Here is a 115,343-nt window from a genome sequence, read left to right as displayed (position 1 = left end):
TTCTTTGACAGATAATTCGTCATAAATCAAATACTCTTTGACTTTTTCTATCTTTTGTTTGATGATGTACTGTTCGAGCGTAATTCCTGAAACAGATGAAAATAACGTACTTAAACAATGATAGTCCTGATTCAATTGCTCAGACAAATAATCTGACCAATTAACTTGAAGTTGGAAGTGCTCCTTATGGTGAATGAGGTCTATAACCGACGTCTTGATGTTTTCGAGCAACTGGGATTTCTTATCGTCTATCCGCTCAAAACCACCATGCAATAACAATTGATCTAATTCAGAAAGTTGGTCCTTCGACAGCTCTTCAACAAGTGATGCTCCACCCAAATAAACTGACTCCACCTCTACTTCAAGCTTATCAAAAATTTGTTGTACAGCAGCGATACAACGCGGACAAACCATGTTTTTGATATGGACGGCTGAGCTCATCTGGATTGATTACTACTTCTGAAATTGACTAGGCTGAGCTAACAATCGTTGCATTCTTCCCTCATCCACCACCATCATTTCCATTTCCGGATTGGTCAGCAGATAGAAACGTTCACCTTCGATTTTAGGGTAGATCGTCAGCTTTCGATCATTGTCCTTGTTGATGTCCTTTAGATTCAGTTGAGCTATTGGCTTCACTTTTAAAAGACTATCATATCTCGGAAATGCTCCAGTATTGAGATAATCATTCAATTGAAAAAACTCCAATGGTAGGAGGTAATTGATCAATGCCGCAGTATCTAGTGAGTTGACTCCTTCTATTGCCAAGAATTGATTTTCAAAATAAATATTTAGATCAGTCAACTCAGGACTCGAATAATCAATGGTCAGATCCTGAATCGTACGCCAACTGGATGCAAACAACACTCGATCTCTCCACTGATTGAGGCTGAGTTCAAATATACCGGACAAGTAGCTTTTATAACCCGGAATGGCCACGGTGTATATTTTAGATAAATCTTCACTTCCAAAATAGGCCGTAGTCTTGGCAGCATTACCTCCTGCATAGAACTTCTTTTCTTCACCAGTTGACAATTGAACAGACACCAGTTTTCCTTCTTTTTCTAATTCACTCTTAATTGCATTTATATTCGACTGACTGACTGGTCGTTGCGTTTGGACTGCATTTAGAATTCGCTGAGATAGATAAACCAATTGGGGATCTGCCTTGAATTGATCATTGATCTGCCAATCATTTTCCTTTCGCTGAATAGAAATTTCTTGCTGTTCTGATTGGATGACAATACCTGTCATCAGTGTGGTATCTGAGATGGCAAAAAGACTTTTGTCAACCGACACGATTCGATCCTTTTTTCCTGCCCACATAAGCAGTAAGGAAACCACCAACAATCCCACAAAAACAAAACTAAGCTTCTTGATTTTTGTCATTTCCTATTTACTTAAAGCTGGCGTATTTTTTCTCTCTCCAATATGCTCTGAGCACACCATAAATGATCAACAATACGATCGGTAGCGCCAAATTAATCAACTGCCATTTCAACTTTTCATTGGCCACTTTCACTTTGTCTAATGGACGAATAGCAAAAGACTTATTCTTAGATACAATCAGTCCTTGATCATTGAGCATATAATCCACGGCGTTCATCACAAAGTCCTTATTGGCAAATTTCATTTGACTATAAGGACTCAGGCCGAGTTCCATTGGCGCGCCATCCTTCAGACTAAACTCGTTTCTAATCATATCACCATCCGAACAGATCAAGATCGATGTCTCCTTTCCAGACTCTTTGAACTTACTGGTTTTGATTCCTTTCGGTAAAATTCTATTTCTAAAAACAGAGGTGAATTCTCCTTTCAATAAATAGGCAACATTTTTCGACCCGTGGTTGAATCGTTCAGGATCCAGATTTTTTCTCAATTCATTAAAGGCCACTTTCACTGGTGCTTGATTGACCATCGAATACTGCGAAGTTTTAAGCAGTGGAATCTTCTCTATACCATCTGCCTTTACGGTGTCAATCGTTGAGACAAATTTCATGGAAACTGCATCCAGATTTTTTACAATCGGGTGATTGCCAAAATTATTGACCATAGGAAAAAATGGCCAAGGCAACATCCTGATTTGCGCCTGATCACCCATGTTACCCGCTACGATCGGATATTCTCCACAAACGATATCCTGTACAAAATCTCTGTTGATTCGGACGCCATATTTGAAAAACATATCATCCAGCCCGGTTTCGTAAGGGAAAGCAAATGTACCCTCTCCGCTAGCGCTGTCCATATTGACTCGAAGTGCATCGACAAAGAAGAGCGTTTTACCACCATTCATAATGTATTGATCGATTTGGTATTTTTCTTTCTGAGAAAATGTAGTGGTTGGTTTTGGAAAAATCACAGCATCATATTTCTCCAGATCCTTGTCTTCCGTACTCAAATCGACATTAAACACATCATACTTTTCGAGCAAAGCATTAGTTAATCCAGCTAAATTCAAGCTGTCTGGCTCGCCATGTCCTTGAATCAACGCAACGGTTTTTCTGCGATCATTTGCCAAGATTCGAATGGCATTCGCTAATTCATATTCAAGCCCCTCTATCGACTGATTCAGTCTTTCTTCAGCCGTAGCTGACTGACTCCCACTCAATAATGTGACTGGTACTTCTTGTCCGTAATAGCTAACAATAGCTCCAGGGAAAATTAGTTTCTCGGTTTTGTTGCCATCTCGTTTATAGGACAAATTCGTCGGCTGCAAACCTCTTTCAATCAACGATCGAAAATATTCGTTTCGGGCTTTTTCATTCAAGGCGGACGATGGATCTATGAAGTCCACCTTCACCAACCCATCCGCATAGTAATCGAATTGACTCAATGTCTCTTCTATTGCTTTTCGCAATCTTTTGAATCCTGCAGGCATTTCTCCTTCGAGAAAAACTTCAACATAAACTACCTCTTGCAAGTCATTCAATAAAGCCCTGGTAGCAGGCGTCACAGAATATCTCTTCTCTTCAGTCAGATCCAGTCTGGCTGGGAATAGTGCTGCCAATTGATTCAAAATCACAATCAAAAGGATGCCAATGCCCAATCTCAACAGACTCTCTATTCGCTTATGACTTACCATTTCTTCGCGTCTAATTTGAGTTGAGTAAAAAACACCATAAGCGCAATGACACTGATGAAGTATACCATATCTGCCACATCTATAAGTCCCCTGCTCAGTGATTCATAATGAAAGACAAGGCTCATCTCCTGGAGCAATAAAGAAGCACTTCCCCACACATCAATCGTCGCTAATGAGGAAAGTCCAGAATAAAGCACGAAACATAAAAACACGGCCAGCACAAACGCTACCACTTGATTGTCGGTAAGTGCCGAAGAGAATATTCCGATTGCCACGAATACACCTCCCAGCAAAACCAGTCCTACATAAGACCCCACGGTTCCCGATATATCTAAATTCCCAACAGGATTTCCTAAAGTGTAAACTGAGTAGAAATAGATCAGGGTTGGTAAAACCGAAAGTACAACCAACGCAAAGCCGGCCAAGTACTTGCCTAATATTATTTGAAGGGTGGTTAGCGGTTTAGTCATGAGCAACTCCTCCGTGCCCGTTCTTTTCTCTTCGGAGAAAAATCTCATCGTAATGGCCGGAATCAGGAACATGAAAACATAAGGACCAAGATTGAACAAGGTACTCATGTCCGCATAGCCGTATTCGAGAATACTACTTTCGGGAAACACCCACATGAGCAAACCAATAGATGTCAAAAACACGCCAATCACGATGTACGCGATCAGGCTATTCAAAAAACTATTAATCTCTTTTACAAATACTGCTAGCATCTATTTCTCTTTAGTCAGTAAATGGAAAATTTCATCGAAAGAACTCTCCTCCTCCTGAAGTCCAACCAGGGGTAAGTTTTTCTCTCCTGCCAATCTAAACACCGCACTTCTAGCCTCCTCACTGTTGGTCACTTGCAATTGATAAATGCCTGCACTCACAGACTTCACTGTTATAATTTCCTCAATAGACTCCAGCAAAGCAGTATCCACGTCAGACTTGAATTCTACTCGAAGCAAGGTTTCATCAGAAAGTCCTTTGGAAAATTCTTCAATGGGTTTATCAGCCACCAACTCTCCTTTATTGATTACCACCACCCGATCGCACAGCGCCTCAACCTCCTGCATGATATGCGAAGAGAAAATCACGGTTTTGTCTTTGCTCACTTCTTTGATCAGTTTCCTGATTTCTAATATTTGATTCGGGTCTAGTCCTGTGGTTGGCTCATCCAGAATTAGGACCTCTGGGTCATGCAAAAGTGCTTGTGCCAATCCGACTCTTTGGCGATAACCTTTCGACAGTTGTCCAATTTTCTTGTTTTGTTCAAGTGTTAATCCGCACATCTCGACTACCCGCTTGACTGCCGATTTAATTTCACCCGACTTCATCTTATTTACTTTAGCCGAAAAGGCTAAAAACTCATGGATATACATATCCAAATACAATGGATTGTGTTCTGGCAAGTAACCCGTAATCTGCTTAGCTCCTAACGGATCTACGCTGACATCGATACCTCCAATGAGCACCTGGCCATCGCTCGCACCTAAGTAGCCAGTCGCAATTTTCATGGTCGTTGATTTGCCCGCTCCATTGGGACCCAAAAAACCCAGAATTTCTCCCTTTCGGGCTTCAAATGAAATCCCGTTTACAGCTTTCTGCTGGCCGTATATTTTCGTGAGATTTTGTACTTGTATCGACAAGGGAAATGCAGTTTTGAATTGTACTTATTTCGTTGGCTTCGGACGCAAAGGTCTAACTTCAAAATCTACCGGCAGGTAGTTTGGATGGGTCTCCAAACAATGCACCACACTACCAGCCACATCCTGAGGCCTCATCATGTTTTCATTGGCAGTCACTGCATCGATATCATCGAAAAAGTTGGTATTAACACTTCCAGGATAGATGCAAGTGACTTTGATTCCAAAATCTCTAAGCTCCATAAACATCGAATGGGAAATCCCTGTCACTGCATGCTTGGTACCCGCATAGCCGACCATTCCTTTTACAGGATTCTTTCCTGCTATAGATCCTATATTAATAATATGACCTCGATCGAGCTCCTTCATCTTAGGGATGACGGCATTGGATACAAAGTATATACCATGAACATTGACATCAAACATTTGCTTCCACCGCTCGAAGGGCATCTCATCCATATTGCCAAAATGTCCTATTCCAGCATTATTCACTAAAATATCGACTTCCTCTCCCAACATTTCAGTCGTTTGATTGTACGCATGAGCGACACTTTCTGGATCGCTTACATCTACAGATATAAATAGATAATTCGGATCCGTAATATCATTATCTGTCCGGCTCCACCCGGCTACTTTCACACCCTTGCTCAATAGTAACTTAACAATCTCTAGCCCGATACCTTTACTTGCGCCAGTAACGATGGCTACTCTTCCTTCCAAACTCATATTATTGTATACTACTTTCAATTTCTTCTATATTTTATCTTCAGCGATCACTTTCTCAATTAGCTGAGTCAAATGCGGCTCAGCCTTCATCGCTGCAGCAATTACCTCTTCTACGGATATTTTTTGTATATGGCCGGGATAGCACAAATCAGTTAATACAGATACCGCAAAAACAGGAATATCCATTTGTCTAGCTACGATATTTTCTGGAACTGTGGACATACCCACAGCATCCGCACCAATTACTCTCAACATGTGATACTCCGCTCTAGTTTCTAAATTCGGGCCATTCACTCCTACGTAAACGCCCTGATGCAGCTTAATATTCTCCTCTTCTCCAATTCTCAAGGCTGTATCAATCATTTTCTGATCGTACGGTTCGCTCATGTCAGGAAACCGTACACCCATTTCATCCAGATTTTTTCCAGTGAGTGGATTCTCCGTTTGCAAATTAATATGGTCATTGATGACCATCAAATCACTTTTATTATAATTGGGATTTAAAGCACCTGAGGCATTGGAAATTACCAATTTCTTGATTCCCAATAATTTCATTACTCGAACGGGAAATGTCACCTCTTTCATTGTGTAGCCCTCATAGTAGTGAAATCTACCTTTCATTACAACTACCTTCTTATGTCCTAGTCGACCGAATATCAATTTACCTGAATGTGATTCAACCGTTGATACTGGAAAATGCGGAATATCTTCATAATTAATTTCCGTTTCCACTTTCACATCTTTGACCAACGCTCCTAATCCGGTACCTAAAATGATTCCATAATCCGGATTGAAACCCGTACAGTTCTGAATGAAAGATGTTGCTTCCTTTATTTGATCAAAATAATCCATGTAGACATTTGTAAACGATCGCTAAGATAACATGGGTGGTCGAAAAAATGACGGAAAAATCCAGATACTCGAATGGACTATCCGAACAATACTTATTACGATCCTAAGAAATACATTTCACCTTTAATCAATACTTGTTTCGTTCGTCGAATAGGTCCACTTTGTTTGATTGAATTTTAAATTAATTCATGTATTTTTAAACGCAGCAATCATCAAAATTTACTTATGATTAATCTAAGTCTAAACAAAGATCAGGGCTACGTAATTGTTTCTGTGACCGGCCCTATTTCGGTTTTTGACATGGAAAATTTGACCGAAGAAGTAGATCAATACATTGAAGAGTTTGGAGAACTATCGGGCTTAATTGTTAAAGCCAGTAAATTCCCTGGTTGGGACAATTTGGACAGTTTCTTTCATCATTTAAAATTCATTAAGGATCATCACAAGGTTATCAGAAAAGTAGGTTTTATGACAGAGGATAATTTGATTTCTTCTTTTCCGGGATTGGCCAATCATTTTGTTAAGGCCGAATTAAGACGCTTTGACTTTGGGCATATGGATGAAGCTGTAGAATGGATTTGCAGCAATTAAATACTTAATATTGAAATCAATACTTCACGCATTTGTTCTATCAGCACTAGGACTTTTTCTTTTTGCGGATTGCGGATATGCTCAGACAAAAAAGCACCCAACTGCAAGTGATCCAGGTCCAGTCTCCGCCATCACCGACAGAGAAATCTATACCTATAACAGGGTTTATGAAATAGATCATTTGTTTTTGGACGAGGCCAATGAATACTCTGAACAATCCATCTTTTATAACGGATATTATGATCCTTGGAAGGCGAAAGAAAACAAGAGCAACATTCTATACTTTCAAGACATTATAGTTCCTCCACATACCATTCCATTATTTAAGAAGACCTATATCGACGCCACAGAAGTAGCCAACATTCATTACCAGGAATTTCTCCACTTTGTAGAGCGAGATTCGGGTCAGGCCATTCATGACTCTTACTTACCGGTATTGGATGACAAATACATGAATGATTACTACAACAATCCTGAGTTTTACTTTTTCCCAGTAGTGGGAATCAATCCTTTGAGCGCACAGACTTATTGCGACTGGCGTGCACAGAATTTAAATGAAGGACTTCAAGTTTTCTTAGAACAAGAAAGCAAATACAAAAGATATAAATATATAGGTAGACTTCCGTCAGAGCATGAATGGAAGCGAGCAGCTGGGCATAGTTCAAAGGAAATAGAAGACCGTACCTACGAAGTCAACAAAAAAGGCTTGGAATTTCTTGAAAATGATGTAGTAACTAAAGGATTTGCCGACGAGAAAATTTTGAATGCATCTACCATATATGGATACAACGTAAATTTGGATCATGGAACTGAGTTTGCTCTTAGAAAAGAGATACCTTTTTATATTTATGGATTTGAGCCTAGAGTAACAGGGGCTTACAACCTATTTGGGAATGTCAAAGAAATTGTGAGTGAAGGTTATGCCATTGGTGGCAGTTATAAGACTGGAGATTCACACGCTGACCTTTTCGAACACACAAAAGAATTCGACTATCAAACAGATATAGGATTCAGATGTATCACCAAGATCGTTCGTTGATTGTAAGATTAATACCTATGAAAAAAATACTACTTCTTTTGCTTACGCCGGTTCTTTCCTTTGCTCAAGAGCTTCATCCTGTAAGTTTCGATCCTGGATGCTGCAGCGAACGCACAGGTATTCCAATATACAATTATAGACCTGACGACTCTGGTGAATCCATGCAAATATATGTGGCCAATAAATTTTCAGAGAAGTCAATTTTTTACAATGGTAAATATGATCCTTGGAAAGATTCGGAATATAAAAACACTGAAATCTACAATCAACGATTTATCGTTCCTCCTGGCACACTCCCTATTGCTAAAGGTAAATATCTTGACCAGACAGAAGTGGCCAACATCCATTTCGAGGAGTTTCTGTTCTTTATGGTGAAGGATTCAGGTAAATACAAAGACAGAACCTACATCCCCAAACAGGAAAACAAATACGTGTTGAACTATTACAAAAATTCCGAATTCTACTTCTACCCTGTTCTGGCAGTGTCTCACGAAACAGCCGAAACCTATTGCAAGTGGCGTGCAGAACAATTAAACGTTGGTCTGAAAGAAATGCTGAGAGATGAACCTCGAAAATATAAGTTTAGCGGCAGGTTACCAACGAAAGAAGAATGGATGAAAGCCGCCGGCTCTCATATCGATGAAATTAGAATTGCCCCTCATGAAGTAACAAAAAAAGGAAGTCAGTTTTTAGAGGAAGACATCCTAAGTAAACGTTTTGCCTCCGAGTCTATGCTTTTAAAAGCTTCCTTTATTAGCTACAACGTCAACCTGAAGTATGAGAATGGTGGTATTCCAATTGAGATTCCACAATACATATATAGTTTTGAACCAAACGCAAGAGGTTTCTACAATCTATATGGCAATGTAAAAGAATTGGTATCAGAAGGTTATGCTATTGGAGGCAGCTATCTAACTCCTAATACGGAGGAAGCACTTTTTGAAGAAGATTATACACAGTCGTACAAAACAGATGTTGGTTTTAGGTGTTTGGTAGAAGTGAGAAAAAGATAAAAGCTGACCTATTGGTCAGCCCTTACTAATCAAATAAACCGAATCATTAAAAACTTATCGTACTGAGGTAATCAAACTGATTATTGCAGTCGTAATTGTATTGATGCAATCCGTCCTTACCAATCATGAATAAGACATCATCTAGTGGGATGACATCTAAAGCATGTACTTCTTTGTGATGAGCGGTTAGGCGCTCTCCTATTTTTAATGGATCTGAGGCGTTGAAAACTTTGAGTCCATAATCCCCTTCTGCAATAAATAAGCAGTTTCCCTTGACGCCTAAGCCATGCGGGTTTTCCATCTCATGAGTAACGACCAATTCTGGATTATTCACATTAGATATATCTATAACATCCAGTTGATTGGTAAAGGTCTCACACTCAGTTCCGGATCGAAGCGTCACATAGGCCAGATCATTTTGAACCACTACTGGGTCACAAGTATTGATATGTTCGTAGGTGGAAATATAGGATGGCTCTGCAGGATTTGAGTTGTCATAAATATGCATACCGGATCTTGCACCAAAGAATAACTTATCTTCATAAGGAAAAATGGTTTCAATTCCCCAACCAAGATCCACAGTATTCCCTTCAATTGGACTATCGGTGATTGTAATGTCAAAAAGCTTTAGTCGGTACTCATTAACGGTGTACAGGTAATTATCTGTAATTGTAAATCGAGCCAAAGACCCACCGATACCGGCTCCACTACTACTTGCTAAGTTCGATTCCGCGGAAGAAAAAAGCATATCATCAGTATAATATCTCCAATCTTCCTTTCCACAATCTATTTCCACTTCCTCTTGGACTTCCGTATATGAAATAAGCATACCTGCTTCTTCCGTATAATAATAGTAGGCGTCGAACACGTTTTCTATTCTATTTACTTCTACAATGTTGGTCTTGTTGCTAATATCCAACACCACCAAATCCGTGTAATTATCGGCATACAAAAAATCACCTTTAGCCGCTAAATCTTTATTCCCTGGAAGAGTTACAAAACCCACCGTCTTAGGATTTGATCTATCTCTATTGTCAATGACATGAATGCCTTTATCCACTTCATTGATAAAAAGGTATTCGTCTTTATAATAAATTTTACCTGGATTGTTTATTTGTTGTGGCTCCTCAAATTCAGCGTCCTTGATTACCTCCGACTTTGCCGCAAAAACAGGCTCGTAGTATGTAATCATTTCAGTATCACAGGAAGAATCCTCACAACTTCCTAAAATCGAAAGCATAAGTAAATACAATATTCCTGAAGCAATTAGTTTGCTAATGGCTTTCAAACTTTTCGTTGGTATGTAGCTTGGTTTCATGATTGTTTTGTTTAGAAGTTATACCTAAATCCGACGGTTAACCCAATATTTTTAGGTTTAGCCGCATCAGAATGATTGGAACTTGTAAAGTCAGTGAGTGCCTGATTATAATTTGGCTCAAATAAGAACTGGTAGTGTTGTTTAAATAAATATCCAAATTCCACACTGGTCAAGAAATTGAAATAGACACTTTCGTAATTCTGGGACGTGCTAAAATCATTATTTAACGCTTGCCCTTCACCAGTAGACGCGAGCTTTGAATCGATAAGAAAATTGCTCGACAAACCTGTATTGAGTGTAATATTGAATTTCTTATCCAGCAGGACATAACCAGCTTTCAAAGGCACAGTCAGGTATTGATACTCATTGGCCAGCTGCACTTCCTCCCCTGCATACCTAAGGTTGCCTTCCGAAAGAGCAGTCTCAAGATTGCGGTCGCTAGTCTCAGCCGTCAACGCATAGTTGTTGTTATTGGCATCAGCTACCACCTGACTTGACACAGACCCTGTATTGAACGCACTATAATGCAATCCGCTGCTCAACACCAACCGTTTGTGCAATCGCTTACCAAGATTTACTCCCCCGGCTACTGATTGGCCTGAGGAGTAGCTGGGGCTTTGTTGTGGAGGAACTTGTGAGACCATGGCATCCATTACAAATCCCTCTTGACTAGCAAATACAAAGTCATCTTGTGAGCTACCAAATCCGGGATCAAATGACCCAGTCGAAAAACTAACACCTGCCCAAAGAGGACTTGTTGATTTTTCTTCGGCTATCACTTCCCATGTCTTAGGTACTCCGTAAAGTTGATCAGTTTTCCAGGGGGTTAGGTTTGTTGCTAGCGAAGTTGGTTTAGAGGTAAACATTATCCATTCCTGACCTAACTCTTGATCACGTCCAATCATTCTTTCTTTATTCAATCCAACCAGATCAGTTGTCGATGTTGAATTATTGACAATTGCCAAAGTTTTAGTTGAGGCCACACCAATGGATAACTTTTCAACCTCTTCGTTTACACTCGATTCATTGGTTGCCTCAATTGTCTCTTCCTCTCTATCATCCAGAACAGCCATTTCCATCGGTGTATTTTTGTCACTGATCTTCCCTTTTGTATCGAGCTGAGATTCACTTTTTACTATCTCTACATCGGACGAACCCGATCCACTAAACCAATAAAATGTTCCTCCAAGCCCAAATAGAAGCAAGCAAGCAGCAGCCACCCATTTATAGAAATCAGCCTGTTTTTTAAATCCGACAGCCTGTTCATTAGCCAACTGACCATCGATCGCTATCCAAACCTGTCCTGGCGCGGGTACTTCAGCCTCTCCTAAGGCCTGACTCCACTGCTCCTCAAATGTCCAATTAGCCCTTCCCATAGTTCTTTGTGTTTTCTTTCATTTTCTCTCTGAGCAAATACTTTGCTCTGGAATATTGAGACTTTGAGGTCCCAACAGAAATCTCCAGCATTTCAGCAATCTCATGGTGTTTATATCCTTCTATGGCATATAAATTGAATATGATCTGGCTACTTCCTGGTAAGGATTTCACCATGGTCAACAACTCCTCCATGGAATAATCCGAAACATCCTGTTGTGCTCCAGGAGATTCTCGTAAGTCATCTACATCAACCATTGGATACAAGTACAACTTGCTTCGCTGCGAATTCAACGCTGTATTTATAACAATCCGCTTAATCCAAAAAACCAGCGGCGCATCTCCCTTATAATTTTTTATTTGCTTGAAAACTTTGATAAACGAATCCTGCAAAACATCTTCTGCTTCTTGCTGAGCTTTCGTGTACCTGAGGCAAATGGCAAACATTCTAGACGAGTACAACTGATAAAGCTGCTCCTGAGCTTGCCTCTTACCTCTGACACAGTCTTTAATGAGTTTTTTCTCGTCTCTCTCCATTCTCGCTGGAACGATTATTGGTTTTGGTTGATGGTAGGACACTACAAATGAAAAAAGGGTTGGAATAAAATTTATTTTTATTCAAAATATTCCAATGTACTTTCGTCTACACGTTTCAATTCCGATCTATGATTTTTTTCCGTTTATTTTTTATCCTCTGCATCTTACTAGCAAAAATTAGCCCGAACTGCCTCGCACAGCAAAAGGAAATAAGTTATGAGAACAAAAGCTACGAGCCATTTGTTGGTACGGTACAGCTCTATCCGGTAACACTCAACCCAGATCAAGAATTGGCCGCACCCATTGTACCAAGAGGTTTAGTAGAAAAGCTGCTGCTCCAATTCGATCTTTTACTGGAAGAATACATTGATGTTCAGGCAAAAATTGTTCATTGTAATGCAGACTGGAGCAAATCAGTATTGAACGATATAGAGTTTTTGTATGACTACAACAGTTTTGATTTGAGAGATTTTGAATACTCTATTAACGCGAATACATTGTATGTTAATTATTGGTTTAATATACCCAGAGTGAAAACCACTGGAAATTATATTATTCAGGTCTATCAAAATGGAGACGAAAATGATTTGCTATTCACAAGAAGATTTATAGTGTTTGACAATAACGTCAATATACAACCTAACACCAGAATATCAACAGGCGTATTGGAACGTGACTTCAATCAGCAAATAGACTTTGACATCATTCATAGTCGAATCAAAGTGACGAACCCCAGAACTGAATTTAAAATTGTCGTCAGACAAAACCAGAGATGGGACAATGCCCTTACCAACCTCCAACCCACAGCCATAAGAAGAGATAAGTCACTTTTAGAATACCGACACTTTAATATGGAAAACAACTTCAAAGGAGGCAATGAATTTAGACAAGCTGATTTGAGAAGTTATAGTTTCAGAGGTGCCTATGTGGCTCATGTCGACCCCAACTCTAACCCCAGAAAAGCCTCGGTAAACCCGGGCAAGAGCAGAAAACATGAGGCCTACTCCTTACTCAGAGATAGAAATGGTGGTTTTGTAATCGCGACTACAGAAACCATGGGAGAATATTTGGCCTGTGACTATATTCTTACCAAATTTCAAATACAATCTACCCAATTATCTCATCCAGTTTATGTTCTGGGATCTTTCAATGACTATCAGAGGAATCAAAAGAGTTTATTACGATACGACAAATTGAGTCAATCTTATATCGGTGAAGTATTACTCAAACAAGGAATATATGACTACCAGTACTGGGTGGACGGGCCGGACCCCTACTATTTTGAAGGATCGTTTTATCAAACCGAAAACAACTACGACATTATCGTATACCACAAATCTTTCAGTGATTTGACAGACAAAGTGGTTGGCTATTACTCATTCCGAACCAAATTTTGACTCCGGAGGTACTCGATACTTTTGAAAAGGAATGGCCAATAGGTTGCCTATTCTAGAATTCTCTTCAGGCTTCATATGTGTATCAATTCCATATTTAATTTGACTCATATCATCCACATATTGAAAAGTACCAAATAATCGATCCCAGATAGAAAAGATATTTCCATAGTTCGTATCGGTCCAAGGCTGGGTATAATGATGATGTACTTTATGCATATCAGGTGTGACGAACAAGTAAGAAAAAGTCTTATCCCACTTTCCTAACGGTGAAGTGTTCGTATGTGTCAGGTGTGCAAAAAGACCAGAAAGCGTTTGATACAACATAATAATGCCCATTGGAGCGCCAATTAAGATTACTGCACAAATAGTAAATATCATTCTAAACACCGCTTCACCTGGATGATGACGTAGCCCGCTAGTGACATCGATATTCGTATCCGAATGATGTACCAAATGAAATTTCCATAACCACTTCACCTTGTGCTCAACTAAATGAATGAGATAAGCGCCTATTAAATCCATCAACAATACACCAATCACGACCTGCAGCCACAAGGGCATGTCAATCAGATAGAGCAACCCAAATTGATTTTGAGCTACGGTATCCGAGGCTAGAAGCAGCAAGCCTGCCATAGCAAAAGCAATTACCACTGTACTCAATGTAAAAAGTAAATTAACACCAGCATGCTTGAGCTTATTATATTGAAATTGATACAAGGGCACAATACCTTCCAGAATCCAGAATCCAAGCAATCCGCCAATAATCACAGTAGCTCTAAACCACCTGGGGACTTCTGTAAAAAAATCAATCAATTCTTCCATTTCACGTCATTATTTAAATATTAAGGTAAGTAAAAATACCGATCATTAGCCCTTTAAGGGTATAAAATCATCCAGACACTTGGCACGTCCATGCTAAAGCCGTAAATTCAAAGTAGATCAAGCCAAACGAAAACGACATGACCAAAGCTTCTGATTTATTTGTCCAAGCACTGGAGAATGAAGGTGTAGAATACATTTTTGGAATTCCAGGAGAAGAAAACCTGGACCTCCTCAATTCTCTAAAAGACTCTACTATCCGACTGATACTCACCCGACATGAACAAGGTGCTGGCTTTATGGCTGCCACCTATGGACGCCTTACTGGGAAACCGGGAGTTTGCCTGTCGACACTAGGACCTGGTGCAACCAATTTGGTTACTCCTGCTGCTTATGCCCAGTTGGGCGCTATGCCCATGCTAATGATCACAGGACAAAAGCCTATTAAAAAAAGTAAGCAAGGTAGATTCCAGATTCTTGATGTGGTAGACATGATGCGTCCCATCACCAAGTATACCAAACAAGTGGTCAGCGCCAACAATATCCCATCCATCATAAGAGAAGCCTTTCGATTGGCCTCTGAGGAACGCCCAGGAGCTGCACATATTGAATTGCCTGAAGACGTAGCAGCCGAATCAGCAGACGAACCACTATTTAGTGTTCCTGCAGTTCGCAGACCTGCCCCTGACCCAAAGGCCATCAAAGAAGCCATCAACATGATTGAGGCATCAAAAATGCCGCTCATACTAATTGGTGCTGGTGCTAATAGAAAAAGAACCGGAAACGCTCTACTCAAACTCATAGAAAAAACAGGGATCTATTTCTTCGATACCCAAATGGGAAAAGGAGTAGTCGACAATCGACACGATCAGCACATTGGCACTGCAGCCCTTTCATCCAATGATTATCTACACTATGCCATTGACAAAGCCGATTTAATTATTAACGTAGGACATGATGTCATAGAGAAGCCCCCATTTTTCATGGAGCATGGTGGTAAAAAAGTCATTCACATCAACTTCTTCTCAGCTGAAGTAGATCAGGTTTATTTCCCCGATTTGGATGTCCTTGGAGACATCGCCGCATCTGTTTGGGAAATTATGGAGGGCATCACCAAACAAAAGCACTGGGATTTTAGTTTTTTCAAAAAAGTAGATGAAGAAGTAGAATCACATATATCAAAATATTTCCAAGACGACAGATATCCGATGCTCCCACAGCGTATCGTAAATGAAATTAGAAAGCTCATGCCATCAGATGGGATTGTCACACTCGACAATGGGGTATACAAAATTTGGTTTGCTCGAAATTATAAATGCTATGAGCCTAATACCTTGCTACTTGACAATGCACTAGCCACGATGGGCGCCGGTTTACCTTCTGCCATGGCGGCCAAACTGATTCACCCAGACAAAAAAGTTATTGCAGTTTGCGGAGACGGTGGGTTTATGATGAATTCTCAAGAACTGGAAACCGCCGTAAGAGAAAACCTTCATGTGGTAGTCATCATATTAAATGACAACGCCTACGGCATGATCAAATGGAAACAGGAAGGTATGGGATTTGACAATTTCGGACTGGATTATAACAACCCTGATTTTGTGAAGTATGCAGAGAGTTATGGTGCAATAGGACATCGTATAAAGAGTGATGCAGACTTTAGCGAAACGCTCAATCACTGTCTGAATACTGATGGCGTCCATCTTATCGATTGCCCGGTGGACTACTCTCTCAATCATGCCATTTTGAATGTTAAAATCAAAGAAAAAGCCAAAGCACTCTAACCCTAATTAACTTTATTACTGCTATGTCAAAACTATCTGTTTACGCACCTTTCGATCAATCATTGATTAAAGAAATACCGCTAGCCACAAGCAAAGAAATGAGTGGAGCCATAGATCGAGCCCATGCGCTATTCTCAGACCAGACCCAATGGATTCCAAAACATCAAAGAGTTGAAATTCTTGAAAACATTGCCTTCTTGATGGAAGAGCGTTCAGAAGAAATCATTCAAGTTTCCGCCATGGAAGGTGGCAAGCCATGGATGGATACTGAAGTAGAAATGAAACGTGCCATCAATGGAGTAAAACTGGCCATCGAAAACATGGGACATCTGAAGGGAGAAGAAATTGCGATGGGACACACGGCTTCATCAGCCAATCGTATCGCCTATACCATGCGGGAACCCATTGGTGTAGTGGCTTCAGTTAGCGCCTTCAATCATCCGATTAATTTGATCATACATCAGACCATTCCGGCCATAGCAGTGGGAAGTCCTGTCATAATCAAACCAGCTCCAACCACTCCACTGACTTGCTTGCTGCTGGTTGAAATATTTGAATCTGCCGGACTCCCAAAAGGGTGGTGTACTTGCATGCCATGTGAAAATGAGGTGGCAGAACAATTAGTTACAAGTCCAAAAGTCAATTTCTTTTCTTTCATCGGATCTGCAAAAGTTGGCTGGTACTTAAGATCTAAATTGGCTCCTGGTACCCGCTGCGCACTCGAACATGGCGGAGCGGCTCCTGTCATCATAGAGCCAGATGCTGATATCAAAACTATGATACCTGCCTTAGTCAAAGGAGGCTTCTACCACGCTGGACAAGTGTGTGTATCAGTACAGCGTATATATGCCCATGAATCTATTATAGATGAAATCGTAGAAGAAATGGACTCCCAGGTGAGGGCGCTAGTGTCTGGCAACCCACTTGATAAAGAAACCGAGGTAGGTCCTCTTATTCTACCGAAAGAAGTTGACCGAGTTCACGAATGGGTAACTGAAGCTAAAGACAAAGGAGCTAAAATAATTTGTGGCGGACAAAAGCTTTCAGATACCTTTTACGAACCGACTATTATTCTTAATCCCTCGGAAGACTGCAAGGTTTCTTCGCAGGAAATCTTTGGCCCCGTGGTATGTATCTATTCTTATACTGACCGACAAGAAGCTATCGATAGAGCCAACTCATTAGAATTTGCATTTCAATCTTCCGTATTCACCAAAGATATCAACATTGCCCTTGACACTGTAAAAAAACTCAATTCCACGGCTGTGATGGTCAACGATCATACAGCCTTTAGGGTGGATTGGATGCCATTTGGGGGACGCGACTCTTCTGGTCTTGGATTAGGCAGCATCCCGCATTCGATGCACGACATGACAAGAGAAAAACTAATGGTGATTAAAAGCCATGTTTTGTGAGACATGATTGAAATCATTATTTTAATACACGATGCGCAAGCATTAGAAATTCAGCCTTTATAAGGTATTATTGGATAACTACAAACCCTACTTCATGAAGTTAGGCCAAATACGCCCCTATCTCTGCTATTCTGAAAGATTCAAATATTTTACCTATATGTACCAACATACAACTATCCGTATATTCTCCTAATCGAAAATTGAGTAGTTCCGCTTATTGTCTTAAACAACTTCACCACTGTACTTTTGTAGAAAGTTAATTCTGATAATATTTCTTGACCAATAGAATTAACATTTATAAACTCAGTTTGCTTTGATTTTATTAAATTAAAGTCAGAACATAACAGAATCAACATAATGATGGAGCTAAGGCATCTGATAAAATTCAATTTTACTATCGGAAGAAAAATCCGACTTAGTTTTTATATCCTCATAGGAGTGATCACTTTGAATGGACTATATACTTATAGTACACTAAACAACAGTATTGATCTACTGAACAAAGTTTTTAAAGATGTTTATCCAACACTAGATACCTACGGCGATTTCAGAAATCTTATCAAAGACAGTAAGGCATATTCGACCAATTGGGTATATGTGAGCCGGTATGAAAAGGATAAAGAAAAGCTGAGAGTTATCCATCAAGAAACTTATCCTGAACTAAAAGAGAAATTACAAACTATCATTACCACTACTCACCCAGAAGAAGCGGAAGTGATGGGATCAATTCTGGAAACCTTTGAATCAATATTGAGTGATCAGAAAACCATCATGGAAAGTCTTAATTCTGCATTGGCCTATGAGGATGCTATGACGCTCTTTGTTTGTGAGGATCTAGTAGAGGGCAATATTATCCCCATCTGTGATGAATTAATAGAAAGGCTGGATGCTACCATGGCAGCCAAATCAGCAGAAACCAATAGTATCAGTCTTGAAATGGAAAATTCATTTTCCGACTTAAGTCTCGCCATATTCATCTTAGGGTTAGTCGGGGCCATATTTGGATTGGTTATTTCCGGATGGCTATCGAGAAACATTACAAAACCTGTTAAAGCCCTGCAAGAAAAAATCGCTCAAATACGTCTTGGTGTGATTCCAGAGTCTATTACGGTGATGAACAATGATGAAATAGGCGAAATGAGTCACGGTATTAATTCACTTATTCAAGGATTTAGATCCTCATCTGAGTTTGCCAGCGAAGTTGGTAAAGGCAATTTAGAAGCAGATTTCCAGGCGCTTAGTGAAAATGATGTATTGGGACATGCCTTGTTATCCATGCGATCCAATCTTAAGGAGGTAATTAACGAGACCAATGAAGTAGTGAAAGCAGCTGGAGAAGAAGGCAGACTGGATACTCGCATTTCTACCGACGCTAAAGCAGGTGCCTGGTTACAACTAAGCGATGCCATCAACCATTTGCTTCATTCTATTGCTACCCCAATTCTCGAAGTAAATAAAATTGTTACTGCTCTGGCCGATGGAGACTTGACTCATAAGTACCAGTTAGATTCTAAAGGAGACATTTACACTTTGGTTAGCAACTTGAACAAGGCCACTTCTAACCTGAACGATCTCTTGGTTCAAATTACGGATAGTGCGATTGTAGTAGAAGAAGCCTCTACTGAAATGCTCAATGCTAGTGAAGAAATGTCAGCCAACACAGGAGAAATAGCTTCCGCTATTGGACAAATGAGCACTGGCGCACAGAATCAAGTAGTGAAAGTGGATGAAGCTTCCAACTTGGTAGAAGGTATTAGAAATTCATCCAATGAAATGGGTAGCAAAGCCGCCAATATTAATGAGGCAGCTAAATCCGGTGTTGACAGTAGCAAAAAAGGTAAAGAAATGGTGGACAACGTGGCTACCAGTATGGAAGAAATAGCGGTCTACTCCGTAAAAACTAATGACTCTATCAAAGTGCTTACTCAACGATCTGAAGAGATCACAAGAGTACTTGGGGTAATTACAGAAATCGCTTCTCAAACAAACCTTTTGGCTCTGAACGCGGCGATAGAAGCGGCTCAGGCCGGTGATGCTGGAAGAGGATTTGCTGTAGTAGCAGAAGAAATTAGAAAACTAGCTGAAGATTCTCGGAGCTCAGCAAGAGAAATTGAAACCTTGGTAGCAGATGTACAGAAGGATACTGAGCAAGCAGCACAAGTGATGGAAACGATGAATCAGAGTGTTAAAGTGGGTGGTCGAGCATCAACAGAAGCCTCTGAAGTATTTAAAGAAATTGCAGACTCTACCACCCGAACCTTATCCTATTCAGAGGAAATTGTAAATGCAACTCAAACACAACAAACAGATATTGGCAAGGTGGTTTCCATCACCGAATCAGTCGTGGTAATTGCAGAACAAACAGCAGCAGGTACGGAAGAAGTGGCAAGTTCGGCAACGGAATTATCTTCCGGAATGGAAAATTACAGCCAAAAATCTGAACAATTGACTCATGTAGCGACCGGACTGAAAGACAGCATGAGTAAATTCAAATTGGCGAAAAAAGAAAATAACTAATCAAAAAGAACTGACTCAAATCAAAACTTTATGAAGCAAAATAAAATCATATTTGGATTAGCACTATTCCTGACGTTGGGACTCTCCCATCAAAGTCAAGCTCAGGAAAGTAAATTCAAAGCACTTTTCATTTACAAGTTTGCCGAATACATAGAATGGCCATCAGGCAAAAAGAATGTGACAGTCGGTGTTGCAGGCAAATCTGGAGTATCAAAAGAGCTATCCAATTTTGCCGCATCCAAAGGCAACATGACGGTATTAGATATTACCGGCCCAAATGACGCTGGGAAATGCGACATTATTTTTCTTCCAAATTCCGAAAATTCCGAATTAAGCGCATACAATTCGGCCATTGGAAGCAGGAGCGTTTTAGTCGTATCGGAAAACAGTGATCTTACAGGAAAGGGCTCTGACATAGGGTTCTATCTTGAAAGTGGTAAACTCAGGTTTCTCATAGACGAGAAAAGTATCAGAAACAAAAAAATGATCCCTAGTTCCAAATTACTGGCACTAGGCAAACCAATCTAACTCAAGAAAAACCTTTAATTCAGGCGAATTTCAGGCCATCGGAAGATGGCACGAGAGAATACGCCCTAAACAAAACAATATGAAGCATTTTAAAATCATTTTATCCTACTACACACTATGTATGTGTATGATAATGAGCCCGAGCCTTTTTGCTCAGGACATTGACGAAAACATGTTTGACATGTCGTTGGAAGATTTAATGAATCTTGAGATTACTTCGGTTTCTAAGAAAGCTGAAAGACTACAAGACGTTTCTTCTTCTATTTATGTGGTGACTTCCAAGGATATTGAGCACTCAGGTGCCACTACCCTACACGAAGTATTAAGATTAGTTCCAGGTTACTGGGGCGTGCAAGACGAATATTCAAATGCTGAATCTAACGTCAGATACTCACAAGTAACTAATGGATTAACAGGAACCGTTCTTTATCTACTAGATGGCACTCCTATTCAGGATTTGATGTCTTCATCCTTTTCATTCCGAAACTTCGATATCCCTCTGGATGAAATTGACAGAATCGAAGTGATTCGCGGATCTGGAGGAACTGTCTACGGTGCCAATTCCGCTACTGGCGTTGTGAATATTTTCACTAAAACTCCGGACAACTATGATGGAATCAATGCAAGGGCTGAAGGTGGGTCTGCTGGATATGTTGCTACTAGCTTGAGAGCTGGCGGCGCATTAAGTGACAATTTTTCCATCTCAGGTTATGGGAAAATGAGACTCTTCAAAGGATGGGAATCATTGGCCGGTCAAGATGAAAATGGAGATCAAGTCGTTGCCAATAGCCGATTCACAGAAGATTTTGAGAAAATAGACATGTTTAGTCTGGGTATGAAAGCTAAGTATAAGGTGAGTGAACAAGGTGCCATTTCATTGAATACACATTACAACACCCTCAAAACAATTGACTACAGCAGTTATTACGGTGATGACTTTGCTTTCTCTGGCAATGATGTTTTAGTTGAAAAGGATGTAAGTGCCAATCGTTTTGTAGGCAACTTGAGATATGACCATAGTTTCAATGATAATCACAGTTTATTCGTGAGAGTATCTTCCAACATGGAAAATGATTTCAACAGACTTTCCGGAGGTTTCGAAATTTCCAACTCCACGTATGACTTAGAAGTTCAGGACAACTTATCATTAGGTGATAAGAACGATTTGAGTGTAGGTTTTAATTATAGAATCAACAAAATCGACGTACATGACATCAATGCGACTAGCGCTATCAATTATGTAGACCCTCAGAGTACCGAATCTTTGAAAGGAGCTTTCATCCAGGACAAGATCAAATTGGCTGATGGTAAACTTAATTTCTTGGTAGGTATCAAAGCTGAAAACTACTCTTTGGTGAACGACGACTTTTATTTGTCTCCAATGGCCAAAGTGAGTTATATTCCTACAGAAAACCTCACGCTATGGGGAGGTTTCACTCAGTCCTTCAGTACACCAGGTTTCAACAACACAAATATTGATTTGTTTTTGTTCCAAACTCCGTCAGAAGCAGCATGGACACAGGCAGCCACTCAGGGTGTTTACCAAAATGCATACGATGCGACAATTGCAGGCGGAGCAGATGATGCCACTGCTCAGGCTCAAGCTGATGCCTTTATAGCCTCTCCGACGGGTCAAGCTACTATTGATGCTACTGCCCAAGGGTTGATATCTAGCAATCCTAGCGTAGCTGTTAAAAACGGCTCTAGCACAGTACCTACTCGTTTCAGAACTTGGGAAGCAGGGTTTCGAGCTAATATTGACAATCAGCTAACATTTGAGTCCAACTTTTATTATACGAGTATTCAGGATGGAATAGGTATTTCTCCGGAGGCAGCAGCTGAGCAGAATAGCGAATCAGCTACTCAGCCAGGACGATTGGCCACCTATTATCTATACGGAAACTATGTGCAAGGAACTACTTTAGGAACAGAAAGTACTGTGAAAATTATCCCCGTTCATGGTGTTAGTTTTGAGTTAACCCACTCCTATTTAAAATCAACATGGGAGCTTCAAGAGAATCCAGATTTCGATGTCAACGATCCAGCCATTGTAACTGACAAGGATATGACGCCCGAGGTTTCAAAAGTTCCATCACATGTTTTCAGATTCAAAGGGGATTTTGATCTGCCAAGGCAAATCAACTTCAGCATGAGTATGATATATGGCACTACATTCAATACTCAGGGCAACTATTTAACGGCTCAAGAGCGATTTGAAAATATTGCGCTTCCAGAAGCAAACACAGTAGCGGTAGCGCCAGACAATGACCGTACCATCATCAATGTAAGAGTGGAAAAGAAATGGTTGGATGGTGATCTCACGGGCTATGTATTTGGAAATGACATTTTCAATGAAGGCATTGAAGCCAATGCGAGACCAGTGTTTAATGTGACACGTTCACGAATCGGAAGAATGTTCGGAGTAGGACTCAACTATAAGTTTTAATCCTCCACCCGATGTAAAATATTGTGGGAAGAATTGAGGGGTAAAAGCCATTCCAGTTTATAGGAATGGCTTTTTATTTTTCATTCCAACACTTACTACTATTTTAGCGCTTTGATCAGATCACCTATGCAAAAAGCCACCAAAGCCGACGAAGGATTAGTCATTGATATCATCGCGGAATCCTTCCCCTACAATCCCAGTGTTCTTTCCGTTATTAAAAACGACAAGAAAGAACCACAGCGGATGAGATGGCTGGCACGGTATGTTTTTAGAACGGCCCTCAGAAGAAACGCTATTTTTTTATCCTCAGACCGAACGGGTGTAGCCGTCTGCTATAGATTCAATAGTCATAAGGAAAACCTGAAAGACTACTGGAACCAATTGGTGTTGGCATTTACAGCTATTGGAATAGAAAGAATATTCAAAGTACTAAAAAGAGATAGCTACGTAAAAAAACAACGACCGCAATCGGGTGATTTCATGTATTTCTGGTTTTTTGGGGTGAGCGATGAAGGCAAAGGAAAAGGAGCCGCCTACGAGCTACAAAAAGCGGTATTTGATGAGGCAGAGAAACAGAATCTTCCCATTTATCTAGAAACCTCCATAGCCAAGAACAAGAGGGTGTATGAAAGGTTTGGGTTTGAGGTCTACCACACCTGGGATTACACAAGTGAGGGTATTACGCTTTGGTTTATGCGTAGTAAGTAAATTACGCATATACCCTACAAAATTCAGAGAATACTCTATTGATAGGGATTCCACTTATAGTCACCTTTGCATTGTAGGAATTGGTAAATAAATCGATGGCTTACATCCACTTAAAAACTTAAAAATGAGATCATTTGTAGTAGCAGCACTATGCATGACTTTGAGCTTCTCCGCATTTTCGGATGAATCGGATAAATTCAAGGCTTTGCTTGTTTACAAATTCACGGAATACATCGTATGGCCTAACAACCCTTCTGTGATTAAGGTTGGTGTAATGGGAAATTCCCCTATTTACGCAGAATTGGTTCGATTTGCTTCACGCAAAGACAACTTGGAGGTAGTCAAATTGAACAACACCAGCGATGCTGAAAAATGTCATTTGGTCTATCTATCTAAAGCACAGGGTGGTTTGATAAAACCACTGTACGCTAGTTTGTACGAAAAAAGTGTCTTACTGGTCAGTGAAGACAAAGATCACATCCAAAAAGGTGCTAACGCCGTGATCTACATCTCAGAAGGAAAGCTTAAATACGTTATGAATGAGCAGTCCATCTCTATCAAAGGAATGATTCCAAGCAAAAGATTGGCTTCTCTAGGCGAATCACTCTAAGAAGACAAATAGCAAATAGAAAAAGGTATAAGTGAAGTGGTTTCGACTACTTCACTTTTTTTGCGTCAAAACTCGAGAAATTGACTAGCCAGGTCTTTCCTCCATCATACGACCGGTCCATCTTAAATGAGTAGCTATCCGGCTTGATATTGTAATATTCGAATCGTTCAAGAAATTCACCGTTACCATCATAGCCCTTTCCCGTGGTCACGAGCTTCCCATTGGACATCACACCAGAAATATCAGTAATACCATTGACACCCGGCATTACCCAAACGATTTGATACTTACCTGACTGTCGATTATAGCTGCGAATACTGGTTCCTCTGAAAACAATATTATCATTTGGATCCAAAGCAAAAAAATCATCTTGAATCGCCGTTTGATCTAATATGTAATAGGCCTTTGTCCGGGCCTTACCCATCATCACAGATCCATCTGGACGACTCGCTTTTGTAGTCAGCTCCCATTCTCCAATAAAAAAATCTAACTTTTTTAGTCCCTCGTTTTGTGCTTGAAGGTTCGTCACTGCCAAACTTATGGCCAGCGTCAATAAATAAATTCGTTTCATGCTTTTGAGTTTTTGGTTTTGATGGAAACAGCCTGTATAGCTATTTCCCTTAAGGTAGTCTAACCCTGGAAGAATAATATATTAACACAGTGTAGCTCCGGTTTTACCTATTTTATCACCGGGTTGGCCGATTCAATATGCCCCAGCCATAGACGAAGGCGTAATATTGTATCGTAATCAATAACTCATAAAACCATGTCAAAACGTACATCACAAAAAACACCATCATCTGGTTCTCGATCAGGAGCAGTAGGCCTCATACTCATCGCATTAGGCACACTATTTCTACTTGACAATTTGGACTTGATTCCTTACGAAATCTCTTACTACCTATTCAATTGGAAAGGAATCATGATTATTATCGGAGCAATATTCCTTTCATCCAAAGAAAATAAAAGCCCTGGCATCATACTGATGGCAGTAGGCGGTTTCTTTATCATGTCCGATGTCTTGTCTTATGAATTCGACTGGCATTGGTACGATACACGTAAGCTTTTTTGGCCCGTTCTTTTGATAGTGATTGGATTGGTCATACTTAGCAGAAAAAGCAAAAGTCCGATAGTATCCGCTCATGTTTTTACAAATGCAGCTGATCAGGTTGCCGATGAAATAGGGAAGAAAACTCCTCCCAATGATGCCGACCATATAAACGTCACAGCCATGCTTGGTGGTGGAGATATGTCTATCACTTCCGACAACTTTCAAGGAGGAAAAGTAACCACACTGATGGGCGGAGGCACTTACGACCTCAGCAAGTGTAATTTGGCTGAAGGCACTCAAGAAATAGATGTTTTGATACTGATGGGAGGTGCCAACTTCATTGTTCCCTCAGATTGGAATGTACGCTTGGAAGTCACCTCTATCTTTGGTGGATTTAGCGACTGTAGAAAATTTTCTAGTGAAGACAAAACAGATGCTACCAAAGAATTGCTAATCAAAGGCACAGTATTATTCGGTGGTGGAGAAGTAAAAAACTACGTCTAAGAAATAAACTCAGAATAACCCAACACTCAGTCACCCAGCGCTCCTATTGGAACCTGGGTGATTTTTAAAAATCAAACAACTCGCCGTATCTTGTAGATCAGAATCCTTATAGAAATGAGACATCACAAAATAGAAAGTAGATCAAATACCATAGGCATTATCCTGGTGTGTTTAGGCGCAGTTTTCTTACTCGTTAATTTCAACCTCCTACCTGGTGTAATTGAAAATTTAGCTTTCAACTGGAAAGGGATTGTGTTAATTATTGGATTGATTATCATCGCTACCAAACCCAATAAGCTGCCCGGCTTCTTGATGGTGGGTGTTGCCTGTTACTTCATCCTAGCCACCTTTGTTTGGCAAGAGTATCATATCAATATTGGCATGAGTAGAGTTTTTTGGCCTGGACTAATGATAGCTGCGGGTTTCCTTCTCTTAAATAAGAGAAAAATTGAGTTCAAACGAAAAGTATCTGGCGAATCATTCGATTATCTAAACGACTCTAATATCATGGGAGGCGGTGAAGTAAAAGTTCGGTCTGATCAATTCAAAGGAGGCCAAACCAGTGCTGTATTTGGTGGCGCGAGCTACGATATGACCGGATCAAAACTCGCCGAAGGCAATCACACCCTGGAAGTTTTGGCTGTCTTTGGTGGATTTACCTTCATCGTTCCGTCGGACTGGGAAGTCCAAATGGAAGTAACTGCCATATTTGGTGCTTTGGTGGACAAACGAAAGTTTGTAAAGCCTGCAGAAACTGGACCTAAAAAGATACTTCGAATCAAAGGATTTGTTTTATTCGGAGGCGGGGAAATAAAGAACTACTAACCTAAAGCCATGATCAACCCCATTCTAAAAAGCAGAGACCATCTGTTGGTTTACGGGCTATTTTGGCTTCTATTGATTATCATCCATACCATGCTCCTTCATTGGGGGCAGCAAATCGTCTGGTCGCTGGCTCTTATTGAAGCTACCATCTACGGTATAGGTTTCGCATCGGTTGGATTAAGCATTTGGTTTATTGTTCGATTTACAGGACTTACAGATGGTAGTTTGTGGAATGCGCTGATGAGCCATCTCGCAGCTGGAGCATTACTTATCTTTTTATGGCTGGCCACTAGTTATTTTATTACCGGGTATTTATTAGGCTATGATTCCTCTATTCGCCAAGCTTCTATTGTGGACCTTTGGTGGAGAATAGCTTTGGGTACCATCTATTACCTTTTGGTCTCTTTGGTTTATTACCTGCTGATCTTCTATGAAAATTATAAGGAGAAACAGATCAGAGAGATTGAAATGCAATCAACCCTAAAAGAAACTGAGCTTAGTATGCTCAAAGCCCAGATCAACCCTCATTTCATTTTCAATAGCCTCAATTCCATTAGCTCACTTACGCTCACCAGACCTGAAGATGCACACGAGATGATCGTCAAGCTCTCTTCCTTCCTCCGATATACCATAGGCCATTCTGAAACTGAATTGGTTTCACTCCGACAGGAAATAGAAACTATCCAGCTATACCTGGAAATTGAAAAACTTAGATTTGGCAAAAAACTAGAAGTTAATTTCGAAGGCGCTGAATCGATTCCAGAATCGGCCAAATTACCCAATCTCATTCTTCAGCCATTGATTGAAAATGCGATAAAATACGGCGTATACGAAAGCACAGCTGCCAGTACCATATCGGTTCAAATTTCGTACAGTGATAAGCATTTGCAAATAGAAATCACCAACAGTATAGAAGATGACGCTGTGGCTCACAAAGGAAAAGGCATAGGCCTAAAAAATGTGAGAGGCAGGCTACAGCTGATCTATGAAAGTGCTGATTTATTGAAAACGCACAAAGAAAAGAGCCAATACAAAGTTCAACTGACCATTCCTCAACAAGACCAATAATAAACTATGAGTGTTCATAAAGTAATCATCATCGACGACGAACCACCAGCCAGAGAAGTAATCAAACACTTTCTCAAGGATCATCCAGCATTTGAATTGGTAGGTGAAGCCGAAAATGGCTTTGACGGACTCAAATTGATCCAGTCTCAGAATCCCGACCTGATTTTCCTCGATATACAAATGCCAAAACTGACGGGCTTCGAACTGCTAGAGCTGATCGACAACCCTCCCACCATTATCTTTTCCACGGCCTACGACCAATATGCCTTGAAAGCATTCGAACAGCACGCAGCAGATTATTTACTCAAACCCTACAACCGAGAACGGTTTGAAGACGGTCTTGCAAAAGCGCTAACGCTTATGAACAAGTCAGCAACACCAGTTGCTACTGAAGCGCTGGTACAGGACTACTTACAAGAACCTACGCATCGACTGGTAGTAAAAGACGGCACCAAAATCGACATCATCCCTACAGAAGAAGTAATCCGCATCGCCGCACAAGACGACTATTCTGAAATCATCACCGCCAAAGGCAAACACCTGAAAAAGCAAACCATGAAGCATCTGGAACAGGTGCTTGATCCCAAGAAGTTTGCTCGTGTGCATCGTTCGTCCATTGTGCAGGTTTCACAAATAGAAAAAATTGAAAAATACGGTAAAGAGACCCACTTGGCTCAACTCAAAAATGGTGACGAAGTGGTGGTAAGTGCTTCTGGATATGCCAAGTTGAAGGAGTTGTTGGGGTGGTAGGTTTATAACTTTTACCAAATTGTTCAATGGGGACGTATTCACGGATGATGGATTTTACTAAATCTACAAAGTTCTTAGTGTTGAATGATACGTCTGATACGGTTTTTAGGTGGTTTAAATTGGTACTGTCTATAGCTAACTAACACTACTAATATTTCCCATAATACCAGGAAGAATTCAGTTGTTTGCTTCATAATTTATATCCCTGCTTCATAGTTTTTATGACTTCAACATACTTTATGGAGTTTGATGCATAGCTGATAGGTCTCACTTTCACTCCTTTCTGATCTTTGTGAAAAATAATTAATCACATAGAACATTAAAATATTGAGGTCATGAAAAGCCAATTTACAATTCTTTTACTTTTTTGCACACTAAGTGCTTTTGCTCAAACTAACTCTCCTGATAGTGAAAAAACTGAAGTAGCCCATAAGTGGAGGGTAAGCTTACCTTATTTTATCATAACAGATCGCATAGGAAAGAACTTTGGGGACTGGGACGCTCGGACAAGTACACAAATGATAGAGCTTCATGTAAAGCGGAATCTGGATAATAAGAATATCATAGGCTTGAAGTTGGCCACTTGGCGATTGTTTCAACCTATGGGGATCCAGTGGTGGGATGGTCTTTTGGATAAGCTAGAGACAGAAAGTGAATTCTATCCAGGACATGTACGAGAATCAGGAATAGGCATAACATATCAACGAATGCTATGGAAGGGTCTATTTGCAACTGTGGAAGTTCTACCACAATTTCAAACCTATATCGACCTAGACGGTAATAAACTTGGAAATGGTTTTAAACTTTATAATTCCTATCACTTGGGCTACCATATCGCATTGGGTAAGAAAAAACGATGGTTCATAGAACCTCAGGTTCATTGTCAACACTGGATGTTCGATAACAATGCTCCGGATGGATTTAAAGAGTTGGACGATAAATGGGTAAACTACTTTCTTTTTGAACCCAATATATATGTAGGGTTTAATTTTTAAACCATTTTCCGATAAGTCAGAATTCCAATTCTTTGGATATCAGATTATAAGTACAATTCAAAAATGAAAAAGAGCATATCAATATCTCTTCCAACCATTCCATCGATAGCATTAGCTTATGTCATGGTTCTTTTGTCGGGTTGTGCTTTGGGACTACGGCCTCTGCCAAACACAGTTGAGGAACAATTAAAAGATGCGGTAGATCATGGTATGGATGGTGTCATCGTTTGTGTGAATCGACCGGGTGAAATTCAATTGTATGCAGCAGGATGGAAAAACAGAGAAGACCAAATTCCCGCCGATCCAAATGCATTGTTCAAAATCGCTAGTATCAGTAAGCTATATATAGCTGCAGCTACTATCTTGTTGATATCTGAGGAAAAACTGTCACTGGATCAGACACTTGGCGAACTGATCCCTGAAGTTGAAGGCAAGATTGAATACGCTAATGAAATCACACTCAAAATGATGATTCAACATAGAAGTGGGTTGCTAGATTATAGTTTTGAGCCAGAGGTTGCAGGAGAATCATTTGTCGATCACCTCTCATTTGCCGCAAGAATTTATGATAAACCGGCGGTTTTTAAACCTAACAAGAAATATGGCTACTCTAACAGCAACTATTTATTAATCGGTGAAATCTTGGATCGGACATTAGGTTACTCCCATCATAAGTACATTCGTGAAGAAATATTAGAGCCACTTGGTTTAAAAAACACCTACAATGTTCCAAGCGAGGTAGATATGCAAAAAGTCATGAGTGGCTACCTAAAAAGTGGGGGATCTGACTTAAGAGATTTGGAATTTCCTTTGCCTGGAGGATCCATGATTGCCACTGCGGAGGATGTGAGTATCTTTTTGAGGGCGCTCATTGATGGCACCTTATTCTCACCTGATGAGCAGGCCATTTATACATCGGTATATCCTTACGAACATACAGGTTGGTTACCAGGCTATACGAGCATCGCACGTTACCATAGCGAAATGGATGCAGTAGTAGTGCAGTTCGTAAGTACTAGTGGCAAAGAAATATATTGGCTCAGACTCAAAAGTGTCTATAAGCGCACAATTCGAATCCTTAAAAACAAGACCGAAATTTGAATGCATAAATCATGATTTTGAAGATCATTTATATCAAGTTAGATTAGTAAGAAGGTTCGTTCAGGCGAAATAATAAATAACCTAAAGAATTTAATCTTATGACCAATAAAACCAGAAACATTACCAGATTTCTATTATTCACAGGAACCGTAATCTCTTTGTTCTTCGTGCCCTGGACTTTGGTCTGGGCGTGGATACGGCCGCTGCCCGATACGCTGCCAGCGCAAATGGAAGAAGCCATCGGATATGGCTATGAGGGCATGATCGTCTATGTAGATCAGGCAGGCGAAGCCCCTTCCTATTATGCAGCGGGATGGCATGATAGAGAAAAACGCATACCCGCAGATCCTCACGCGCTGTTCAAAATTGCGAGTATCAGCAAGCTATATGATGCCGTAGCCGTAACCAAATTGGTAAGTGCCGGGCGATTGTCATTGGACAAAACACTCGCTGATTACCTGCCAGAATTGGCAGACAGAATAGAAAATGCTGAGAAGATCACATTGCGAAACATGATTCAGCATCGAAGCGGGATTGTCAATTATACAAATGCACCAAACTTCTGGGCAGCTCCTTCTCGAACTTATGAGGAAAATCTTTCCTTGATTCTGGACCTACCGGCAAACTTTGATCCAGGAGAAGACTATGAATATTGCAACACCAACTACCTACTGCTTGGAAGGATCATGAGTAATGAGCTAGGGCACGACACCTTCCGATTTGTGCAAAATGAAATCCTGGAGCCTCTCAATCTGACCAATACCTATGAATCACTGAAAGAAACAAATATGGACGATGTAATGAGTGGTTACCATGTTGGACATCCGTACGATTTAAAGCCTGACGATCTTGGAATGGTAGCAACAGCTGAAGATGTCGGCCTCTTCTTAAGAGCATTGAATGACGGATCAGTGTTCGAAAACGATGAGCAAGAAATCTATACTTCTATTTACAAATATGAGCATTCTGGCTGGGTACCAGGCTATCAAAGTTTTGCCAATTACTATAAAGATATAGACACAGTAGTCATTCAATTCTACAACACTACTGATAAAGACTTACTACTCTGGAACCTCTCAGAGATAATTAATAATCGGTTGAGAAAAATATTGGGCAAGCGATAATAGTATTTAAATATAGTCAGAGACCCTGCCAAGGGTCAAATGCCCCTTTCATACTTTCTTGATATTGTATAATAATCACTTTGCGAACAGGAGCACCTTCTGTACGAGAGTGCTGAATAATGGGAGCAAATCCATATTCGTAAGAAAAATAATAGCGCAACTTTCCTTCTATATACTGAGAAGAGAAATATTGAAATGAAAAACCCATGTCCAACAATCTTTCTTTTCGAACAGTAGCCTTGCCCTCAGGACAAAGTGTTTTTAATATGGTTCGGTTTTTTCGAATCTGACGGTTGATGGCGCCCATCACTCGTTCATGTTTTCTTTTGTTTTGATTGTGAAAATTAGAGCGGCACTGTGCATCACAAAATCTCTTGTCTTGTCGACCTGTTATCGATTTATTGCAATGCAGGCATTTTGAAGTTTCCATACAGATTCGGTTGGTGAAATAAGCGTGTTATTAAACGTTTATAAACGTAACTACACGTTTAAAAATAACCTTATTGTTTTATTTTTTTCGTGGTTTGCCTCATGAATTCGACTCAAACACCCAAACATATCACGTTAAAACATCTTTTTATCAACAACAAAAAGATGATTGGTCTTAAATTTTATCCTGACAAGGTAATTCAGGCACTTGTGAAAGATTTGCCTGAAGTTAGATGGAGTGAAAAATTTGGCATGGTGTATCTACCCAACCATTCTGAAAACTTGAATCTTATTTTTTCAAAATTCAAAGGAGTATGCTGGATTAACTGCTCGCATTTCTTTCCAAATAGACCCGTCAGAAACGGACATGAGGAGCTATCTGTAGACAGCTACCGTCAGCGACTACCCAAAGAAGGCTGGAGATATTGTCCGGAGGAGTTTTATCAGAAACTGGAATTAAAAAAATACGCTACAAGTACTGCACGGGCTTACATTACGCTATTTGAAAAATTTATCAATTACTATGAAAATGAGCCAATCAATGAGCTTTCAGAAATACAGATTAATGCCTATTTAAAATTTCTAATTGGCGAGAAGCGTTCTGATGCCTATATCAATCAATCCATCAATGCTATCAAGTTTTATTACGAAGTAGTGATGGGAATGCCCAATCGATTTTATGAAGTGGATCGACCACAAAAAAAGGAGAAGTTACCTGAGGTGCTTAGTCATAAAGAAGTGATGAAGATGATTGGCGTTACACAGAATATCAAACATCGATGCATCATAAGTTTACTTTATTCTGCAGGATTGCGCCGTGGAGAATTGCTCAACCTCATTCCAACGGACATTGAAAGCAACAGAATGATGATCAAAGTGCGAGACGGAAAACGAGGCAAAGATCGATATACATTGCTCAATGAAAGTATGCTGAATGAATTGCGTCAATATTTTAAGGAATATCGACCAACTAAATTCTTATTTGAAAGTGCGAAAAAAGAGCCCTACAGCGGAACGAGCGTTGGTAAAATAGTGAGCAAAGCGGCAAAAAAGGCAGGCATCAGGAAGCGAGTCACCCCTCATATGCTCCGACATTCTTTTGCTACACATTTTCTAGAGAATGGAACCGATATTCGATATATCCAGACGCTGCTGGGTCATAATTCTACGCAAACCACAGAAATCTATACTCACGTTGCCAATACGAGTTTCAAACAAATTATTAATCCATTAGATTTGGGAAAAAACATATAGTGGATAACACACATTACGTTAGCCATTTGTTATCAGCAATCCACTTCCATGAGCAGAGTTAACCTGAACTTCAAGAACTGGAACTTTTCAGTCGACAAACAAACAATTTCGGAAACTTACGAACGGATTGAAACACCAGGAGTTGAGTCTTGTGGGTGTGACAACTGCCTGAACTTTGCAGCTCAACGAACGAACATCTACCCAACTGAAATCAAGGAACTTTTTAACAAACTCGGTATCAATTGGATGAAGGAAACAGAAGTAAGTCATTACGCACGAACTGCACCCGAACAACATTATTACGGTGGTTGGTTTCATTTCAAGGGAAACTTCGAAGGACCGAACTGTGAAGTCCCAACTGGACATGACGGGAACGGATATACCCTTGAACTAACTCCTATATCTGAGAACTTCAGCATTGGCTTTCGGTATGGGAACGCCTTAACAGCTTTTTCGGAAACGAAAGAACTGGTGCAAATCGAATTTGAGTGCAAAATTCCATGGGTCTTAACTGACAAACCAGAACCGGAATAAAGCTGATAACAGACGCTGATCGGGCATATGTCTTAGTGCTTTCTGGCTGGTTGCAGTGCAATTCGACCGTGAATCTGCCGCTGAGAATCGGCAGTGCTTTCTACCATCTTTTGCTCGCAAGATTTTTGATTTTCGGAACGCAGTGCCATTTGGAACCGTTGTGAGCTTCGGCAGATTTCACTACATTGCTGCTTTTCACTAGCTGCGGACATACGCCCGATAGCTGTACGTTAGCAGGAATTATGAGAACCTTCACAGTCCTCCTTCTACTTCTGAACACATTAATGGCTCAATCTCAACTCTTAAAAAAAGAAGAGGCCATGAAAGGGATTAGTTCGATTACTACAAGAAGTTTTAGTGGTTCTGGTGGCGGAGGCTACTGGACATTGGAGGAACTCAATGAACTAGGACGAACGATTTCAAAAGAATACCATCGAAGAAAGGAATTGCTCGCTAAAAAAGTATATCGATACAATTAAATGAACGATGAAATACTTTGCGTTCAAACCTTAGACATTAATAACCCTTCAAGAATTGATTCGACCTTCACTGCATATGAGTATAACTCTAACGAGACGATAAAGAGACAAAAACAGACATATTCAAACCGTAAAGATTCAATAGTTTTTAACTTAGTCGACATTAAAGGTGATACTCTCAACTACTCAAAAAGAGAATTTTATTATCGACCTAATGCAGGGAACATTGATACATATTCATATAATATTTCATTGGTGTTTAACTCAGTGAATCAAGTTATTTATAAGCGAGAAGTTGATATTCAGAAAGCAACAACTGAAATCACAGAATACGGATACGAATACTCCCACTATCGGAGCGGACTAACAAAAAAGATGTACGGTATAATTGGAGAAACCAAATTCAAACTAGCAGATTACCAATACGACTAAAACCCTAACATTTTCTATGAATGAATGAGGTGGGTAACCTTTTTATCTTTTTGGTATAAGTATAGGTGAAAACACATGCTATAAAAAATCAAGAGGGCAAAAAAACAATTGCTGAGTCTGTCACCAAATCGAAGAAAATAGCAAGGGGGACATTTCAATTTGTGGACAAGCGTCCTGAAACGCACCAATTGAAAAAAATTCAAGAACTAGCTAACAATAATCCATCTCCCACCTACCCTATCCAAAAAAAGAGAAACAACACAGGCCTGCCTGATAATCTCAAATCTGGTATTGAAAGTCTGTCGGGTTACTCTATGAATGATGTAAAAGTCAATTACAATTCTGCTAAGCCTGCTCAACTCAATGCTCATGCTTATGCTCAAGGAACGGAGATTCATTTAGCCTCAGGACAAGAAAAACATTTACCTCATGAAGCATGGCATGTGGTGCAGCAGAAGCAAGGGCGGGTTAAACCTACCCTGCAAATGAAAGGGAAAGTAAATGTAAATGATGATGTCGGATTGGAGAAAGAAGCGGATGTGATGGGGGCGAAGGCAATACAGATGAATTTTATTAATCCAGTTAAAGAAAAAATAGTTGCAAACGGTGTTGTTCAAAGAAAAGTTGATTGGCACCAAAACTCAAATACATTGAATAATTCAAATTCAGTTGTCCAAAGAACTCCAAGTTCATTGAGGGTAAATAAAGAATGGAGCGCACCAAGTGGGTATATTAAAAACCCTGCCAAACAGTTAAAAGAAAGTTTAGAGGCCTACGCCAGTATTCGAACAGATGCTAACCTAGATGAAAGAACAGTAAAACTAAATATCGTAGAAGGTGAAATAAATAACTTTCGAAGAAACCACCCTGTTAACCAAATTGAACCCGGAAGTGTAGTAATGAAGGTAATGGCCCACTTGGGCACATTAGAGCGCATGATTGCCGAAGAACGTGCTCAAATTGCACAATCACGCGATGCTCAAACAGGAGGTCATCCACAAGTTAGGCATGGAGCTGACTTATCAGATCTAGCGTTAATTGACCGTTTAATTCGACAACAAGATCGAGCAGATGACAATGCAACATCTGATACCAGCTCACGATTCGATAATGACGTGCAAATGAACGATTCAATGACTGATGCTACAACGGAATTAAATAATGCCCGATTAGCAACTGATGCTGCCTTTACACCTTTGATTGCAGCTCATACAGCTAGCTGGAATGCTCTAATTCCTACTGGAGGAACACCTGGTTTTAATGCAGCAAAAAAGGTAGTTAACACAACATATAAAAATTTGAAAGCTGAAAAAACGAATAATAATCATTTGGCTACTGCTGCTGGAGGAGGAACTAGAATTCCTATCAAACTTTACAATGAGTTGAACTTTGCAGCAATGAATGCCGCTCCTTTAGGAATACCAACTGCCGTAAATAATTTGGTAAAATCAACGCAGAGAGGATATGCAATTAAGAATCCTCAAAAAGCTCCATTTGGAAGAGCCTTTGAATTAACTGCAAATGCAAAAGCAGCTCTCGCGGCTGCTAAGGCTGCAGCAAAAGCAGCAGGAAAACCACTTGATCCTCTGTGGCATACCAGAGGAGGTGAACTTCCTGCACAAGCTGCTGCCCAACCTCAGGCAACATTAACTGTTAGAAGACCTGGAATAATGGATGTTACGGCTCTCCCCCCCGCTACAGGCTGGCAGTTAATTACTCATTACCCTATTCCCGCCATTGCTGGAAAAGAAATAACTGGATAGGGTGAATTATTAAAATAGTAAACGTCAAGATGAACAATTTACAATACAAAACCGAAGACACACTCATCAATGAAGGTGTACCCCTCTCGCAAACGCATTTGTGGGATTACCAAAGAAATTATTACCAGGAACAAAACATTAATGCCTGGGTTGATAAAGTTCCATTTTATGTAACCAGTAACCCATATATTGCCAATTCTTATGCAAATATTATAGCAAGGTACATAATAGATGGGTTGAACAATGGGAATATCAATAGTAATAACCCCCTTTATATAGTTGAACTTGGTGCAGGTTCAGGAACTTTTAGTTTTCACTTCCTAAATAAATTTATTGAATTAAAAGAAAAGCTCTCGATACCAATAAAGCCAGTATATGTGATGACTGATATTATTGAGGAAAATATTCAGTTTTGGCAAAAACAGAAGGCTTTTAAACTCTTTTTGGACGCTGGATACCTTGATTTCTCCTTTTTTGATGCTGAAATATCTGAAGGGCTAGTATTGACTGAATCAAAAATTACAATCGATGTGAACAGCCACTTGAAGCCTGTTAACCCCTTGGTATTAATTTCCAATTATTGTTTTGACTCCCTACGGCAAGATGTCTTTAAAGTAAAGGATTCCCAACTTTTTCAAGGTTTATGTAAAATCACTAATAGCAGCGATAATTTTATAGATGAAAAAATTAGCAAGTTGGATCAATTGCATCTTACATATGATTTTGAAAAGGTGGAATTGCCTTATTATAAGAATAATGTCTTGAATGATGTCTTGTATCAGTATACCGATGAAATTGACAATCAATACCTTCTTTTTCCTGTTGGCAGTTTAATGTGCATTCAAACGTTTTTAAATATATCAAATAACAATATCTTCCTTTTGAGCTCCGACAAAGGTTTTTCTAAGCATCTTGATGTTTTCCAGTCTGAAGAACCTCAACTTGTTTTTCATGATAATTGCTTTTCTCTTTCCGTGAATTTCAATGCCATTGATAGGTTCTTTAAATGTATCGGTGGCGATGGTTTTTCTCAGTTTACCGAACAATCACTTACTACATGTTCATTTGTCAGTAATACCCATTTTAATAAGTTGCCAGAAACATCATTAGCTCTAGAAACAAATCTCAATTCTTTTGGGCATGCAACCATAAATAGTGTCTTTCTGAATAACGATTTTTCAAGAGGGTTAACAAGCTTGAACGCTATCATACCTATTTTGGAAGCTACGAAATGGGACACTTGGGTTTTTAACAGTTGCAGAGATACAATTATTCAGCAAATTCGTATGGAAGGTGCACCAAAATGTGATATTGAAAACCTAAAAGAAAAGTTACCGGAAATTGAAGCAAACTTCTATCAACTTCCAAAGGCAATAGATACGTTTACAGATATTGCTCTTTACCTTCAGGAAATAAAAGAATACGAGCAAGCACTAAGTTATTATCAAAAATCAATCAATCACTTTGGAGAAATCGACATTACCTTCTATAACATGGGGCTATGTAAATACTTTTTAAACAAGTTTGATGAGGCAATTCCAAAATTTGAATTGTGTTTGAAATTGAATCCAGACCATATTTTGGCAAGAGGTTGGGTTTCTCAGATTGAATCAATTTTAACAAAGCAACTGGACCTGCTATAAATACTCAATGTGGATTCAAAGCACATCTGATATTGTTATAGCCTTTGACAACCATTGATACATTGAATGCCATTAAGGCGAACGTTAATTCAAGCCATTATAGCAATTCACCAAAAACTGAAAAGAATAAATCATGAACAGTTTCATTGACAAAACACAAGAAAACAAAAGTCAATCGGTTGCGACTGAGATTTCTCAAAAAAAACAGAACAGTAATAAGCCTACTTTTCAGATTGAAGATAATCGGCCTGAAGTTATTGCACAAAGAAAGCTTCAGGAATTGGCGAATGGTAAACCAAAACATATCATTCAACTAGCTCCTAAAGTAGCTCCACAACAAACTGTTGTTCCACGATTTTTATTTCATGCTTTACATCATGAGGGTCTTGAAAGAATTAAAACTGATGGATTACAGGGGTCTGGAGGTGTTGTTTGGTTATCAAGTAACAGTACCAATGCGGTTTCAGGTACTGCAGATAGATTATTAAGAATACAAAGTAATGGGTTAAATCCGGCATTATTTCAACAGCCTCAGCCAAATAATCCGAATGTTTGGACATATACAGGAATAATACCACACACCAATATTAGCATTGCCCATAGAAATAATGATAAACAACCGCTAACTGATAATCAAAGGCTAAGAATTGGATTATCAAAACAAGTTGTTGGTCAAACCCCATCAAGCCCTGGGATTATTGTCACGAGACCTCTTGGACAATAAACCGTCACTCATGAATACAAAGCTATAACACTAAATAAACGCTATTGAAGTTAAAATCAACTATCTGAAATTAATGGCGTAAAAGTTTAGCTATGAAAATATTAATGCATCAAATACCACTAACTTTTATATAAATAGCTAGCCACCCTAAGTCAAACAGTTCTTCGAGAAAAGAGCGTACAAGCGTACAAACTGGCAACTGAAGTATTTATTGAGATATCATCCTTTTTTACTTTGCCCAAATAACAACAGGCCACTGATAATCACTAATCCTCCGATCAGCTGCGAGGTGAAAACTTCTTCACCAAAAGGAATAGCCAGCATCACCGTAAAGAAAGGAATCAAATTGCCATAAAGAGCTGTGGTAGTAGCTCCTAATTTGACCACGGCATAATAAAAAGCTACGTATCCTACGCCTGTGCCGAGTATCCCCATAAAACTGACACTTATCCAAAAAGACCATTCCATCGGTAATGGAGTAGTCATGAGTTCTGGTGTGGATACTGCTGTAAACATTAACAACCCGATAATAACGCTAATGGTAGTCATCAAGATCGAATTGACACCTGACAGATATTTGTCCACAATAATTTGAGAAAGTGAAAACACCAGCGCCATACCTAGTATATATAGATCCCCGGTTTCCAGTTCCATTTCCAAAAGCTTAGAAAAGTCTCCTTTCACCAAAAGAATGACCACACCTATGATGCTAATGGCCATAGCGCCTAATTGAATGGATGAGAATTTTCGATTAAGGAAAAAATAAGCCAGAATGGCCGTCATGATCGGACTGGTTGCCAAAATCAATGACCCACTCACCGCACTGGCCGTTTGCAGCCCTTTATTAAAGAAGTAAATGGTCAGGAAGATTCCGAAAAAAGACACTAGACAGATCAAGCCAAAAGATCGAAGAGATATTCTGACTTTCATCAAACCCTTGCCGTATTGTATGGCCATCACCCCTATCAGGATAATTACCCCAAACAAGAATCGCCAGAAGGCCACTGCCATTGGAGAGTAGTGAGCTAAAGCAATCTTAGTCACGTGAAAATTGACTGCCCAAAAGAGCATGGTCAAAATAAGCAGCAAGAGCGTAATCGAACGATTCATTTTGCTATGATATAGCAATTTTGTGATTTGGAGAAAATTATTTGCGTAACCAATTAGTTACATTTATATTTGTAACCAAACGGTTACTTTTAGAATGCGACGAGACATATTTCAGGCCATAGCCGATCCGGTAAGAAGAGACATCATAGAGCTACTTGCAGAGAACGCTCTAACTGTAAATGCAGTGGCTGAACAATTCGATGTGAGCAGACCAGCGATTTCCAAACATTTGAAAATTCTAAAGGAATGCGATGTTATTGATATCAAACAAAAAGGACGAGAGCGATACTGTATCATCCAACCGAAAACGTTAATTCCTGCTTTTGTATGGATGGAACAGTACCGCGAATTGTGGGAGAATAAACTTGACTCTTTTGAAAAGTACTTAAATAAACTTCAAACAGAAAAATCTAAACCATGAGTGAATCAAACGATGCTGCCAACCGCACACTAACCCTTGAACGTACATTTAACGCCCCGATCTCTTTGGTCTGGGAAGCCTGGACCAAACCAGAGCATATCGCTCAGTGGTGGGGCCCAGAAGGTATGGAAACCAAAGTGAACAAACACGACTTTCGAGTGGGAGGCGAATGGGAATACGCCATGACCATGCCTGATGGCAATGTATTTATCGCTGAAGGAATCTATACTGCAATCGTTGAAATGGAGAAGATCTGCTCAACCGCAGACTTCAAACCCATGACTGAAGGAGTGGAAATACAAGCCTACTTTGAAGCCGATGGCGAACAAACCAAATTCACCTTCAAATGTGTACATGCCACAGAAGAATATTGCAAACAGCAAGAGGAAATGGGCTTCTACAATGGCTGGGGATCTGTATTCAACAGGTTAGCAGATTTTGTAGTAGCCAGGTAAGCTACTGAGATAAGCTTTAGTCGAGTTAATAAACTATTCTACTTCCTCGACTGGAGCTACTTTTCTAATATCTATATTCCTCTCGTCGCTTTCGATCACCCCATCTCTCAAACGAATAATACGATGGGCATACTGTGCGATATCCTCTTCGTGGGTTACCATAATGATGGTATTGCCTTGCGAGTGAAGCTGTTCAAACAATTCCATGATATCATAGGAAGTTTTGGTATCCAAATTCCCGGTAGGCTCATCTGCCAGAATGATACTCGGGTTGTTTACCAATGCTCTGGCGATGGCTACTCGCTGCCTTTGACCACCGGAGAGCTCATTTGGTCTATGCAAAGCACGATCTGCTAACCCTACACCTTCTAGTACCTCAAGCGCGCGCTCCTCCCGATCGGATTTACCCATGCCGGCATAGACCAATGGCAGTGCCACATTTTCTAAGGCAGTTGATCTCGGTAACAAATTGAATGTTTGAAATACAAAGCCAATCTCTTTGTTTCTTATCTCAGCCAATTCGTTTTCATCCAGGTCAGAGACGTCATGATTGTTTAAGATGTATGTACCAGCACTTGGCGTATCCAGGCACCCAATGATATTCATCAAAGTAGACTTACCAGAACCCGATGGTCCCATAAACGCGACATATTCGCCTTTTTTGATTGAAATACTTATCGTCTTGAGCGCATGAATCGTTTCCGCACCCATCACGTATTTTCTGCCTATTTCAGTGGTCTTAATTATTTCAGACATATGCTTTATTTCTGTTAGGACGGTTTACCAATCATTCCGTTACGGCTGGTCATCAATATCTTCCCCCGGATCAGTAAAACCCGAAATCATACTTCCTAATAAATCGTCTATTCTCATTCCATTTTCCAATGGGTGTTTGCTGAGATAGCTGTATTCCACTAACCCGAACAAGACAAACTCCATTAAAAAATATTTAAAATTCTCATCCTTATTATCCTTGATCTGGTTCTTTACTAAATCCGCCAAACCAGGGATTTTATTTAACTCTTTTCTATACTCCTTTTGCGAGTAGTCATGCAACAGGTCAATCATATTGCTATTACCAAACCAATCTGCAATTGGCTTGTAAGGGTCTTTCATCTCACGATTTTTCCTCACCTGATCCGGATCAGTAAAATAATCCACAAACAAAGTTCGAATCGCTTTTCCTATTAGGTTTTGAGCTACAATACCAGCTCCCTCCTGCTCTCCTTCATACACCAGCTCGATCTTACCAGTAATAGATGGAATAATTCCGATAAAATCGGCAATACGAACATGCCCTTCTTTTTCTTTATTCTTCAAGAGGCGACGCTCCACTGCACTCACCAGGTTTTCATAACTCGAGATGGTAAGTCGAGCTGAAACCCCGCTCTTCACATCTACATACTCACTACTTCTGGCCTCTATCGCAATTTGCTCTATGAGTAGCTTGGCCAATTCATTTATTACAATATCACCAGAAGTATTTTTAGCCACAGCGGCCTCTTGCTGCGTAATTTTCAAGCCTGTCTCCACCGTCTTTGGATAATGAGTAATGATCTGACTTCCCAAACGATCCTTTAATGGGGTAACAATACTTCCCCTATTGGTGTAGTCCTCGGGATTGGCTGTAAACACGAATTGAATATCCAACGGCAGCCTCAATTTGAAACCTCGAATCTGGATATCACCTTCTTGCAGAATATTGAACAAGGCCACTTGGATTCTTGGTTGTAAATCAGGCAATTCATTAATCACAAAAATGCCGCGATGAGAACGAGGTACTAGTCCATAATGAATCACACGTTCATCTGAATAGGGCAATTTCAAAGTAGCCGCTTTGATCGGATCCACATCACCGATCAAATCGGCAATTGACACGTCTGGAGTAGCCAATTTTTCAGTGAATCGATCCTCACGATTCAACCAGCTGACTGGTGTGTCATCTCCTTTCTCCGCAATCAAGTCGATGGCATATCTCGCCAACGGCTGAAGTGGGTCATCGTTCAAATCACTGCCTTTGACAAAAGGCACCCATTCATCTAATAGTCCCACCATCATCCTTGCAATCCGTGTTTTGGCCTGACCACGAAGCCCCAGCAAATTGATATTGTGTCGTGATAAGATGGCGCGTTCAATATCTGGAACCACCGTGTCTTCGTAGCCCCAAATGCCTTCAAATACATTCTTACCTGATTGTATCGCAGAGATTAAATTTGCTCTCAATTCGTCTTTAATGGACTGCGGCTCGTAACCTGCTGCTTTAAGTTGACCTAATGTAGTAATTGCCAATTTTTCATTGACAGTTAAGTCTATATATCCTTTCGCCATTTATAAATTCTTTCTTCTATTTTTCTTAAAATCTTCAAAAACCAAATGCCCAAGCCCCTGTAAATCACTGTAATAAGCATTACCATTATTTACTGCTGTAAATTCCTTCACAAACTGCTTCAAGTAAGGATCTGACGCAATCATGAAAGTAGTAATAGGGATATTCAGTCGACGACAAGCAGCTCCCAGGTTCATCGTTTTCTTGAGTATTTTCGGGTCCAGTCCAAAACTGTTTTTATAATACTTGATACCTACTTTCATACAAGTCGGCTTACCGTCAGTAATCATAAAAATCTGCTTGTTTTGGTTTTTACGTTTGCGCAAAATATCCATGGCCAGTTCCAAACCTGCAACCGTATTTGTGTGATATGGCCCTACACTCAAATAAGGCAAATCCTTAATACTGATCTGCCAGGCATCATTCCCAAACACAATCACATCTAGAGTATCCTTTTTGTATTTACTTAGAATCAACTCCGAAAGTGCCATGGCTACTTTCTTGGCTGGGGTGATTCTGTCCTCTCCATACAAAATCATGGAATGACTGATATCAATCATCAACACCGTAGAAGTTTGTGTCTTGTATTCATTATCCACTACTTCCAGATCATCTTCAGTGAGCATAAACTCACCAAAACCATGATTGATCTGCGCATTACGTAAACTGTCAGTTATTGAGATATTATCTGGAGAATCCCCAAATTGAAAATCTCGAATATCCACTCCCTTCTCCTCTCCTCTCCCAGATATGAAGGTATTATGGTCTCCTTTTCCAGATTTTCTGAGTTTACCAAATATCTCTTCAAGCGCATTTTTCCTGAAATCATTTTCAGTCTTGGCAGTGATTTTTAGTTTCCCGGTTTTGCGCTCTTCATCCAGGTAGCCCTTTTCTCTTAACTCTTCAATGAAATCTCCGATTCCATAATTCTCGTTGGTAATGTTGTATTGCTTATCGAGATTAGTCAACCAACTTAATGCCTCATTCGGATCTCCAGAAGTAATCAGCAACAACTCTCTGAAAATATTCCATAGATTATCAAAGGTGTCGCCTGACTCCTTTTTTTCAGGAATATATTCGGTAAATCTGTAGCCTATCATTTGCTTCTTGTCTTATTAAAACTCGTAACATTAAACTGGATTAACCACTTAATGTTGGTATAATTTTAATAAATTTAATGAGGCTCGCTACTAAGTAAAAATTAGCAAATACAAATGGCAGGACGTAGACCCATATTTGCCACGTTAGTACAGGACATGATCCTCTTCATCAGAGATACTACGTTCAAAATGATTCTCGAGCCTAAACCCAAAAAGCCTAAAAAGGAAAAGAAATCTTAATACTTATTTGGTAGGCATAGTTCGGAATACCAAATCCCATATCGGTGTAGTCACACCAAAAGCTCGTTGTGGCTGCTTATAATGATGAATACCGTGGTGTACCCAGAAAAACTTGAAGAAGTTTTTTGGTGGCTGGAAAGCATGAATCATGAAATGAATCCAAAGATATCCTGCATAACCCATCAAAAAACCAGGAAGGAAGCCCCAAACTAGTTCACCCATGATCATTCTAAAAAACCAGAAGAATAAAAATGAAATAGTCAAACTTAACGGTACTGGCATGGCCAATCGATCCTTGTCTTTCGGATGATCATGATGTACGCCATGCATAGTGTATACCACCTTTTTTCTTGCAGGTGTTGTTTCTGGCATATGAAACAAAAACCTGTGCATCAGGTACTCGACAAAGGTAAAAGCAAATGTTCCCGCCAAGAAAAGCAGAATCAATGAAATTGCGTTCAAACCATATTCAGTAGCTCCTGTATATATCAAATAGGAGGAAACCGCAGAAAAAGCGATCAACGGCATTGAAATATGAGTTCTGGTTAGTTTTTCTAAGATTGGATTCTTAAAAATTTGTCCAGTACCGGAGTTTTTGGCTTTGTTTTCCATGAAACAGGTAGAATAACAATTTAAATCAAGTTTTGAACTGCAAACATATCGATAAACCTAAAACAAATGCAAAATCGAGCAATTCATTTTTAATATGACATTTATCATTAGGCTATTTAACAACAATTTTCTCTTTGAATTCTTCGATAACCTGGTTGTAATAACCTTCATACATAGGCAGAATGTTTGATAGCTCAAACTCCTTAGCTCTCTTTAAAGCGGCTGCTTTAAACTTTGGCAGATTATCCTTATCCAGTATCTGAAGGGCTTTGGCTGACATGGAATCAATATCTCCCACATCGCACAAGAATCCAGTAACACCATCTACATTCAACTCCGGCAATCCTCCAGCGTTGGTTGAGATCAATGGCACTTCGCACGCCATAGCTTCAAGTGCTGCCAATCCAAAGCTTTCTTTTTCAGAAGTCATTAGAAACAAATCAGAAACACTTAGCACCTCTTCCACTGCTTCCAATTTACCTAAAAACCGAACATCATCGATACTGCAACTCTGTTCTGCTAATTTCTCTATTCCAGACCGCTCAGGTCCGTCCCCTACCAACAACAATTTAGCAGGAACAGTTTTTCTTATTTCATTGAATACCTTAACTACGTCCTGAACTCTTTTTACTTTTCTAAAGTTAGAAGTATGAACGATCAGCATTTCTCCATTTGGGCAAATAGCTTTTTTGAAGTGATCCTTTTTTTGTTTTTTAAATCTATCCAGGTCAATAAAATTAGGAATAACCTTAATGTCCTTAGTTACTTTAAAATGATCGTAAGTATCCTTACTCAAATCACTTGACACGGCTGTAATCCCATCAGACTGATTAATAGAAAAAGTAACCACCGGCTCAAGCGAGGCATCTTTTCCTACGATTGTAATATCAGTACCATGAAGGGTAGTAATAAATGGAACATGTACTTCTTCCATTTTCAATATTTCTCTGGCCATGTATGCGGCAGAGGCATGAGGCACTGCATAATGAACATGAAATATATCGAGCTTTTCTTTTTTGGCCACCTCCACCATCTTACTGGCCAATGCAATCTCATAGGGTGGATACTGAAAGAGCGGATAGGGTTTGATATCTACTTCGTGATAAAACAGATTTTCATTAAAAAAATCTAAGCGAGTGGGTTGGGAGTAAGTAATAAAATGAACTTTATGTCCTTCCGCCGCCATAGCTTTTCCAAGTTCCGTGGCCACCACGCCAGACCCCCCGTAGGTTGGATAACAAACAACTCCTATATTCATGTATGCTCTTTCTATTGTTTATGCTTAGGCTCGGCTGTCGCGAAATTAGGTTTCTAAAGATTACCAACCCAAAATCAGCAACAATATATCAACTTCCCGAACGTGTTTCCTTTCTGACATTCAAAAACGATTCATACATCAGGTTGTGAATTTTAGTACGAGTATTGCTTTCTATAAGTTTATAATTCTGAGGATCGGGATATATTCGGTTTGAAAGGAAAATATATACCAAATTGTATTTGGGATCAGCCCAAACGAGTGTACCTGTAAATCCCGAATGACCAAAAGATTCGTCTGATGCATATTTTGATGCATTACCAACAGATGGATAGGGCTTGTCCCATCCCATCGCCCTCCTATCATTTTCATTCTTTTTAGTAGTAAATATTTGAACAGTAGAATCAGAAAAGTATCTCACTCCTCCGTAGGAACCACCCTGCAGTAGCATTTGCATGTACTTGGCTAAATCATTGGCATTAGAAAACAATCCCGCATGCCCACTCACTCCTCCCAGAAGAGCTGCATTCTTATCATGCACGATTCCTTGTAGCAACTCCGAACGGAAATACTTGTCCTCCTCCGTTGGTGCTATTTGTTCTTTGGGAAACCTGTTCAATGGATTGAAAGTTGTGAAATTCATCCCCATAGGTTGATATAATAGTCGATCCATAGATTGGTCAAAGGCACATTGGCAATTTTCTTCCACCAAGTCTTTCATCAGCATAAACCCCAAGTCGCTATATAGATAACGATAAGTGCCATCGTTGTTTGATAAACTATTGTACGAAGAACTGGTAATCCAGGATTGAATAGAATCATTCCAATTGATTGAATGATAAGAGTATTTTCTTCGCCATTTGCGTTTCTTGTATAAGAAATTGGCACTGTCCGAAAAGTATTTAGCATTACGCCAAAAGGGTATGTATGACTTTAATCCAGACTGATGAGTCAATATATCATCAACCAACAACTTCGACTTGGTGGTATCGATGTCAGACAGGTAATCTCCCAAGTATCCATCTAATTTCACTTTACCTTTGTCCATTCTCTGCATCAAGGCCGGTACAGTGGCGACTGTTTTGGTCACTGAGGCTATATCATATACGTGGTCCCATCTAACTGAAGTGAGGCTGTCATAGGTCAAATGCCCAAAGGTTTTATCATACACCACCTGACCATCTTTGACCATCATGATTTGACATCCAGGCATCATTTTTTCTCTAATAGCATGGGCAACCAAAGTATCAATTTGATCTAGTACTTTTTGATTGACGTCAGAGGTATTCTTATTAGAGTAAATCAGTCTACCGGTAGCCTTTGTAATTATACCTTTTCTGGTTTCATCTTCTTGAAAATAACCCGATAATGCTCCATAAATGGCTCTTCCACCAAATACCATTTCCACCATGACCTTCAACCTTGATTGAGAGTCTTCAGGATTCCAAATCACAGCAGCCTTTCTATTCGAATTTTTAAGGATTTCAGGATTTTCCTCAATGAACACCAAAACAGGAATCGTTCCGCTAAGTGAATCACATAAATTCATGATCTCTTCCTGATTTTCTTTCTCCCATGCAGTTAAATCCACCAAAACAACGGCATTTTTCGGCAACAATCGGGTCAATGAATCAATAGGGATTTGAAGCATGGAAGGAGAAAAATGTTTTGCCGATTTATATTTAGCTACGCTTAATTCGAAAGAGGATTTGTTTGAAATAGTCACAAATTCAATCTCTCTCAAATCACCAAAAGGTAGAAGGTTATTAAGGTCTTTCGTCAATGTAATATCCCTTAATTCAAAGCGCTGCAAGAAATTCTCCCAATCCAAAAGAGAATCCGTATTGGCTACTCCTTTTTCTACTTTATGATACAGTTGAATGTAATCTTTCACCAGATTTCTGTAAAAACCCTTGTTCGGCACACCTTCAGTAAGCAAATAGCTTCCCAAAGACTGGGGTTTGTCTTGTCTAGATACGATTGTAAACCCGACCCCATTTTCGATTTGTTTAAGCGTAGCTTGGTGATCGATGGTACGGTGAAATACGATCCGTTGATCTCCGGTCTTTTTTTGATATTTTTTGACTGACTTCTTTTCCAAGACTCCGCTTGGTTCTATATTCATCGCGCTAATCAAAATACTCTTCAAACCCTTGCTCGAAACATATGGTAAAGTATTCCCATCAATTAGTTCACTGAAATAAAAAGAGATTTTAGCATCAGTCAAACCATGTAAATATAACTGCACTTTACGCCATTCGTGGTCTGAATAGTAAGCCGGAATATTTGAAATTTGGATCATTCCAATACCCAATGATTTTAAGACTTGGGCATGGCCTCGTGCCAGTTGGTAAACCAAGCTGTCGTCAGTATAACAAGAAACGGAAAGATGATTTGGAAATGCAGGTAATCCTTGAAATGGCAATTCAAATATTTGATCAATAGAAGCGATATGAATCAACGGCTCCTTTCGCCACTTCTCATTTTCTATCATCCACTGTTTGACATCCGTCAAATCACCATTAGGAATGATGACGCCCCCGATTCCATACATGCGAATCAAACTTTCCGCCTCAACACGATCAGAAAAGTCATTGAAATCAGTTAGTTCATAGAATATGGTGGGCAATGTAGATTTTGTCTTTGCCCATTGAGTGAACAAAGTATCCTTTTCAATCGGGTTTGGCACACTAGCAAGCGAAGGTGATACCGATAGCCCTATCAACAGCAGGTAAAAAAGAAGACCAACTCTACCTGTATTTGTCCGTAATAAAATAGAAACTAAGTAAGTTTGCATACCGAATAATCAAAGTATTACTACAGGTGGATGGAAGTAGTTAGACTGAAAATTATTCATATAATAATTAACCAACGCATACCTTGCATAAAGAGTGCCATTTTTTTTCATCAATGGTAATTTATGATTTGATTTGTTGAGAATAAAGAAGAATACTTTATGAAATTTCCCTCATTGATCCGTACGAACAAATTCAGCCAGTTTCACTACGAACCGCGGTATTATGATCCCATCAAAGAGGAAATCGAAGGCAAATTGAAGGCAGCCAGAGCCAACCAAGGCAAAGAAAATTTGAATACCGGACATGCTTCCAGCATCAGCGCCGCATTTAGGAAAAGAGAGCGGAAATCAAGTCAAACTTCAGTAGTTCAAATGCTCATTGCAGCCGCTATGTTAGTCACATTTGTGGGTTGGGTATTTTATGGCAATGATGTCTTTTATATCTACTTGTTACTATCCCCACTCTATTTCTATTTCAGATTAAAGGGAAGAAATAAATCCAAAGATTAATGCCAGACATCATTAATCTACTACCAGATGCTATCGCCAACCAAATAGCAGCAGGCGAAGTAGTACAAAGACCCGCTTCGGTAGTCAAAGAACTACTTGAAAACAGCGTGGATGCAGGAGCCACAAACATCCAATTAATCATCAATGAGGCTGGGAAAGTTTTAATTCAAGTCATAGACAATGGGCTGGGCATGTCTGAAACCGACGCCCGAATGTGCTTCGAAAGACACGCTACATCTAAAATTTCAACTTCAGAGGATTTGTTCAAAATCAAAACCATGGGATTTCGCGGCGAGGCACTAGCGTCTATAGCTGCGGTAGCTCGGGTGGAACTCAAGTCAAAAACTGCTCAGGCAGAACTAGCGACTTTCATCCATATCGAAGCTTCAGAGATCAAAAAACAAGAACCTGTTTCCGCCAATCAAGGGACATCCATTGCGGTTAAGAATTTGTTTTACAACGTACCTGCCAGACGAAATTTTCTCAAAAGCAATCCGGTGGAAATGCGACATATTTTGGATGAATTTCATCGGGTAGCTTTATCCAACCCAGCCATCAGCTTTACGCTTACACAAAACGACAAAGAAATTTACCAACTGCCGGCTGGAAAACTGAGTCAGCGGATAGTCTCTCTTTTTGGTAAAAACTATCAGAAACAACTGATCACTTGTCAGGAAGAAACCCATTGGTTGAAAGTACAAGGATACATTGGCACCCCGGAATTTTGTAAAAAAACCAGAGGCGAGCAATTCTTTTTCATCAACAACCGCTTTATCAAAAGCAGTTACCTCAATCATGCCGTACAAGGAGCTTATGAAGGTATGATTCAGGAAGGTCAATTTCCATTTTATGCCTTATTCATAGAAATGGACCCTGTACATATCGACATCAATGTACACCCAACCAAAACAGAGGTAAAGTTTGACGATGAGCGTAGTGTTTATGGCATAATCAAAGCAGCCGTCAAACAAGCGCTAGGCACACACAACGTGACACCTAGTCTGGACTTTGGCTCTGATGTCAATTTCAAGAATTTGGCTATTGACAACTCACACTTCAATGCGCCTAGCAAATCCGAAGGAAACTACGGTAGTTTTAAGTCTCTGGACAAACAAGGCAAAAGCACCCGTTGGGATGAAATGTACGAACAAGCCATTGATGAGTCCAGACCCTCTCCTGCTGAGATCAGAAGAGAAGAATTAGCTGGTTTGGAAACCCCACAAATGATTTTCCAAAGTGAGGCCAACGTACAACAATCGGTAGAATTGGAAGAGGAAGAGTCTAGTGCAAAACCCATCTTAATGCACGAGAAGTTGGTACTTAAGCAAGTAAAAACTGGCGTCATGGTGGTAGATGTGATTCTAGCCCACGAGCGCATCTTGTACGAAAAGTACCTGGAGACCTTACATAAAAAATCCGGAAGCTCACAACGGAGCCTCTTTCCCGTCACTTTCGAAATGAACCCGGCAGACTTTTCATTGGTCATGGAACTCAAAGAGGAAATTAGTGCTTTGGGATTCGAATTTGAAGAGTTTGGCAAAAACACCGTTGCTATTAATGGTGTACCAGCCGACATCAAAAACATCAATGAGAAAGAGTTGTTTGAAGGATTGCTGGAGCAGTTTAAATTCAATAAATCAGAACTTTCGCTCAGCACACGAGAAAATATGGCTCGATCTATCGCAAAAAGATCCGCCAGCAAAACAAAAATCTCAAATGACAGTATAGAGTTAAGAACTTTAATCGATCGACTATTTGCTTGTCACCAACCCAACTATACGCCTAACGGCACCCCAACATTCATTATATTGGGGCTTGAAAAAATTGCAGAGTTTTTTAATCAATAGCGCATGTTTCAGCTGACACCTATCGTCAAGAATATTCTTATCATCAATGGCATCATCTTATTCTTAGAATATATTCTAAGAATAAGTTTGGCACCCATTTTTGGTGTTCACTATATTTTCTCAGACAACTTCTACATCTTTCAGTATATCACTTATATGTGGTTACATGGAGGCATATGGCACTTGTTTAGCAATATGTTTGCTGTACTGATTTTCGGGCCAATGCTCGAACGTGTATGGGGATCAAAACGATTTTTAACCTTTTATTTAATTACCGGTATTGGTGCAGGTGTATTGTATGGTGTGGTAGATACAATCGGTAAAGGCGATTTGAGTGGAGATACTGAAGCTTTTATTGCTGATCCAAATCCGGATGATTTCTATATTTATACTCACACCTATAAATCCAGAAGGTTTGACATGCTCAGAATTGAAGAATTCAACGACAAGTATTATGAAAACCCAGGGTATACCAGTCAAGCTGTTGAGGTAGTGAATACGATTTACAATGACATCACCAACATACCTATGATCGGAGCATCTGGAGCTGTATTCGGTGTGCTTCTTGCTTTTGCGATGCTCTTTCCAAATACAGAATTGATGCTGCTCTTTCCTCCCATACCGATAAAGGCAAAATATTTGGTGTTTTTCTATGGCGCTTACGAACTTTATTCAGAAATTAATCGCACTGGCGCTGATAACGTCGCGCATTTCACTCACTTGAGTGGTATGTTAATTGCCTTTCTTATTCTTAAGTATTGGCAGCGTCAGCGCGGTAATTTTTATTAAATCCATTGGTTTTATACTCATGATATGTAGTGCAAATCATTTAAATTTGATTTAGGATGAAATCTCTAGCGGAAATAAAACAAAGCCTGGGTTCACAGATGACAGCACTTTCTGCAAAGTATCCGATCAAGTCTCTAGCCATTTTTGGATCTTATGCTCGAAATGAACAGACCAAGGAGAGTGACCTTGATTTATGCGTTGAATTCAATGACAAAATAGGTTCTCAATTCATTGATCTGGCGGACGAAATTGAGGAATTCATAGGTTTCAAGGTAGATTTGGTTTCAAAGAACGGCATCAAAGATCGTTACTTTCAATCCATCAAAGATGAATTGATTTATGTCTAAAAGAGATCATAGATTGCTTCTTCTTGATATCAAAGAGGCATCTAACAAGATTATAAAGTACACTACTGATCTGAACTTAACCACCTTTCAATCAGATGACAAAACAATAGATGCTGTCGTCAGAAATTTTGAAATTATTGGCGAAGCTGCCAATCACCTAGGAGCAGAGTTCAAATCTGAACACAACCACATCCCTTGGCGAAAACTTATAGGTTTTAGAAATCGTATTGTGCATGAATATTTTGGTGTGGATATTGAAATAGTGTGGTCGATTATTGAAAATGATATCGAGGTATTACAATTTCAGATTGAAGAAATCCTAAGGGATGAATAATATCTAAGATAAGAATCTAAGGATCCTAATCAGAGATTATTTTTTCTTATCTTCTTATGAAAAATGAATTCTAAAAAGAATTAGTGAGCAAATAAATGATGGACAATTTTTTACATGAATTTAAAGATGCCTGGAGAAGGCCGAATAATGCCCTACCGCAGATTATAATTATTAATGTGATTGTGTTTCTTGTGTTGGCTGTTCTTAATGTCTTCGGTAAGATTTTTGGTTTTTCTGCAATCTCAGATTTTGTATATGATCAATTTTCCATACCACCGTTATTCGCAGACTTTATTCTAAGACCATGGACATTAATCACCTATGCATTTGCGCATAGTCTGCACAGCATCTTTCACATTTTATTCAACATGCTGGTGTTGTATTGGTTTGGCAAGCTCATCGTTGAATATCTTGGAAATCAAAAACTGATCAACCTGTATGTATTAGGGGCATTAGCGGGTGGACTACTGTATCTGTTTGTATATAATTTCGTCCCTTTCTATGCTGAGAATTCAAATTTCCACGGCATGGTAGGCGCATCTGCAGCCGTCTATGCCATCACTGTAGCTGCAGCTACCTTAGTTCCAAATTATACTTTCTTTTTACTTTTCTTTGGCCCTGTTAAAATCAAATACATAGCAGGGTTCTACATTATCATTTCCTTTCTTGGTTCTGTTGGAGGTAATGCTGGTGGTAATGTGGCTCATCTTGGAGGTGCCCTTATGGGATTCGTTTACATCAAACAATTGCAAGGCGGTACTGACTGGGGTGCGTGGATTGGAGGAGTCATGAGATTCTTCAAGAGTTTTTTTGTATCACAACCCAAAATGAAAGTAAGCAGCAATCAGAAAAAAACTAAAAGCTATTCTACAGCAAGTACCAAATCATCGTCTACCGCTAGCAACATTGCAGATCAGGCAGAAATTGATAAGATATTGGACAAGATTTCACAATCCGGATACGAGAGTCTCAGCAAGGAAGAAAAGCAGAAGCTTTTTAATGCAAGTAAGAAAGGATGAGGGGTCTATTCCAAATTCAAAAGTTGACATTCAAAATTGCTTTTAGAATCCTTCTAGTTTTGTTAATGACATCTTGCAAATCTGATGGTGATCTTATTTTTAACGACGACTTCGAATATCACGAAGTTGGTACGGCACCACTCGGCCCATGGAGCACATCTGGTAAAGGGATCGTAAAAATAGACACTACCAAAAGCCACACCGGGAATCAGTCTGTCTATTTTGAATCAGGAGAAGGATATTCCAATCGGGCATTTTTACGATTAGAAGGCACACCACTTTTCCCATTTATGTATAATCGAATCACTGGCTCTTTTTATATCTGGTTGGATGAAGCTTCTCCAGACGGCATTCACTGGACCATGGTACAAGCCACGGGTCCGGTGAAAGACGCTAATTATAAAAGTGAGGTGAGATATGGAGGTCAGCACAATCAGCGTTTTATGGCCAACTACGACACAAAGGGCAAAAAGACGGATTGTTGGCATCACTCGGCCACTACCATTCCTGAAAAGCAATGGTCCAAAATTGGCTGGCAATTCGATGGTCGAAATCAAACCATGAAGTTTTGGCTCAATAACATTTTGATAGAAGACTTAACCGTACAAGGGCAAGGCCAGGGTTGCGTATCAGAAGATCTTGATGGTCAATGGGTATTCCCAGTATTCGAAGAGTTGATGATCGGGTGGGTCGATTACCAAACTGGAGGTGGCACACGCCGATTCTGGATCGACGATGTGAAATTCTACCAATGAACCTTTGGTTTGATTCTGACAGTAAAAGTAAACTTCGTTCCGTGACCTAGGGTTGAGTCCACCCATATATTTCCTCCTGCTTCGTTAATGATTTTCTTGACTGTAGCCAGCCCTACGCCTGAGCTATCCTTAGTTGGATCCTTGTTCACCTTATTAAACAGCTTAAACATATCCTCCTGATATTCTTTGGCCACTCCAGGTCCATTATCGGCAATAGATATATGATAATAATGGTCATCCATTCTACTCGAAAACTCAATAATACATTGGTCTTTGTCGTTAAACTTGATGGCATTGCTCATCAGATTTGAAATCACTTGCTTCAGCACTGTTTCGTTGTAGCTGATTTCTGGCAGGGTGTTTTTGAAAATGAGTTTGGCTTTGCCTTTGGCTGTTAAAGTATTCGCTACTTCTTGAATAAATGGCTCTAAAAGTATTCGATCCAGTTTGGCGTCTCTACCGGTCGCCTTAGAATACTGTAATATTCCATCAATCAATGAACGCATTTTATCGTTAGTTTCATTCAGCAAAGAAAGGTATTCTCTTACCTCAGCCGGTTGGTCTTCGCTCAAAGAAGCCTCAATAATCGAAACCAATCCTTTGGCATTGTTGAGTGGAGATTTCAAATCGTGCGAAACCGTATGCGCAAAATCTTCTAAGTTTTTGTTGATACTTTCGAGTTGCAAGTGATATTCTCTGGCTTCCTCTTCCTGCAACTTCCTCTTGGTTATATCGTGTCCCATGGATAGGTAACTCACGATTTCGCCTTGACTATTGAAAAATGGAACAATGGTCGTATCCACCCAATAGCCTATCCCCTCCTTATTGAGGTTCATAATCTCGTTGTGCCAGATGTTTCCCTGGCTAATGATTTGCCACATACCATCCCAAAATATGCGTTTGTGCTGATCGGATTTAAGAATGCTATGATTTTTACCAATTAGTTCGTCCTTCTCATAACCTGATATTTGACAAAACATATCATTCACGTAGGTGATATTTCCGTTTTGGTCTCCAATACTGACGATAGAAGAAATATCCAATGCGGACTGATAACGACTTACTTCCTGAAGGGAAATTAATAATTCCTTGTTAGTCTCCTTTAGATTATCAATTTCTGATTGTCTGTCTTCAAGTGCGACGGTGACAATATTCAGAGCATCTACAATAGACGAACTGGCATCACTTTCATCAAATTCGGGCAGTTCGCTCTGCGCCCTTACCACTTCCATGTTGACGATGATATCAAATACTTCTTTGATCGTCTCCTCACTCATTCGTTTGCATAGTTGATTGAAAATTTACTTCCATATTGGGACAGGTGGACAGTAAAATTTTGCAGCCACAAGTACTACAATTTTCAAATGCTTTCAAAAATAAATAGACAGAAGTTATTCTGAACTTTGATTTTCTTGCCAATAGGCGTACGCATATCTTTTAACACTTAAACCCAGGGTAAACTGTATCCAAATCCACGTGTCTTTCAAAAACACTATGAATACATGGCCTTGCTCAAACCTTCTGGCAGAAGTGAGTATTGGAGATTTTATCAATGCCAATTTGCCAATAGCTCTTAGTGCCTTGCAAAAATAGGCTGCTTCCATAATTGGCTCGTGAGGATAACCATCCACTCGATCAAAAGCTTCCGTGCTACAAAATATTGCCTGATCCCCAAAGTAGCGATTATCTATTCGATAGCGAATCCTGTTGATCCACTCAATGATGCGGTAAACTACGCCATCTCTATTGAAACCAAACTCAAAAGCTCCTCCCACTACATCTATTTTGCTAAGTGCTTCTTTTATCTGCAAGTCAAAGTGATACGGCAAAAAAGTATCGGCGTCAAGAAAAAGCAGCATCTCCCCTTTGGCCAGTTCTACACCTCTGTTCAGCGATTTATACTTGGTTCCTGCCAAAGTGGAGTCTACTACCAGCTGATTGGTTCTTTCCTTGATCGTATTCACCGTTTCATCCCGACTCCCAGCGTCAACTACTATCACTTCTAATTCTAATTTGCCAGATTTATTCGCATGCAGTCTATCAATTGTTTTACTGACGTAATTAGCCTCGTTGAGCGTGGGGATGATGATACTAATGTCCATAAGTTAAAGATAAAACATGAGGTCCATTTGTTCTCCATCACACTATGGGTTTCAGTTTCAATCACTCCTGAACTAAGGAAATGCGTATTCTTGCTTGTCCCCACTATTTTGAATTGAACATAAACTTTACGAAATTAACTAGGTCAAAAATCAAAAACTCAAAGTCATGTTCTACCACTTCCTACTCATCAGTCTTAGACGATTTAAAAAAGATAAGTTCTTCACTTTATTGAATGTTCTCGGATTATCGTTAGGTATTGCCACTACTGTTGTCATTTTATCATTTGTTACGTTTGAATATAGTTTCGATCAATTTCATACCAAAAAGGACAATATATACCGTGTACTCACACACTGGACATCAGGAAACCGAACGGAAAAATTGTCTGTTACAGGAACCAAAATCTCTAACATAGCAACCAATGAAATTCCTGAAGTGGTGGAAACAGCCAAATTCTTCCCTGTTGGTTCCAGAGTACCCTATTCACTAAAAGTTGAAGACAAAGTGTTTCAGGAATCAAATTTTGCTTATGCTGATCCGTCATTCTTGAAAATATTTGATTTCAATCTAAAATCCGGTGATCCTAACACAGCCCTCAACGAGCCAAACTCAATTATTCTCACTGAGCAAATAGCTAATAAGTACTTTGGATCGACAGATCCAATGGGAAAAACAATCTCAGTCAATGGCGACACCGAAATGCTTATTACAGGCATTCTGTCCAATCCACCTAAAAATTCTTCTCTTCTTATCGGCGCTATTGCTTCATTTAAAAGGCTGGAGGGTCGATATGGGATTGGATGGTTTCCTATGAACTTCATGACCTTTATTCAATTACAAGATCAAACGGATACAGATAAAATTGCTGACTTCTTTCTTGCTAAAGCTCAGAAAGACATGACTGGCGACATGGCGGCAGATGCAGCTGGAATCAATTTTAGTTTGCAATCATTATCCGATATACACATGCAGAAAGGAATGGCTGCTGACATAGGAAAGCGAGGCAATAGTAAAAATACCATAGCCTTTTTATTCATTGGAGCCTTCATTCTGGCTATTGCCTGTATCAATTACATCAATCTGACCACGGCACAAAGTGAGAAAAAAGCTAAAGAAGTTGGGATACGCAAGGTACTTGGCAGCAGCAGGCAATCACTTGTCAAACGGTATTTGGGAGAGACTGCAATTCTGACGTTTCTTTCCATATTACTAGCTATAGCATTTGCGGAACTTGCTTTACCATATATCAATCAGGTGATTGGTACTGAGATTCCATTTGACATTACCAATGGCTGGTTTTGGCCTACATTTTTGTTTACTCTTTTTGTAATCATAACGGCACTAGCCGGTAGTTACCCTGCCTTATTCTTATCATCTTTTCAACCCGTTTCGGTATTGAAAGGCACGTTTCTATCGGCCAGGTCAGGAGATAAGTTTAGAAAAATTCTCGTGGTCTTTCAATTCTCCATCTCCATTTTTTTAATTATTGGCACGATAGTAATCTACAAGCAAGTCATGTATGGCAGCCAAAAGCAGCTAGGTTTTGACCAGGAACAAATCATAGTAGTACCGTTGGCAGACCAGGCATCATTTGACAAACTTGAGGCAATTGAGGCCAGTTTGAATAGTCACCCCGCGATACAAAGCACCGCTAAAGTCTCCGAAGTCTTGGGAAATATCAGAGCTGGCTACGGTTTTGATGCCGAAGGTTTAATCAGCAAAGAAAACAATAATTGTACAGGATTTTCGGTAGACCGAAATGGTCTCAAAACCATGGGACTGAATCTTATTGCGGGATCAGATTTCACACGTACTTCTGAGAATGATTCCGTCTGGCATTACATAGTTAATCGCCAATTGATTAATGACATTGGATGGACACCGGAAGAAGCCATTGGCAAAGACTTTAGAATGACTCCTTTGCCTTTTGGTAAATTGATTGGGGTGGTTGAAGACTTTCACTTTGCTTCGCTTCACGAAAAAATTGGACCTGTGGTGCTAACCTATATAGATCATGAAATAAGTAATCTGTATGTACGAACAACTCCAAACCAGTCGCAAGCTGCCATGGACCACATTTTTATTACATTCAACGATATCGTTCCTGATAGCCCTATCGAACCGAGCTTTTTGGTCAGTGAGTTAGACGAACTTTACCAAAGCGAAAAAAGAACTGCCTATCTATTAATTCTATTCACTGGATTGAGCATCTTCATTGGATGTCTCGGTCTACTTGGATTAACTGCTTTTCTTGTGGAGAAAAAAAACAAGGAGATCGGTATCCGAAAAATTATGGGAGCCAGTATTACTCAAATTGTGAAGAACCTATCCTGGCGATTTATCAGCCTGATACTTATTGCTAATATCATCGTCACTCCTATTGCCTTCATCGCGCTAAATAGCTGGCTGGATAACTATGCCTATACCATTTCAATCGGTTGGGATATTTTCGTAATCACTGGTTTCTGCGCAATGGCAATTGGTTTCATTACAGTATTTTATCACAGTTACAAAGCCGCTACAGCAAATCCAGCAGATGCAATAAGGAGTGAATAATTAGGACTTTAGCAAAAGCTGAATTTTTTTGTAAATCGGGTATATACCCAGTTTGACTAACGCATTAATTATTTGATATTTCCTGCTGCCATTTATGGGTTCTTGAAGAGCCTCTGGGCATAGTTTTTCTATCAATTTTCTATGAAATGTCGAATTGAATCTCCCCCGATATTTTTCATCCACTGCTAGAAAGTTTATCATTAAATTTCTGCAGTTGAAAGGAGAAAAATCCTCAATCACATTACCCAAAGAGGAGCGTCCATTGGCCAGCCAGTTACCCATTTTTTCTTCCCAATAGAACATGTCCAAGGTATTGTATCCATTTTGATCAAAAAACTCACGGCTTTCGGCCAACCATTGGGCATAAACTTTTGATACAAATGGGTTACTCTTGAATTTACTTAACGTTGCCAGTTTATTTCCTGAAAGATTCTTAGGATCAGCTTCATAGTGATAGTAGTTACGAGAAAACTCACTCACTGAAGTTATATTTAAATGATTACTTCGATTTACTAATGTTTCATACCTAAACTCTGAATGACGTGCATACATCAATTCCACATTTTTAAGCATAATTTCCTTTTCCTCCTTAGATGCTTCTCGCCCATCACTTATGACATGAAATGGAAGTCCAAGTTTTTCCATCAATCTTGTAGGAGTAGAAATATCTAAGTCATTTGATTCCATATCTTCAGATTGGAAAATGAAATAAAATACATCTTGAGAAACCTCTCTACTTGCTGCCAACATTATTCTACTATCCATTCCTGCCGTTACAGCAATCATCAATGGATATCTCCTAACCATAGCCTTAAAAAAACCCCTTAAGTAAAATGCAGATTTATTAACAGCTGCCTCAATCTCAACTTTATCCAAGGGTTCATTAGGGAAATATCGTACCGCTCTGCCACTTCGTAAATCGAGGTAGTGATTGGGTTGCAAATGTTCCAATCCTTCATATTGTGTAGTATTCGAAATTCGCTCTTTCCTTTCTGCGAATAATGGAGAAGAATAAAACGCTGACCCTAAGACATCCGAAGTTGGCTCAAGCTTCTTGTATTGGTCAAATAATGTCGGTTGGGAAGCACATGGTGTATTTGGTTGTCCTTTCCAATAAAACACTTCTCTCAACCCTACAGCATCATGAAACAGCTTGAAGTCATCACTATCATCATAAATCAGTACAAATTTTCCTGCGAGTTCAAAAGTAGCTTTCAATACTTCATCAAAAGAAGTTTCATTTGAAAGACCTTGAAGTATTTCTTTGTTTGACTTATTAGGATGGTGAGGATCAAAAAAATCTCCTACTAAGGTCAATTTTCGATCTTCCATGATGACCTGATTTAAGTCAAGGTTGGGATGTACATAAAGAGTTAAGCTATGTCCTACAACTTTTTGATTCCAACCCATTAAAATACTTACAGGCTCATCACACAACAAGTATTGTCTATTAAAGTGAAGTTCATCCATAGCGCTATAAGAATAATCGGAAGTCACAATATATAAGAACTACAAACCCCAATACTAGCTTCTTGTTGCTACCACTCTAATCACTGCTGGGTCTTCATTTTTATATACAGCAAACCCCTTCGATTCTTCTGAGTATTCAATTTTAAAACCAAGTGTTTCCAGCTCTTTAGTAAGTTCATCAATTCTCACAAATCTTCTATAATGATCTGTAACAAAAGCATCTCTTTCCACTTCTGTTCCCTCACCATATAATTCGTCATGAATACTACGAACTTCAATGCAAAGTTTGCCTCCAACGTTCAGTGAATCAAATGCCCAAGTTAATGTTTGTGAAGCCTGCTTTTCGGATACGGAATGCAAAGTGAATCGAGAATAGATATTGTCAAACTTTCCGAGTTCACCTAGAGTCGTAAAATCTTTTACCTCAAATTTTCCACCTTCGAGCTTTAAATCTTTCAATCTACCAATAGTAGTCTGACATTGATCCGTCCCAAAAACTTCCAACTTGTTTTTGATGAAATATATGCTATCTCGACCATTTCCACACCCAAGTTCAACAAGAGATCCAGACAGGTGATGCTCTTTAATTACATATTGTGCAAAGGGAGAAGGCTCCAAAATGCCTTTTTTCTTCGAATAAAAGTCTTCCCAAAATTCTTTATCACTCATAGATTTACGTTTCAAGTGGCGAAGATATCAATCTATTAGTTATTACATAAGTCAATTTCTATCTTTGACGCCTATAAATCAAAAGATATCAGTCACTACCTTCATTTCACCTCTTAAATATGAGTCCAGTCAGTTGGTTTAGAAAGCCCATCATCGGTTATTTATTGAGGACTTTCATGTTTACTCTGCAAAAAGCATCCGGTATTTTTATTAAAAAATCAGACACCATTTTCATTGCAGCTCCTCAAGGTTTTCGGTTTGCTGACAATTCAAGTTTTTTGTTCAGATATCTTCACCTAAAAAAAGTCAAATGCTATTACATGGTCAACCGAAAGGAAGATTTCATCCACCTATCAAAGACCTATGGTCCGCAAATTATATATGCCTATTCTTTTCGGGCCTTTATCCTATTTGTGAAATCTAAGTGCCTGGTTTACGCTTATGCCGATTGGGATTTTCATCCCTTTCAGGTGAGCAGAGATAAGCTGGTTATCAATCTCTGGCATAGCATTTCTATTAAAAAGCTGGGACTAGCGGCTGGCATGAACAAAATCCATGCGCTCAAGCTAAAAAAAGAAATGGAATTAATAGATGCCTTTGTGGCTAGCTCGAAGAAAGAGGCAGACTCACTCGATGACTGCTTTGGACTGAAATCAGATAAAATACTGATTTCTGGAACCCCGAGAAATGATTATTTGCTTAATGAACAACCCAATCAAGTATTAGCGAATAAAAATCCTGAATTAACCAAACGTACAATTCTCTATTGTCCGACTTTCCGAAACAACGGCATCACTAACTTACTACCATTCAATGATTTTGATTTGAATGAGTTGGATGCTTTTTTAGGGGCTAATCACACCAATCTATTGGTCAGGAAACATCATCGGGAATGGTATTATCAAAAAGCTTTGGGCTATGATGAATTGACAGAATGCAAAAATATATTCAAAGCTGGACAAAGCGAATATCCAGAAGTACAAGAACTGCTACCACACATCGACATACTGATGACTGATTACTCTGGCATTTACTTTGATTTTCTTCTGCTGGATAGACCTATGATCTTTGCCCCATACGACATAGATAGTTTTGGGAAGAGACCCGGATTTTTGTTTGATTACGATCAAAATACACCTGGCGTCAAAGTGAAAAACACAGCAGAATTTAAAGCAGAGCTATCGGATTTATTCAACGGTGTTGATAAGTATGACACTCAGCGTAAATCTGTAAAAGATGAGTTTCACCGCTATCAGGATGGTAAGTCCTCTCAAAGAATATTAGATTACATCCAATCTCACAAAAAATTCAATTAGGGAGTATTGAGCAACTTCGATATGCAAAACACAATCATTGGAATGATTTTTCATGGCGAGTATCCGACTCACCCCAGGATAGAAAACCAAGCCCTGCATCTGATTTCAGAGAGTGCTGAAATCCACCTCTTTTGTGTCACATATCAGAAAGAAAAGGCTGGAATAGAGGAACATAAAGGTATCAAAGTACATCGAACTTTTTTACCCAGCTGGATGTACAAATTATCTGCACTTGCCTACACATTTCCGCTCTATCACAGATTGATGCGCTCGCATCTACAGCGATTTATCAGAAATAGCAAAGCACAAGCCCTACATCTTCACAATATGAATTTGGCCCAACCTATTTTTGACATCAACAAGTCGACGAACCTGCCCATCATTCTGGATTTACATGAGAATATTCCTGAAATCATGAAATTCTACCCCCACCTTCAAAGTGGATTTGGTAAAGCATTGATCAAACCATCAGTTTGGAAGAAAAAAGAAGAAGAATTCATCTTAAAGTCTGATGGTATTATTGTAGTTACTAGTGATGCAAAAAACGAACTGGAACAAAGAACAGGAGTCGATGACAACAAAACATTAGTGCTCCCAAATTTTACTGACCCATCGTTCATAAAGAAGGAATACAGCACTAAGCTTATCCAAAAGTTTAAAGGCAATTTCAATGCTATTTACATAGGAGATACCGGTAAGAGAAGAGGATTAGAATCTGTAATAAAAGCTATTCCAGCAATACTCAAAAAGATTCCTAATTTCCATCTAATCGTTGTCGGTGCGAGCAATAATGATAAGGCTCTTCACGAATTAGCTAATCAATTGAAAGTAGATAGGCACATCTCGTTTGAAGGATGGCAACCGGAAAGCCTACTCTCGGATTACATCTACCTTTCCGATATAGGTATCTGCCCGTTGCTCAGAAATACTCATCACGACACAACCTATGCAAATAAATTATTCCAGTATGCCATGCTCGGAAAACCTATTTTAGCTAGTGACTGCACAGCTCAAAAAAATCTTATTGAAAGCGAGAAGTGGGGACTCATCCATGAATCAGACAACTCGATAGACTTTGCCAATCAATTCATTCAACTCTACAACGATAACTCGTCGCGAATTGAGTTTGGTAAAAATGGAGCCAAGGCTATTGCCAATAAATACAACTACCCTTCCAGCGAATTTGGTATAGCCTACTACCAGAAACTAATTAACTAAAGACCGCCTTTTCTATACGAAATCCCAATAGCTCCAAAAAATAGCAAAATTAAAACCGCACTTGAGGCTCCAGAAATCACATTCCCCAAATAATAAGATTGAGGTTTATACTCGAAAATGATATCATGCTCTCCCTCGGGAATTTCCAATGCACGAAGAACATAATTGGCTCTTAGAATTTCAGCCTCTTTACCATCGATAGTGGCTATCCAGCCTTTTGGATAGTATATTTCAGAAAAGACCGCCAAGCCACTACCAGTGTTTGTTGACTTGTATTTGAGGTAATTGGGGCGGTACTCTTCAAGTGTAATTTCACCCTCAGTAGACGGCACAAAATCTGAGACTTCAAATTTTGATTCGTCAAATACCGCAGTCGTTTTAGTATCAATCTGAACGACTTCATTAATTTCCTCATCAGCACTTCCTACTTCAATCACATCACTAACAAACCAGGCATTACCATTAGCTGAAGGATTGGGAATAACCGCATTGGCGGTATTGCCAGCGAGAAAATATTTTGCATTCAGCATATTTAAGACTCCAATCTGATCAAATCTCGGATTACCATTTTGTAATCCATTGATTAACTCTGAAGTTTCGGGTGAAATCGCATATTCGATGAGGTCCTGATACCTTCTCATTTTTGCTCCATGGTAGCCTCCTATTGACTGATGGAAGTAAGAGGTTTTGGCATCGTTGAATCCATTAATCAAATTGTATACTCTATAACTTACATCACTGTCCTTTAAAATTCTCTGGTCAGCTTCAGAAGGCGCAAACCCATGATTTTTCGATTTCCTTTCAAAAGAATCATTAGAAATGAATCGCTTACTTACCGTAAACATGTCCAAACCAACCAGGCATACAATGGCAATCACAGCAATTTGACTTTTCAATTTCTCCTTGAGACTCAACCAAATTAATACGGCGGTCGCTGTAACAAAAAAGAATGTTCGCCAAGCATCTGCTTGAAGCAAACTTTGTCGATCTTCTTTCAAAGCGCTAAGAAACCATTCAGGATAAGCTGCGAGCTGCTGATCTACCGCACCGGAGTATCCACCCATCCCAGCAAATAGTGCTGACAATAATGCAAATCCTCCTGTAGCTGCAAATGCAATCAGCAATTTTCGCTGCAACTGTTTTGACCAACTCATTGAGAAAACTTTTTCTAACCCTAAGAAGCCCCCAGTAATCAAACAGCATATGGTCATAATTATGGTGAATGTGACGGACCTGAATTTATTATACCCAGGCAAGTAATCGAACAGTAGATAGTTGAGGGATGCAAAATTGCTACCCCAGCTCAGCAAAATACCAACAACGGCGCCCGTCAACAACCAATATTTCAATCTCCCGTCCAATACTAACATACTCAACACAAAAAGGAATACCACAATAGCTCCAGCATAATAAGGAGCGGTTAATGGTTGGTCACCCCAATAAGCAGGAGCATTTTCCACCTGCCCCGCAATTTGTCTTCTGTCCAACCCATTTTTACGCAAGGCTTCTTCAAGGTTGGAATTATTTCCTAAATCCTGTCGAGATGATCCACCAAAGAAATTGGGGATAAACAATACAATCGGTTCAAATATCCCATTGCTATATTGAAAGGCATAACTTTTATCCAAACCTGATGATCGGTCATTGGCATCAGCGGAAAGTTCTGTTTTTCCTCGAATTGAATATGGACTATACTCAATGACTGTCCATAATTTTCCAAAATTTGCCCCCACAGCGAGCAATGCTGCAATAACTAATAGGCCAATTGTCTTAAAAAATTCCTTTTGTGTATTCTGTTTGATTGAAGTAATCAATGCGAATATTCCATAGAGCACCGTTAAAATAAGTAGATAGTAGGTGATCTGCAGGTGATTAAACTTGAGTTGCATTGCCAAGCCCAACGCAGTGAGTATAGCACCCCAAATTCTGTTTCTGTCGATAGCTAAATGAATTCCACCAAGCACTAGTGGCATGAAAGCAACGGCAGCTACTTTCATATTATGACCTGCTCCTACACTAATGATAATAAAACCAGTAAAACCAAAAGCCAAAGCCGCAGCTATAGCCAATCCAGCTCTAACCCTAAAACATCGCATCGTGATATAAAAAGAAAGCAATGCTGTAAAGACCAAATACAAAGGATTGGGTAATCCAAGCTTGTAGATTTTATATGGATAATTCAGCAATTCCCCTGAAAACTTAATACTAACTAAGTAAGCGGGCATTCCACCAAACATTGAATTAGTCCAGAGTCCCTCCTCTCCTGTTTTTTCACGGTAATCAATGAGCTCTTGAGCTCCGCCTCTCCATTGCGTGATATCATGCTGTGGAAGTTCCTTGTCTTCAAAAACAACCGGTGCGAAGAAAACTAAAGTGATGATTAGAAATATGAATACCGCAATGGCGTGCGGCAAAATGTCTTTCTTGAAATTGAGATTTAGCATAAATCTGGTGAAGTGCTGGGTTATTGAATAAACTGAAGGTAATATTAGCTCAAATCAAATTAAATCCTATTTCAAGGCTTGAATTAATCGCTGGATATCCACTTCATTATTATAAAAGTAAACCCCTAAACGTATCAAACCATGACGAAAAGTAAAATCAACGTTGGCCTCCTCAAGGCTTGCCACTCTTTCAGGGCTCCCTTTGATCATTAAAATATTACTACTTAAGGGCTCAGGAGTAATCACATCGACTTCAATAGCCCTTAGCGAGCCTATCAAACAATCCCTCAAATGAATGGTCCGATTATGAATATTCTCGAACCCAATATGCTTTAATTCCAACAAAGAACTTTCTAAAGCGAGTACCTGCTGAATCTTAAAATGTCCCAACTCCAAACGCTCTATGCCTTGTCTATAATTGTCTATCGCTTCAACATCCTTTTCATTATCAATAATTGTATTCTGACCGGCAAAAGGGATGTTGTGATTTGAAACAAATTCATCAGAGGCAATGGCAACAGAAATGCCGTAACCTCCTAACATCCATTTGAAGGCCGAAGCTAATACCATATCTACATGAATTTCGCTCAAATCCAGCGGGTTAGCCACCAAGCCCTGAGTGGCATCCACAATAAATACAACCTCATGTTTTTTGCACAATTCTCCGATTGCTTTTAAGTCTAGACGTAAGCCAGAGTTATACATCACCCAACTCAGCACTAATATTTCCGACCCATTGGTTATGGCTTCTTCAATATCTTCCAATTCAAAGCCGAATCCCCTTCTTTCAACCCATTCTATCTCAAAACCTCTGGCCATCCAAGGGGTACTAGTCGCTGGATAGTCCGTTTTCAAAAGCGCCACTTTTTTCTTGTCTTTCAGCACTTCCGCCAACTGATTCATTGCTGTGCTCACATCTGGAACAATCGCAACACCATGATTCTTCGCATTGGTCAAGTCTAGAACTTCTTTACGAATCTTTTTTGCTGCTTCAGTGGTCCTTTTATTCAAGCGGTTGCCCTCACTCTGCCAAAGCTCCAAACATTCCTTTTGTACTTGAACTGTCTGATTTGACATAGCTCCGAATGAAGCTGTATTAAAATATATTCGTTGATTCGGTAATTGATACCTACTCCTGATTTGATTCCAGTCTATAGACATGACCTGTGATTTAATAGTGTGTTATAACCGTTGATATGGACTTGATGGTTGTTCGTCACGAAGAAATAAATATACCTCCTCTTTTACTTATATTTATATGGATAATTATTCATCATCAAGATCAATATAATTGGACATTAGAATTAAAAAAGAAGTAAAACTTTGTTTCGTCACTATCTTATTCTGCTTGATGGGCATTACAACCTCTGGCCAGTCTTTGAAAGAAAGCATGGCAAGAGGTAAACAAATTTACAAGAATGAATGTATCGCTTGCCATATGGAAAATGGAGAAGGCCTCACAGGCGCATTTCCTCCATTGGCTAACTCAGACTATTTCAAAGAGGACATATCCAAAGCCGTGGATGTGATCTTAAATGGTTTGGAAGGTGAAGTGGTAGTGAACGGAGTAACCTATTTCGGTGTGATGGACCCTGTCCCGTTGTCCGATCAAGAAGTGGCAGATGTATTGAATTATATTAGGAATAGTTGGGGAGGAAAAGAGAAGGAATTGACCTTAGTTGATATTCAAAAAATGAAATGAAAGAATTTAAAACCATAATAGAAGCTTACCATAAAGTGGATTTCAGCGAACGAAAAGCCGCACTAGCGACAGTAGTACAAGTAAAAGGTTCTTCCTATCGTAGCCCAGGAGCTCGAATGCTCATGTTGGACAATGGCCGCTGGGTAGGATCTATTAGCGGTGGTTGTCTTGAAGGTGATGCGCTCCGGAAAGCTCGACAAGTAATCATGAGTGGAGAATCCAGAACAGTTACCTACGATACCACCAACGACGATGACAATCAGCTAGGTATTGGTCTAGGTTGCAATGGCATCATTGATATTCTGATCGAACCCATATCACCTGATAGTTCAAATAACCCTATCAGTCAGCTAGAGGCTTTTTTAAAATATGAAAACACCGGAGCACATGCGATCGTTTTTGAGTCTGAGTCTGATCAAATCCTTGTCGGGTCAAAAGTAGCATTAGATGACAAAGGTGAAATCCAATGCGCTACGACATTGAAAAACCTATTTACTTCTGATCTCAATCAGGTAGTACAAAATCAAAAACCGATCATCAAAGAATACGCAACGTCACAAGGCCGAATCAAGGTATTTATGGAACTCATCCAACCTGGCATCGATCTGTTGATATTTGGAGGAGGCTTTGATGCCAAGCCTGTAACCGAACTGGCGCATGTACTCGGTTGGAATGTCCGGGTAACTGACGAATGTGTAGCTCATTTAGTACCCATCAACTTCCCTCTTGCCAATGAATTACAATCCTGCAAAAGAGAATTTGTAGATCAGGAAATCAAGATCACCCCATTTACGGCAGTGGTATTGATGTCTCATAACCTGAAATACGACGAAGAAGTGATGCGACAGATTATTGGCAGTGATGCTGCTTATATAGGAATTTTAGGACCAAAGAAACGTGCGGATAAAATATTCAAGACTTTAAAAGAGAAATACCAAATCGAAATCAGTACTGAGCAAATGGATAAAATCCATGCGCCCATTGGACTCGATATTGGGGCAGAGACGCCGGATGAAATAGCAGTATCCATCATCAGTGAAATACAAGCCAAGTTCTCCAACCGTTCTGGCGGATTCATCAAATACCGAACCGGTCCCATCCATCATAGAGATGGCAAAGAAGATCAGGTATTCCGACAAGTGTATCTCAAAAATTTCTTCCCTAAAAGAAAAGCAGATTAGCTCTTCACCTACCATATTGATTCTTGCCGCAGGTAGTTCTAGTAGATTAGGACAGCCCAAACAATTATTACATTTCAAAGGGAAAACCTTGATTGAAAATGTAATTGAAACCGCTGTGACCATTTCGGATAAAGTGTTTGTCATTTTGGGCAGCCATTACGATCAAATTGCACCTACTATTTCACATGCTGATGCCACTGTCACCTACTTTGAAGAATGGCAACAAGGTATGGGTAGCACCGTTTCTTTTGGCGTCCAGCAAATTTTGAATAAAGACCGATATACCAAGGAAGTGCTCATTCTTCTTTGTGATCAACTGCATGTGACCCAGCAAATGCTTACCGAATTGTCCTTCTTTCATCAGGAGTCTGATCATCTGATTACCGCTTGTGGATATGATAAATCCTATGGCGCACCCGCCATTTTCAATAGAAAGACATTTTTGGATTTACTCAACTTGAGCGGTGAGCAAGGCGCAAAAAAAGTTATTCAAAAGCATTTCAAAAACACACAAGTCATCTCCTACCCTGAAGCTGAAGTTGATATTGACACGCCGAAGGATTTGGCGTTGTTAAGATAATGACAATCGTTATTCAAAGAATTTCCTATTTTCACAAAAAAATTAAACCTTCGACTTATGCCAAAATGGGACGGCGATAAGATATTTAGTGTATCAGCTTTCATTATTAGTGTAGCCACGCTGGTGACACTCATGTATCAGTCAAAAATCATGAGAGAGCATCAGGAGAAAAGTTCATTCCCTAAACTGGAGCTATGGCACAACAATGGCGATACCCGATATCAGCTGCAACTGAGCAACACAGGCATGGGGCCAGCCATTTTGGAAGGTATTCAGGTGATCTACAATGATTCGATCTATGACATAGACCCTGCCAGCTTCGCTCATAGTTACAAAGACACACTTAAAACTAGATGGCCGCTGGGCACTTCATCGCTAAAGGAAGGCAGAGTCATTGAGCCTGGCATGAAAGTGTATCCCATCAATATTTCAGATGACTCAGTTCGCAGGCACCCCATTGCAGAGCTATTCCGCACAGAAGAAGCCACAGTGGTCATTAGATATTCTTCGGTGTATGAGCACCTTTGGGAAATCAAAGGCACAGGTACAGCCCCTATGCTAGTGGATGAAGACCCGATTGTAATCAAACAGCTTTTGGGTGATTAGAAGAACCAGAGTTTAACCGCCATAATCGACACCGTCACAATCAGGAAATAACGAATCCACTGATCGCCCTTGTCCACCGACCAACGGCTGGCAAACCAACCTCCGATAGAAGTCCCGGCAGCCAGCGTCAAACCAAGTACCCAATCCACCTGTCCTTCCCAGGTAAATACGGCTAAGGCAAAAAAGGTATAGATCAGTGCCACGAAGACTTTGATGCTATTGGTTTTTACCAATGACAAATGGTTGATACCCGTCAAGGCAGCAATAATGATAAAGCCTACACCAGCCTGTATAAAACCACCATATATACCTACAAAGAAAAAGGCTATGATACTAGCCGTTTGGCGTCCTTTGCTCATCAGTTCTACGCCAGCCTCATTTTTATTTTTTCGTTTAAAAACCGTAAGTGCAATCACCCCCATCATCACAATGGCCAATATCCGATTGAATAATTCACCGCTAATATCCACAGCGATTTTTGCACCCAGAATAGCGCCAATCAAAGCCGATATAGACAACCATATTGAGAATCTAAAGGACGAGACGCCTTTGCTCTTAAAACCAGAAACCGCAAATATATTTTGAAGGAAAATACCCACCCGATTGGTGCCATTGGCCATAGCCGGAGGCAGCCCTAAGAATATTAAAATGGGCAAAGTGAGTAGTGAGCCTCCGCCTGCCACGACATTGATAAAACCGGCGATCAACCCAGAACCAAAGATCAATAGGTATTCATAATACTCCATAATTAATCAATTTTAACCACCTCAAGTGGATCAGTACAAAGCGCCAACAAGTCTTTATTGGTCTGGTTCAATTTTGGGTGTATATAGTCTGGTGCTAACTCTACGAGCGGCACCAAGGTAAATTTTCGATTTTGAATTTCAGGATGTGGCAAAGTCAATCTTTGGCTAGTAATTACCTGATCCTCATAGTACAGAATGTCAATATCAATCAGTCGCTCGCCCCAGTGTTCAAATCTCACTCTTCCTAAATCTTTTTCTATATCTAAACACATGGCAAGCAGGCGCTCAGGATTTAGCGTAGTTTCTACGGCCAGCACTTGATTCAAAAAATCATCTTGATCCTCTTTGCCCCAGGCCGAGGTCTGATAAATGGCAGATGGATTTATAATTTCTCCAATGCGTTCAATTATCGATTCCCTTGCTTGTAATAAATTTTGCTTTTTGTCACCTATGTTGGTACCCAATAGCAAGTAGCATTGGCTCATATATTATATTTGAAACTGAATCAGCCTACAACTGAATTTAATAGTTTTGCAATAATAGAAAATAAAAGAAATCTAAGTTTATGTCCTTCTTTAAATCTGTCCTTTCGACAATCACAGCCTTATTCATTTTTTGTCTCCTCTTCTTTATAGTTTTTATCCCTGCGATGATTGGCGTGATTGCTGCGCTGGGTTCTGAGGAGATGCCGGTGGTAGATGAAAATTCTGTGCTTTACATCAACCTTAGCGGCATGGTGTCGGAACGTGTGGCAGAAGACCCATTTGCAGAACTATTTCCAGATGAAGGAGATACCCAGTTGCCACTATTAAAAACGCTTGCTTCTATCGAAGCGGCCAAGTACGACAGCAACATTGAAGGCATTTACATGGAGCACGGCTACATCAGCGGTGGATATGCAGCATTGGATGAGATTAGATTAGCTTTGGAAGATTTCAAATCTTCGGGAAAATTCGTTTACAGTTATGGTGAATTTATATCAGAAGGCAACTACTATGTAGCCTCAGTCGCTGATGAGATTGTTTTGAATCCGATTGGAACTCTAGAATTCAATGGGCTCAATGCCAACGTGACATTTTTTAAAGGACTTTTCGAAAAACTGGATATTGAAGCTCAAATCTTTCGAGTGGGTACTTACAAAAGCGCCGTGGAGCCATATTTCAGAAAAGACATGAGTGAGGCCAACAAGGAGCAAATGACCTCATTTGTCAACGACATTTATGACAACATTCTAAAAAATATCAGCGCCTCTCGAAATATTGACCTGAATCGACTGCGTGACATTTCGGATCAGATGCTTGTGAGAAAGACAGAGGATGCTGCAGAGTTCGGCTTAATCACCAAGGTAGCTTACGAAAACCAAGTGAAAGACATGATCAAAACGCGCATGGATCTAGCGCAAGATGATAAAATCAAATTCATCAACTTGAGAAACTACATGAAGACTGTAGACGCCGACTACTCTTCCAACAAAGTAGCTGTAATCGTGGCTGACGGTGAGATCGTATCTGGAAATGGCGACTTGGAAACAGTAGGTTCTGAGAAATTTATGAAAGCCATTAGAGCAGCTCGTGAAAGCAAAAGAGTAAAGGCGGTAGTCATCCGAATTAATTCTCCAGGTGGTTCTATGGTAGCCTCTGATGTGATGTGGAATGAAATCATGTTGACCAAGAAAGAAAAACCCGTGATTGCTTCCATGTCGAATATGGCGGCTTCCGGTGGGTACTACATGGCCATGCCATGCGACACCATCGTAGCACAGCCAATGACAATCACAGGCTCAATTGGGATCTTCGGTATGATTCCTAACTTGGGTGGCTTTCTTGAAAACAAACTCGGCATCACCAACGATGGCGTGAGTACGGGGCAGTTCTCCGACTTATACAGAGTATCTAGTGCTTTGAACCCACAAGAAAAAGCCATTATTCAGACTTCAGTAGAAAGAGGCTATGAAACCTTTACCAGCAAAGCGGCAGAAGGTCGGGGCATGACACAAGACGCTATCAAGGAAATAGCTTCTGGCCGTGTATGGACGGGTAGTCAGGCTAAGGAAAGGGGGCTGGTAGACATCCTGGGCACTTACAACGATGCTGTTCAACTAGCAGCATCCAAGGCTGGAATTTCTGATGACTATGCGGTAAAATACTACCCCACATTGAAATCCAAATGGGAGGAAATTTTCAGTTCCGTACTGGAAGAAACTGAAACCAGAATCTTCCATGCCAACTACGGAGAAATGGCTAAATATATCGACGCTATCAAGGAGCTAGAGAAGTATCAAGGCGTACAAGCAAGAATGCCATTTGAGGTGGAGATTAGATAAATTTCATTAACCAGATTACTTTGTGTAATCTGGTTAATCCGAAAGCCCACACTACTCAGAGTCACCTGAAAGGGACTCTGAATAAACAGTTAGGCGCATCAGAGTTCTCGAAAGAGTAACTCTGATGGAATTGAAAGTAAAACTGAATTCAAACATAACTTCATTTCAAATACTTGCTTCTTTGATCTCTCTCCTATATTCTTCGAGTGATGAATTGAAAACCAATTCTCACAGATATAAGATCGATCTATTTTTCAAATAAAATATCGTTTAGCCAATCCTTTTCCTTTACTGCTCGTTTGCCATAATTCAACGATTCAAAAACTCAAATACACTCACTCATAATGTCAAAAAGTTTCTATTTGGCCTTCACTACTCTAGGCTTAGTGATGAGCTTAATCTCTTGTGATCAAGAAGACAATACTTTAGATGAATCCGATCTTTACACTCAAATCCCAGATAAAAGCTTTGAAGCGCAGTTGATCACTCAAGGCATAGATTCGGACACCACCATCAACCAGCGAATCTTAAAATCAGATGCTGAGTCAGTTTCAAGGTTGATTCTTGATGCCAGCCAAGACACGGTGATTGTTGATCTGTCTGGAATCGAAGGCTTCACCAATCTGACTTTTTTATCGGCTTCGTTTAACGATTTCACCACCATTGACTTATCAAACAACGTGCTTCTCGATTCTGTATCTATGATCGCCAATTTGCTCACTGAAATTGACTTCACTCAAAATGAGAACCTGGTTTATATCCAACTAGAATCGAATGAACTTACCAAGATTGATGGATTGTCTGACAAACCAAAACTGAAAAATGTGCAGCTTTCATTTAATTATTTAGAGGCTTTAGATGTCAGCAATTCTGCAGTGCAGCGCCTTTTTGCTAGTGACAACGACATCACGGCCATTGATCTTAGCGGGGCAAGTGACTTGAAAAATATTTTCTTGAAGACCAATGATCTGGAAAGTATCGATTTATCTACTAATCCTTTGGTTGAAACCTTAGTATTATCAGACAACAAACTACAATCCTTAAGTCTGGCAGAAAACCAACTCATAGAATACTTATGGATATCAAGTAATTCGCTCACCAACCTAGACGTGAGTGGTCTTCCATCACTGATACATCTCACAATCCACAATAATCCCGATCTGAGCTGTGTTAAGGTTGGTGAAGATCAAGATATACCCACTGTGACTAAAAATGATAACCAACAACTTAGCGAAGGCTGTGAATGATGTATCTTTAGCTTAATGGAGAGGAACCTCAAAATTATATTAACAGGAGCAACGGGCATGGTGGGTGAAGGTGTACCCAGTCTTAGCGACTGTCTAAGACTAGGCCAGAATAGAATGCCAGCACCCACTCAGAGTCACCTGCAAGGGACTCTGAGTAAACCAGTGTCCACATCAGAGTTCTCCGAAGAGTAACTCTGATGGAATAACGCTAAGAGCTCCTACCTACTAATATTGCCAGCACCTCCTCTTTTCAGAAGATCATTAATATCGTCTACAGAAACTAAATTGAAATCACCAGAAATCGTATGTTTGATACCTGAGGCAGCTGTAGCGAAATCAATCGTTTTTTGGGGGTCATTATATTTGGCTCGGCCGTAGATCAGTCCGGCCATGAAGGCATCGCCTCCTCCTACTCGATCTATCAATGGATACAAATCATACTCTACTGACTGAAACAAAGTACTACCATCATAGATCACGCCCATCCAGCGATGATGAGTATCATTCACTATCGTACGAAGCGATGTAGCAATCCACTTAAGTTTTGGAAATTTGGCATACACCGTATCATAATAAGCTGGTAATTGATCCAGTTGCTGTTTGATGTCCCCTTCGAACGGATTTTTGATTCCAGTCATAATCTCCATAGATTTCGGGTCGCCCAGCATCAGCGCGGTATGCTCCAGCAACTCCGGCATCACCTCTCCCGCATGTTTACCATAGCTCCAGAGCGAAGATCTAAAGTTGAGATCAGTCGATATTTCGATACCCTTACTTGCGGCTTGCCTTACAGCTTCCAAGGTTACTGCTGCACAGTTTTCAGAAACGGCAGGCGCTATGCCTGACCAGTGGAACCTCTCAACGCCTTCAAATACCTTATCCCAATCCAGGTCTGCAGAAACCATTTTGGCAAAGGAAGAATTCTCGCGATCATAAATCACCTTACTGCCTCGAATCGACGACCCTTTCTCAACAAAATACAGTCCCATTTTCTGCCCTTTGATCTTGACATGGTTCGTATCTACTTTGTATTTAGACAGTTCGAATTCTGCAGCTTTACCCAACTCATTGTCCGGCAAGGCAGAGATAAATCGAGTGGGAATTTTAAAGTTGGCTAAGGAAATGGCCACATTGGCCTCCGAACCACCAAAATTTGCATCATAAGAACCCATCTGCTGAATCATGCCATTATCAGGTGGGGTCAGTCTCAAAAGAATTTCTCCAAACGTTGCTATCATGATCGTAATTTATGGATTTTGAAAGAATTAGATGAATATCAAAACGAAACAAATGTTATAAATGAAACCTTTTGAATTAGGACATGAAATAATCAAAATATCCTAATTTAGCGCTTCCATTATATTAATCCTTATAAAAGATTTTTTGAGCATGATCATTCGAAACGACTGGACCAGAGAAGAAATTACAGAGATATACAACACCCCAATCATGGACTTGGTCTATCGCGCTGCTACGGTGCACCGCGCCTACCACGACCCAAATGAAGTACAGGTTTGTACTTTGCTTTCTGTAAAAACCGGCGGTTGTCCTGAAGACTGTGCATACTGTCCTCAAGCAGCGAGGTATCACACGGATGTGAAAGTAGAAAAGCTCATGGATGTGGATGTGGTGTTGGATTCTGCCAAACAAGCCAAAGAAAACGGCAGCACACGATTCTGCATGGGTGCGGCCTGGAGAGAAGTTAGAGACAATCGCGACTTCGACAAAGTGCTTGAAATGGTGAAAGGAGTGAATGGCATGGGCATGGAAGTATGCTGTACGCTTGGCATGCTATCCGAAGAGCAAGCCGAAAAACTAAAAAACGCAGGTTTGTATGCCTACAACCACAACCTCGATACCAGCGAAGAGCACTACGACGAAATCATCTCTACCAGAACGTACGACGACCGTCTCGACACGCTCAACAACGTAAGAAAAGCTAAAATCTCCGTATGCTCTGGTGGTATCATCGGTATGGGAGAAAGCCACAACGATCGAGTGGGTATGCTTCACACTTTAGCCACACTGGAAGAACATCCTGAGTCTGTGCCAGTGAATGCATTGGTTCCTGTAGAAGGCACTCCACTAGAAGATCAGCCAAGAGTATCAATCTGGGAAATGATCAGAATGATCGCCACCGCTAGAATCATCATGCCAAATGCTATGGTGAGACTGTCAGCAGGTAGAGTAAGAATGAACATCGAAGAGCAAGCACTATGCTTCTTGGCTGGAGCCAATTCTATATTCGCTGGTGACAAGCTGTTGACTACTCCAAATCCAGAAGAAGACATGGACAAACAAATGTTCCAGACCTTGAATTTGAAACCTAGAGCATCGTTCAAAGACAACGAGGCACCTGTTGAATTCCAAACTATTCCTCAGTAGTGATTAAGTCTATTGCTTTTTGGTGTCTATTGATCTGTACTTCATGCACAATAAGGGTAGATTCTGAAAGCGCAACTGATCGATATGAAAATATAAAAGAAGGTCGCTACAATGTGGCCTTCTTAATTATGGACGGCACTTTCAATACTGAACTGACCGCTCCGTACGATATCTTTCACCATACCATATTCAGAGATAGCATCAAACCAATGAATGTCTTTATGGTAGCCAACACGCTTGATCCTATCACCACTTTTGAAGGGATTAAACTCTTACCAGATTTCAACTATCTAGTTGACAGCTTGCCTCCTATTGACATTCTGGTTGTGCCCAGTGCAGAAGGCCATTTGGACAAAGATCTACGAGACACGCTAATGCTAAATTTTGTAAAATCAACAGCACAATCAGCGCAGTTCGTTACTTCGCACTGCGATGGTGCTTTTGTACTGGCGGAAGCCGGACTGCTGCAAGATATTGAGTCGACAACCTTTCCTGGAGATATCAATACCTATCGCGAAAGGTACCCGAGTCAGGTCATCCACGATTCAGTTTTATTTGTTCATGATGGTAAATTTATCACCTCTGCTGGCGGAGCTAAGTCTTTTGAAGCTGCTCTTTACCTATGTGAATTCCTTTATGGGAAAAACGTAGCTGATCAATTGGCTTCAGGTTTAGTGATAGACTGGGATCTCTCTTCTATATCATATATTAAGGTGAAATAAAGCTTTCTCGATGTAGCCCACCGCTGCTAATTCACTGTTTATTAACGGATAATTTCATTGTTGACTTTCCCAAATAGTCAAAATTCTGTACCTTATATCTATTCTTACTTCCTACTCTTTGACTATCAGCTATGAGAATATTCCTGATTTTGATTTGCCTATTTCTATTCCATTTCAAGAATGTTCGGGGCGAGGAGAAACAAAAAATTGGCTTTGAACCCAAATATGGTTTTCAAGACCTGGCCATAGATACTTGGACCAACAAGAGCGGACTTGTATCAAATAATGTCATCTCTGTATTTCAGTCCAAAGACGACTATCTCTGGGTGATGTCATACAATGGTTTACAGAAGTTTGACGGCAATAAGTTTGACAGCTATGATCAAACCAACATTCCTCATCTGACCTCCAATACTTTTTATGAATGTGCACAAGGATCAGATGAAATACTATGGCTAAGCACCGGTGCAAGTGGCATCATTGGATATGATGGCGAAAAATTCTTCCCTCATCCTAAAAATGATGAAATACCAAATGCTATCATTTCGTTATTTTCCGATAGAGCGGATAGACTATGGATTGGCACTAAAAATAACGGACTGTACCTGATTGATAAAAATCAAGAGTTATCAAAAATTAAAGACATTCCAAGTGTCACAATTCATCAAATCACAGAAGATCAAAAAGGAAACATTTGGGTGGCATCCGACAATAGCGGAGCTTTTTGTATCAATCAAGGAAAGACGACCCAATTCACAGTTAATGATGGATTGTTAGGCGATCATATTAGCACCATCTATACCAAGGACAACTCTGTTTATATCGGAACTCTTAATGGGATAAATGCAATTGAGAATAGTCAAATCACATCGATTCCGGCATTCGAACAAGATATCATTAACGACATTATAGTTGATGATTTTGGCATCCTATGGGTAGGTACAGAGCGGGGTATTGTTAGATTCGATACAAAAGACAATATCTACGATTTTTTTTCTGAAAAAGACGGATTACCAGGAAAACGTGTCATCGACTTAACCTTTGACAAAGAAGGTAGCTTATGGGTTTGCACCTATGAGGGTGGCTTGGTTCGATTCAAAGCTGGAATCATTACAAACCTTACGATTAAAGACGGCCTATCTTCGAATCAAGTTCATATTATTAATAGAGAAAAGGACAATATCTATATAGGGACGCAAGATGGAAAAGTCAATGTCTTTGATGGATATACAGTCAAGCAACTAACCTTTACAGAGGAATTCAATAAAGATATAATACGTGACATTCATTTTGAAGGAGATGAAATGTGGGTCGCCAATTATAGGGGTCTTGTGAAGATAAAAGAGGGTCAACATACCTATATCAATGAGAAAACAGGTCTTCCTAATCATAAGCTCAGAGTTATTTTCAAAGACTCGAAAGGAATTATCTGGCTGGGATCTCGAAACGGTGGATTGATAAAGTATGACCCAGCTGGTGAGCATGTAGTCTATGACAAAAGCACCTATGGAGGGCTGCCAACCAATTATGTCCTTTCAATTGAAGAGGATCAAATGGGGAACATACTTATCGGGACCAATGCTGGCGGTCTAAGCATCCTCTCACCAGATGGAGAAATGAAGAACTATTCAATTAAAAACGATGACTCAGGCACACTAATATTTAACATCATGGTGGATGACAGGAATAACATTTGGCTCATTACAAATATTGGATTATACAGATTCAAAGATGGTAAGTCCAAAAAAATAATCTTTCACCCAACCCTGAAAATGGAAAAGTTTTTTGATATGGTAAGTGATGAATCTGGTACATTTTGGTTAAGCTCTCCCATTGGGGTAATACGAGTTCAACAGACCGATTTGCAGGATTTCATTGATGGATCTAATCATATTGTTTCCTATGAATATTTTGGTGAAGACGATGGCATGGAAAGTCAGGAATGCACCGGAGCAACACCTAGTTTTTTCGACAAAAAGACCGGCAAAATATGGGTTCCTACTTTTGAGGGTGTAGCCATTATTGACCCGAGTCAAAAAGTTATGAATCAAAGAATACCCAAGGTTTATATTACCCGAGTGCAAGTCGATAACAGCTCTGTATTCCCAATAAAAAATGGAGTTAAGATTAAACCAGGAACATTCCGTTACCTATTTGACATCACCTCTCTGAGTTTTTTAGTTCCATCGAAGGTCGAATTTATGTATAAGCTGGAAGGCATAGATCAACAATGGAACGGGCCTACTAGAAATCGACGAATAGAATATACCAATCTACCCTACGGCGAGTATACGCTCCAAGTAAAGGGCTCAAACAATGATGGTATTTGGAACGAATCTGGCGCTCAACTCTCTTTCACGGTTCTCCCGTTTTTCTTTGAAACTCTTTGGTTTCGATGGGGCTTGATTTTATTTATTATTGGTTTGTTCTTTGGGTTTTACAAATGGCGTATTCATGATATAAAAAAGACCAATAAGGCATTGAGAAAAATGAATACAGAACTGGATCATTTCGTATACAGTGCTTCACATGATCTTAGAGGTCCCCTCACTTCTACCATGGGAATTGTCAATCTTGCCTTAGATGAAAAGAACCCACAGCAACGAAGTGAATACTTCGGTCTGATCAAACAATGCACAGACAAGATGAATCATTTTATCAATGAACTAATTGATTACTCAAAGAACAAAAATGATAAAATAGAATATCGCGAGTTTGAACTCAAAAACATGATTGATAGTATTTGGGATGGTTTGAAAGAACGAACTGCGTCTAATGGTGTAGTACTTAAATATGACTTTTCTTCCGATCAAAAAATCATCTCCGATGAAACCAGATTGAAGGTAATTTTAAGAAACCTGATACACAATGCCGTTGTATTTTCTGATAATCAAAAACCGAACCCAATGGTAAAGGTTATCATGCGTCAAAATAGCCGAAATATAGAATTATCTGTAGCTGACAACGGTCTAGGCATTCCAAAAAAAGCATTGGATAACATATTTGATATGTTTTTCAGGGCCAATGATCATAGCGTGGGTTCTGGACTCGGCCTATATGTAGTAAAAGAAACCTCTCGAAAATTAAACGCGACCATTAAAGTCGAATCAGAGGAATGGAAAGGCTCTTCTTTCAAACTGACCCTTCCGAATGAGGTATAAATTATTACTTACCTTCTCTTTCCGCAGGTAATTTCATTTCTTTTTCCAACAGCTCATTCATTTGATTAATGATCTCATCCAATCGCTCTGCTGAAACATCTAAGCTTTCTATCAGCAAAGTCCTCTCCTCTTCATCATTCTTCTTTTTCAGCAAACTGACTAGTCCCAAAATATTTGATAAGGGAGCTCTCAATTCATGAGAATTCATTTGAGCATATTTATTTAAAGTGTTAAGTTGATCCTTAATTTTCAACGATCGTTGGATAGCCAAATCATCCAGATTTTCATTCATACTCTGAAGTTTATCATTAGCTGATGCTAGCGCCTGTGTACGGTCTCTAACCTGTTGTTCTAAAGTAAGTTCATGCTCAATTAACCTTCTCCTAATGTCTAATTGCACCAAATACATAGTGGTCACCAACACGGTCACTACCAGTTCATATTTGATCAATTGAAGCATTTTCATATAGTAACTCCCAAATACATATCCACTCTGCGGACTAATCATTTGATTGAAAATAATAAGGAGAGGAACTATAAAAATGACATAGTATATAGTAGATACAACAATCCAACCTATGGCTTTTCGCCAATCCAAGGTGATCGGGACTATTAGTTTTTCATAGGCTATCCTGGTAAAAAACAGCGCAATAAAATGCATACTAAAAACAGTAACCCAGCTAACCGATGACGGTGTAACCAAGGTAATGCCACACATAATAAGAATAGGCCAAAAAGAACGGAGATAAAATAGTCCAATGAGCAAAGGTATCTCCCTGAAATCCGCCGTAATACCACCAAAATCAGGCATCTGGATTTTTACGTAGCCAAATAGAATAGAAAGTACTCCAAAAAATACGGCATTCGTCAAATCGGATAAAACCGGAGAAGCCACTATCTTCTGCCTGATGTCACTAACCATTAAATGTAATTTCAATTCCACGCTCCTTCTTTGAAAACTATGTAGAATAAATTTAAACAATAAAGATCATTTATAGTTCCATTTCTTTTTTCTCCAAACCTGTGTCTACTGAGTGCATAACCCTGTTCGTCCTTCACAAAAAAAAATCATGCATTCAGAAAGAAATTCATACCATTGGCAGCTAAAGCACACTACAAACAAAATAATAGTTCTTACTTCACCGGAGCAGCATGAAATCTTTAGTCACAAGAACGCTAAAGCATTGAATTGAGAATTGAACCTAAATCAATAGAATCATGAAGCAATTATTTTACTTACTTAGTATCAGCGTCCTATGTATCAGCTGTAGCATTTTTGAAGATGACGAAGACGGGGATTCTGGCATTCAATTATCCATTGAATTTCCGCAATCCATTAATCCTGGACAACTCATAACTATAGAAATTTTAGAGCCTTCCAAGGAAAACTTTTCATTCTACATTTCACCAAATAGTATTCCTTCAAATGCTCAGATACTCGATGCGGATGGTAACGATATATCAAGTGGTTTTTCTGGTTCATATCCGGAAATGAAAACCATTACTTTCTCCGTTACTGAAGAAGGCACTTATGATCTTATCATGAGCATTGATGACGAAAACTGGACATCGAACATTTCATTCTCAGCTAGCGGCTGTTTACACATCACTGCCGAACAATTCTTATCTGCAGGACTAACCAAGAGAGTCTTGAACGGTATAGATTATTGCATAACTGAAGACATTACCATTCCCTATGGTGGTGCCGCTTCCATCAATACTGATGTCATCGTTCAATTTGGAGCTAATGCAGGTCTAATCGTGAATGGAACCTTGACACTCTATGAGGCCAACTTGCAAACCTTAAATGAATCAGGATGGAAGGGGATACTTATCAATGATGGCGGAACCGTCAATATCTATAGCAGTACAATTAGTGAAGCTGGATATAGCGCGTTTACCGATAAAGAAAAAGCGATGATTATTAATGATGGTACATTGTCATTAGATGGAAGCAGTATGTACACGAGTGCAGAGGGTGCCTACGGAGTTTATTTCTTAGATAATGAATATAATACAAATACGGGGTCTACTGTATCATCAATTACTGCTGAGCATGCCGTCTATGGAGGTCTAGATGATTTTCTGAGTTTAAACGCAACTTTGGGAGGTGCTGGGTATTCTACTATTATTGGCGATGGCGAACTCACATCAATTGCTGGTACCGGTAGTAATATCTTTTTCGGCAACGGAGCCAAAATTCATTTTGAAGGTAGCGTCCAATTTGGTCAGTCTGTAAACCTACAATCCAATGAGATAACCATGGAAGCTGATCAGTCACTGATTTTTAGTGGTGGTATGCAGTCCAACAGTTCTTCAATCAAAGGAAAGGATGGTGCCAAATGGAAAGGTGTGTTCCTGAACGGAACCAACAACAATTTCAATGGAATGACCATAGAAGATGCTGGAAGTGACTTCATCAATATCTCTGGAAATCCCCTTCTAGAAAAGGCTGCAGTATTTGTAGTAGGCCATCTAACCTCCTTTTCCGATTGTACTATTACTGGTTCTGGAGGATACGGTTTATATATTTCCCCAACAGCTACTCGTTCATCTTCAATTAGTGGTGATGAGAATACATTTGATGGAAACGCACAAGCCGCTATCGTTGGGCCACTCGATTTCATTCACGCATTATTGCACACTGGTAGCTCAGCGAAAACCACGACATTCGATAACAGTGCAGCAGAATCGGTAGAAATCTGGAGTCAGACGAACGCTACTGCCCCTACTGGAGGTTACAAATTGCCCGACTTAGGTGCTGACAACTATTATTTACTCTATGAAAACTTAACGTTTAGCGCCTCATCCAATGATGGACTCACGCTTGAGGCTGGCGCACACCTCAAGGTAAATGCGGCAAGAAGCATGGTATTTAGCAGCAGTAACAATGGCGGCCTATTTGTGAAAGGCACCTCAGAAAACCCTGTCATCATAGAAGCTGCGGATGCAGTCGCAGGCTGGAATGGTATCCATATGCAGAGTCCACATAGTGTTAATTTATTCAATTTCGACTATTTGAATATTTCTGGCGGCGGAGCGGCTCAGCTCCCAGGTACAACTGGAGCAGCCAATCTGATTTTTGATTCATCAACAATGGAGTTCAAAATGACGAATTGTCAAATTAACAACAGCAAGGGTTATGGTATCGTGATTGAAAATGGCAGCAATACTGTAGACCATGGAGATCTCAACAACAACATTACATTTTCTGGAAACGCAAGCGGAAATGTGTTAAATCAAAATATCTAATAGATGAAGGTAGCTAACCACTGTGCATTACAATGCATAGTGGTTACGTCATCCTCTTAAACCTTCTCAACAACTCTTCCTTGTTATTCTTACTATAGGGAACGTATTGCTCATCGAAATAGACAAAATCCACATCAAACCCTGTGACATTATCCGTATTGATTACGTACGAACGGTGAATTCTCATAAAACTTGGCATCGTAAGATTTTTACAAGCAGCATTCAGATTATTTGAAGAGGCGTACTTCCCATTTTTAGTGAATACATGTGAATAGCTGCCATCTGCCTTAATATACAATATATCCGATAGCATCACTTTCTCAAAAATATCTCCGCGTTTTAGAAAAATTGCTTCTTGAGATTTTATATTCTGCTGCTCTGATTCAAATATCTTTTTCAAATGATTACTAAAAGCCAATTCAATAGCAAAAATGACATTCGATTCATCAAATGGTTTTGTAATGAAAGCACTGGGGTGAGTATTGATAGCTCTCAGGGCAGTTACTTTATCCGAATTGGCTGTTAAATAAATAAGAGGAATATTATCTGTTTCATTCAACATGGAAGCAGTAACTACGCCATCCAATTCTCCTTCCAGGTTTACATCCATCAGAATAACATCAGGCTTTTTATTTCTAACAACTTCTAACGCTGACTCACCAGAAGGTACCTTATCCATTACATGCATACCACATTCCTGCAAAACTTCGGAAATATCCTCAGCTGTGATCGGGTCATCTTCCACGACTAGTACATTGATACGCATGTTATTCCGTTTTGAGTTTAAACAGTAATTTAATCAAATGTATAGATGCAATAAAAATAGATTAGCGCTCATGTCTGGAATTTACAATACGCTTAATCAGTTTTAACATACTCTGGGTCAAGTTTAATTTCCACTTGCAAGCCTTCCCTTTGTCCAACTTCTATTTTTGCTTTTAACCGTTCTCCCAGTGCTTGAATGATTTTCCAACCAAATGAATCTGATGATTTTAAATCCTCTACTTTTCCTACTCCATTATCCTTTACACTGAGAATAGTTTGTTGGTTGCTGGTGATAAAAGAAATGGTAAGCTTTGGTTCACTAACATCCGTAAAAGCGTGCTTGAGACAATTGTTTACCAATTCATTGACAATCAACCCAAGTAAAATGGCATTCTCTACTTCCAATTGAAGTTTGGAAATATTTAAACTCAATTCAATTTTTTGGTCGAGCGCAGTACTAATGTTCACTAAATTTTGAACCAATTCTTTCAAATAAGAAGCGAAATCTATTTCTGCATAAGAAGCATTTTTATAAAGGTGCTCATGGATCAATCCCATAGCGATTACTCTATTCTTACTATCAATAATGGCCTGCTTACTGCTCTGATCCTTTAGTTTGCGCTGTTGGATACTCAAAAAACTGCTTATGGTTTGTAAGTTGTTTTTTACTCTATGGTGTATTTCAGCAAGCAACATTTCATTTTGCTTGTTCTTTTCGGCCAGTTCTTCGGTACGTTCAGATACTGCCACTTCGAGTTTTTCTTTCTGATCTTTTTGTATTTGTTCTGTCACTCTCATTTGATCAATCAGTAAACTTTGGGCTTTTTCGCGTTCCTTATTGGTCAAGGCCATTCTAATTCCTATCCCCACATTAAAAATGAAGATTTCCATGGTCAAGGCAGCCATTACAAAATAATTGGTCTGATCAACTAATTTGAGTGTGGAGGCCAGCTGACCAAATAAAGTGGTAGACACTAAAATGGCTGCTCCAAAAAGAGCAATCTTGCTCAGCACGGACTTAATCTTATATATTCTATACAAGCAAAAAGACATTGCACTCAGTTGAACAATTAAGGAAAATGAAGTGAAATAGATGGAATGCTGAACATCAAAATAAAAAATAAATGAAACACTCTCTACCAGTACAATAAATGCTACAAACCCCATCCCATAATTCAACACTTTTTGAAGTACAGGATCCGTCATTTTCAAATGTAAAAACGACTGTATAAATGCAATGTAAGTAACCGTAATTGATGCAGATGTGATCCAAATAAGAGAAGGATGTATATGGTTTACCCAATTGAAGTAGTATCCGAAAAAGCCGTATTGATAAGCAAAAAAGTAAAAAACTGAAAACAAATACAGCGCATATTCCAAATATATTATTTCGGCTCGCCTGCTAACAATGTAAAATGCCAGACTCAGCACAAATAGAAAAAATACAATGACCAAAAATCCTGTTTTCATCATTTGTTCGGCCTGAGCACTCTTATAATACTCAGCTGCGGGCGTGAGCTTTATAGAAACTTTTTCATCTTTGGGATCTAGAAAGGGATAAAAAATATATTGCGTACTCCTTCCTTTATTCAACCTGACCTCCAGGCTATTGCCTGTACCTATTTTCGTTTTGGAGGCGTCAAAAAATGTCATATTGCGAAGGTATTTTTTTCCTCCACTGAGCACGTAATCGCCTTCATATTCCACCTCTACGACCACCTTTGCCCAATAGGCTTGCCTAAACTTGATCTCATCTGAAGTCGTATCAAAATCTGGAATAGCATCTAGTTGACCTTCACTGATTTCTATAGAAATGATTGACTCAGGTGCAGGAGCAATTAAAAGCCACGAAAAAAATAAAAGAGCTAGTGTCATTGGAGTAATAGAGCGATTTTAACTTCTTTCTCAAAAGAATCAGTCTAGGTTAGGCATCAATATAGATTTGTGATATTTTTAGTTATCTAAATATATTCAATACGTGCCAATAATCCAGAAAAGTACATATACACAAAGGCCGTTCTACCTACCTAGCCGCCATTTGGAAACGATCATCCCTTCTGTTTTTTTCAGGGCAGATCAAATCACTTTTTCACCAGAAAGGATGGAACTTGAGGATGGTGACTTCTTAGATTTAGCTTGGTTGAAGAATGACAACAAAAGATTGATAATTGCTTGTCACGGTTTTGAAGGAAGTGCTGATCGCCATTACATCAAAAGGTCAGCGCAATATTTTCAAAAGAGAAATTGGGATTATCTTTCATGGAGCTATAGAGGCTGCAGTCCAACATTAAACAGACTACCCAAACATTATTACTATGGCGGGATCGAAGATTTTTCCTTAGTTATAAATCGAGCATTAAATTCCAATGACTACGACGAAATTGTACTTTTCGGATTTTCTATGGGCGGATGTCTGGTGAATAAATATTTAGGAGACACCAAAGATCTGGACACGCAAATCAAAGGGGGCGTTTCTTTTTCTGTTTCTTGTGATCTAAAGGATAGTACGCTGGCTGTAAAAAGAAACTTATTCGGCTTTTACGATTATGTATTCTTCAAAAAATTGATGAGGAAATTCAAACTAAAAGCTAGTAAATTCAAAGAAATTGAAGCGATCCCTTTAGCGTCCATTAAGACGTTTGACGACTTTCATGATCACTATACGCTCAAGTATCATGATATAGATTCTATAGATGAGTTCTATAGCAAATCTTCATGCATTAATTATTTGCCTGCAATCAAAAGACCAAACTTAATCGTCAATGCATTGAACGATCCTATTTTAGGGCCTAAATGTTACCCTTACGACATTGCCAACCAGCATGACTTTTTACATCTAGAAACTCCTAAATACGGTTCTCATCTCGGTTTTACACTTATGGGAAACGAATTCAGCTGGATGGAAATTCGAGCTGAGCAGTTTATAAATGAGCATATATTATGAAAATCAAACATTTCATATTCATTTGCACCCTAGCACTTACGTGTAATTCTATTGGAGCAAAGCTCAATGCTCAATCAAAGTCCCTTTGGCAACTCGTAATTCTTGGTATGGCTCAAGATGCCGGCTATCCGCAAGCCGGATGCAAGAAGTCCTGCTGTGAAGCCTACTGGAAAGGTGAGAACCCAAAACAGCACGCCACTTGCCTCGCGCTCCTCAACAAACAATCCAAAGAAGCCTGGCTCTTTGAAGCTACACCGGACATCAAAGACCAGATACACGCTTTGGATACCTTGGGATATCAGCTGTCAGGCATATTTCTTACCCATGCGCACATTGGGCACTATGCCGGTTTGATTCATCTCGGACGTGAAGTAATGGGAACGAAAAATATCCCCGTATATGCGATGCCCAAAATGAAGTCATTCTTGGAAAACAATGGCCCGTGGAGTCAGTTGGTTTCACTCAACAATATTGAGCTCAAAGAATTGAAAAATGAAGAATCCGTTACACTCAATGGAACAGCCCAAGTCACCCCATTTCTTGTCCCGCACCGAGATGAATACTCTGAAACTGTGGGGTATAGAATTGCTGGCCCGAATCAATCCACCTTATTCATTCCAGACATCAACAAATGGGAAACGTGGGATTACAAATTAGCTAATGTAGTCAGTCAGGTAGATTATGCTTTACTGGATGCCGCCTTCTTTGCCGATGGCGAATTACCAGGCCGAGACATGAGTAAGATTCCTCATCCATTCACCACGGAAACGATGGAATTGCTCGAAGGCCTAAGGAAAAAGGAAAAAGCCAAAGTACACTTCATTCATTTCAACCATACCAATCCGGCGCTTTTCGATTCACCAGAACGAAATCAAGTATTGAAGCGAGGTTTTAATATTGTGAAAGAAGGACAAGTGATTGGCCTCTAAACTATACTTCTAATGATTATCCTTGATCAATTCAGGGAATTTTGCTTTAAACCTGTTGAGGCGAGGGATAGATACCGATCGGATATAACCCTGATTCGGGTGCAGCCTTTCATAGTTTTGATGATAATCCTCTCCCATCCAAAACTTCTCAAAAGGTTTCACTTCGGCAGCCACTTTCTCTGGTGCCAACTCTGCATTGAGGGCTTTTATTTTAGCCTCAATGATTTTCTTTTCCTCTGCTGATTGGTAAAAAATGATCGAGCGATATTGAGACCCAATATCTGGTCCCTGACCGTTGACTTGTGTGACATTCTGAGAACCGAAATAGACATCCACTAACGTACTAAAACTAACCACGGCAGGATCGTAATAGATCTCGACAGCCTCCGCATGCCCCGTTCTCCCGGTGTTAGAAGCTTCATAGGTTGGATTCTTGGTATGTCCTCCGGCATATCCCGAAATGCTTTCTTTTACCCCTTTTACACTTTCATAAATAGCCTCCACACACCAAAAACACCCTGACGCAAAATAAGCTTTCTTCAGTTTAGGGTCTTCTTGTAGATTTTTGAGTGTTTCCTTTTCAGTTTGATTAGAGGCTTGACTGCAACTACATACAAACAGCATAGCGAGCAGTAAAGCAATAACATGATTCTTCATTTGTACTATTTTTTTAATTATTTCAATCAATTAGGCAAGTATGCTTTCGAGTGTAGCTTTCATTCGATCATAATCCGAATACCCCATACTCACGGCAAAATACTCCTCTCCTTTTTTGAGCACGACGGCTGGAAAGCCTCGAACACCCATTTGCTGTGCTTTGGCAAAATCCTGATAAACGAGCTGTTTATAACCTTGTGACAGAAATAGCGATTCGAAAGTCGTGTAATTCAATTCCAATTCTTCGCATAAAGCTTTGTATGTATCTAAGTCATGTACATCTTTATTCTCCGCATAAAACGCTTGTTGCAGTCTTTTATAGAAAGACCATTCTTTGGTGGCATCTAAGTCTCGTACTACTCTGACGGCTCTGGCAGAGGGTTCGGTATCGTAGTTGAACTGCTCGCGATTAAAAAAGCTATAATCAAAAGGCTGACCAGAAGCGGCCTGTACATGCTCCCAATGCGAACGAATCATCGCACGAAAATCTTCCGTCCAATCCTCTCCTCCACCAGGACGCAGACCGCCCAATAGCAATTCGAAATCCAATTGATCTTTGTACTCTACTTTTAATTTTTCCAAATGATTGGTAATTCCCCAGCACCATGAGCACATCGGGTCGCCCACATAGATCAATCGGTTGCCACTCTGATTAGGTGCAACTACACTTTCCTTATTGTCCACTTCCGGCACTTCGCAAGCACCATCTTCACAGTTATTTTCCATCTTCTCACTATTCTATTTTCCACACAACAGATTAATACAGAAAATAAATCCTCAAACTTCCATTATTTTAAAATCCATTGGAGCACCTCTGGGTCTCCATCTATGGTATCAAATTTCAAACCAAGTATATGAGCCATCAAAGGGTAAATATGGATATTTTCAAAAGCTTCTATCTCATGATTAGCCCGAAAAAAAGACCCATCTGCATAGAATATTCCATTCATATCTGGCGTCGCGCTGGGATCATACCCGTGGGTGCTATTGCCGGACACCCAATCTCTTTGTTCACTGATTTGAAACCCCGGTTTCGGTACAATCACCAGATCACCAATCCTTGAATCATCCCGATAATGAAAATGATCTGGGCAATTGCCTTTCCTATACACATCTAATCGGTCATCATTTGATAAAATATCGAAACAACTATCCAGAAAATCCTTCTGAGAGCTATAAATCATTGCAGGTATGCTTTTCGTCATCACCGTACCTTGCGGTAATTCAGGGAGCAATTCACTCAGACGGATCAAACGATCGACATCAAAAGATTTCATTCCATGATCTGACACCAATACAAGCTGAACAGGCAGGCCTGTATCCTGAAGCTTGGTTCGCAAATCCCCAATGACATCATTCATTTTCAAAACAGCTTTTTCTATCTCCTCCGAATCAGGACCAAATTCATGCCCCACGTCGTCGGTATCAGAAAAATACAAGGTAATAAAATGTGGTCTTTTTTCCTCTGGTAGCAATAGCCAATTCACCACTGTATTCACACGATCTTCATGGCTTATCCCAGCGTTGTATTTGTAGTAGTACGTGGGGTAATGACCATTGATAGGGGTTTCTGTTCCTACCCACATCATACTAGCCGTAACCATACCATGCGCTCTGGCCAGAGCCCAAATAGGCTTACCCTTATACCAGATGGGGTCTTCTACTTCTTTTCTATTGCCTATTTCATATATTCGACCTAAGCTTCTATCATAAAAAGTATTGGAAACCAACCCATGATTTCCCGGGTATAACCCCGTTACAATTGAATAATGATTTGGGAAGGTCTTCGAAGGAAAACTTGGAATCAACCCTTCAGCCCTGACGTCGAAAGACAACAAGTGACTGGCGCCATATCGCTGGGCATAATCATGCCTAAAGCCATCGATCGACACAAGGACTACATAAGGTGCCCTTGCTGACTGTGAGGAATTAACAAATGCTGAGGCAATCTCTTGTTTTTTGGTTGCTTCGCTGACGGGATACTCTTGCACACCCTCATCACAGCCACACATTAGGCAGAAGGTGATTTTTAGGAGACTTGATAATATTCGATTCACCTATTGAAGTTAATGCCTCCTATGATCAAATAGAACTTTAGCTTTTGAAAGAATAGTGAATTAACAATTTCATAATTTCTCCGGTTTACTTTGAGTACATCATCAAAGCCACTTATGCCTCCCGAAAATGCCGGGCATCGATCCGAGCGAGATTGCATACTATTGCTAATAGCACTATATTCGGGCAGCTATTGGGGTCAGCAGCCCATAGTCCTGTCAGTATTTTGAGAAAAGCAAAAAAAGAAAAGTATAATGGTAGTATCACACATTGTGTTAGCCACTTGTTAGGATCAATGAGATAAAATGAATGCCGACACTAGACGAAATTTTCCTTCTTTCTATTGATTTAACGAACCTGACTAATGTTGCTCTTAAATTATATTCCAAAAGAGCCACCCTACTTTTTCCAGATGAACATACTTTCGTTCATTATTTGGAACGAATAGAAGCTAACAGTCAGGCAATCCATCACTTAACAGAGGAACTTCCTAACAATCACAATCTTGATACTTCCATAGGTTTAATATTGCGATCCAACCTTTCAGATTTTTTGAGTGTTGCTTATATGTCGATTGGGAAACTAAACTCTAGAAATGATTGGTATGACCGAATATGCAGACTAAACTATGACCAATTCAAAAAGATCACAGGTTATATGAAAAAATCAACAGATATTGGCTGGTTAACTGAAGAGATGGCTTCCGATGGGATTTCAATATTGCAGAAGCAAATGGATGGTTTGAAGAACATTGTCTCTATTAATTTAGATAAGGACAAGTTACCAACACCCGAACATATTGCTAAAGAAATGCTTTCTGAACCCTTGTTAAAGGATTATGCTTACCCTGCCTATGATTTATTTAAATTTTATTCTCAATATGAACATTTTGGATTACTTACCGCCCCGATGCAAAAACAGGGCATAGAACTCAACATGAGTAGAATTAAAAAGGGACTTTATTTTACTTATAAGTCAGTACAATTGTGTTGTCTAAACCTTGAGATTCAAGACAAAGTAGAAGGGCTCAAAGATTTTGAAGATAGGTTTGATGAAAACTGATCCTAACATTTGATATGAGATGCATGGCGGTTTAGCAGAAATGGAGGGTGCGGCAGTTTTACAAGCCCCGCCGAATCTACGCTTCGCCTCATGTGAAATCAAAAAATGTATGAGCCGAATCACAGATTCGGCTATATTAGTATCCGAAACGAACAAAACATAAATCGCCACGACACCATATCAGGGCGTTGTAACACATAAAAGTGAAGCACCTCATCAAAGACATAAAAACAACTATTGAGATAACGGATGATGATTTAGAGAAGGTAATTACTCGATTTCAAAGCAGAACCTTCGATAAGTCCGATTTGATTCCATCGATTGGAAAAACATCTAATCACCTACAGTTTATTGAAGAAGGACTCGTTAGGGTTTACACCATTAATGCACAGGCCAAAGAGGTGACCATACAAATAGGAATTGAAAAAATGTGGATCAATGACCTTTATAGTTATTTTACACAGACGCCTAGCGAAAATTATATTGTGGCTTTGGAACCAACGACTGTACTTCAAATACATAGAAATGACCTGGAGACCCTTTATAAAGAAGTTCCTTCAATGGAAAGTTTTTTCCGTTTAAAACTTGAAAAATCCTATGTTAGGTTACACAACAGGACCATTAAGCAGCTCAATAATTCTGCGGAGAAACGCTATTTAGAGTTTAGAGATAAATACGGGCATATTGAAAGTCGTGTTCCTCAATATATAATTGCTTCTTACCTGAACCTCAGTCCTGAACATCTAAGTAAAATCAGAAATAAATTGACTAAAAAATGATTTCTTAATTCAGATTAAGGAAATTGATTTAACCGTTTCTGACCTTCGTTTTATGAAAGGCAAAGAAATAGGTTTTATCGAGTTCATACTATGCGTAGCATTATTGATGGCATTGGTATCAATTACCATCAACATGTTGCTGCCTGCCTTTCAGGATATTACAACAGGCCTTCAACTAAAGGACAAAAATCAGGTACAGCTAAGCATTTCCCTGCTTTACTTAGGGTTGGGGATCAGCCAATTATTCTTTGGGGCATTGTCAGATGGAATTGGACGAAAACTCACCATATATATTGGTTTAAGCCTGTTTATTTTGGGATGTCTCATTTCTTATCAATCAAACAGCCTCAGTATATTATTGGCCGGTCAGATCCTGCAGGGAATTGGACTGGGGGCCCCCAGGGTGATAAGTATAGCCATTGTCAGGGATAAATTTATTGGACGCCAGATGGCAAGAGTTATGTCATTTATCATGGTCATTTACGTGCTTACTCCTGTCATATCGCCCATCCTGGGCAAATCAATAATCATGGCTTCAGGCTGGAGGGTTCTATTTCTAGTTTATATCATTTTTGGGGCGTTTATATTCCTGTTGTTCAAGTTCAGGATGCCTGAAACCTTAGCTAAAGAAAATCAGAAAACATTAACATTAACACATCTGACAAAGGCAACCAATGAAATTTTTAAAAACAGAAGCTCATTGAGCTATATACTTATTCTTGGACTTTATTCCGGTGTTTTCATTACCTATCTGAATCTATCGCAGGCCATTTTCGAGTTCCAATATCATTTAGAAGAACGATACCCTTATTATTTCGCCTTTTTAGCCTTAAGTATCGGTTTAGCTTCGTTTATTAACGGAAAACTGGTCAACCGGCTAGGCATGGAAAGGCTAACAAAATCAGCCATTACTGGTAGTGTATACGTGGTAATACCCTACTTACTTGTCCATTATTTTACCACTCCGCCATTTTGGGCATTTGTAGCTTTTATGTTTGTTCAGCTTTTCAGTTATGGATTATTAATAGGGAACTTAAGCTCCTTGGCTATGCAGCCTTTGGGGCATATTGCCGGACTGGGCGCATCTGTAGTAGGTGCTGTATCAACGCTTATATCTGTTCCCTTATCAATTATTATAGGGAATTTTTATAACAACTCTACATTACCTATTGTGATTGGTTTTTTTGTGGTAGGGACAATTTCTACATTAATATTCAACGCTGTTAATCGAAAACATGAAAATGAAAAAAAATATCATCAACAACCTGTTTGAATTATGGGAACACATTGGTGTCAATGGTCAATTTCTGCACAGTACAGCACAATACAGTTATGTAAAACCAGGCAATTGTTCCTGGCCCAATAAGGTTTTTAGGTTAAAGGAGTCTGAAACAGATTTTAAGGAATTGTATCAGCACATAGAAAATGGGAACATTCCTGACTCTATTTCCATTGGTGAAAAGAAAACTTTAGAAACTCAATTGTTGGCACACAACTTTAAATTAAAATCTGTTGTGAAAGGAATGTATTTAAACTTACAGAAGAAAAACAAACCTACTAATGATTTTGTTTCTAATGAGAAAGTTGACAATGAAGTAAAAGCGATGGAGTTCGCTAAAATAGCTTCACTTTCTTTTGGCTATGAAATCCTTTCATCTACCATTATTTCTCTAATAAATTCTTCTCAACTAAAATTATTTATCGGAAAACATAGCGGCCTTTATGTAAGTTGCGGAATGGTCTTACTGGACCAAAAAGGAATTTCGGGATTACACATGATTGGAACTATTCCGGAATACAGAGGACTCGGTTTGGGCAAAGTCATGACAAATAAGTTGCTATTCGAATCGTTCGAAAATAAAAGTAAACAGGTGGTATTAGTTGCCTCAGAGTCGGGTGAACGTATTTACTCTAAATTAGGGTTTGTAGCACAAGGAAGTTTAAAAAGCTATTCGATTAATAAGTAAACGTGTTACAACAATGTATAAAAGCAATAGCGGTTCGGGTGGAAACTCAAACCGTTTATGATTATAATTAAGTATCTTGTTTTCCGAAAAGCAGGTGCATTTTATTCCGCTACTGCTCTTATACGAGACCGTTGTAGTATATAAAACGAAGGCCATATGAGAAAAATCGGAATTCCACTTTTGTACATTTCAAGTATTCTCATGTTTATAGGAGGGCTTGGGGATCAATTTATTTTTAGCTTCTTAGATGTGCACCTAAAGTACTTAGGAAACCCTGAAAACTCAGAACTTCTTCAAAAAGCACAAAGTTTGGCCATGTTCATGCTTCACTCCGCAGGAGGAGGATTAATGAGTGCAGGTATTTCCATGTTTGCTCTAACTCATTTTGGGATAAGAAATGAGCAATCCTGGGCCGCATGGACATTTATAATAATTGCATTCATTGCACAAGGATTTAACGGATATGGAATGTACTCAGCAGGATCTCACTATTGGTATCCGATCTTAGTATTGGCATTTGCCCTTATAGGGTTTGGGCTTGTTAAAACGAGGTCAAGAAATGAATAAATAAAGGAACCATAATATTGGTTTATAAATCATAGCTACCCTTTACAACGCTTTTTAGCCGAGTGGTCACAACCCCTGCCACCTTAGACCAGTTTCACTCAATGGATTGATCCTTTTCATCCCTCTGGTCGTAGCGTCCGCTAAGACCCAAAAATAAATAGAGCATCCGCTCGGTCTGCAACAGTATTGGAAATTTTGGTTTAAATGGTAATCGACCGGACGGCCTTTCTCAAAATAGGTCATAGGATCGCTATCGCTTAACCTACAACCAGTAGGTATCGAAACTTAAACCAGATCACACACCACGCTTGATACAGTCTCTCTATAATCCCTACCACTTCATACCCGTTCACCCAATGGATTGATTCTTTTGGCTTTGTTTGGACTCATTTGCCCTCATGCAGACTGCAAGCGAATATCACATAACATGCATTATGAGCCATGCTCTTTCTTTCATTTCGCCCCTCTCTTTTTTTATTTTTTATTGCCGTGCTTTTCAAATTCTCTTAATTTCTAAACTCCGTTTAAATTGCTACTTTTGAAATACGCACAGTACATACCGAGCCACTGTGACTAATACAAAAAAAAGACGAAATAATGCCGAGAGTAATTTACTACGTAGCAAGTTCAATTGATGGTTTCATTGCAGGACAAAACGACGATATAAGTGATTTTGCTGCAGGAGGAAAAGGTGTAGATAAATACTTGTCTGACCTTCAGGACTTTGAAACTGTGATAATGGGTCGGAGAACTTATGAATTTGGGTACCAATATGGGCTTGAACCAGGACAGCCTGCATACCCTCACATGGAGCACTTTATTTTCTCCAATTCATTGAAAATTCAAAAATTGGCTAAAACAGTCCATATTGAGAAATTATCAATCGACCGAGTGAAGGAAATAAAAGAATCGGCTAAAACTGATATTTATTTATGCGGTGGCGGGGAATTCGCCGGATGGCTTTTGGACAATGGACTAATTGACCAACTAAAATTGAAATTAAACCCAATTATTCTTGGGAATGGAATTCGGCTTTTCGGAAACACAGAAACTAAGGCAAAATGGAATTTAAAAGAAACTGAATCATTTGACGAAGGGCTAAAAATCCTGACTTATGATATGGTAAAATAAGAGTATTTGCCACAACAGCACCTATACGAAACGCCCATCGGGACACTGCGCATAGCCAAACCCGTTATAACCCCTGCCACTTCAAACCTGTATCACCCAATGGGTTGATCCTTTTGGCTTTGTTTGGACTCATTTGCTGAGCGATAGTCCACCAGGACACAAAGGATTCATGGGCTCGATTCAGTTTCTCCTCCGTGTTTTTTATCATCACATTGGCATTGTGGCCTTGGCTCATAAATTCGTTGATTTGTCTGGTATCTTCCTCACTTTGTAAAATGGGGAAAGGAGAAATGTACCATGCCTTTCGAGGTTTTTTCCCTTCATTTTTCCGAATAGAGTCAATGAGCCACATCGCCACGATGCCCGCCTGGCATTGATCGACGTAGTATCTACCTAAAATATTCCTAGGAAAATTGGTCAGTATTTCTTTCGAGTTGGCAATTTCCATGAGCGCAGGAATATCTTCCCAACCTAAATCTGGCGCAAAGCCTGAGTTATAATTGTTACTCAATAGGTCTTCGATGAATTGATCTGTATTGGAGACCTGCGTTTGCTTCCTTTGGTCTTTCTTATCGAATGTTTCTTCTCGCATGCTTTGAGTCAATTTGATTAATCCATTCGTATGAGCGAATTGAGATTTCAATGAAAGATCAGCAGTCAGGTCGCGTTGCACGCTTTCATCAAACTCAAAATCGCGCTTCGAATCCCAGGCGTTCCAAAAATCCTCATCATAAGGGGTGTCATCTGGTAGCTTCAATCGAGAAGGAAACTTCTGCGGCTGCCCATCCAAATCTTCAAAATCATACAACTGCGTGCGGGCCTTTTGTTTATGAACTTTCAATAAGTTTCCTGTCAACCGCTCCACATTGAGCGATTTGAACACCCGCTCCCCTTCAGTGATCCTCATTTGTCCATTCACTTCAGCTAACGAATAAGAATGTTTGATTTCTATCAAGTCGTTGTTGTACTTCCCGTTATTTGTCATCCTTTCATTCGGCCGCAAAGAAAAATCAGCCAATATCTCTGAAACCTTCACCAACTGGTTGTTCTTGGCCGTGATGTAATAATTGTAATACTTATCTATAAAATCATTGGCTCCTTTGGCAAACTCGGTGACGACATAAACCTGCTGCTCGCCCATATTCAAAATATCGGTGATCTTCAGTTCCAATTCATCCAGCTCATCTTGTTTGGAACTGATTCTTTTAAAAACAGGTAGCCCCAAAATTTCGCCAGACACGGAAAAAATGTGCGATTGCGACTTTTGAGAATAAAGTGCTGGAAACATAGAGTAATCTATGCTTCTGCGGTGGGCTAAGATATCCATACCTGGGTCGTCCTGTTCTCCCCGGTAGTAAGCATCAAAAGCCAATTGCTCAAATAAAGTATAAGTTTCATTCTCCTCCGAAGTAATAGTATAAACACCAGAACATCTGTAGTAAGGCACCTGAGCTACTTGCGAAGAGAATGATTCAAAAGCCTTCTGCAGTAATTTGGCTGGAGCATAAATCGTAATACCTTCCAATTCGATGGCTTGTTCAACCATGATATATTCGGGTGTATTTTCCGTAGTCAGTTCCAGGATGGGCAGCTCCAATGAAGCCAAGCCAATAGAAGATACCACCAGCGTATCGTTCAAATATCCCTCTGGGATTTTATAGCTAAAGAAACCGTCTTGGTTAGTGATACCACCAAGGTTCTTACCTTTCACCGAGAGATGAGCAAATGAAATCGGCTCTCCTTTTTCATTTAAAATTTTACTTGAAATTGAAATGTAGTCATCCGTCTGTGACCAAGCAGGTGATGCAAAAAAGAAACAGAACAGATAAATGAGCATTTTGAGTTTCATAAGTATTTGAATTTTGAGTATTTAATTATTTTGACCTTTATAAAATTTTTGTCCGAACATCTCTAAATATGAATCACGATCAGTAGAGTTGAGATGATAAAAATCCACCGTATCAAATGTGTCATCCACTTCAGATTTGATTAGAAATTTGTCATCCCCTATATATTCTCCAATGAAAAGTAGATTGCCCAATTGCAAAATCAATTGATGGTCTTTCGACTTCACCACCAACTGATTGAGTTGATCACTAGCATACCTCCCAACAAATTTTTCTAGTGAGACTTTTTTTATTTCTTCACTATCCACAGTCTGAAAAATGCTGTCTTTGTAGTGTTGATATCGATCGGTTCGACTGCGTATAGATTCTTCCATTGCGGTCAACTCCTTGGCATTATCCACCCCCAGTTGGTCTGCCAGGATATAGTTCAAAATCAATTCGATTACTCTGCTTTGCTGACTCATCATGATTACAATACCTAGGTTTTGTTCTCTGACCAGCGCATGAACCGATACATAACCAGGATAACCTCCACCATGCCATGAGATGTCATATTCATGCCAATCGCCTTGCTCCCATCCGAGACCATACCCATAGTTGTTGATTCCAGCGCTTTTATCATAAAAATCAATTCGATCGGAGTGTATTTCATCCAATAGATCCCGAGAAAAGTAGGCGGTTTCGGATGTGTCCAAATGTGCCAATAGCCATTTGTTCATATCCGAAACAGTAGTGACCAGCCCGCCAGCTGCATGCATGGTGTCATCTCGCTTCATAAAGCTTCCAGTCTTGATACTATCATGACTTATAGTATGCGGAAGGGCCAATCTATTCGAAAATTCAACCCGCTCACTGGGTATCAAATAAGCACTGGTTTGTTGCATATCCAGCGGGTTGAAAATATCCTCTTCCAAAAGTTGTTTCCAACTCTTTTGTGTCAGCTTTTCTAAAACCATGCCCGCAAGGATGTAGCCCAGATTCGTATAATCGTAGGTTCCATAGCCTTGCTGATAGGTTGAAGCTTCTAAATCGTGCAACAATTCTTCAGTGGTAAAATCTCCAGAATAAGCCGTCTTAATGCCTACCGCGGAATTTTTAAGTCCGGCAGTATGAATAAGCAAGTCCTCCATCGTGATGTCATCTACTTGAGTGCCCTCTGGAAAATCAATTTTGAGTATATCATTCATCGCAACACTTAAATCCATCACTGCTGTTTCCTCCATGAGCTTCACTAGTGTCCCAACGAACGACTTGGTCATGGAAGCGATGTAAAATTGGGTTTGCACATCCGCCTTTTTCTTATTTTTAAAATCGGCATATCCATAGACTTCTTCTGCGATCACCTCACCATCTTTTACAATGCCTATGGCTATAGCACCGCCGATCTGATATTCGTCTATCTGTTGCCCAACGAATTGGTCTAGTTTAGTAGTAGGCCTTTTGACGTCAACATGCCTGGTCTCCTTTGGTGATGTACAACCGCATACTATTGATATAGCAACTATTACACACGCCCTTATAGTTCTTTTCATAACGATTTAAAATTCTACCGCTATTCTAGGGGGTCAGCGTTTGATGACCTTGAAAAATTGATTGGAAATAGCCGAAGTGTACCAAAAAAATGGTTGAAATGTACAGGCTACTGGGCCATCCATCGCTTAAACGCTGGTGCTCTCAGTCGAGAGATTTCATGAAATGGTGAAAAGTCTGCAACGGCCAACAGTTGTGCTCTTAGTTTTCGATTGGTCAGTGGTTCAAAACCTTGAATTGCTTCTTTTCTAGCCAGTACCTGCCTGTTCAACCTAAAAAACTCTGAGGCACTTAATCGTTCTTCCAATTCAGATAACGATTCTTCCATGACCACTTTTTCATGATCTGTGGTAACAGCGTAGGTGTTTTGATATTGAACTTGAAAATAAAGAATGTCATCTGCAGGAAGCAGTTTAGTCGCCTTTCCTGCTTTTACTTGAAATTTGATCGTCTCAGTCTTGAGCTCCACTCCTTTTTTCTTTACTGAAAAATAACCCACCAAAACAAGTAAAATCAGTTTCAAAGGCATTTCTAAAACCCAATAGTCAGTATAGATGGACGTCTGATATATGTTATCCAAATACAAGTTCAGCAACAAATAATCAAGCGGTAAAAGGGCTACAACTAGAATTATAATATACCAAGCGCTGACGATCTTCTCTTCGTATCTTTGGGTGATTTTTTCTGACCACACAGCTATTGCGAGATACAACATCCAGTAGAGACACAACGTAGCGATGGTAAACATCAAATCCATCAGGTCATCCAGTGGAAAACTCGCTAGAATAAAGCGTTCAGGGTTTCCAAAATAAAATAAGAATATCATCAGGCAACCTATAAGTATAGCCTGCCTACTAAATGACCGAACGCTATCGTGGTCATTTTTGTACCGTCGACCAATCAGCACAACGGTTCCCAAAATAGATACCAGAATTAAACGACCAAGATGTAAGAAGGAAACAAATTCACCCGCATCTGGCATAAAAAACAACGCAAGTAAAAGGGCAAAAAAACCAGAACAGACACTTACTTCAATCGCTATAATCAAAAATTTGAATGGCTGCCATAATCGATCTACATCCAAAACTATGATTTGATTAAGCCATTTTTCACCAAAAACAATAATAGTGAATACCCCAGCTAACTCTAACAAATTAGAGTACAATGCAAAAAAGCAAACAACTAAAGCCAATACAGCTTTGAGTAGGTTCTTATCATACGGATTTTTTATGATCGCCATTGAAAGACAAGAATAATGACAAAAAATATAATCTTCAAAATAGACATCGTACAAGCCTGATGGTTGTATTGAGAATTCTTTTTGTAATAAACTCTCCGATCGATTCACCAATAGGCAAAATATTTTAAAACTCATTGTAACCGAGCGCTACACCCCGCGTCTCCTAAGCAACATGACCACAGAACAATTTAAAACCGACGTCTTATCAGTCAAGAACAAACTCTACCGATATGCCCTGAGTATCGTGTGTGAGGTAGAATTGGCCGAGGACATCGTACAAGAAGTGTTCATGAAGCTTTGGAACCAGCGAGAAAAACTCAAGGATATCAAAAACATAGAAGCCTGGAGTATGACAATTACCAGAAATCAATGTTTGGACAAATTGAGAAAAAAGAAAATGCATGTGGTGGATCTATCGGAAGCCAAATACCAAATATCAGGGCATCACGTATCCGACCATCTCAGCATCAACAATGATTTGATGGAAAAGATCGAGTCTACGCTGGAGCTGCTACCCGAAAAACAACGTGAGATTTTTCGGCTGCGGGAATTACTGGGCTATTCCAATCAGGAGATTGAAGAAATCACAGGATTGGACGACACTCAGGTGAAAGTATACTTGTTCAGGGCAAGACAAAAAGTAAGGGCATCATTGAGTAAAATATTGAACTATGGAGTGGAAACAAATCAAGCAGCTGTCTGATAAATATTGGAAAGCTGACACGACATTAGAAGAGGAACAAGAACTCAGAAAAAACATCACATCCTCTAACGATCCTTTGGATCCGCAGGAGGTCGAATACTTCAAGACATTGGAGCAGTTCTCTTCGACAAAACTCGATGATAATTTTGATGATCAGTTTTTTAAAAAAATAGAATCAGAACAAAAAAAAGTCTCATTCTATCATCAAAAATGGTTTCAACTAGCGGCATCGGTCTTACTCATGATTGGTATGGTTGGAGGCTTTCATACTTACAAGGAAAGACAACTGGCTCGTCAGCAAGAAGCACGAGCGGCTTTTGAAATTGCAAAAAGTGCCCTATTTATGGTTTCAGAGAAAATGAATGATGGCAATCAATACACCATCGATGGCTTGAAAAAGTTTGATGAAACCCAACAAAAAATTAAAACTCAGAATTTCAACAATTAAGAATATGAAAAAGTTAATGATAATAATGATAGCCGTGACTGGGAGTTTTTCCACTATGGCACAAGACAATGCGATAAGCAAATATTTTTCAAACTACACGGCTGACACGGCATTCACTAAAGTGACTGTGACCAGCAAAATGTTCTCCTTATTTACAGAAATAGAAGGTGAAGACGAGGCTGAAAAAGAAGTGCTAGAGGCATTGAGCAAACTCAAAGGCATCAAAGCTTTGATCAATGAAAATCCTACAAATTCTAAAACGCTATATGCCAATGCGATCAAAGCCATAGACAAAGACAAAAAATATGAGGAGCTCATGTCTGTAGAAGGGAATGATGAAAACATCAAATTCATGATTCGAGACGAAGGCAGTATCATCAACGAACTACTCATGATAGTATCTGGTGATGATGAATTTCTAATTATGAGCCTTTTCGGGGAAATTGATTTGAAACAGATCGCCAAGCTTTCCAGAATCATGAAAATGAAAGGCATGGACCATCTCAAAGCATTGGACAACGAAAATGATTGATAGTTTGAAAGGTCAAAAACTCACTCACTCTGCTCTTTTGAAAAAGGGCAGAGTATGGCTATTCTCTCTTGGGTTATTGTTTACAACGCTCCTTGCCAATGCACAGAGCAGTGCAATAACCGACTTGAAAGAAGACCAACTCACCAACATGAGTTTGTATTTCTATCCTAGTACACTAAGGATGGTCAATCTCAACAACAACGAAGAGTTCAATCGGTTGATTCAAGACATCGAAAAGCTCATTTTCTTTAAAATGAATGGCAAATTCGAAAACATTGACATGTACAACCTGGTCAATCATTTGCAATCCAATGAAGATTTTGAAGAATATGTAGTGGTAGATGGACCCACCAAGAAGTTTTATCTCCTGGGTCGCGAAAAACCAACTGAAACGGTAGGTATTGCGCTCTTGGAAAATGAACACTTCGTATTCGATGTGGCTGGTAGTTTAGAACTCAAAGAACTACCCAAATTGTATCAATACATCTCGGAAAATGATTCCACCTTTCAGAACAAGTTTTCACAAATACTTGGGCTCATGGAAATGGGCGATGACATAGCAGACTAAAAAAACTCAACTTTGAAATATATACTCGAAACCAAAGGACTCACCAAAAAATATGGTAAACTCACTGCGTTGGATCAACTCAATCTGACGATAGAGCCAGGGCAGGTCTTCGGACTACTCGGCCCAAATGGAAGTGGAAAAACCACTACCCTCGGCATGATACTCGATGTGATCAAACCGAGCAGCGGAAGCTACTCGTGGTTTGATGTTGAACCAAGCGCAGACAGTCGTAAAAAAATAGGTGCCATTCTCGAGACACCTTGCTTCTACCCCTACCTATCAGCGGTTAGAAACCTTAGAATCATAGCTAAGATCAAAGAATGCCCGGAATCAAGGATTGATGAGGTGCTGAAGCAGGTAGGTCTATTTGAAAGAAAAGATGATTCATTCAAGACCTATTCATTAGGCATGAAGCAGCGGCTAGCCATCGCTTCAGCGCTCTTGGCCGACCCACCAGTCTTGATTCTAGATGAACCTACGAATGGTTTGGATCCGCAAGGCATAGTTGAAATCAGAGAAATCATTCAGCAGATTGCCTCTTCGGGCAAAACGATCATTCTAGCGAGTCATTTACTAGATGAGGTTCAAAAAGTTTGTACTCATTTTTGTGTTTTGCGAAAAGGAGAAAAGCTCTATCAAGGAAGTGTAGATGAAGCGCTTTCTGATCAGAAAACCATCGAAGTGGCGGCAGCTAGCATTCCCAAATTAGAGGAAGCATTACAAACCCTGGAAGGTGTTTCTAAAATTGAGAAATTGCCTGACTTGCTTTCACTAACTACCGTCAATGGACTCTCTCCAGAATCTATCAATGCCTTCCTTTTTGAAAAAGGAATAACAGCCACGCACTTGGTCAAAAAGGGCGGCAGCCTTGAAAAACAATTCCTCAAAATACTCAACGAAAATGACTAGACTCCTACAAATAGAATGGCTCAAATTGCGTTACAATCGAGCCTTTTGGATATTGATCAGCATGTATTCTGCAGGAGTAATTATTGTTTGCTCTGGTGTAATGATGCTATTACAATACCTAAAAAGTAAAGGTGCTGATTTCAATGGCATCGATCCTACGATCATTCCATTTTATGACTTCCCGGATGTATGGCACAACATTGCCTATATCGCTACTTTCTTCAAAGTACTATTGGGATTCATTATGGTGATATCTATTGCCAATGAAGCTTCTTATCGTACCATGCGACAAAACATCATTGACGGACTGAGCAAAAAAGAATTCCTGATGACCAAATTATTGATCATTGGCATTCTTTCCATTGGCGCTATGTTGTTGCTATTCCTGATAGGTCTTACCACAGGAAGTATCTATTCTCATGTCTGGGGATGGAAATATATTTTCTCTGACTTACAATTTTTGTTTGCTTATGGATTTGAAGTTTTCTGTTACCTGACATTCGCACTAATGATTGCTTTGTTGGTAAGAAAAGCGGGGTTGGTCATCGTTGGGCTACTCATGTACACCCTGATTTTTGATCCGGTGGCTTCCAAGTTGTTAGAGCATTTTCCTCACATCTGGGATCAGATTAGATTTCTGAAAGACTATCTACCAGTAACTGCCATGAACAATCTTATTCATGTCCCTTACATGAAATACTTTTTCCAGGAAATTCAGGATTATATTTCATGGAGAGAGCTATCCATTGCCTCTGGCTGGTTGATAGCCAATATCAGTTTGAGCTATTGGATACTAAAGAAAAGAGATTTGTAGGATGAAATTGTATCCATAAAAAAGACATTCAAAAATCATCCGTCATTGCGAACAACGTGAAGCAATCTTAACATTAGATTCGTATTCGAACATTAAGATCACTTCGTAAACTCGTGATGACGTAAAGTTGGATTTTTGAATGTCTTTTTTGAGTTAAAGTGCTCCACCTAAGCCGCCACTTTATATAGCTTCTTATATTCTCCGAATGTAATCATACGCTGCGCGTCTTCATCCCAAAGCTTGTGATTCATATATTTTAGACTTTCCCAAAAGGTCACGATCGTCGTGTACTTACTAAACTCAGGGTTTTCTTTGATACATTTCACTAAGTTGTAATTAGGAATAGCTGAGTACAGGTGATGAATATGGTGTACACCAATATTTCCTGTCAACCAATTCACCAATCCTGGCAATTTGTAATAGGTACTTCCTTTCACTGCAGACACAAAATGGTCCCAATCATTTTCCCATCTCTTGTAGCCGTCTTCATGCTGATGTTGCACAAAGAAAAACCAGATAGCGATAATTGAAAACAGATAGAGTACGGTTAAGTAGGTCGCCAAAATTGCTTTCCAATCGAAAATCATACATAGCGCTATCACTCCTCCGATGACTACTACATTATTGATCATTACACTCCAAAAAGCTCTTGATTTTTTATTTTCCAATACTACTAATGGTAGTCTCATATTTCTGATGAAATAGATAATTGGACCGATCATAAAAGTGACTATCGGAAATCTGAATATCTGATATTTGATTCTATCCCAAGTACCCATTTCCTGATATTCTTTTACTGTCAAGGTATTGATATCACCAATGTCACGTGTTTCCAATTTACCATTATGGTTGTGGTGAAAGGCATGTGCATCTGCCCAATATTTATAGGGCATGGCACTAAAAATACTACAGACAAATCCGATGGCATCTCTCCATTTTTTCGACTTCACGAAAGAATGATGGCCACAGTCATGCTGGATGATAAATATTCTCACTAAGAAAAACGCATTAATCACACCCAACCCAAAGAATAAAAATAGGTTGTATGAAAAGGCCCAATACATGGCAATCCATATCGCCACAAATGGGATCATCGAATTGCAAATTTGCCAAATGGCCTTCTTATAGGACGTCTGCTTATACTTCTGCAGCGTCTTCATCATCTCCTTCGCAAACGCTTTAATTTCAATGTCACTCATAAAATACTACTACAATTGTTTGATACTCTAAGGACAAGATTGTCCAATGTTTGTGACAAAGATCGGGAAAATTATTTAGGTGGTTCAAAGTCCTTCTGGAATAAATCTTATGATTTAAATCAACTTTGGGCTAATTTTTGCAAAAGCCAATCAAACAAAAAGAATTACACATGAAAAAGTTAATCCTAATCCCTATTTACTTCCTTGCCTTATTCTCTGCGTCAGCACAGTTAAACGTTACAGGGCAAGCTTCACTCTCCGTTCAGCCTGAACGTACGATAGTCACCTACTCGATCAACGAAACCAGAGACAGCTACGATGAGGCCATCTCTATCATGACCAAAAGAATAGACGCGCTAACGACTTCGTTGACAAAAATTGGATTCAAAAAAGAAGACATCAAAACGGCCAATTTCAATATTCGTCAAAATAGAAAATACAGACAAGGCGAACCCAAAGGAGAAGAGTATGTAGCTTCTCAAACCCTTGAAATCCGATTTGATCATTCTACCAAACGCCTGCTGGAAGTACTAAACAAAACTGCTTCTGATGAATCTGCTCCATCTGTTTCCATAGCGTTTGGTATGTCTGATGAACAAGAGGAAAAAGTAAAAAAAGAACTCATGAAAATGGCTGTATCCGATGCAAAAGCTAAGGCGGAAGTGCTTGCTGAAGCAACTGGATACAAAATCAAAGGAATAAAAGAGATTAATTATGGTGGTTCATCAAATAGTCCACGACCATACACTGCCAACATGGGTATGATGAAATCTTTTGCCGAAAGCGACATGTCCAATTTCGAAGCCAAAGATTTAACTATTAGCGATCAGGTATTCATTTCTTATGAAATTGAAAAATAGGACTTGATCAATTCACAGAATTATTAATTACCTTAAGGGAATGAAAAAGCTACTCATTCCCTTTCTTTTTGTCCTGAGTTTTCAATCCTATGCACAGGACATCAAACCTACCATAGACGATCTTAACTTTCTTCGAGGCTATTGGGTGGGTGATGGATTCGGCGGCATCTCTGAAGAAGTTTGGATGCCAGCATCATTAGGTAGAATGAACGGCATCTACAAACACATGAAGGATGACAAAACCACCTTCATGGAATTCATGGATATTTCAACAGTTGAAGACACCCTACGATTGAGACTCAAACATTTCAACCCTGACATGACTGGCTGGGAAGAAAAAGACAAGTATGTCACCTTCACCTTAGAATCGATTGAAACTAATAAAGCTACTTTTAGAGGTCTTATTTATGAATTGGTTGACCCTAATTATTTAAAAGTATCCTTAAAGCTTAAACAAAAAGATGGTAGTGTTAATACAGAGGTATTCAACTTCAGAAGGAAAACGCTTTAATCATCTTGTGCCGCACCTGTTGCGGCACCCGTTAGAAATACATCTGCAGTAAGAATGTAGCATGTGATAAGCTCAAGCATTACAGGTTACTCTAACAGATCACGGAATAAATCCGTGAATAGGTTGCTTTCTTCAAATCATTCCAAAACTCGCAACAAATCCCACCATTTGATAAGAATCATCTAATTATACCTTGATTTCTTGTTCCGACTTCAAATTCAGCTATCTTTGCTGCACTTATCAAGAAAGACCGAGGGACTGGGCCCGTAGACGTCTTGGCAACATATCCATAGCCGCAATATTGGATGTTGTGCCAACTCCCATTCCGAATGAATCATCATTCAGAAAAAGATAGGTTATCTATAAGATTTCTTTTTTGGTAAGTGCTGTTTCGGAATAATTCCGATGCGCATATATAGCGTGACATTCATTGTGTTGCACTGAACATTTAAAATTAGAGTGAATGAATATTCTAGATATTTTAAAAGAGAGAATATTGGTCTTGGATGGAGCCATGGGCACCATGATCCAGCGATATAAGTTGGAGGAGAAGGATTTTCGCAACGAAGAACTGAAAGATCATGATGTTCCCTTAAAAGGAAATAATGATCTCTTGTCAGTCACCAGACCAGACGTGATCAAAGAAATACATGCGGCGTACTTCACTGCGGGTGCAGATATAGTTGAGACCAATACATTTGGCAGCACCTGGGTTGCTCAAGCCGATTATAAATTAGAGGACTGGGTTTATCGTATCAACTACGAATCAGCGAAGATTGCTAAAGAAGTAGCTACCGAGTTTACCAAAAATGAACCCAACAAACCTAGGTTTGTTGCTGGCTCTATGGGTCCTACAAATCGCCTGGCGTCCATGTCACCTAATGTTAACGATCCTGGGTATCGTGCCATTACATTCGACCAACTGTTAGAAGCATTTGGAGAGCAAGCTAAGGCACTCTTGGATGGTGGTGCAGATATCTTGCTAGTGGAAACAATTACAGATACACTAAACTCAAAGGCAGCATTAATGGCCATCGACCAAATCGCTGAAGAAAGAGGTATTCGAGTACCCATTATGGTATCTGGTACCATTACCGATGCCAGTGGTAGAATTTTGTCTGGGCAAAATACCGAAGCGTTCTTGATCTCTGTATCGCATTTGGACTTGATGAGCATTGGACTCAACTGTGCCCTAGGTGCAAGAGAACTCAAACCGTATCTAAACACGCTTTCAAGCAAGTCTGAGTTTAATATCAGTGCACATCCTAACGCAGGATTACCCAATGAATTTGGTGAATATGACGAAACACCAGAGGATATGGTGGCGCAGATCAAAGAATTCTTGGATGACGGTCTCATCAATATTATTGGTGGATGTTGCGGCACCACGCCCGACCACATCAAAGCGATTGCCGAATTGGCCTCCAACTACAAACCTAGAATCGCTGAAGCAAGACCTGTAAATGCTTAATTCATTTTACAACTGAAATACAAGAACATGAGTGCTAAACTTTATAAAGAAATAGATAAGAACATCTTGGTGGCTATCCCTAACCCATCCAAAGAGGCTTATGAGATTAAAATAAAAATACCTGAGTTTACTTTTTTGGGTGTGAAACAACAACCAGATTTCGCCCAGGTATATCTTACCTTCTACCCTAAAAAAAGCATCATAGAGCTAAAATCACTAAAACAGTATGTATATCACTTAAGAGACATTACTGTTTCTTATGAAAGGTTGATTAATATCTTTTATGATCACCTGATGGAGATATACGAACCAGAAAGACTCAGAATTGTGATGATTTGCAATCCGAGGGGTGGTATAAGCTCGAAGTGTACCATAGATTCGGATTGGAAAGTCCGGGGAGGTGACGAAAAATTCAAAGACTGGATGCATGCGTCTGGAGAAGACAACTGGAACGTAGTCATGTAATTTTTATCAAAAGAATAATAAACAAAGAAGGCAAGAAGGAAATATGAACATTCATCCGGACTATCCAGGCAGGTACGAATATAAGTGGCACAACTACACGCCCATGAAATTGAGTGGATTGGAACCTCTTGTGGTTACGCCAGACATGAATTTCATCAACGTAGGCGAACGAACAAATGTCACAGGATCCAGAAAATTCCTAAGACTAATCAAAGAAGAAAAGTTCGAAGAAGCGTTGGAGGTTGCACGTAATCAGGTAGAAGGTGGTGCTCAAATCATCGACGTCAATATGGATGAAGGTATGCTGGACGGGGTCGAGACCATGACCAACTTCCTCAACCTAATGGCCGCCGAGCCCGACATTGCCAGAATACCGGTCATGATCGATTCTTCTAAATGGGAAATCATTGAAGCGGGTCTGAAGTGTACCCAAGGAAAATCGGTAGTGAATTCCATCAGTTTAAAGGTGGGAGAAGAAGAATTTATTCGCCAAGCCAAGCTGATTAAGCAATATGGGGCCGCTGTCATTGTCATGGCTTTTGACGAAGATGGTCAGGCAGACAACTACGATCGAAGAGTGGAGATAGTCAAACGCTCTTATGACTTGATGACTGGTCCAAGAATCAATTTTAAGCCTGAGGACATCATTTTTGACCTCAATATTTTCCCTGTAGCTACAGGGATGGAAGAACATAGGAAAAATGCCCTTGATTTTTTCCAGGCTACAAGGTGGGTAAGAGAAAACCTTCCAGCTGCTCATGTGAGTGGTGGGGTGAGTAATGTATCCTTTTCTTTTAGAGGTAATAATGCAGTAAGAGAAGCCATGCACTCGGCATTTCTGTATCATGCCATTGGTCAGGGCATGGATATGGGTATCGTGAACCCAGCGATGCTGGAAGTATACGATGATATCCCAAAAGACTTATTAGAGCATGTAGAAGATGTTTTGTTGGATCGACGGGATGATGCTACAGAGCGACTGCTTGACTTTGCAGAAACCGTAAAAGGCAGTGGCAAAGTAGAAAAGAAAAACGATGAGTGGCGCTCCCTCCCTGTCGAAAAAAGAATCGAACATGCTTTAGTAAAAGGAATCGTAGAGTTCATCGACGAGGATACTGAGGAAGCTCGCCAGACCCTCGACAAGCCGCTTCATGTGATCGAAGGTCCATTGATGGACGGCATGAACGTAGTAGGTGATCTATTTGGAGCAGGCAAAATGTTTTTACCTCAAGTGGTGAAAAGCGCAAGGGTGATGAAAAAGGCCGTGGCGTACCTTACGCCATATCTCGAAGCTGAAAAAGCCGAAGGTGAAGCTCAAAATGCTGGAACAGTACTATTAGCTACTGTGAAAGGTGATGTGCATGATATTGGGAAAAATATTGTGGGTGTGGTCATGGCTTGTAATAACTACGAAATTGTAGATATGGGTGTGATGGTACCCAACGAAAAGATTTTGGAGAAAGCCAAGGAAGTTAATGCTGATATCATCGGCCTAAGTGGTTTAATCACTCCTTCACTTGATGAAATGGTGGATTTTGCCAAATTGCTTGAGAAAGAGAAGGCCAATTATCCACTTCTTATTGGAGGAGCTACTACTTCCAGAATTCACACGGCAATGAAAGTAGACCCTTGCTATAGCGGTCCTGTGATACACGTATTGGATGCCTCCAGAAGTGTGCCAGTAGCTGGTGAACTTTTGAGTGGAAAAAAGGACGCTTTTGTTGAAAAAACAAAAAAGGAGTATCAAGAGGCAAGAGAAAGTCATGCGGGTAGAACCAAAGCCAAAAACTATATTCCATTTAAAGACGCTCAGGCGAATGCCTATAAAATCGATTGGAATAGTAGCACCATTAAAAAACCAAACTTCATTGGCAACAAAACCTTCAATAATTATCCACTAGAAGAAATCAGAAAGTACATCGACTGGACACCGTTCTTTCAAACATGGATGCTCAAAGGAAAGTACCCAAAGATTCTGCAAGACGAGGTCATTGGCCAACAAGCCACTGACCTGTACAACGACGCCAACAAAATGTTGGACGAAGTAATCGCCAAAAGAAGCCTACAAGCCAATGGCGTGATAGGCATCTACCCTGCCAACAATACCAACGGAGATGACATCAAAATCTCTGATCGCAATAACAATGAATTGACAAACTTTCATTTCTTGCGTCAGCAAGGTAAGAAAGGAAGCAACATTGCCAATCTATCTTTAGCTGACTTTGTCGCTCCTGAGTCATCTGGCAAGCAAGATTACATGGGTGGCTTTGCAGTCACCGCTGGTATCGGCATTGAGAAACTCATCGAAAAGTATGATAAGGAGCACGACGATTACCACTCCATCATGATCAAGGCCATAGCCGACCGATTAGCGGAAGCATTTGCCGAGTTGATGCACGAGAAAGTGAGAAAAGAACTATGGGGTTATGACACCGAAGAATCACTTGACAACGAAGGTTTAATTAGTGAAAAATATAAAGGCATCAGACCGGCACCAGGATATCCAGCTTGTCCGGATCATACAGAAAAACCCATCCTATTTGATCTATTGGATGCAGAAAAGGAAACGGGAATTATTCTCACAGAGTCTAATGCTATGTATCCAGCTGCATCGGTCAGTGGATTCTATTTTGCGAATGCTGAATCAAAGTATTTTGGTTTAGGAAAAATCGAGAAAGACCAAGTAGAAAATTATGCCCAAAGAAAAGGAATGACATTAGAAGAAGCTGAAAAGTGGCTTTCGCCAAACTTGAATTATAATTAACAGGTGTTAAAGTGTTAGTGTGCTATGTGTTATAGTTCAAATAAAGAATATGGCCAAGATTGAAAAATTTGAAGACTTAGAATGTTGGAAAGAAGCTCGAATTCTAGTTAAACAAGTATTCCTAGAAGTACAAGACAACAACAAAGTTGATTGGGACACTAAAAGCCAAATAAGGCGAGCGACATTGTCCATCATGAACAACATAGCAGAAGGATTTGGAAGGTATAGTGATAAGGAATTTATACGGTTTTTAGAATACTCTAGTAGTTCTGCCGCAGAGGTTAGAAGTATGCTTTATGTATTTGAAGATCTCAACTTTACTGACTTAGAAGAATTAAAAACAATACAAGAGCAACTAGACAAAACAAGAAAACTAACACTTGGACTAATTAGGTACCTAAAAAATAAAAAACCATAACACCTTAACACCAAGAACTACAACACTGCATATAATGAAAGTAACCGAACATATCGCAAACGCCAAAGGCAATACCCTATTCTCACTGGAAATTATCCCTCCGAGAAAAGGTGAGAATATTCAAAACATCTTTGATCACCTCGATCCTTTAATGGAGTTTAAACCCCCATTTATAGACGTGACCTATCACCGAGAAGAGTATGTTTACAAAAAGCACCCTAATGGATTGCTAGAGAAAAAAACCACACGAAAAAGACCAGGTACTGTAGGGATTTGTGCGGCACTAAAACACAGATATGATGTAGATCCTGTACCTCATATCATCTGCGGCGGCTTCAACAAAGAAGAAACAGAGAATGCGTTAATTGATCTTAATTTCCTAGGCATTGACAATGTATTGGTGTTGAGAGGTGATGCTATTAAATCTGAGCCACAATTCAAACCAGAACCGGGAGGAAACAACTATGCCATAGATCTGCTACATCAGGTAAAAGGCATGAATGAAGGCAACTATCTCGACGACGATATGGAAAATGCCAACCCTACTGATTTTTGTATTGGTGTAGCTGGCTATCCTGAAAAGCATTTTGAAGCACCTAGTTTAAACTCGGATTTGAAACACCTAAAACAAAAGGTAGACGCCGGAGCTGAATATATTGTCACGCAGATGTTTTTCGATAATCAGAAATTCTTTGAGTTTGAAAAGAAATGTAGAGCCATGGGCATCAATGTGCCAATCATTCCGGGATTGAAACCATTCAAAACCAAGAATCAATTGAGCGTCTTGCCGAGCTTCTTTAAAATTGACCTCCCTGATACATTGGTTGATGCTGTTGAAAAATGCAAAGACAACAAAGAAGTTCAGCAAGTAGGTATCGAATGGGGTATCCAACAATCGAAAGAACTTAAAGAACATGGTGTACCAGTTTTGCACTATTACTCCATGGGCAAATCGTCAAGTGTTCAAAAAATAGCCAAGGCCGTTTTTTAATATTAGGAAGTAGAATGGAAATCAAAGCGTTTATCGTAGACTCATTCACTAACGAGCCCTTCAAAGGAAACCCTGCAGGAGTGTGTTTATTGGATACGAAGATTGAGGAAAAACTCATGCAATCCATCGCTACTGAGTTCAACTTATCAGAAACGGCTTTTGTACTCAAATCTGATCAGCCGAAAAACCATTATGGTATCCGATACTTTACTCCAACAGTCGAAATCGACTTTTGTGGACATGCTACTTTGGCCGCTGCAAAAGTGCTCATGTCGGAAGAGAATCTTGATCACGTACAATTCACCACCCACAAAAGGTTGGAACTCAACGCGACAAAAGAGGAGAATTCGGTGCTAATGAATTTCCCCTTGTATGATACCGAAAGCTATGCTACCAGTGACAAACTACTAGACGCTTTTGGTATTAAAAAGCCCATTTCTTCTCAATTTGCAAAAGCACTCGACATGCTTATTATTGAGGTGGAAAGCAAAGAAGCCCTCCTTGCCATCAAACCTGATTTTCAGGAAGCCATAAAAAGTTCGGATACGAT

The 115,343-nt window shown here is 39.6% G+C and carries 108 protein-coding genes and 1 riboswitch (2 of these 109 cut by a window edge); of the genes, 69 read left to right on the top strand and 39 right to left on the bottom strand.

From position 1 onward, the window contains the following. The 7 genes in view from R8N23_RS09365 to R8N23_RS09335 are tightly spaced (at most 24 nt apart) and all read right to left on the bottom strand, a layout consistent with a single transcriptional unit that may run on beyond the window. Nucleotides 1–441, bottom strand: partial view of an AraC family transcriptional regulator gene (locus tag R8N23_RS09365; RefSeq protein WP_318171329.1) — the 5' portion only. The gene continues 135 nt to the left of window position 1, outside the view; only the first 441 of its 576 coding nucleotides appear in the window; it begins with the start codon at nt 439–441; the stop codon falls past the left edge of the window. A gap of 12 nt (nt 442–453) precedes the next feature. After that, nucleotides 454–1,389 carry a hypothetical protein gene (locus R8N23_RS09360; RefSeq protein ID WP_318171328.1) on the bottom strand — a complete coding sequence of 312 codons (936 nt, stop codon included), beginning with the start codon at nt 1,387–1,389 and terminating at the stop codon, nt 454–456. 7 nt (nt 1,390–1,396) lie between these two features. Next, nucleotides 1,397–3,082, bottom strand: coding sequence for a gliding motility-associated ABC transporter substrate-binding protein GldG (gene gldG / locus R8N23_RS09355; protein WP_318171327.1), 1,686 nt, complete (start codon nt 3,080–3,082; stop codon nt 1,397–1,399). Then, nucleotides 3,076–3,804 carry a gliding motility-associated ABC transporter permease subunit GldF gene (gldF, locus tag R8N23_RS09350; protein ID WP_318171326.1) on the bottom strand — a complete coding sequence of 243 codons (729 nt, stop codon included), beginning with the start codon at nt 3,802–3,804 and terminating at the stop codon, nt 3,076–3,078. Before gldF ends, gldG begins: the two co-directional genes overlap by 7 nt. After that, a complete protein-coding gene (gldA, locus tag R8N23_RS09345; RefSeq protein ID WP_318171325.1) occupies nt 3,805–4,722 on the bottom strand; it encodes a gliding motility-associated ABC transporter ATP-binding subunit GldA in 918 nt (305 codons plus the stop codon). It abuts the gene before it with no gap. A gap of 24 nt (nt 4,723–4,746) precedes the next feature. Beyond that, nucleotides 4,747–5,466 carry an SDR family oxidoreductase gene (locus tag R8N23_RS09340; RefSeq protein ID WP_318171324.1) on the bottom strand — a complete coding sequence of 240 codons (720 nt, stop codon included), beginning with the start codon at nt 5,464–5,466 and terminating at the stop codon, nt 4,747–4,749. A gap of 6 nt (nt 5,467–5,472) precedes the next feature. Then, nucleotides 5,473–6,297: a purine-nucleoside phosphorylase gene (locus R8N23_RS09335; RefSeq protein WP_318171323.1), complete on the bottom strand. Its 825-nt coding sequence runs from the start codon at nt 6,295–6,297 to the stop codon at nt 5,473–5,475. A 225-nt stretch (nt 6,298–6,522) separates the two neighbouring features. Between R8N23_RS09335 and R8N23_RS09330 the strand changes: the two genes are divergently transcribed. The 3 genes from R8N23_RS09330 to R8N23_RS09320 are packed head-to-tail and all read left to right on the top strand — an operon-like array spanning nt 6,523 to nt 8,940. Further along, nucleotides 6,523–6,888 carry an STAS/SEC14 domain-containing protein gene (locus R8N23_RS09330; protein WP_318171322.1) on the top strand — a complete coding sequence of 122 codons (366 nt, stop codon included), beginning with the start codon at nt 6,523–6,525 and terminating at the stop codon, nt 6,886–6,888. Nucleotides 6,889–6,898: 10 nt separating this feature from the next. Further along, a complete protein-coding gene (locus tag R8N23_RS09325; RefSeq protein WP_318171321.1) occupies nt 6,899–7,927 on the top strand; it encodes an SUMF1/EgtB/PvdO family nonheme iron enzyme in 1,029 nt (342 codons plus the stop codon). A gap of 17 nt (nt 7,928–7,944) precedes the next feature. Then, nucleotides 7,945–8,940, top strand: coding sequence for an SUMF1/EgtB/PvdO family nonheme iron enzyme (locus R8N23_RS09320; RefSeq protein ID WP_318171320.1), 996 nt, complete (start codon nt 7,945–7,947; stop codon nt 8,938–8,940). Between the two features lie 46 nt (nt 8,941–8,986). On the opposite strand, the gene R8N23_RS09315 is transcribed toward R8N23_RS09320, so the two are convergent. From R8N23_RS09315 to R8N23_RS09305, 3 genes are read right to left on the bottom strand one after another with little or no spacing between them, the layout of a single operon-like run. After that, nucleotides 8,987–10,258, bottom strand: a complete 1,272-nt coding sequence (locus tag R8N23_RS09315; protein WP_318171319.1) for a hypothetical protein — start codon at nt 10,256–10,258, stop codon at nt 8,987–8,989. An 11-nt stretch (nt 10,259–10,269) separates the two neighbouring features. Further along, nucleotides 10,270–11,634 carry a hypothetical protein gene (locus R8N23_RS09310; RefSeq protein ID WP_318171318.1) on the bottom strand — a complete coding sequence of 455 codons (1,365 nt, stop codon included), beginning with the start codon at nt 11,632–11,634 and terminating at the stop codon, nt 10,270–10,272. Continuing rightward, nucleotides 11,621–12,169, bottom strand: coding sequence for an RNA polymerase sigma factor (locus tag R8N23_RS09305; RefSeq protein ID WP_318171317.1), 549 nt, complete (start codon nt 12,167–12,169; stop codon nt 11,621–11,623). Before R8N23_RS09305 ends, R8N23_RS09310 begins: the two co-directional genes overlap by 14 nt. Nucleotides 12,170–12,297: 128 nt before the next feature. Between R8N23_RS09305 and R8N23_RS09300 the strand changes: the two genes are divergently transcribed. Beyond that, nucleotides 12,298–13,566: a type IX secretion system plug protein domain-containing protein gene (locus R8N23_RS09300; RefSeq protein WP_318171316.1), complete on the top strand. Its 1,269-nt coding sequence runs from the start codon at nt 12,298–12,300 to the stop codon at nt 13,564–13,566. On the opposite strand, the gene R8N23_RS09295 is transcribed toward R8N23_RS09300, so the two are convergent. Further along, the gene (locus R8N23_RS09295) at nt 13,546–14,388 is read right to left on the bottom strand and encodes a sterol desaturase family protein (protein ID WP_318171315.1); all 843 of its coding nucleotides are present in this window, start codon (nt 14,386–14,388) and stop codon (nt 13,546–13,548) included. The genes R8N23_RS09300 and R8N23_RS09295 overlap by 21 nt on opposite strands. Before the next feature lie 137 nt (nt 14,389–14,525). Here R8N23_RS09295 and R8N23_RS09290 point away from each other — a divergent pair, with 137 nt between their 5' ends. From R8N23_RS09290 to R8N23_RS09260, 7 genes are all read left to right on the top strand, one after another. Continuing rightward, nucleotides 14,526–16,169 carry an acetolactate synthase large subunit gene (locus R8N23_RS09290; RefSeq protein ID WP_318171314.1) on the top strand — a complete coding sequence of 548 codons (1,644 nt, stop codon included), beginning with the start codon at nt 14,526–14,528 and terminating at the stop codon, nt 16,167–16,169. A gap of 23 nt (nt 16,170–16,192) precedes the next feature. Beyond that, nucleotides 16,193–17,584 (top strand): aldehyde dehydrogenase family protein, encoded by a 1,392-nt coding sequence (locus R8N23_RS09285; RefSeq protein WP_318171313.1) that lies wholly within the window; start codon nt 16,193–16,195, stop codon nt 17,582–17,584. 357 nt (nt 17,585–17,941) lie between these two features. Next, on the top strand, nt 17,942–20,101 hold the full coding sequence (locus R8N23_RS09280) for a methyl-accepting chemotaxis protein (RefSeq protein WP_318171312.1): 2,160 nt from the start codon (nt 17,942–17,944) through the stop codon (nt 20,099–20,101). Between the two features lie 30 nt (nt 20,102–20,131). Next, nucleotides 20,132–20,629 carry a YfiR family protein gene (locus R8N23_RS09275; RefSeq protein ID WP_318171311.1) on the top strand — a complete coding sequence of 166 codons (498 nt, stop codon included), beginning with the start codon at nt 20,132–20,134 and terminating at the stop codon, nt 20,627–20,629. A 79-nt stretch (nt 20,630–20,708) separates the two neighbouring features. Continuing rightward, a complete protein-coding gene (locus R8N23_RS09270) occupies nt 20,709–23,075 on the top strand; it encodes a TonB-dependent receptor plug domain-containing protein (protein ID WP_318171310.1) in 2,367 nt (788 codons plus the stop codon). A gap of 126 nt (nt 23,076–23,201) precedes the next feature. Then, nucleotides 23,202–23,783: a GNAT family N-acetyltransferase gene (locus tag R8N23_RS09265; protein WP_318171309.1), complete on the top strand. Its 582-nt coding sequence runs from the start codon at nt 23,202–23,204 to the stop codon at nt 23,781–23,783. Nucleotides 23,784–23,907: 124 nt separating this feature from the next. Continuing rightward, complete coding sequence (locus R8N23_RS09260; protein ID WP_318171308.1) at nt 23,908–24,393, top strand: YfiR family protein; 486 nt, start codon at nt 23,908–23,910, stop codon at nt 24,391–24,393. 46 nt (nt 24,394–24,439) lie between these two features. On the opposite strand, the gene R8N23_RS09255 is transcribed toward R8N23_RS09260, so the two are convergent. Continuing rightward, nucleotides 24,440–24,964: a hypothetical protein gene (locus R8N23_RS09255; protein ID WP_318171307.1), complete on the bottom strand. Its 525-nt coding sequence runs from the start codon at nt 24,962–24,964 to the stop codon at nt 24,440–24,442. Between the two features lie 195 nt (nt 24,965–25,159). On the opposite strand from R8N23_RS09255, the gene R8N23_RS09250 reads away from it, so the two are divergent. The 7 genes from R8N23_RS09250 (at nt 25,160) to R8N23_RS09220 (ending at nt 31,811) form a co-directional block, all read left to right on the top strand. Beyond that, complete coding sequence (locus R8N23_RS09250; protein WP_318171306.1) at nt 25,160–25,948, top strand: LiaF transmembrane domain-containing protein; 789 nt, start codon at nt 25,160–25,162, stop codon at nt 25,946–25,948. Between the two features lie 114 nt (nt 25,949–26,062). Then, the gene (locus R8N23_RS09245; protein ID WP_318171305.1) at nt 26,063–26,773 is read left to right on the top strand and encodes a LiaF transmembrane domain-containing protein; all 711 of its coding nucleotides are present in this window, start codon (nt 26,063–26,065) and stop codon (nt 26,771–26,773) included. A 9-nt stretch (nt 26,774–26,782) separates the two neighbouring features. Next, on the top strand, nt 26,783–27,841 hold the full coding sequence (locus R8N23_RS09240) for a sensor histidine kinase (protein ID WP_318171304.1): 1,059 nt from the start codon (nt 26,783–26,785) through the stop codon (nt 27,839–27,841). 6 nt (nt 27,842–27,847) lie between these two features. Then, the gene (locus R8N23_RS09235; RefSeq protein ID WP_318171303.1) at nt 27,848–28,591 is read left to right on the top strand and encodes a LytTR family DNA-binding domain-containing protein; all 744 of its coding nucleotides are present in this window, start codon (nt 27,848–27,850) and stop codon (nt 28,589–28,591) included. Between the two features lie 335 nt (nt 28,592–28,926). Beyond that, the gene (locus R8N23_RS09230; RefSeq protein WP_318171302.1) at nt 28,927–29,586 is read left to right on the top strand and encodes a hypothetical protein; all 660 of its coding nucleotides are present in this window, start codon (nt 28,927–28,929) and stop codon (nt 29,584–29,586) included. A gap of 63 nt (nt 29,587–29,649) precedes the next feature. Continuing rightward, nucleotides 29,650–30,687, top strand: a complete 1,038-nt coding sequence (locus R8N23_RS09225; RefSeq protein WP_318171301.1) for a serine hydrolase domain-containing protein — start codon at nt 29,650–29,652, stop codon at nt 30,685–30,687. 98 nt (nt 30,688–30,785) lie between these two features. Beyond that, nucleotides 30,786–31,811: a serine hydrolase domain-containing protein gene (locus R8N23_RS09220; RefSeq protein WP_318171300.1), complete on the top strand. Its 1,026-nt coding sequence runs from the start codon at nt 30,786–30,788 to the stop codon at nt 31,809–31,811. A gap of 16 nt (nt 31,812–31,827) precedes the next feature. Here R8N23_RS09220 and R8N23_RS09215 read toward each other — a convergent pair whose 3' ends face one another. Further along, nucleotides 31,828–32,241, bottom strand: coding sequence for a hypothetical protein (locus R8N23_RS09215; RefSeq protein ID WP_318171299.1), 414 nt, complete (start codon nt 32,239–32,241; stop codon nt 31,828–31,830). A 164-nt stretch (nt 32,242–32,405) separates the two neighbouring features. Here R8N23_RS09215 and xerA point away from each other — a divergent pair, with 164 nt between their 5' ends. The 6 genes from xerA to R8N23_RS09185 all read left to right on the top strand — a co-directional run bounded on the left by xerA (nt 32,406) and on the right by R8N23_RS09185 (nt 39,069). Further along, on the top strand, nt 32,406–33,494 hold the full coding sequence (gene xerA / locus R8N23_RS09210) for a site-specific tyrosine recombinase/integron integrase (RefSeq protein ID WP_318171298.1): 1,089 nt from the start codon (nt 32,406–32,408) through the stop codon (nt 33,492–33,494). Nucleotides 33,495–33,542: 48 nt separating this feature from the next. Then, a complete protein-coding gene (locus tag R8N23_RS09205) occupies nt 33,543–34,028 on the top strand; it encodes a hypothetical protein (protein WP_318171297.1) in 486 nt (161 codons plus the stop codon). Between the two features lie 284 nt (nt 34,029–34,312). Beyond that, nucleotides 34,313–34,507: a hypothetical protein gene (locus tag R8N23_RS09200; RefSeq protein ID WP_318171296.1), complete on the top strand. Its 195-nt coding sequence runs from the start codon at nt 34,313–34,315 to the stop codon at nt 34,505–34,507. A gap of 497 nt (nt 34,508–35,004) precedes the next feature. Beyond that, the gene (locus R8N23_RS09195) at nt 35,005–36,702 is read left to right on the top strand and encodes a DUF4157 domain-containing protein (protein WP_318171295.1); all 1,698 of its coding nucleotides are present in this window, start codon (nt 35,005–35,007) and stop codon (nt 36,700–36,702) included. A gap of 29 nt (nt 36,703–36,731) precedes the next feature. Then, on the top strand, nt 36,732–38,345 hold the full coding sequence (locus R8N23_RS09190; protein WP_318171294.1) for a hypothetical protein: 1,614 nt from the start codon (nt 36,732–36,734) through the stop codon (nt 38,343–38,345). Nucleotides 38,346–38,478: 133 nt separating this feature from the next. Further along, the gene (locus R8N23_RS09185) at nt 38,479–39,069 is read left to right on the top strand and encodes a hypothetical protein (protein WP_318171293.1); all 591 of its coding nucleotides are present in this window, start codon (nt 38,479–38,481) and stop codon (nt 39,067–39,069) included. Between the two features lie 219 nt (nt 39,070–39,288). Here the strand turns inward: R8N23_RS09185 and R8N23_RS09180 are convergent, their stop codons facing one another. Further along, the gene (locus R8N23_RS09180; RefSeq protein WP_318171292.1) at nt 39,289–40,179 is read right to left on the bottom strand and encodes a DMT family transporter; all 891 of its coding nucleotides are present in this window, start codon (nt 40,177–40,179) and stop codon (nt 39,289–39,291) included. A gap of 94 nt (nt 40,180–40,273) precedes the next feature. Between R8N23_RS09180 and R8N23_RS09175 the strand changes: the two genes are divergently transcribed. Both R8N23_RS09175 and R8N23_RS09170 read left to right on the top strand, forming a co-directional pair. Further along, entirely contained in the window at nt 40,274–40,600 is a 327-nt protein-coding gene (locus R8N23_RS09175; protein WP_318171291.1) for a metalloregulator ArsR/SmtB family transcription factor, read from the top strand. Beyond that, nucleotides 40,597–41,055 carry an SRPBCC family protein gene (locus R8N23_RS09170; protein ID WP_318171290.1) on the top strand — a complete coding sequence of 153 codons (459 nt, stop codon included), beginning with the start codon at nt 40,597–40,599 and terminating at the stop codon, nt 41,053–41,055. Before R8N23_RS09175 ends, R8N23_RS09170 begins: the two co-directional genes overlap by 4 nt. A 33-nt stretch (nt 41,056–41,088) precedes the next feature. Here R8N23_RS09170 and R8N23_RS09165 read toward each other — a convergent pair whose 3' ends face one another. From R8N23_RS09165 to R8N23_RS09140, 6 genes are all read right to left on the bottom strand, one after another. Beyond that, nucleotides 41,089–41,811 (bottom strand): ABC transporter ATP-binding protein, encoded by a 723-nt coding sequence (locus tag R8N23_RS09165; protein WP_318171289.1) that lies wholly within the window; start codon nt 41,809–41,811, stop codon nt 41,089–41,091. A gap of 39 nt (nt 41,812–41,850) precedes the next feature. After that, entirely contained in the window at nt 41,851–43,383 is a 1,533-nt protein-coding gene (locus R8N23_RS09160) for a sigma 54-interacting transcriptional regulator (RefSeq protein ID WP_318171288.1), read from the bottom strand. Next, nucleotides 43,384–44,481 (bottom strand): vWA domain-containing protein, encoded by a 1,098-nt coding sequence (locus R8N23_RS09155; protein WP_318171287.1) that lies wholly within the window; start codon nt 44,479–44,481, stop codon nt 43,384–43,386. Between the two features lie 243 nt (nt 44,482–44,724). Then, nucleotides 44,725–45,333, bottom strand: a complete 609-nt coding sequence (locus R8N23_RS09150; protein ID WP_318171286.1) for a sterol desaturase family protein — start codon at nt 45,331–45,333, stop codon at nt 44,725–44,727. A gap of 112 nt (nt 45,334–45,445) precedes the next feature. Then, nucleotides 45,446–46,591, bottom strand: coding sequence for an N-acetyl-alpha-D-glucosaminyl L-malate synthase BshA (gene bshA, locus R8N23_RS09145; RefSeq protein WP_318171285.1), 1,146 nt, complete (start codon nt 46,589–46,591; stop codon nt 45,446–45,448). An 88-nt stretch (nt 46,592–46,679) separates the two neighbouring features. Further along, nucleotides 46,680–49,385 carry a serine hydrolase domain-containing protein gene (locus tag R8N23_RS09140; protein ID WP_318171284.1) on the bottom strand — a complete coding sequence of 902 codons (2,706 nt, stop codon included), beginning with the start codon at nt 49,383–49,385 and terminating at the stop codon, nt 46,680–46,682. A 159-nt stretch (nt 49,386–49,544) separates the two neighbouring features. Between R8N23_RS09140 and R8N23_RS09135 the strand changes: the two genes are divergently transcribed. From R8N23_RS09135 to R8N23_RS09105, 7 genes are all read left to right on the top strand, one after another. Next, nucleotides 49,545–49,895: a hypothetical protein gene (locus R8N23_RS09135; RefSeq protein WP_318171283.1), complete on the top strand. Its 351-nt coding sequence runs from the start codon at nt 49,545–49,547 to the stop codon at nt 49,893–49,895. Continuing rightward, the gene (mutL, locus tag R8N23_RS09130) at nt 49,895–51,742 is read left to right on the top strand and encodes a DNA mismatch repair endonuclease MutL (protein ID WP_318171282.1); all 1,848 of its coding nucleotides are present in this window, start codon (nt 49,895–49,897) and stop codon (nt 51,740–51,742) included. The genes R8N23_RS09135 and mutL overlap by 1 nt, the downstream gene beginning before the upstream one ends. Before the next feature lie 3 nt (nt 51,743–51,745). Beyond that, nucleotides 51,746–52,531, top strand: coding sequence for a rhomboid family intramembrane serine protease (locus tag R8N23_RS09125; protein WP_318171281.1), 786 nt, complete (start codon nt 51,746–51,748; stop codon nt 52,529–52,531). A 56-nt stretch (nt 52,532–52,587) separates the two neighbouring features. Next, nucleotides 52,588–52,878, top strand: coding sequence for a nucleotidyltransferase family protein (locus R8N23_RS09120; protein ID WP_318171280.1), 291 nt, complete (start codon nt 52,588–52,590; stop codon nt 52,876–52,878). Beyond that, nucleotides 52,871–53,212 (top strand): DUF86 domain-containing protein, encoded by a 342-nt coding sequence (locus tag R8N23_RS09115; protein ID WP_318171279.1) that lies wholly within the window; start codon nt 52,871–52,873, stop codon nt 53,210–53,212. Before R8N23_RS09120 ends, R8N23_RS09115 begins: the two co-directional genes overlap by 8 nt. Before the next feature lie 98 nt (nt 53,213–53,310). Continuing rightward, nucleotides 53,311–54,231, top strand: coding sequence for a rhomboid family intramembrane serine protease (locus tag R8N23_RS09110; protein ID WP_318171278.1), 921 nt, complete (start codon nt 53,311–53,313; stop codon nt 54,229–54,231). A 65-nt stretch (nt 54,232–54,296) separates the two neighbouring features. Further along, nucleotides 54,297–54,986, top strand: coding sequence for a hypothetical protein (locus tag R8N23_RS09105; protein WP_318171277.1), 690 nt, complete (start codon nt 54,297–54,299; stop codon nt 54,984–54,986). Here the strand turns inward: R8N23_RS09105 and R8N23_RS09100 are convergent. After that, a complete protein-coding gene (locus tag R8N23_RS09100) occupies nt 54,977–56,263 on the bottom strand; it encodes a PAS domain-containing sensor histidine kinase (protein ID WP_318171276.1) in 1,287 nt (428 codons plus the stop codon). The two genes, R8N23_RS09105 and R8N23_RS09100, sit on opposite strands and share 10 nt — an antisense overlap. Nucleotides 56,264–56,377: 114 nt before the next feature. Beyond that, on the bottom strand, nt 56,378–57,088 hold the full coding sequence (locus R8N23_RS09095; protein ID WP_318171275.1) for a TIGR04283 family arsenosugar biosynthesis glycosyltransferase: 711 nt from the start codon (nt 57,086–57,088) through the stop codon (nt 56,378–56,380). A gap of 166 nt (nt 57,089–57,254) precedes the next feature. On the opposite strand from R8N23_RS09095, the gene R8N23_RS09090 reads away from it, so the two are divergent. Then, nucleotides 57,255–59,645, top strand: a complete 2,391-nt coding sequence (locus R8N23_RS09090) for an ABC transporter permease (protein WP_318171274.1) — start codon at nt 57,255–57,257, stop codon at nt 59,643–59,645. Here R8N23_RS09090 and R8N23_RS09085 read toward each other — a convergent pair whose 3' ends face one another. Next, a complete protein-coding gene (locus R8N23_RS09085) occupies nt 59,646–61,115 on the bottom strand; it encodes a hypothetical protein (RefSeq protein WP_318171273.1) in 1,470 nt (489 codons plus the stop codon). A 54-nt stretch (nt 61,116–61,169) separates the two neighbouring features. After that, on the bottom strand, nt 61,170–61,784 hold the full coding sequence (locus R8N23_RS09080) for a class I SAM-dependent methyltransferase (RefSeq protein ID WP_318171272.1): 615 nt from the start codon (nt 61,782–61,784) through the stop codon (nt 61,170–61,172). A gap of 119 nt (nt 61,785–61,903) precedes the next feature. Here R8N23_RS09080 and R8N23_RS09075 point away from each other — a divergent pair, with 119 nt between their 5' ends. Further along, the gene (locus R8N23_RS09075) at nt 61,904–63,100 is read left to right on the top strand and encodes a CDP-glycerol glycerophosphotransferase family protein (RefSeq protein WP_318171271.1); all 1,197 of its coding nucleotides are present in this window, start codon (nt 61,904–61,906) and stop codon (nt 63,098–63,100) included. 21 nt (nt 63,101–63,121) lie between these two features. After that, a complete protein-coding gene (locus tag R8N23_RS09070) occupies nt 63,122–64,318 on the top strand; it encodes a glycosyltransferase (RefSeq protein ID WP_318171270.1) in 1,197 nt (398 codons plus the stop codon). Here R8N23_RS09070 and R8N23_RS09065 read toward each other — a convergent pair. Continuing rightward, a complete protein-coding gene (locus R8N23_RS09065; protein WP_318171269.1) occupies nt 64,315–66,762 on the bottom strand; it encodes a YfhO family protein in 2,448 nt (815 codons plus the stop codon). The genes R8N23_RS09070 and R8N23_RS09065 overlap by 4 nt on opposite strands. Nucleotides 66,763–66,828: 66 nt before the next feature. Beyond that, complete coding sequence (locus R8N23_RS09060; protein WP_318171268.1) at nt 66,829–67,923, bottom strand: aminotransferase class V-fold PLP-dependent enzyme; 1,095 nt, start codon at nt 67,921–67,923, stop codon at nt 66,829–66,831. A gap of 190 nt (nt 67,924–68,113) precedes the next feature. On the opposite strand from R8N23_RS09060, the gene R8N23_RS09055 reads away from it, so the two are divergent. Genes R8N23_RS09055 through R8N23_RS09040 form a run of 4 tightly spaced genes read left to right on the top strand, consistent with a single transcriptional unit; the run spans nt 68,114 to nt 70,831 of the window. Further along, nucleotides 68,114–68,464: a cytochrome c gene (locus R8N23_RS09055; protein WP_318171267.1), complete on the top strand. Its 351-nt coding sequence runs from the start codon at nt 68,114–68,116 to the stop codon at nt 68,462–68,464. Then, the gene (locus R8N23_RS09050; RefSeq protein WP_318171266.1) at nt 68,461–69,645 is read left to right on the top strand and encodes an XdhC/CoxI family protein; all 1,185 of its coding nucleotides are present in this window, start codon (nt 68,461–68,463) and stop codon (nt 69,643–69,645) included. Before R8N23_RS09055 ends, R8N23_RS09050 begins: the two co-directional genes overlap by 4 nt. Continuing rightward, nucleotides 69,575–70,225 carry a nucleotidyltransferase family protein gene (locus tag R8N23_RS09045; RefSeq protein ID WP_318171265.1) on the top strand — a complete coding sequence of 217 codons (651 nt, stop codon included), beginning with the start codon at nt 69,575–69,577 and terminating at the stop codon, nt 70,223–70,225. The genes R8N23_RS09050 and R8N23_RS09045 overlap by 71 nt, the downstream gene beginning before the upstream one ends. Before the next feature lie 57 nt (nt 70,226–70,282). Continuing rightward, nucleotides 70,283–70,831, top strand: coding sequence for a hypothetical protein (locus tag R8N23_RS09040; protein ID WP_318171264.1), 549 nt, complete (start codon nt 70,283–70,285; stop codon nt 70,829–70,831). On the opposite strand, the gene R8N23_RS09035 is transcribed toward R8N23_RS09040, so the two are convergent. Then, entirely contained in the window at nt 70,828–71,577 is a 750-nt protein-coding gene (locus R8N23_RS09035; protein WP_318171263.1) for a sulfite exporter TauE/SafE family protein, read from the bottom strand. The genes R8N23_RS09040 and R8N23_RS09035 overlap by 4 nt on opposite strands. Nucleotides 71,578–71,579: 2 nt before the next feature. Beyond that, entirely contained in the window at nt 71,580–72,062 is a 483-nt protein-coding gene (gene folK / locus R8N23_RS09030; protein ID WP_318171262.1) for a 2-amino-4-hydroxy-6-hydroxymethyldihydropteridine diphosphokinase, read from the bottom strand. A gap of 80 nt (nt 72,063–72,142) precedes the next feature. Between folK and sppA the strand changes: the two genes are divergently transcribed. The 3 genes from sppA to R8N23_RS09015 all read left to right on the top strand — a co-directional run bounded on the left by sppA (nt 72,143) and on the right by R8N23_RS09015 (nt 75,339). Beyond that, entirely contained in the window at nt 72,143–73,900 is a 1,758-nt protein-coding gene (gene sppA, locus R8N23_RS09025) for a signal peptide peptidase SppA (protein ID WP_318171261.1), read from the top strand. A gap of 344 nt (nt 73,901–74,244) precedes the next feature. Further along, nucleotides 74,245–75,147 carry a hypothetical protein gene (locus R8N23_RS09020; RefSeq protein WP_318171260.1) on the top strand — a complete coding sequence of 301 codons (903 nt, stop codon included), beginning with the start codon at nt 74,245–74,247 and terminating at the stop codon, nt 75,145–75,147. 15 nt (nt 75,148–75,162) lie between these two features. Further along, a complete protein-coding gene (locus R8N23_RS09015; protein ID WP_318171259.1) occupies nt 75,163–75,339 on the top strand; it encodes a hypothetical protein in 177 nt (58 codons plus the stop codon). 26 nt (nt 75,340–75,365) lie between these two features. Here R8N23_RS09015 and R8N23_RS09010 read toward each other — a convergent pair whose 3' ends face one another. Further along, nucleotides 75,366–76,385: a sugar kinase gene (locus R8N23_RS09010; protein ID WP_318171258.1), complete on the bottom strand. Its 1,020-nt coding sequence runs from the start codon at nt 76,383–76,385 to the stop codon at nt 75,366–75,368. A gap of 151 nt (nt 76,386–76,536) precedes the next feature. On the opposite strand from R8N23_RS09010, the gene bioB reads away from it, so the two are divergent. The 3 genes from bioB to R8N23_RS08995 all read left to right on the top strand — a co-directional run bounded on the left by bioB (nt 76,537) and on the right by R8N23_RS08995 (nt 81,415). Next, nucleotides 76,537–77,532 carry a biotin synthase BioB gene (gene bioB / locus R8N23_RS09005; RefSeq protein ID WP_318171257.1) on the top strand — a complete coding sequence of 332 codons (996 nt, stop codon included), beginning with the start codon at nt 76,537–76,539 and terminating at the stop codon, nt 77,530–77,532. Further along, nucleotides 77,532–78,254, top strand: coding sequence for a DJ-1/PfpI family protein (locus R8N23_RS09000; RefSeq protein ID WP_318171256.1), 723 nt, complete (start codon nt 77,532–77,534; stop codon nt 78,252–78,254). Before bioB ends, R8N23_RS09000 begins: the two co-directional genes overlap by 1 nt. A 131-nt stretch (nt 78,255–78,385) precedes the next feature. Continuing rightward, on the top strand, nt 78,386–81,415 hold the full coding sequence (locus tag R8N23_RS08995; protein WP_318171255.1) for a two-component regulator propeller domain-containing protein: 3,030 nt from the start codon (nt 78,386–78,388) through the stop codon (nt 81,413–81,415). Between the two features lie 4 nt (nt 81,416–81,419). Here the strand turns inward: R8N23_RS08995 and R8N23_RS08990 are convergent, their stop codons facing one another. Beyond that, a complete protein-coding gene (locus R8N23_RS08990; protein WP_318171254.1) occupies nt 81,420–82,337 on the bottom strand; it encodes a sensor histidine kinase in 918 nt (305 codons plus the stop codon). Between the two features lie 296 nt (nt 82,338–82,633). Here R8N23_RS08990 and R8N23_RS08985 point away from each other — a divergent pair, with 296 nt between their 5' ends. Next, complete coding sequence (locus R8N23_RS08985) at nt 82,634–84,667, top strand: hypothetical protein (RefSeq protein ID WP_318171253.1); 2,034 nt, start codon at nt 82,634–82,636, stop codon at nt 84,665–84,667. Nucleotides 84,668–84,710: 43 nt separating this feature from the next. On the opposite strand, the gene R8N23_RS08980 is transcribed toward R8N23_RS08985, so the two are convergent. Together R8N23_RS08980 and R8N23_RS08975 are read right to left on the bottom strand one after the other, a co-directional pair. Continuing rightward, the gene (locus R8N23_RS08980) at nt 84,711–85,433 is read right to left on the bottom strand and encodes a LytR/AlgR family response regulator transcription factor (protein ID WP_318171252.1); all 723 of its coding nucleotides are present in this window, start codon (nt 85,431–85,433) and stop codon (nt 84,711–84,713) included. A 92-nt stretch (nt 85,434–85,525) separates the two neighbouring features. Then, nucleotides 85,526–87,307, bottom strand: coding sequence for a histidine kinase dimerization/phosphoacceptor domain -containing protein (locus tag R8N23_RS08975; RefSeq protein ID WP_318171251.1), 1,782 nt, complete (start codon nt 87,305–87,307; stop codon nt 85,526–85,528). Between the two features lie 163 nt (nt 87,308–87,470). Here R8N23_RS08975 and R8N23_RS08970 point away from each other — a divergent pair, with 163 nt between their 5' ends. Further along, the gene (locus tag R8N23_RS08970) at nt 87,471–88,376 is read left to right on the top strand and encodes a YheT family hydrolase (RefSeq protein WP_318171250.1); all 906 of its coding nucleotides are present in this window, start codon (nt 87,471–87,473) and stop codon (nt 88,374–88,376) included. Continuing rightward, a complete protein-coding gene (locus R8N23_RS08965; RefSeq protein WP_318171249.1) occupies nt 88,373–89,305 on the top strand; it encodes an MBL fold metallo-hydrolase in 933 nt (310 codons plus the stop codon). The genes R8N23_RS08970 and R8N23_RS08965 overlap by 4 nt, the downstream gene beginning before the upstream one ends. Before the next feature lie 9 nt (nt 89,306–89,314). Here R8N23_RS08965 and msrA read toward each other — a convergent pair whose 3' ends face one another. From msrA to R8N23_RS08950, 3 genes are all read right to left on the bottom strand, one after another. Next, nucleotides 89,315–89,962 (bottom strand): peptide-methionine (S)-S-oxide reductase MsrA, encoded by a 648-nt coding sequence (gene msrA / locus R8N23_RS08960; protein WP_318171248.1) that lies wholly within the window; start codon nt 89,960–89,962, stop codon nt 89,315–89,317. Nucleotides 89,963–89,992: 30 nt separating this feature from the next. Continuing rightward, nucleotides 89,993–90,688, bottom strand: a complete 696-nt coding sequence (locus tag R8N23_RS08955) for a DsbA family protein (RefSeq protein WP_318171247.1) — start codon at nt 90,686–90,688, stop codon at nt 89,993–89,995. A 62-nt stretch (nt 90,689–90,750) separates the two neighbouring features. Further along, the gene (locus R8N23_RS08950; RefSeq protein WP_318171246.1) at nt 90,751–92,019 is read right to left on the bottom strand and encodes an ectonucleotide pyrophosphatase/phosphodiesterase; all 1,269 of its coding nucleotides are present in this window, start codon (nt 92,017–92,019) and stop codon (nt 90,751–90,753) included. A 307-nt stretch (nt 92,020–92,326) separates the two neighbouring features. Between R8N23_RS08950 and R8N23_RS08945 the strand changes: the two genes are divergently transcribed. The 6 genes from R8N23_RS08945 (at nt 92,327) to R8N23_RS08920 (ending at nt 97,523) form a co-directional block, all read left to right on the top strand. After that, nucleotides 92,327–93,079, top strand: a complete 753-nt coding sequence (locus R8N23_RS08945; protein WP_318171245.1) for a hypothetical protein — start codon at nt 92,327–92,329, stop codon at nt 93,077–93,079. 203 nt (nt 93,080–93,282) lie between these two features. Next, nucleotides 93,283–93,858 (top strand): Crp/Fnr family transcriptional regulator, encoded by a 576-nt coding sequence (locus R8N23_RS08940; RefSeq protein WP_318171244.1) that lies wholly within the window; start codon nt 93,283–93,285, stop codon nt 93,856–93,858. Nucleotides 93,859–93,910: 52 nt separating this feature from the next. Continuing rightward, nucleotides 93,911–95,131, top strand: a complete 1,221-nt coding sequence (locus R8N23_RS08935) for a multidrug effflux MFS transporter (RefSeq protein ID WP_318171243.1) — start codon at nt 93,911–93,913, stop codon at nt 95,129–95,131. Beyond that, on the top strand, nt 95,100–95,825 hold the full coding sequence (locus R8N23_RS08930) for a GNAT family N-acetyltransferase (protein ID WP_318171242.1): 726 nt from the start codon (nt 95,100–95,102) through the stop codon (nt 95,823–95,825). The genes R8N23_RS08935 and R8N23_RS08930 overlap by 32 nt, the downstream gene beginning before the upstream one ends. 156 nt (nt 95,826–95,981) lie before the next feature. Continuing rightward, complete coding sequence (locus R8N23_RS08925) at nt 95,982–96,392, top strand: hypothetical protein (RefSeq protein ID WP_318171241.1); 411 nt, start codon at nt 95,982–95,984, stop codon at nt 96,390–96,392. A gap of 597 nt (nt 96,393–96,989) precedes the next feature. Continuing rightward, nucleotides 96,990–97,523: a dihydrofolate reductase family protein gene (locus R8N23_RS08920; protein ID WP_318171240.1), complete on the top strand. Its 534-nt coding sequence runs from the start codon at nt 96,990–96,992 to the stop codon at nt 97,521–97,523. A gap of 64 nt (nt 97,524–97,587) precedes the next feature. Here the strand turns inward: R8N23_RS08920 and R8N23_RS08915 are convergent, their stop codons facing one another. The 3 genes from R8N23_RS08915 to R8N23_RS08905 all read right to left on the bottom strand — a co-directional run bounded on the left by R8N23_RS08915 (nt 97,588) and on the right by R8N23_RS08905 (nt 102,140). Further along, the gene (locus R8N23_RS08915; protein ID WP_318171239.1) at nt 97,588–99,372 is read right to left on the bottom strand and encodes a carboxypeptidase-like regulatory domain-containing protein; all 1,785 of its coding nucleotides are present in this window, start codon (nt 99,370–99,372) and stop codon (nt 97,588–97,590) included. A 21-nt stretch (nt 99,373–99,393) separates the two neighbouring features. Continuing rightward, complete coding sequence (locus R8N23_RS08910) at nt 99,394–100,902, bottom strand: serine hydrolase domain-containing protein (RefSeq protein WP_318171238.1); 1,509 nt, start codon at nt 100,900–100,902, stop codon at nt 99,394–99,396. Nucleotides 100,903–101,009: 107 nt separating this feature from the next. Further along, complete coding sequence (locus tag R8N23_RS08905; RefSeq protein WP_318171237.1) at nt 101,010–102,140, bottom strand: LytTR family DNA-binding domain-containing protein; 1,131 nt, start codon at nt 102,138–102,140, stop codon at nt 101,010–101,012. 172 nt (nt 102,141–102,312) lie between these two features. Between R8N23_RS08905 and R8N23_RS08900 the strand changes: the two genes are divergently transcribed. The 6 genes from R8N23_RS08900 to R8N23_RS08875 are packed head-to-tail and all read left to right on the top strand — an operon-like array spanning nt 102,313 to nt 106,114. Continuing rightward, on the top strand, nt 102,313–102,843 hold the full coding sequence (locus R8N23_RS08900; protein WP_318171236.1) for an RNA polymerase sigma factor: 531 nt from the start codon (nt 102,313–102,315) through the stop codon (nt 102,841–102,843). Beyond that, nucleotides 102,812–103,291: a hypothetical protein gene (locus R8N23_RS08895; RefSeq protein WP_318171235.1), complete on the top strand. Its 480-nt coding sequence runs from the start codon at nt 102,812–102,814 to the stop codon at nt 103,289–103,291. Before R8N23_RS08900 ends, R8N23_RS08895 begins: the two co-directional genes overlap by 32 nt. A gap of 4 nt (nt 103,292–103,295) precedes the next feature. Next, nucleotides 103,296–103,823 carry a DUF4252 domain-containing protein gene (locus tag R8N23_RS08890; protein WP_318171234.1) on the top strand — a complete coding sequence of 176 codons (528 nt, stop codon included), beginning with the start codon at nt 103,296–103,298 and terminating at the stop codon, nt 103,821–103,823. Next, nucleotides 103,816–104,391, top strand: coding sequence for a DUF4252 domain-containing protein (locus R8N23_RS08885; RefSeq protein ID WP_318171233.1), 576 nt, complete (start codon nt 103,816–103,818; stop codon nt 104,389–104,391). Before R8N23_RS08890 ends, R8N23_RS08885 begins: the two co-directional genes overlap by 8 nt. Before the next feature lie 12 nt (nt 104,392–104,403). Beyond that, the gene (locus tag R8N23_RS08880; RefSeq protein WP_318171232.1) at nt 104,404–105,300 is read left to right on the top strand and encodes an ABC transporter ATP-binding protein; all 897 of its coding nucleotides are present in this window, start codon (nt 104,404–104,406) and stop codon (nt 105,298–105,300) included. Further along, nucleotides 105,293–106,114 carry an ABC transporter permease gene (locus R8N23_RS08875; RefSeq protein ID WP_318171231.1) on the top strand — a complete coding sequence of 274 codons (822 nt, stop codon included), beginning with the start codon at nt 105,293–105,295 and terminating at the stop codon, nt 106,112–106,114. The genes R8N23_RS08880 and R8N23_RS08875 overlap by 8 nt, the downstream gene beginning before the upstream one ends. 167 nt (nt 106,115–106,281) lie before the next feature. Here R8N23_RS08875 and R8N23_RS08870 read toward each other — a convergent pair whose 3' ends face one another. Further along, nucleotides 106,282–107,313, bottom strand: a complete 1,032-nt coding sequence (locus R8N23_RS08870) for a fatty acid desaturase (protein ID WP_318171230.1) — start codon at nt 107,311–107,313, stop codon at nt 106,282–106,284. A gap of 170 nt (nt 107,314–107,483) precedes the next feature. On the opposite strand from R8N23_RS08870, the gene R8N23_RS08865 reads away from it, so the two are divergent. The 8 genes from R8N23_RS08865 to R8N23_RS08830 form a co-directional block, all read left to right on the top strand. Next, nucleotides 107,484–108,173 (top strand): SIMPL domain-containing protein, encoded by a 690-nt coding sequence (locus tag R8N23_RS08865; protein WP_318171229.1) that lies wholly within the window; start codon nt 107,484–107,486, stop codon nt 108,171–108,173. Nucleotides 108,174–108,213: 40 nt separating this feature from the next. After that, a complete protein-coding gene (locus R8N23_RS08860) occupies nt 108,214–108,684 on the top strand; it encodes a DUF6265 family protein (protein WP_318171228.1) in 471 nt (156 codons plus the stop codon). 234 nt (nt 108,685–108,918) lie between these two features. After that, nucleotides 108,919–109,042: riboswitch (SAM riboswitch) on the top strand. Nucleotides 109,043–109,147: 105 nt separating this feature from the next. Further along, on the top strand, nt 109,148–110,155 hold the full coding sequence (locus R8N23_RS08855) for a homocysteine S-methyltransferase family protein (protein ID WP_318171227.1): 1,008 nt from the start codon (nt 109,148–109,150) through the stop codon (nt 110,153–110,155). A 27-nt stretch (nt 110,156–110,182) separates the two neighbouring features. Beyond that, on the top strand, nt 110,183–110,620 hold the full coding sequence (locus R8N23_RS08850; protein ID WP_318171226.1) for a hypothetical protein: 438 nt from the start codon (nt 110,183–110,185) through the stop codon (nt 110,618–110,620). A 43-nt stretch (nt 110,621–110,663) separates the two neighbouring features. Next, nucleotides 110,664–113,384, top strand: a complete 2,721-nt coding sequence (gene metH / locus R8N23_RS08845; RefSeq protein WP_318171225.1) for a methionine synthase — start codon at nt 110,664–110,666, stop codon at nt 113,382–113,384. Nucleotides 113,385–113,433: 49 nt separating this feature from the next. Then, a complete protein-coding gene (locus R8N23_RS08840) occupies nt 113,434–113,802 on the top strand; it encodes a four helix bundle protein (RefSeq protein ID WP_318171224.1) in 369 nt (122 codons plus the stop codon). 34 nt (nt 113,803–113,836) lie between these two features. Next, nucleotides 113,837–114,793 (top strand): methylenetetrahydrofolate reductase [NAD(P)H], encoded by a 957-nt coding sequence (gene metF, locus R8N23_RS08835; RefSeq protein ID WP_318171223.1) that lies wholly within the window; start codon nt 113,837–113,839, stop codon nt 114,791–114,793. Nucleotides 114,794–114,807: 14 nt separating this feature from the next. After that, a protein-coding gene (locus R8N23_RS08830) for a PhzF family phenazine biosynthesis isomerase (RefSeq protein WP_318171222.1) crosses the window boundary here: on the top strand, nt 114,808–115,343 show its 5' portion. Its footprint extends 277 nt past the window's final position; the window shows 536 of its 813 coding nt (coding positions 1–536); it begins with the start codon at nt 114,808–114,810; its stop codon lies off the right edge, out of view.

This window comes from Reichenbachiella sp. (genome assembly GCF_033344935.1).
Taxonomy (GTDB): domain Bacteria; phylum Bacteroidota; class Bacteroidia; order Cytophagales; family Cyclobacteriaceae; genus Reichenbachiella.
Note: the sequence above shows the minus strand (reverse complement) of the source record. Positions and strands in the feature narration are given on the sequence as shown.

Bases quoted from the DNA above. Each gene is read 5' to 3' on its own strand.
- R8N23_RS08860 (WP_318171228.1), top strand. From the start codon at position 108,214: ATGAAAAAGCTACTCATTCCCTTTCTTTTTGTCCTGAGTTTTCAATCC.
- R8N23_RS09300 (WP_318171316.1), top strand. From the start codon at position 12,298: ATGATTTTTTTCCGTTTATTTTTTATCCTCTGCATCTTACTAGCAAAA.
- R8N23_RS09225 (WP_318171301.1), top strand. From the start codon at position 29,650: ATGAAAAAGAGCATATCAATATCTCTTCCAACCATTCCATCGATAGCA.
- R8N23_RS09155 (WP_318171287.1), bottom strand. From the start codon at position 44,481: ATGATAGGCTACAGATTTACCGAATATATTCCTGAAAAAAAGGAGTCA.
- R8N23_RS09250 (WP_318171306.1), top strand. From the start codon at position 25,160: ATGTCAAAACGTACATCACAAAAAACACCATCATCTGGTTCTCGATCA.
- R8N23_RS09060 (WP_318171268.1), bottom strand. From the start codon at position 67,923: ATGTCTATAGACTGGAATCAAATCAGGAGTAGGTATCAATTACCGAAT.
- R8N23_RS08955 (WP_318171247.1), bottom strand. From the start codon at position 90,688: ATGGAAAATAACTGTGAAGATGGTGCTTGCGAAGTGCCGGAAGTGGAC.
- R8N23_RS09310 (WP_318171318.1), bottom strand. From the start codon at position 11,634: ATGGGAAGGGCTAATTGGACATTTGAGGAGCAGTGGAGTCAGGCCTTA.
- folK (WP_318171262.1), bottom strand. From the start codon at position 72,062: ATGAGCCAATGCTACTTGCTATTGGGTACCAACATAGGTGACAAAAAG.
- R8N23_RS09065 (WP_318171269.1), bottom strand. From the start codon at position 66,762: ATGCTAAATCTCAATTTCAAGAAAGACATTTTGCCGCACGCCATTGCG.
- R8N23_RS08895 (WP_318171235.1), top strand. From the start codon at position 102,812: ATGGAGTGGAAACAAATCAAGCAGCTGTCTGATAAATATTGGAAAGCT.
- bshA (WP_318171285.1), bottom strand. From the start codon at position 46,591: ATGAATATAGGAGTTGTTTGTTATCCAACCTACGGGGGGTCTGGCGTG.
- R8N23_RS09135 (WP_318171283.1), top strand. From the start codon at position 49,545: ATGAAATTTCCCTCATTGATCCGTACGAACAAATTCAGCCAGTTTCAC.
- R8N23_RS08935 (WP_318171243.1), top strand. From the start codon at position 93,911: ATGAAAGGCAAAGAAATAGGTTTTATCGAGTTCATACTATGCGTAGCA.
- R8N23_RS09040 (WP_318171264.1), top strand. From the start codon at position 70,283: ATGCCAAAATGGGACGGCGATAAGATATTTAGTGTATCAGCTTTCATT.
- metH (WP_318171225.1), top strand. From the start codon at position 110,664: ATGAACATTCATCCGGACTATCCAGGCAGGTACGAATATAAGTGGCAC.
- R8N23_RS09185 (WP_318171293.1), top strand. From the start codon at position 38,479: ATGAACAGTTTCATTGACAAAACACAAGAAAACAAAAGTCAATCGGTT.
- R8N23_RS09215 (WP_318171299.1), bottom strand. From the start codon at position 32,241: ATGGAAACTTCAAAATGCCTGCATTGCAATAAATCGATAACAGGTCGA.
- R8N23_RS08990 (WP_318171254.1), bottom strand. From the start codon at position 82,337: ATGGTTAGTGACATCAGGCAGAAGATAGTGGCTTCTCCGGTTTTATCC.
- R8N23_RS09280 (WP_318171312.1), top strand. From the start codon at position 17,942: ATGATGGAGCTAAGGCATCTGATAAAATTCAATTTTACTATCGGAAGA.
- R8N23_RS09330 (WP_318171322.1), top strand. From the start codon at position 6,523: ATGATTAATCTAAGTCTAAACAAAGATCAGGGCTACGTAATTGTTTCT.
- R8N23_RS08850 (WP_318171226.1), top strand. From the start codon at position 110,183: ATGAGTGCTAAACTTTATAAAGAAATAGATAAGAACATCTTGGTGGCT.
- R8N23_RS08945 (WP_318171245.1), top strand. From the start codon at position 92,327: ATGCCGACACTAGACGAAATTTTCCTTCTTTCTATTGATTTAACGAAC.
- R8N23_RS08870 (WP_318171230.1), bottom strand. From the start codon at position 107,313: ATGAGTGACATTGAAATTAAAGCGTTTGCGAAGGAGATGATGAAGACG.
- R8N23_RS09305 (WP_318171317.1), bottom strand. From the start codon at position 12,169: ATGGAGAGAGACGAGAAAAAACTCATTAAAGACTGTGTCAGAGGTAAG.
- R8N23_RS08855 (WP_318171227.1), top strand. From the start codon at position 109,148: ATGAATATTCTAGATATTTTAAAAGAGAGAATATTGGTCTTGGATGGA.
- R8N23_RS08930 (WP_318171242.1), top strand. From the start codon at position 95,100: ATGAAAAAAAATATCATCAACAACCTGTTTGAATTATGGGAACACATT.
- msrA (WP_318171248.1), bottom strand. From the start codon at position 89,962: ATGAAGAATCATGTTATTGCTTTACTGCTCGCTATGCTGTTTGTATGT.
- R8N23_RS09335 (WP_318171323.1), bottom strand. From the start codon at position 6,297: ATGGATTATTTTGATCAAATAAAGGAAGCAACATCTTTCATTCAGAAC.
- R8N23_RS09075 (WP_318171271.1), top strand. From the start codon at position 61,904: ATGAGTCCAGTCAGTTGGTTTAGAAAGCCCATCATCGGTTATTTATTG.
- xerA (WP_318171298.1), top strand. From the start codon at position 32,406: ATGATTGGTCTTAAATTTTATCCTGACAAGGTAATTCAGGCACTTGTG.
- R8N23_RS09090 (WP_318171274.1), top strand. From the start codon at position 57,255: ATGTTCTACCACTTCCTACTCATCAGTCTTAGACGATTTAAAAAAGAT.
- R8N23_RS09220 (WP_318171300.1), top strand. From the start codon at position 30,786: ATGACCAATAAAACCAGAAACATTACCAGATTTCTATTATTCACAGGA.
- R8N23_RS09175 (WP_318171291.1), top strand. From the start codon at position 40,274: ATGCGACGAGACATATTTCAGGCCATAGCCGATCCGGTAAGAAGAGAC.
- R8N23_RS09105 (WP_318171277.1), top strand. From the start codon at position 54,297: ATGACATCTTGCAAATCTGATGGTGATCTTATTTTTAACGACGACTTC.
- R8N23_RS09260 (WP_318171308.1), top strand. From the start codon at position 23,908: ATGAGATCATTTGTAGTAGCAGCACTATGCATGACTTTGAGCTTCTCC.
- R8N23_RS09165 (WP_318171289.1), bottom strand. From the start codon at position 41,811: ATGTCTGAAATAATTAAGACCACTGAAATAGGCAGAAAATACGTGATG.
- R8N23_RS08885 (WP_318171233.1), top strand. From the start codon at position 103,816: ATGATTGATAGTTTGAAAGGTCAAAAACTCACTCACTCTGCTCTTTTG.
- R8N23_RS09015 (WP_318171259.1), top strand. From the start codon at position 75,163: ATGGAGAGGAACCTCAAAATTATATTAACAGGAGCAACGGGCATGGTG.
- R8N23_RS09085 (WP_318171273.1), bottom strand. From the start codon at position 61,115: ATGGATGAACTTCACTTTAATAGACAATACTTGTTGTGTGATGAGCCT.
- R8N23_RS09205 (WP_318171297.1), top strand. From the start codon at position 33,543: ATGAGCAGAGTTAACCTGAACTTCAAGAACTGGAACTTTTCAGTCGAC.
- R8N23_RS09050 (WP_318171266.1), top strand. From the start codon at position 68,461: ATGAAAGAATTTAAAACCATAATAGAAGCTTACCATAAAGTGGATTTC.
- R8N23_RS09230 (WP_318171302.1), top strand. From the start codon at position 28,927: ATGAAAAGCCAATTTACAATTCTTTTACTTTTTTGCACACTAAGTGCT.
- R8N23_RS08890 (WP_318171234.1), top strand. From the start codon at position 103,296: ATGAAAAAGTTAATGATAATAATGATAGCCGTGACTGGGAGTTTTTCC.
- R8N23_RS08910 (WP_318171238.1), bottom strand. From the start codon at position 100,902: ATGAAAAGAACTATAAGGGCGTGTGTAATAGTTGCTATATCAATAGTA.
- mutL (WP_318171282.1), top strand. From the start codon at position 49,895: ATGCCAGACATCATTAATCTACTACCAGATGCTATCGCCAACCAAATA.
- metF (WP_318171223.1), top strand. From the start codon at position 113,837: ATGAAAGTAACCGAACATATCGCAAACGCCAAAGGCAATACCCTATTC.
- R8N23_RS09255 (WP_318171307.1), bottom strand. From the start codon at position 24,964: ATGAAACGAATTTATTTATTGACGCTGGCCATAAGTTTGGCAGTGACG.
- R8N23_RS09295 (WP_318171315.1), bottom strand. From the start codon at position 14,388: ATGGAAGAATTGATTGATTTTTTTACAGAAGTCCCCAGGTGGTTTAGA.
- R8N23_RS09010 (WP_318171258.1), bottom strand. From the start codon at position 76,385: ATGATAGCAACGTTTGGAGAAATTCTTTTGAGACTGACCCCACCTGAT.
- R8N23_RS09265 (WP_318171309.1), top strand. From the start codon at position 23,202: ATGCAAAAAGCCACCAAAGCCGACGAAGGATTAGTCATTGATATCATC.
- R8N23_RS09095 (WP_318171275.1), bottom strand. From the start codon at position 57,088: ATGGACATTAGTATCATCATCCCCACGCTCAACGAGGCTAATTACGTC.
- R8N23_RS09235 (WP_318171303.1), top strand. From the start codon at position 27,848: ATGAGTGTTCATAAAGTAATCATCATCGACGACGAACCACCAGCCAGA.
- R8N23_RS09240 (WP_318171304.1), top strand. From the start codon at position 26,783: ATGATCAACCCCATTCTAAAAAGCAGAGACCATCTGTTGGTTTACGGG.
- R8N23_RS09070 (WP_318171270.1), top strand. From the start codon at position 63,122: ATGCAAAACACAATCATTGGAATGATTTTTCATGGCGAGTATCCGACT.
- R8N23_RS09180 (WP_318171292.1), bottom strand. From the start codon at position 40,179: ATGAATCGTTCGATTACGCTCTTGCTGCTTATTTTGACCATGCTCTTT.
- R8N23_RS08975 (WP_318171251.1), bottom strand. From the start codon at position 87,307: ATGACACTAGCTCTTTTATTTTTTTCGTGGCTTTTAATTGCTCCTGCA.
- R8N23_RS08900 (WP_318171236.1), top strand. From the start codon at position 102,313: ATGACCACAGAACAATTTAAAACCGACGTCTTATCAGTCAAGAACAAA.
- R8N23_RS09315 (WP_318171319.1), bottom strand. From the start codon at position 10,258: ATGAAACCAAGCTACATACCAACGAAAAGTTTGAAAGCCATTAGCAAA.
- R8N23_RS09190 (WP_318171294.1), top strand. From the start codon at position 36,732: ATGAACAATTTACAATACAAAACCGAAGACACACTCATCAATGAAGGT.
- sppA (WP_318171261.1), top strand. From the start codon at position 72,143: ATGTCCTTCTTTAAATCTGTCCTTTCGACAATCACAGCCTTATTCATT.
- R8N23_RS08920 (WP_318171240.1), top strand. From the start codon at position 96,990: ATGCCGAGAGTAATTTACTACGTAGCAAGTTCAATTGATGGTTTCATT.
- R8N23_RS09160 (WP_318171288.1), bottom strand. From the start codon at position 43,383: ATGGCGAAAGGATATATAGACTTAACTGTCAATGAAAAATTGGCAATT.
- R8N23_RS09275 (WP_318171311.1), top strand. From the start codon at position 20,132: ATGAAGCAAAATAAAATCATATTTGGATTAGCACTATTCCTGACGTTG.
- R8N23_RS09140 (WP_318171284.1), bottom strand. From the start codon at position 49,385: ATGCAAACTTACTTAGTTTCTATTTTATTACGGACAAATACAGGTAGA.
- R8N23_RS08875 (WP_318171231.1), top strand. From the start codon at position 105,293: ATGACTAGACTCCTACAAATAGAATGGCTCAAATTGCGTTACAATCGA.
- R8N23_RS08965 (WP_318171249.1), top strand. From the start codon at position 88,373: ATGAAAATCAAACATTTCATATTCATTTGCACCCTAGCACTTACGTGT.
- R8N23_RS09170 (WP_318171290.1), top strand. From the start codon at position 40,597: ATGAGTGAATCAAACGATGCTGCCAACCGCACACTAACCCTTGAACGT.
- R8N23_RS09125 (WP_318171281.1), top strand. From the start codon at position 51,746: ATGTTTCAGCTGACACCTATCGTCAAGAATATTCTTATCATCAATGGC.
- R8N23_RS09045 (WP_318171265.1), top strand. From the start codon at position 69,575: ATGGCAAAGAAGATCAGGTATTCCGACAAGTGTATCTCAAAAATTTCT.
- R8N23_RS09360 (WP_318171328.1), bottom strand. From the start codon at position 1,389: ATGACAAAAATCAAGAAGCTTAGTTTTGTTTTTGTGGGATTGTTGGTG.
- R8N23_RS09020 (WP_318171260.1), top strand. From the start codon at position 74,245: ATGTCAAAAAGTTTCTATTTGGCCTTCACTACTCTAGGCTTAGTGATG.
- bioB (WP_318171257.1), top strand. From the start codon at position 76,537: ATGATCATTCGAAACGACTGGACCAGAGAAGAAATTACAGAGATATAC.
- gldG (WP_318171327.1), bottom strand. From the start codon at position 3,082: ATGGTAAGTCATAAGCGAATAGAGAGTCTGTTGAGATTGGGCATTGGC.
- gldF (WP_318171326.1), bottom strand. From the start codon at position 3,804: ATGCTAGCAGTATTTGTAAAAGAGATTAATAGTTTTTTGAATAGCCTG.
- R8N23_RS08865 (WP_318171229.1), top strand. From the start codon at position 107,484: ATGAAAAAGTTAATCCTAATCCCTATTTACTTCCTTGCCTTATTCTCT.
- R8N23_RS09270 (WP_318171310.1), top strand. From the start codon at position 20,709: ATGAAGCATTTTAAAATCATTTTATCCTACTACACACTATGTATGTGT.
- R8N23_RS08980 (WP_318171252.1), bottom strand. From the start codon at position 85,433: ATGCGTATCAATGTACTAGTCGTGGAAGATGACCCGATCACAGCTGAG.
- R8N23_RS09245 (WP_318171305.1), top strand. From the start codon at position 26,063: ATGAGACATCACAAAATAGAAAGTAGATCAAATACCATAGGCATTATC.
- R8N23_RS09110 (WP_318171278.1), top strand. From the start codon at position 53,311: ATGGACAATTTTTTACATGAATTTAAAGATGCCTGGAGAAGGCCGAAT.
- R8N23_RS08905 (WP_318171237.1), bottom strand. From the start codon at position 102,140: ATGGCGATCATAAAAAATCCGTATGATAAGAACCTACTCAAAGCTGTA.
- R8N23_RS09035 (WP_318171263.1), bottom strand. From the start codon at position 71,577: ATGGAGTATTATGAATACCTATTGATCTTTGGTTCTGGGTTGATCGCC.
- R8N23_RS08995 (WP_318171255.1), top strand. From the start codon at position 78,386: ATGAGAATATTCCTGATTTTGATTTGCCTATTTCTATTCCATTTCAAG.
- R8N23_RS09290 (WP_318171314.1), top strand. From the start codon at position 14,526: ATGACCAAAGCTTCTGATTTATTTGTCCAAGCACTGGAGAATGAAGGT.
- R8N23_RS09285 (WP_318171313.1), top strand. From the start codon at position 16,193: ATGTCAAAACTATCTGTTTACGCACCTTTCGATCAATCATTGATTAAA.
- R8N23_RS09120 (WP_318171280.1), top strand. From the start codon at position 52,588: ATGAAATCTCTAGCGGAAATAAAACAAAGCCTGGGTTCACAGATGACA.
- R8N23_RS09200 (WP_318171296.1), top strand. From the start codon at position 34,313: ATGGCTCAATCTCAACTCTTAAAAAAAGAAGAGGCCATGAAAGGGATT.
- R8N23_RS09150 (WP_318171286.1), bottom strand. From the start codon at position 45,333: ATGGAAAACAAAGCCAAAAACTCCGGTACTGGACAAATTTTTAAGAAT.
- R8N23_RS09055 (WP_318171267.1), top strand. From the start codon at position 68,114: ATGGGCATTACAACCTCTGGCCAGTCTTTGAAAGAAAGCATGGCAAGA.
- R8N23_RS09115 (WP_318171279.1), top strand. From the start codon at position 52,871: ATGTCTAAAAGAGATCATAGATTGCTTCTTCTTGATATCAAAGAGGCA.
- R8N23_RS08915 (WP_318171239.1), bottom strand. From the start codon at position 99,372: ATGAAACTCAAAATGCTCATTTATCTGTTCTGTTTCTTTTTTGCATCA.
- R8N23_RS09100 (WP_318171276.1), bottom strand. From the start codon at position 56,263: ATGAGTGAGGAGACGATCAAAGAAGTATTTGATATCATCGTCAACATG.
- R8N23_RS08985 (WP_318171253.1), top strand. From the start codon at position 82,634: ATGAAGCAATTATTTTACTTACTTAGTATCAGCGTCCTATGTATCAGC.
- R8N23_RS08925 (WP_318171241.1), top strand. From the start codon at position 95,982: ATGAGAAAAATCGGAATTCCACTTTTGTACATTTCAAGTATTCTCATG.
- R8N23_RS08840 (WP_318171224.1), top strand. From the start codon at position 113,434: ATGGCCAAGATTGAAAAATTTGAAGACTTAGAATGTTGGAAAGAAGCT.
- R8N23_RS09080 (WP_318171272.1), bottom strand. From the start codon at position 61,784: ATGAGTGATAAAGAATTTTGGGAAGACTTTTATTCGAAGAAAAAAGGC.
- R8N23_RS09320 (WP_318171320.1), top strand. From the start codon at position 7,945: ATGAAAAAAATACTACTTCTTTTGCTTACGCCGGTTCTTTCCTTTGCT.